This is a genomic window from Pectobacterium carotovorum, assembly GCF_900129615.1.
In the GTDB taxonomy this organism is placed as follows: domain Bacteria; phylum Pseudomonadota; class Gammaproteobacteria; order Enterobacterales; family Enterobacteriaceae; genus Pectobacterium; species Pectobacterium carotovorum.
Window position 1 is genome coordinate 1 of record NZ_FQWI01000008.1, and the last position, 115,343, is coordinate 115,343.

The 115,343-nt window shown below is 52.5% G+C and carries 102 protein-coding genes (1 of these 102 running past the window's edge); 35 read left to right on the forward strand and 67 right to left on the reverse strand.

What is annotated here, in order from left to right:
• The 8 genes from BUB06_RS15695 to BUB06_RS15730 form a co-directional block, all read right to left on the reverse strand.
• A partial coding sequence (locus tag BUB06_RS15695) for a GTP-binding protein (protein ID WP_236737958.1) occupies positions 1-227 on the reverse strand: 227 nt, incomplete at its 3' end.
• 69 nt (positions 228-296) lie between these two features.
• Positions 297-2,411, reverse strand: a complete 2,115-nt coding sequence (gene fusA, locus BUB06_RS15700; RefSeq protein ID WP_010296974.1) for an elongation factor G — start codon at positions 2,409-2,411, stop codon at positions 297-299.
• A 96-nt stretch (positions 2,412-2,507) separates the two neighbouring features.
• Positions 2,508-2,978: a 30S ribosomal protein S7 gene (rpsG, locus tag BUB06_RS15705; RefSeq protein ID WP_009111198.1), complete on the reverse strand. Its 471-nt coding sequence runs from the start codon at positions 2,976-2,978 to the stop codon at positions 2,508-2,510.
• Between the two features lie 96 nt (positions 2,979-3,074).
• On the reverse strand, positions 3,075-3,449 hold the full coding sequence (gene rpsL / locus BUB06_RS15710) for a 30S ribosomal protein S12 (protein ID WP_005969567.1): 375 nt from the start codon (positions 3,447-3,449) through the stop codon (positions 3,075-3,077).
• Positions 3,450-3,580: 131 nt separating this feature from the next.
• Positions 3,581-3,868, reverse strand: a complete 288-nt coding sequence (tusB, locus tag BUB06_RS15715; RefSeq protein WP_039473940.1) for a sulfurtransferase complex subunit TusB — start codon at positions 3,866-3,868, stop codon at positions 3,581-3,583.
• 17 nt (positions 3,869-3,885) lie between these two features.
• Positions 3,886-4,245 carry a sulfurtransferase complex subunit TusC gene (tusC, locus tag BUB06_RS15720; protein ID WP_039473943.1) on the reverse strand — a complete coding sequence of 120 codons (360 nt, stop codon included), beginning with the start codon at positions 4,243-4,245 and terminating at the stop codon, positions 3,886-3,888.
• A gap of 9 nt (positions 4,246-4,254) precedes the next feature.
• Positions 4,255-4,644, reverse strand: coding sequence for a sulfurtransferase complex subunit TusD (gene tusD / locus BUB06_RS15725; protein WP_039473946.1), 390 nt, complete (start codon positions 4,642-4,644; stop codon positions 4,255-4,257).
• Positions 4,644-5,366, reverse strand: coding sequence for a helix-turn-helix transcriptional regulator (locus BUB06_RS15730; RefSeq protein WP_010296984.1), 723 nt, complete (start codon positions 5,364-5,366; stop codon positions 4,644-4,646). The genes tusD and BUB06_RS15730 overlap by 1 nt, the downstream gene beginning before the upstream one ends.
• A gap of 178 nt (positions 5,367-5,544) precedes the next feature.
• Between BUB06_RS15730 and eptA the strand changes: the two genes are divergently transcribed.
• Genes eptA through pmrB form a run of 3 tightly spaced genes read left to right on the forward strand, consistent with a single transcriptional unit; the run spans position 5,545 to position 8,947 of the window.
• Positions 5,545-7,191 carry a phosphoethanolamine transferase EptA gene (gene eptA / locus BUB06_RS15735; RefSeq protein WP_039473948.1) on the forward strand — a complete coding sequence of 549 codons (1,647 nt, stop codon included), beginning with the start codon at positions 5,545-5,547 and terminating at the stop codon, positions 7,189-7,191.
• The gene (gene pmrA, locus BUB06_RS15740) at positions 7,188-7,856 is read left to right on the forward strand and encodes a two-component system response regulator PmrA (RefSeq protein ID WP_010296993.1); all 669 of its coding nucleotides are present in this window, start codon (positions 7,188-7,190) and stop codon (positions 7,854-7,856) included. Before eptA ends, pmrA begins: the two co-directional genes overlap by 4 nt.
• Positions 7,853-8,947 carry a two-component system sensor histidine kinase PmrB gene (pmrB, locus tag BUB06_RS15745; RefSeq protein WP_039473953.1) on the forward strand — a complete coding sequence of 365 codons (1,095 nt, stop codon included), beginning with the start codon at positions 7,853-7,855 and terminating at the stop codon, positions 8,945-8,947. The genes pmrA and pmrB overlap by 4 nt, the downstream gene beginning before the upstream one ends.
• 88 nt (positions 8,948-9,035) lie before the next feature.
• Here pmrB and glyA read toward each other — a convergent pair whose 3' ends face one another.
• Positions 9,036-10,307, reverse strand: coding sequence for a serine hydroxymethyltransferase (gene glyA, locus BUB06_RS15750; protein WP_039473955.1), 1,272 nt, complete (start codon positions 10,305-10,307; stop codon positions 9,036-9,038).
• A 35-nt stretch (positions 10,308-10,342) separates the two neighbouring features.
• Positions 10,343-11,155 (reverse strand): YggS family pyridoxal phosphate-dependent enzyme, encoded by an 813-nt coding sequence (locus tag BUB06_RS15755; RefSeq protein ID WP_039473958.1) that lies wholly within the window; start codon positions 11,153-11,155, stop codon positions 10,343-10,345.
• 103 nt (positions 11,156-11,258) lie between these two features.
• Here BUB06_RS15755 and pdxR point away from each other — a divergent pair, with 103 nt between their 5' ends.
• A complete protein-coding gene (pdxR, locus tag BUB06_RS15760; RefSeq protein ID WP_039473960.1) occupies positions 11,259-12,752 on the forward strand; it encodes a MocR-like pyridoxine biosynthesis transcription factor PdxR in 1,494 nt (497 codons plus the stop codon).
• A 136-nt stretch (positions 12,753-12,888) separates the two neighbouring features.
• On the opposite strand, the gene fkpA is transcribed toward pdxR, so the two are convergent.
• On the reverse strand, positions 12,889-13,707 hold the full coding sequence (fkpA, locus tag BUB06_RS15765; RefSeq protein WP_039474310.1) for an FKBP-type peptidyl-prolyl cis-trans isomerase: 819 nt from the start codon (positions 13,705-13,707) through the stop codon (positions 12,889-12,891).
• Between the two features lie 282 nt (positions 13,708-13,989).
• Here fkpA and BUB06_RS15770 point away from each other — a divergent pair, with 282 nt between their 5' ends.
• A complete protein-coding gene (locus BUB06_RS15770; RefSeq protein WP_010277499.1) occupies positions 13,990-14,208 on the forward strand; it encodes a protein SlyX in 219 nt (72 codons plus the stop codon).
• A 99-nt stretch (positions 14,209-14,307) separates the two neighbouring features.
• Here the strand turns inward: BUB06_RS15770 and slyD are convergent, their stop codons facing one another.
• The 4 genes from slyD to kefG form a co-directional block, all read right to left on the reverse strand.
• Positions 14,308-14,904, reverse strand: a complete 597-nt coding sequence (gene slyD / locus BUB06_RS15775) for a peptidylprolyl isomerase (protein ID WP_039473963.1) — start codon at positions 14,902-14,904, stop codon at positions 14,308-14,310.
• A 120-nt stretch (positions 14,905-15,024) separates the two neighbouring features.
• A complete protein-coding gene (locus BUB06_RS15780; RefSeq protein ID WP_039473966.1) occupies positions 15,025-15,219 on the reverse strand; it encodes a YheV family putative zinc ribbon protein in 195 nt (64 codons plus the stop codon).
• A 62-nt stretch (positions 15,220-15,281) separates the two neighbouring features.
• A complete protein-coding gene (gene kefB, locus BUB06_RS15785) occupies positions 15,282-17,093 on the reverse strand; it encodes a glutathione-regulated potassium-efflux system protein KefB (RefSeq protein ID WP_010297021.1) in 1,812 nt (603 codons plus the stop codon).
• Position 17,094: 1 nt separating this feature from the next.
• On the reverse strand, positions 17,095-17,646 hold the full coding sequence (kefG, locus tag BUB06_RS15790; RefSeq protein ID WP_039473970.1) for a glutathione-regulated potassium-efflux system ancillary protein KefG: 552 nt from the start codon (positions 17,644-17,646) through the stop codon (positions 17,095-17,097).
• Positions 17,647-17,771: 125 nt separating this feature from the next.
• Between kefG and BUB06_RS15795 the strand changes: the two genes are divergently transcribed.
• The gene (locus BUB06_RS15795; protein WP_039473982.1) at positions 17,772-19,685 is read left to right on the forward strand and encodes an ABC transporter ATP-binding protein; all 1,914 of its coding nucleotides are present in this window, start codon (positions 17,772-17,774) and stop codon (positions 19,683-19,685) included.
• Positions 19,686-19,746: 61 nt separating this feature from the next.
• Here the strand turns inward: BUB06_RS15795 and BUB06_RS15800 are convergent, their stop codons facing one another.
• Complete coding sequence (locus BUB06_RS15800; protein ID WP_039473985.1) at positions 19,747-20,349, reverse strand: LysE family translocator; 603 nt, start codon at positions 20,347-20,349, stop codon at positions 19,747-19,749.
• Positions 20,350-20,455: 106 nt separating this feature from the next.
• On the opposite strand from BUB06_RS15800, the gene BUB06_RS15805 reads away from it, so the two are divergent.
• From BUB06_RS15805 to BUB06_RS15815, 3 genes are all read left to right on the forward strand, one after another.
• Positions 20,456-21,496 carry a hydrolase gene (locus BUB06_RS15805; RefSeq protein ID WP_039473988.1) on the forward strand — a complete coding sequence of 347 codons (1,041 nt, stop codon included), beginning with the start codon at positions 20,456-20,458 and terminating at the stop codon, positions 21,494-21,496.
• A complete protein-coding gene (locus tag BUB06_RS15810) occupies positions 21,493-21,729 on the forward strand; it encodes a YheU family protein (protein WP_039473991.1) in 237 nt (78 codons plus the stop codon). The genes BUB06_RS15805 and BUB06_RS15810 overlap by 4 nt, the downstream gene beginning before the upstream one ends.
• A gap of 125 nt (positions 21,730-21,854) precedes the next feature.
• Positions 21,855-22,724, forward strand: coding sequence for a phosphoribulokinase (locus BUB06_RS15815; protein WP_010297039.1), 870 nt, complete (start codon positions 21,855-21,857; stop codon positions 22,722-22,724).
• A gap of 112 nt (positions 22,725-22,836) precedes the next feature.
• On the opposite strand, the gene BUB06_RS15820 is transcribed toward BUB06_RS15815, so the two are convergent.
• Complete coding sequence (locus BUB06_RS15820; protein WP_039473993.1) at positions 22,837-23,244, reverse strand: OsmC family protein; 408 nt, start codon at positions 23,242-23,244, stop codon at positions 22,837-22,839.
• Positions 23,245-23,617: 373 nt separating this feature from the next.
• Between BUB06_RS15820 and crp the strand changes: the two genes are divergently transcribed.
• On the forward strand, positions 23,618-24,250 hold the full coding sequence (crp, locus tag BUB06_RS15825) for a cAMP-activated global transcriptional regulator CRP (RefSeq protein WP_004090925.1): 633 nt from the start codon (positions 23,618-23,620) through the stop codon (positions 24,248-24,250).
• A gap of 158 nt (positions 24,251-24,408) precedes the next feature.
• Here the strand turns inward: crp and argD are convergent, their stop codons facing one another.
• Both argD and BUB06_RS15835 read right to left on the reverse strand, forming a co-directional pair.
• Positions 24,409-25,635 carry a bifunctional acetylornithine/succinyldiaminopimelate transaminase gene (argD, locus tag BUB06_RS15830; RefSeq protein WP_039473995.1) on the reverse strand — a complete coding sequence of 409 codons (1,227 nt, stop codon included), beginning with the start codon at positions 25,633-25,635 and terminating at the stop codon, positions 24,409-24,411.
• Positions 25,636-25,754: 119 nt separating this feature from the next.
• On the reverse strand, positions 25,755-26,330 hold the full coding sequence (locus BUB06_RS15835) for an aminodeoxychorismate synthase component II (protein ID WP_039473997.1): 576 nt from the start codon (positions 26,328-26,330) through the stop codon (positions 25,755-25,757).
• A 680-nt stretch (positions 26,331-27,010) separates the two neighbouring features.
• Between BUB06_RS15835 and pelA the strand changes: the two genes are divergently transcribed.
• The 4 genes from pelA (at position 27,011) to pelZ (ending at position 33,210) form a co-directional block, all read left to right on the forward strand.
• Positions 27,011-28,135 (forward strand): pectate lyase PelA, encoded by a 1,125-nt coding sequence (pelA, locus tag BUB06_RS15840; protein ID WP_010297052.1) that lies wholly within the window; start codon positions 27,011-27,013, stop codon positions 28,133-28,135.
• Between the two features lie 668 nt (positions 28,136-28,803).
• On the forward strand, positions 28,804-29,928 hold the full coding sequence (pelB, locus tag BUB06_RS15845; protein ID WP_010297054.1) for a pectate lyase PelB: 1,125 nt from the start codon (positions 28,804-28,806) through the stop codon (positions 29,926-29,928).
• Between the two features lie 710 nt (positions 29,929-30,638).
• The gene (gene pelC / locus BUB06_RS15850) at positions 30,639-31,763 is read left to right on the forward strand and encodes a pectate lyase PelC (RefSeq protein ID WP_010297068.1); all 1,125 of its coding nucleotides are present in this window, start codon (positions 30,639-30,641) and stop codon (positions 31,761-31,763) included.
• Between the two features lie 169 nt (positions 31,764-31,932).
• Entirely contained in the window at positions 31,933-33,210 is a 1,278-nt protein-coding gene (gene pelZ / locus BUB06_RS15855) for a pectate lyase PelZ (RefSeq protein ID WP_010297071.1), read from the forward strand.
• 80 nt (positions 33,211-33,290) lie between these two features.
• On the opposite strand, the gene ppiA is transcribed toward pelZ, so the two are convergent.
• The 7 genes from ppiA to BUB06_RS15890 form a co-directional block, all read right to left on the reverse strand.
• Positions 33,291-33,875, reverse strand: a complete 585-nt coding sequence (gene ppiA, locus BUB06_RS15860) for a peptidylprolyl isomerase A (protein WP_010297073.1) — start codon at positions 33,873-33,875, stop codon at positions 33,291-33,293.
• A gap of 206 nt (positions 33,876-34,081) precedes the next feature.
• Positions 34,082-34,858: an ABC transporter ATP-binding protein gene (locus BUB06_RS15865; protein WP_175552173.1), complete on the reverse strand. Its 777-nt coding sequence runs from the start codon at positions 34,856-34,858 to the stop codon at positions 34,082-34,084.
• 44 nt (positions 34,859-34,902) lie between these two features.
• On the reverse strand, positions 34,903-35,790 hold the full coding sequence (locus tag BUB06_RS15870; RefSeq protein WP_080726795.1) for an ABC transporter ATP-binding protein: 888 nt from the start codon (positions 35,788-35,790) through the stop codon (positions 34,903-34,905).
• Positions 35,762-36,643 (reverse strand): ABC transporter permease, encoded by an 882-nt coding sequence (locus tag BUB06_RS15875; protein ID WP_117590536.1) that lies wholly within the window; start codon positions 36,641-36,643, stop codon positions 35,762-35,764. Before BUB06_RS15875 ends, BUB06_RS15870 begins: the two co-directional genes overlap by 29 nt.
• A 38-nt stretch (positions 36,644-36,681) precedes the next feature.
• On the reverse strand, positions 36,682-37,722 hold the full coding sequence (locus tag BUB06_RS15880) for an ABC transporter permease (RefSeq protein ID WP_010297086.1): 1,041 nt from the start codon (positions 37,720-37,722) through the stop codon (positions 36,682-36,684).
• 132 nt (positions 37,723-37,854) lie between these two features.
• Positions 37,855-39,465: an ABC transporter substrate-binding protein gene (locus BUB06_RS15885; RefSeq protein WP_039474002.1), complete on the reverse strand. Its 1,611-nt coding sequence runs from the start codon at positions 39,463-39,465 to the stop codon at positions 37,855-37,857.
• A gap of 99 nt (positions 39,466-39,564) precedes the next feature.
• Positions 39,565-40,719: a mandelate racemase family protein gene (locus BUB06_RS15890; RefSeq protein WP_039474313.1), complete on the reverse strand. Its 1,155-nt coding sequence runs from the start codon at positions 40,717-40,719 to the stop codon at positions 39,565-39,567.
• Positions 40,720-41,355: 636 nt separating this feature from the next.
• On the opposite strand from BUB06_RS15890, the gene nirB reads away from it, so the two are divergent.
• The 8 genes from nirB to BUB06_RS15930 all read left to right on the forward strand — a co-directional run bounded on the left by nirB (position 41,356) and on the right by BUB06_RS15930 (position 51,030).
• Positions 41,356-43,908, forward strand: a complete 2,553-nt coding sequence (nirB, locus tag BUB06_RS15895) for a nitrite reductase large subunit NirB (protein ID WP_039474004.1) — start codon at positions 41,356-41,358, stop codon at positions 43,906-43,908.
• Positions 43,905-44,273 (forward strand): nitrite reductase small subunit NirD, encoded by a 369-nt coding sequence (nirD, locus tag BUB06_RS15900; protein ID WP_010277621.1) that lies wholly within the window; start codon positions 43,905-43,907, stop codon positions 44,271-44,273. Before nirB ends, nirD begins: the two co-directional genes overlap by 4 nt.
• Before the next feature lie 26 nt (positions 44,274-44,299).
• Positions 44,300-45,679, forward strand: a complete 1,380-nt coding sequence (gene cysG / locus BUB06_RS15905; protein WP_039474006.1) for a siroheme synthase CysG — start codon at positions 44,300-44,302, stop codon at positions 45,677-45,679.
• Between the two features lie 488 nt (positions 45,680-46,167).
• Entirely contained in the window at positions 46,168-46,884 is a 717-nt protein-coding gene (locus BUB06_RS15910; protein ID WP_039474008.1) for an ABC transporter permease, read from the forward strand.
• A complete protein-coding gene (locus BUB06_RS15915; RefSeq protein ID WP_039474011.1) occupies positions 46,884-47,618 on the forward strand; it encodes an ABC transporter permease in 735 nt (244 codons plus the stop codon). The genes BUB06_RS15910 and BUB06_RS15915 overlap by 1 nt, the downstream gene beginning before the upstream one ends.
• The gene (locus BUB06_RS15920; protein ID WP_010277637.1) at positions 47,615-48,379 is read left to right on the forward strand and encodes an ABC transporter ATP-binding protein; all 765 of its coding nucleotides are present in this window, start codon (positions 47,615-47,617) and stop codon (positions 48,377-48,379) included. Before BUB06_RS15915 ends, BUB06_RS15920 begins: the two co-directional genes overlap by 4 nt.
• Positions 48,380-48,608: 229 nt before the next feature.
• Positions 48,609-49,478: a transporter substrate-binding domain-containing protein gene (locus tag BUB06_RS15925; protein ID WP_010297102.1), complete on the forward strand. Its 870-nt coding sequence runs from the start codon at positions 48,609-48,611 to the stop codon at positions 49,476-49,478.
• A gap of 94 nt (positions 49,479-49,572) precedes the next feature.
• Entirely contained in the window at positions 49,573-51,030 is a 1,458-nt protein-coding gene (locus BUB06_RS15930) for a M20 family metallopeptidase (protein ID WP_039474014.1), read from the forward strand.
• Between the two features lie 75 nt (positions 51,031-51,105).
• On the opposite strand, the gene trpS is transcribed toward BUB06_RS15930, so the two are convergent.
• The 12 genes from trpS to pilM all read right to left on the reverse strand — a co-directional run bounded on the left by trpS (position 51,106) and on the right by pilM (position 61,448).
• On the reverse strand, positions 51,106-52,110 hold the full coding sequence (gene trpS, locus BUB06_RS15935) for a tryptophan--tRNA ligase (RefSeq protein ID WP_039474016.1): 1,005 nt from the start codon (positions 52,108-52,110) through the stop codon (positions 51,106-51,108).
• Positions 52,107-52,811: a phosphoglycolate phosphatase gene (locus tag BUB06_RS15940; protein ID WP_039474019.1), complete on the reverse strand. Its 705-nt coding sequence runs from the start codon at positions 52,809-52,811 to the stop codon at positions 52,107-52,109. Before BUB06_RS15940 ends, trpS begins: the two co-directional genes overlap by 4 nt.
• Entirely contained in the window at positions 52,804-53,481 is a 678-nt protein-coding gene (gene rpe / locus BUB06_RS15945) for a ribulose-phosphate 3-epimerase (protein WP_010297113.1), read from the reverse strand. The genes BUB06_RS15940 and rpe overlap by 8 nt, the downstream gene beginning before the upstream one ends.
• Positions 53,482-53,593: 112 nt before the next feature.
• A complete protein-coding gene (gene dam / locus BUB06_RS15950; RefSeq protein ID WP_010297115.1) occupies positions 53,594-54,406 on the reverse strand; it encodes an adenine-specific DNA-methyltransferase in 813 nt (270 codons plus the stop codon).
• Positions 54,407-54,485: 79 nt separating this feature from the next.
• The gene (locus BUB06_RS15955; RefSeq protein WP_039474022.1) at positions 54,486-55,502 is read right to left on the reverse strand and encodes an SPOR domain-containing protein; all 1,017 of its coding nucleotides are present in this window, start codon (positions 55,500-55,502) and stop codon (positions 54,486-54,488) included.
• Positions 55,503-55,685: 183 nt separating this feature from the next.
• Positions 55,686-56,771, reverse strand: coding sequence for a 3-dehydroquinate synthase (aroB, locus tag BUB06_RS15960; RefSeq protein WP_010277670.1), 1,086 nt, complete (start codon positions 56,769-56,771; stop codon positions 55,686-55,688).
• Between the two features lie 51 nt (positions 56,772-56,822).
• A complete protein-coding gene (aroK, locus tag BUB06_RS15965) occupies positions 56,823-57,344 on the reverse strand; it encodes a shikimate kinase AroK (protein WP_005969451.1) in 522 nt (173 codons plus the stop codon).
• Between the two features lie 351 nt (positions 57,345-57,695).
• Positions 57,696-58,970, reverse strand: a complete 1,275-nt coding sequence (gene hofQ, locus BUB06_RS15970) for a DNA uptake porin HofQ (RefSeq protein ID WP_072013027.1) — start codon at positions 58,968-58,970, stop codon at positions 57,696-57,698.
• A 100-nt stretch (positions 58,971-59,070) separates the two neighbouring features.
• On the reverse strand, positions 59,071-59,448 hold the full coding sequence (locus BUB06_RS15975; protein ID WP_039474027.1) for a DNA utilization family protein: 378 nt from the start codon (positions 59,446-59,448) through the stop codon (positions 59,071-59,073).
• Positions 59,445-60,032, reverse strand: a complete 588-nt coding sequence (locus tag BUB06_RS15980) for a hypothetical protein (protein WP_039474030.1) — start codon at positions 60,030-60,032, stop codon at positions 59,445-59,447. Before BUB06_RS15980 ends, BUB06_RS15975 begins: the two co-directional genes overlap by 4 nt.
• Positions 60,025-60,594, reverse strand: coding sequence for a PilN domain-containing protein (locus BUB06_RS15985; protein ID WP_039474031.1), 570 nt, complete (start codon positions 60,592-60,594; stop codon positions 60,025-60,027). Before BUB06_RS15985 ends, BUB06_RS15980 begins: the two co-directional genes overlap by 8 nt.
• Before the next feature lie 2 nt (positions 60,595-60,596).
• The gene (gene pilM / locus BUB06_RS15990; protein WP_039474034.1) at positions 60,597-61,448 is read right to left on the reverse strand and encodes a type IV pilus biogenesis protein PilM; all 852 of its coding nucleotides are present in this window, start codon (positions 61,446-61,448) and stop codon (positions 60,597-60,599) included.
• Between the two features lie 111 nt (positions 61,449-61,559).
• Between pilM and mrcA the strand changes: the two genes are divergently transcribed.
• Positions 61,560-64,115 (forward strand): peptidoglycan glycosyltransferase/peptidoglycan DD-transpeptidase MrcA, encoded by a 2,556-nt coding sequence (gene mrcA, locus BUB06_RS15995; RefSeq protein ID WP_039474037.1) that lies wholly within the window; start codon positions 61,560-61,562, stop codon positions 64,113-64,115.
• A gap of 120 nt (positions 64,116-64,235) precedes the next feature.
• Here mrcA and BUB06_RS16000 read toward each other — a convergent pair whose 3' ends face one another.
• Both BUB06_RS16000 and nudE read right to left on the reverse strand, forming a co-directional pair.
• Positions 64,236-65,660, reverse strand: a complete 1,425-nt coding sequence (locus tag BUB06_RS16000; RefSeq protein ID WP_029368806.1) for a DUF1593 domain-containing protein — start codon at positions 65,658-65,660, stop codon at positions 64,236-64,238.
• A 231-nt stretch (positions 65,661-65,891) separates the two neighbouring features.
• Positions 65,892-66,449, reverse strand: a complete 558-nt coding sequence (gene nudE, locus BUB06_RS16005; RefSeq protein WP_039474040.1) for an ADP compounds hydrolase NudE — start codon at positions 66,447-66,449, stop codon at positions 65,892-65,894.
• A gap of 437 nt (positions 66,450-66,886) precedes the next feature.
• Between nudE and BUB06_RS16015 the strand changes: the two genes are divergently transcribed.
• The 5 genes from BUB06_RS16015 to pckA all read left to right on the forward strand — a co-directional run bounded on the left by BUB06_RS16015 (position 66,887) and on the right by pckA (position 73,025).
• A complete protein-coding gene (locus tag BUB06_RS16015; RefSeq protein ID WP_039474043.1) occupies positions 66,887-69,034 on the forward strand; it encodes an intracellular growth attenuator family protein in 2,148 nt (715 codons plus the stop codon).
• Positions 69,035-69,151: 117 nt separating this feature from the next.
• On the forward strand, positions 69,152-69,838 hold the full coding sequence (gene yrfG / locus BUB06_RS16020; protein WP_010305981.1) for a GMP/IMP nucleotidase: 687 nt from the start codon (positions 69,152-69,154) through the stop codon (positions 69,836-69,838).
• Between the two features lie 12 nt (positions 69,839-69,850).
• A complete protein-coding gene (hslR, locus tag BUB06_RS16025) occupies positions 69,851-70,261 on the forward strand; it encodes a ribosome-associated heat shock protein Hsp15 (RefSeq protein WP_039474047.1) in 411 nt (136 codons plus the stop codon).
• Between the two features lie 76 nt (positions 70,262-70,337).
• Positions 70,338-71,207 (forward strand): Hsp33 family molecular chaperone HslO, encoded by an 870-nt coding sequence (gene hslO, locus BUB06_RS16030; protein ID WP_039474050.1) that lies wholly within the window; start codon positions 70,338-70,340, stop codon positions 71,205-71,207.
• Positions 71,208-71,405: 198 nt separating this feature from the next.
• A complete protein-coding gene (pckA, locus tag BUB06_RS16035; RefSeq protein WP_039474053.1) occupies positions 71,406-73,025 on the forward strand; it encodes a phosphoenolpyruvate carboxykinase (ATP) in 1,620 nt (539 codons plus the stop codon).
• A 95-nt stretch (positions 73,026-73,120) separates the two neighbouring features.
• Here pckA and envZ read toward each other — a convergent pair whose 3' ends face one another.
• The 10 genes from envZ to BUB06_RS16085 all read right to left on the reverse strand — a co-directional run bounded on the left by envZ (position 73,121) and on the right by BUB06_RS16085 (position 86,302).
• Positions 73,121-74,482 carry a two-component system sensor histidine kinase EnvZ gene (gene envZ, locus BUB06_RS16040; RefSeq protein WP_029368754.1) on the reverse strand — a complete coding sequence of 454 codons (1,362 nt, stop codon included), beginning with the start codon at positions 74,480-74,482 and terminating at the stop codon, positions 73,121-73,123.
• The gene (gene ompR / locus BUB06_RS16045; protein ID WP_005969424.1) at positions 74,479-75,198 is read right to left on the reverse strand and encodes an osmolarity response regulator transcription factor OmpR; all 720 of its coding nucleotides are present in this window, start codon (positions 75,196-75,198) and stop codon (positions 74,479-74,481) included. The genes envZ and ompR overlap by 4 nt, the downstream gene beginning before the upstream one ends.
• A gap of 332 nt (positions 75,199-75,530) precedes the next feature.
• On the reverse strand, positions 75,531-75,941 hold the full coding sequence (locus tag BUB06_RS16050; RefSeq protein ID WP_010305423.1) for a ParB N-terminal domain-containing protein: 411 nt from the start codon (positions 75,939-75,941) through the stop codon (positions 75,531-75,533).
• Positions 75,942-76,009: 68 nt separating this feature from the next.
• The gene (locus BUB06_RS16055) at positions 76,010-77,170 is read right to left on the reverse strand and encodes an ABC transporter substrate-binding protein (protein ID WP_039474057.1); all 1,161 of its coding nucleotides are present in this window, start codon (positions 77,168-77,170) and stop codon (positions 76,010-76,012) included.
• Positions 77,163-78,413: an MFS transporter gene (locus BUB06_RS16060; RefSeq protein ID WP_039474061.1), complete on the reverse strand. Its 1,251-nt coding sequence runs from the start codon at positions 78,411-78,413 to the stop codon at positions 77,163-77,165. Before BUB06_RS16060 ends, BUB06_RS16055 begins: the two co-directional genes overlap by 8 nt.
• A gap of 60 nt (positions 78,414-78,473) precedes the next feature.
• Entirely contained in the window at positions 78,474-79,643 is a 1,170-nt protein-coding gene (locus BUB06_RS16065; protein WP_039474064.1) for an NAD/NADP octopine/nopaline dehydrogenase family protein, read from the reverse strand.
• A gap of 10 nt (positions 79,644-79,653) precedes the next feature.
• Positions 79,654-80,670, reverse strand: coding sequence for a PLP-dependent cysteine synthase family protein (locus BUB06_RS16070; RefSeq protein ID WP_010305440.1), 1,017 nt, complete (start codon positions 80,668-80,670; stop codon positions 79,654-79,656).
• 13 nt (positions 80,671-80,683) lie between these two features.
• Positions 80,684-82,087, reverse strand: a complete 1,404-nt coding sequence (locus BUB06_RS16075; protein WP_039474069.1) for a Y4yA family PLP-dependent enzyme — start codon at positions 82,085-82,087, stop codon at positions 80,684-80,686.
• A 41-nt stretch (positions 82,088-82,128) separates the two neighbouring features.
• On the reverse strand, positions 82,129-84,318 hold the full coding sequence (locus tag BUB06_RS16080) for a TonB-dependent receptor (protein WP_039474071.1): 2,190 nt from the start codon (positions 84,316-84,318) through the stop codon (positions 82,129-82,131).
• 82 nt (positions 84,319-84,400) lie between these two features.
• Positions 84,401-86,302 carry an IucA/IucC family protein gene (locus tag BUB06_RS16085; protein WP_048329412.1) on the reverse strand — a complete coding sequence of 634 codons (1,902 nt, stop codon included), beginning with the start codon at positions 86,300-86,302 and terminating at the stop codon, positions 84,401-84,403.
• A gap of 250 nt (positions 86,303-86,552) precedes the next feature.
• On the opposite strand from BUB06_RS16085, the gene BUB06_RS16090 reads away from it, so the two are divergent.
• Positions 86,553-87,434, forward strand: a complete 882-nt coding sequence (locus tag BUB06_RS16090) for an HpcH/HpaI aldolase/citrate lyase family protein (protein ID WP_039474074.1) — start codon at positions 86,553-86,555, stop codon at positions 87,432-87,434.
• 69 nt (positions 87,435-87,503) lie between these two features.
• Here the strand turns inward: BUB06_RS16090 and greB are convergent, their stop codons facing one another.
• Positions 87,504-87,980, reverse strand: coding sequence for a transcription elongation factor GreB (gene greB / locus BUB06_RS16095; protein ID WP_039474076.1), 477 nt, complete (start codon positions 87,978-87,980; stop codon positions 87,504-87,506).
• A gap of 174 nt (positions 87,981-88,154) precedes the next feature.
• On the opposite strand from greB, the gene olsF reads away from it, so the two are divergent.
• Positions 88,155-89,870 (forward strand): bifunctional ornithine lipid synthase OlsF, encoded by a 1,716-nt coding sequence (gene olsF, locus BUB06_RS16100; RefSeq protein ID WP_039474078.1) that lies wholly within the window; start codon positions 88,155-88,157, stop codon positions 89,868-89,870.
• 335 nt (positions 89,871-90,205) lie between these two features.
• A complete protein-coding gene (locus BUB06_RS16105; RefSeq protein ID WP_039474081.1) occupies positions 90,206-91,873 on the forward strand; it encodes a methyl-accepting chemotaxis protein in 1,668 nt (555 codons plus the stop codon).
• A gap of 188 nt (positions 91,874-92,061) precedes the next feature.
• Here the strand turns inward: BUB06_RS16105 and BUB06_RS16110 are convergent, their stop codons facing one another.
• Positions 92,062-93,348, reverse strand: a complete 1,287-nt coding sequence (locus tag BUB06_RS16110; protein ID WP_039474084.1) for a citrate synthase — start codon at positions 93,346-93,348, stop codon at positions 92,062-92,064.
• A 314-nt stretch (positions 93,349-93,662) separates the two neighbouring features.
• Here BUB06_RS16110 and BUB06_RS16115 point away from each other — a divergent pair, with 314 nt between their 5' ends.
• From BUB06_RS16115 to kduI, 4 genes are all read left to right on the forward strand, one after another.
• Entirely contained in the window at positions 93,663-95,996 is a 2,334-nt protein-coding gene (locus BUB06_RS16115) for a Tex family protein (protein ID WP_010308971.1), read from the forward strand.
• A 227-nt stretch (positions 95,997-96,223) separates the two neighbouring features.
• Entirely contained in the window at positions 96,224-97,012 is a 789-nt protein-coding gene (locus BUB06_RS16120; protein ID WP_010308986.1) for an IclR family transcriptional regulator, read from the forward strand.
• A gap of 341 nt (positions 97,013-97,353) precedes the next feature.
• Positions 97,354-98,310 carry a 2-keto-3-deoxygluconate transporter gene (gene kdgT / locus BUB06_RS16125; RefSeq protein WP_010299376.1) on the forward strand — a complete coding sequence of 319 codons (957 nt, stop codon included), beginning with the start codon at positions 97,354-97,356 and terminating at the stop codon, positions 98,308-98,310.
• Between the two features lie 12 nt (positions 98,311-98,322).
• Positions 98,323-99,159: a 5-dehydro-4-deoxy-D-glucuronate isomerase gene (kduI, locus tag BUB06_RS16130; RefSeq protein ID WP_010299379.1), complete on the forward strand. Its 837-nt coding sequence runs from the start codon at positions 98,323-98,325 to the stop codon at positions 99,157-99,159.
• A gap of 74 nt (positions 99,160-99,233) precedes the next feature.
• On the opposite strand, the gene BUB06_RS16135 is transcribed toward kduI, so the two are convergent.
• The 15 genes from BUB06_RS16135 to acrD form a co-directional block, all read right to left on the reverse strand.
• On the reverse strand, positions 99,234-99,788 hold the full coding sequence (locus BUB06_RS16135; protein ID WP_039474087.1) for a hypothetical protein: 555 nt from the start codon (positions 99,786-99,788) through the stop codon (positions 99,234-99,236).
• Positions 99,785-100,318, reverse strand: coding sequence for a carbapenem self-resistance protein CarG family protein (locus BUB06_RS16140; protein WP_039474089.1), 534 nt, complete (start codon positions 100,316-100,318; stop codon positions 99,785-99,787). Before BUB06_RS16140 ends, BUB06_RS16135 begins: the two co-directional genes overlap by 4 nt.
• Positions 100,308-101,174 (reverse strand): SUMF1/EgtB/PvdO family nonheme iron enzyme, encoded by an 867-nt coding sequence (locus tag BUB06_RS16145; RefSeq protein WP_039474091.1) that lies wholly within the window; start codon positions 101,172-101,174, stop codon positions 100,308-100,310. The genes BUB06_RS16140 and BUB06_RS16145 overlap by 11 nt, the downstream gene beginning before the upstream one ends.
• A complete protein-coding gene (locus tag BUB06_RS16150; RefSeq protein ID WP_039474093.1) occupies positions 101,168-101,446 on the reverse strand; it encodes a 2Fe-2S iron-sulfur cluster-binding protein in 279 nt (92 codons plus the stop codon). The genes BUB06_RS16145 and BUB06_RS16150 overlap by 7 nt, the downstream gene beginning before the upstream one ends.
• On the reverse strand, positions 101,446-102,576 hold the full coding sequence (gene carD / locus BUB06_RS16155; protein WP_039474095.1) for a carbapenem biosynthesis protein CarD: 1,131 nt from the start codon (positions 102,574-102,576) through the stop codon (positions 101,446-101,448). The genes BUB06_RS16150 and carD overlap by 1 nt, the downstream gene beginning before the upstream one ends.
• Before the next feature lie 54 nt (positions 102,577-102,630).
• Positions 102,631-103,452: a TauD/TfdA dioxygenase family protein gene (locus BUB06_RS16160; protein WP_039474098.1), complete on the reverse strand. Its 822-nt coding sequence runs from the start codon at positions 103,450-103,452 to the stop codon at positions 102,631-102,633.
• A gap of 14 nt (positions 103,453-103,466) precedes the next feature.
• Positions 103,467-104,219, reverse strand: coding sequence for a carboxymethylproline synthase (carB, locus tag BUB06_RS16165; protein ID WP_039474103.1), 753 nt, complete (start codon positions 104,217-104,219; stop codon positions 103,467-103,469).
• Between the two features lie 2 nt (positions 104,220-104,221).
• Positions 104,222-105,733 (reverse strand): carbapenam-3-carboxylate synthase, encoded by a 1,512-nt coding sequence (gene carA / locus BUB06_RS16170; protein ID WP_039474105.1) that lies wholly within the window; start codon positions 105,731-105,733, stop codon positions 104,222-104,224.
• A gap of 187 nt (positions 105,734-105,920) precedes the next feature.
• On the reverse strand, positions 105,921-106,655 hold the full coding sequence (carR, locus tag BUB06_RS16175) for a carbapenem biosynthesis transcriptional regulator CarR (protein WP_039474109.1): 735 nt from the start codon (positions 106,653-106,655) through the stop codon (positions 105,921-105,923).
• A 442-nt stretch (positions 106,656-107,097) separates the two neighbouring features.
• Positions 107,098-108,519 (reverse strand): FtsX-like permease family protein, encoded by a 1,422-nt coding sequence (locus BUB06_RS16180; RefSeq protein ID WP_039474111.1) that lies wholly within the window; start codon positions 108,517-108,519, stop codon positions 107,098-107,100.
• Positions 108,516-109,208, reverse strand: a complete 693-nt coding sequence (locus BUB06_RS16185) for an ABC transporter ATP-binding protein (RefSeq protein ID WP_039474114.1) — start codon at positions 109,206-109,208, stop codon at positions 108,516-108,518. Before BUB06_RS16185 ends, BUB06_RS16180 begins: the two co-directional genes overlap by 4 nt.
• A gap of 8 nt (positions 109,209-109,216) precedes the next feature.
• A complete protein-coding gene (locus tag BUB06_RS16190) occupies positions 109,217-109,696 on the reverse strand; it encodes a hypothetical protein (protein ID WP_039474117.1) in 480 nt (159 codons plus the stop codon).
• 12 nt (positions 109,697-109,708) lie between these two features.
• Positions 109,709-111,454: an alkaline phosphatase gene (locus BUB06_RS16195; RefSeq protein ID WP_039474119.1), complete on the reverse strand. Its 1,746-nt coding sequence runs from the start codon at positions 111,452-111,454 to the stop codon at positions 109,709-109,711.
• 362 nt (positions 111,455-111,816) lie between these two features.
• Entirely contained in the window at positions 111,817-112,473 is a 657-nt protein-coding gene (locus BUB06_RS16200; RefSeq protein WP_039474122.1) for a glycosyltransferase family 25 protein, read from the reverse strand.
• Between the two features lie 443 nt (positions 112,474-112,916).
• Positions 112,917-115,343: the 3' portion of a multidrug efflux RND transporter permease AcrD gene (gene acrD / locus BUB06_RS16205; protein ID WP_039474125.1), read on the reverse strand. It continues 687 nt past the right edge of the window; the window shows 2,427 of its 3,114 coding nt (coding positions 688-3,114); its start codon lies beyond the right edge, outside the window — the gene reads right to left on this strand; it ends in the stop codon at positions 112,917-112,919.

Genomic DNA, 115,343 nt, shown 5'->3' on the forward strand with positions numbered 1-115,343 from the left:
TGGCGAGACGGGGTATCGTATTCAACGTGAGACGTGTTGATGGTGATACCACGTGCTTTTTCTTCTGGTGCGTTATCGATCTGGTCGAATGCACGTGCGTTACCACCGTAGGTTTTAGCCAGAACGGTAGTGATTGCAGCAGTCAGAGTAGTTTTACCATGGTCAACGTGGCCGATAGTACCGACGTTAACGTGGGGTTTTGTACGTTCAAATTTTTCTTTAGACACGGCGATATTCCTTACTCAAATGCTCTCCCCCTATGGAGAGAGCACGGGATTTTGTTTTAACCCTGAGGCTTATTTACCACGGGCTTCAATTACGGCCTGAGCAACGTTGTTAGGCGCATCATCGTACTTCAGGAACTCCATGGAGTAAGAAGCACGGCCTTTGGTCAGAGAACGCAGTTGAGTTGCGTATCCGAACATTTCAGACAACGGAACTTCAGCGTGAATCACAACGCCAGTAACGTTAGATTCCTGACCACGCAGCATACCACGACGACGGCTAAGGTCACCGATGACGTCACCAGTGTTCTCTTCCGGCGTTTCAACTTCAACCTTCATGATAGGCTCAAGCAGAACAGGTTTTGCTTTCTTAAAGCCGTCTTTGAAGGCGATAGAAGCAGCCAGTTTAAACGCCAATTCAGAGGAGTCAACGTCATGGAAAGAACCGAAGTGCAGACGCACACCGAGATCAACCACTGGGTAACCAGCCAGCGGACCCGCTTTCAGCTGTTCCTGAATACCTTTATCAACGGCAGGGATGTATTCGCCAGGAATTACACCACCTTTGATGTCGTTGATGAACTCGTAACCTTTCGGATTTGAGCCCGGCTCCAGCGGATACATGTCGATAACAACATGACCATACTGACCACGACCACCAGACTGCTTGGCGTGTTTACCTTCGATATCGGTAACTTTCGCACGAATCGCTTCACGATAAGCAACCTGTGGTTTACCCACGTTCGCTTCAACGTTGAATTCACGCTTCATACGGTCAACGATGATATCGAGGTGCAATTCACCCATACCAGCGATGATAGTCTGGTTAGATTCTTCGTCAGTCCATACGCGGAAAGACGGGTCTTCTTTAGCCAGACGGCCCAATGCCAGACCCATTTTTTCTTGGTCAGCTTTGGTTTTCGGTTCTACCGCGATGGAGATTACCGGCTCAGGGAATTCCATACGTTCCAAAATGATGACGTTATCTGGATCACACAGAGTGTCCCCCGTCGTTACATCTTTCAGACCGATAGCAGCAGCGATATCGCCCGCACGAACTTCTTTGATCTCTTCACGCTTGTTAGCGTGCATCTGAACGATACGACCAAAACGCTCACGTGCTGATTTAACTGGGTTCAGTACGGTGTCGCCGGAGTTAACTACACCAGAGTACACGCGGAAGAACGTCAGGTTACCAACAAACGGGTCGGTAGCAATTTTGAACGCCAGTGCAGCAAACGGCTCTTCATCACTTGCGTGACGCTCAGCCGGCGTGTCTTTACCGTCATCCAAAAGACCATTGATCGCAGGTACGTCAACTGGGGATGGCAGGTAGTCAACTACCGCATCCAGCATCGCCTGAACACCTTTGTTCTTAAATGCAGAACCACAGGTTACCAGGATGATTTCGTTGTTCAGAACGCGCTGACGCAGAGCTTTTTTGATCTCTTCTTCAGTCAGTTCTTCACCACCCAGGTATTTCTCCATCAGCTCTTCAGAAGCTTCTGCTGCGGATTCGATCAGGTTTTGGTGCCATTCTTCAGCCAGATCCTGCATATCAGCTGGGATCTCTTCGTATTCGAAGGTCACGCCCTGATCGGCATCGTTCCAGTTGATGGCTTTCATTTTCACCAGGTCAACAACACCGGTGAAACCTTCTTCAGCACCAATTGCCAGCTGCAGCGGAACAGGGTTCGCGCCCAGACGGGATTTGATCTGACCAACAACTTTCAGGAAATTCGCACCCATGCGGTCCATTTTGTTAACGAACGCAATGCGTGGAACTTTATATTTGTTTGCCTGACGCCATACGGTTTCAGACTGCGGCTGAACACCACCAACTGCGCAGTAAACCATTACCGCACCATCCAGTACACGCATGGAACGTTCTACTTCGATAGTGAAGTCAACGTGTCCCGGGGTGTCGATGATGTTTACGCGATGCGGTTCATACTGCTTAGCCATACCAGACCAGAATGCAGTAGTCGCTGCGGAGGTGATAGTAATACCACGCTCCTGCTCCTGCTCCATCCAGTCCATGGTAGCTGCGCCGTCATGAACTTCACCGATTTTATGGTTTACACCAGTGTAGAACAGAATACGTTCGGTAGTAGTGGTTTTACCGGCGTCGATGTGCGCACTGATACCGATGTTACGGTAGCGTGCGATGGGTGTTGTACGAGCCATTTGTATCCTCTATTTACTAGGGCGTTCAATTTAGTTAACCCAAGCGGGTTGGCTATTTTTAGCGCCCGCTTGGTTAGCATGACTACAGCGAAGGGATTACCAACGGTAGTGAGCGAACGCCTTGTTAGCTTCGGCCATACGGTGAACGTCTTCACGTTTCTTAACAGCAGTACCTTTGTTTTCTGCTGCATCAGAAAGTTCGTTCGCCAGGCGCAGAGCCATAGATTTATCACCGCGTTTACGAGCAGCTTCTACGATCCAACGCATTGCCAACGCATTACGACGAACCGGACGGACTTCTACTGGTACCTGATAAGTAGAACCACCAACGCGGCGCGACTTAACTTCGACAGTCGGGCGAACGTTGTCCAGAGCTACTTCAAAAGCTTCCAGATGATCTTTACCAGAACGCTGAGCCAGGGTCTCCAGCGCGGTATAGACGATTGCTTCAGCAGTAGATTTTTTACCATCTACCATCAGGATGTTTACAAATTTGGCCAGCAGTTCTGATCCGAACTTAGGATCCGGCAGAATTTTACGTTGACCAATGACGCGACGACGTGGCATGGAAATACTCCGTTGTTAATTCAGGATTGTCCAAAACTCTACGAGTTTAGTTTGACATTTAAGTTAAAACGTTTGGCCTTACTTAACGGAGAACCATTAAGCCTTTGGCTTCTTCACGCCGTATTTGGAACGGGATTGCTTACGGTCTTTAACACCTGAGCAGTCCAGCGCGCCACGAACGGTGTGGTAACGCACACCTGGCAGGTCTTTAACACGACCGCCACGGATCAGGATCACGGAGTGCTCCTGCAGGTTATGACCTTCACCACCGATATAGGAGGTAACTTCAAAACCGTTGGTTAAACGAACACGACATACTTTACGCAGTGCGGAGTTCGGTTTTTTAGGGGTGGTAGTATATACACGGGTACATACGCCACGTTTCTGCGGGCATGCTTCCAGCGCCGGAACGTTGCTTTTAGCAGCCTTCAGGGAGCGTGGTTTGCGTACCAGCTGGTTAATCGTTGCCATTCAAAAAGCTCCTGGGTTTTGCTTCGTAAACACGTAATAAATCGCCTCATGTTTGCGCAAGGCAAAGTATGAGGACGCAGAATTTTAGGGCTGGCAGTGGAAGGAGTCAAGAAATATACAAAAATTCGGCGTTACCACGCGAGTTGCTGCGGGTGCTCCACTGTCAGTTGAACAAACTGATTATAGTCAATGAGTGTCACATTGTTTGAAATTTGTTCAGTCATTCCTCTTGCCGCCGTATCAGGCTGGAGCGCATAGAGAAGAACCGCTGAATCAAGAAGACGCTGAATAATATCTCCACCAGCCAGCGCAGCGATAACACCGTCTTGCAATAAGACCAACGCATCACCCTGCCCCACACTGCGCAAAAGTGCATCCAGGTCAACGTGATAAGGAGAACGTGAGAGCGTATGCAGCATAAAGGGGAAATCCGTCGCTAGAATGAAAGGATGGAATGATAATCGGCCAGCTTACTGCGCCATGCTTGCGGCGCTAATAGTTCGACATCCAAAACCCAGTCTGTCTCTATACTCAGCCCACGCTGACGCACAGATGTCTCGCACAGATAGCAACATTCAATATCGTACAATGGCAGCACACCAAACGTTGCGATGTAATTACGCATCAAAATCTTTTCCGGCTGTTGATGCGGCAGCAGTTGCAGTACGCCATCACCAATAAAAAATACGCCAATCTCTTCCGTCAGTGCTGACATCGCCAATAGCGCATCCAGCCCTTCCCGCCCGGAAGCACTCCCATGTGGAGCATGCGTAAAAACAAATGCGACTCGCTTCATAACGCTACCTTAAAACTGAATGACCCGATCGCAGGTCAGCACCGATTGCGCCAGTTCACCTAACCCGCTCAGAACAAAGCCGGGTTGCAGATTCGCTCCCGCAAGATTGAGCTGAGCGGCTTGCTGCGCGTCGGTCACGCCCCGCCGCAGCGCCGCGGCAACGCAGACATTCAGCGCTACCTGATGCGTTTCACCCAACTGCTGCCAGGCGCGTACAAGATCAAACTCATCATTAGCGGGGGACGTTAGCTGGTTGGCATTTAGCACGCCTTCCCGATAGAAGAACACACTTTTCAGCCTGTGCCCTTCAGCCAACAGCGCCTGTGCAAACTGCAACGCACTGCTCGCTTGCTGTGTGCCATAAGCCGGGCCTGTCACCAGCAAACAGTAATTCAGCATTAACGTTCGTGCCCGCTGAAGTCGCCGCTTTTGAATTGACGAATATAAAGATAGACCGTGTGTTTGGAGATATTGAGGCGTTCGGCGACCTGGTTGATGGCGTCTTTAATATCGAAGATGCCTTTCTCATACAGGCTCAGTACGATTTGGCGATTTTTCGCATTATTGGAGACGTTGCGATCCGCATTGACTTCCTCAATAGAGAATTCCAGCGTTTGTGCCACGAGATCATCAACGGATGACGCAAAGTTAACGGAAGAGGCGGCATCATGCGTTTCAGGTGGAATAAAGGTCTGCACGATTTGGGAAAAAGGTACATCCAGATTCATGTTGATACACAGCAGCCCAATCACGCGCTGATCGCGATTACGGATCGCAATCGTCACTGACTTCATCAACACGCCGCTTTTTGCCCGGGTAAAATAGGCTTTCGACACGCTGCTATCTTCACCTGCCATGTCATGCAGCATGCGCAATGCAAGATCCGTAATCGGCGAGCCAATCTTCCTACCAGTATGTTCCCCATTCGCAATACGCACAGCGGAACATTTAAGATCCTCAAGCGAGTGCAACACAATCTCACAATGCTCGCCAATCAACATGGCCAAGCCATCAACCACCGCTTCATACGATTTCAGGATCTCATAGTCCGTTTGACTGAAAGGACGTTCATCCAGCAAATCAAGCTCATAAGATTCGCCAGATACAAGCGAATTAGACATGGCAGACACCACCCTCAACGTCATCTATTTATTTTGTATTGACAGGGGACACAGTCTAGCAAATGTCCACACTCGCGTCCCTGAATTTAACGGGCTACCTCTTAAGGTTGTATTAATTTAACCCCGCTAGAGTCAGCGTCTTCTTTCCTCTCCATCATGGAAATAACGAGAGACGTGTATGAAAAAACTAATACCGATGGGTAGACCACACGTGAGCAGCATCACGTTCGTGCTGATATTTTCTGCCTTTATTACTCTGGTTCAGAACATCGCCTACTACCGCCAGACGCTGCAACTGCTGGACACGACAAACTGGATCAATATTCCTTTCTTTCTCAGCATGCCCGTTGTGATTTTCGCGGTGCTGAATATTATTTTCACACTGCTGGCAGTACCTTATCTGCGTAAGGCCGTCATTGTTTTCTTCCTGCTGTCCGGTGCCGCCGTGCAATACTTTATGCTGAACTACGGCATCATCATTGACCGGACCATGATCCAAAATATTGTGGAGACGACGGCCAGCGAGTCCTTTTCACTGCTTACGCCGCAGCTTGTCGCCTGGGTATTCTTTATTGGCGTCATTCCTGCTGCACTCGCCATGTGGATAAAAATAAAGCCCGCCAAGCCGACAACGCTCTATATTGGCATGCGCTTTCTCAGCGTCATTATTTCGTTATTCGCCATTTTATCTGTCGCGGCATTCTTTTATAAAGATTACGCATCGTTCATGCGTAATAACAAAGAGTTGGTCAAAGCGATTACGCCCAGCAATATTGTGGCGGCCAGCTTGTCCTACCATAAACATAGTGTGCTGGCTAATTTGCCTCTGGAACAAATTGGTCTGGATGCCCATAAAGTGCCGTCACCGTCCCCAACGGCAAAAAAGAACCTGGTTATTCTGGTCGTAGGTGAAACCTCGCGAGCGCAAAACTTTTCGCTGGGAGGCTACGGGAAAGAGACCAATCCGCTGCTGGCGAAAGACAACGTTATCTATTTTGAAAACACGTCATCGTGTGGCACCTCAACGGGCGTTTCCGTTCCCTGCATGTTTTCCAACATGCCGCGCCAAAGTTTTAACGGCGATTTAGCCAGCCATCAGGAAGGGCTGCTGGATATATTACAACGGGCAAAAGTTAACGTGCTCTGGCAGGAAAATGATGGCGGCTGCAAAGATGCCTGTACACATGTGCCAACGGTTGATGTGACATCGCTGAAACTGCCGGGACTATGCACCAACGGCGAATGCCACGATGAAGCGTTATTCCACGGCGTCGAAGACTATATTAATAAGCTCGATAACGACGGAATTATCGTATTACATACGATAGGCAGCCACGGCCCGAGTTATTACCAGCGCTATCCTGACGCCTTTAAGAAATTTACCCCAACGTGTGATACCAATCAGATTCAAACCTGTACGCAGGAAGCGCTGACCAACACATATGACAATACGATCCTGTATGTCGATTTTGTTCTGGATAAAGCGATCAATTTATTGAAACAGCATCAGGATAAATTTAATACGTCGCTGGTTTACCTGTCTGACCACGGCGAATCGTTAGGGGAAAACGGCATCTACCTGCATAGCATGCCCTACTCTATTGCGCCGAAGCAGCAAACGCATGTGCCGATGTTGATGTGGTTATCAACGGGTTATCAGCAACAGCAAGCCATTCAGGACACCTGCCTGCACCAGAACGCGAAACAGCTGGATTACTCGCAAGATAATCTTTTCCATACCATACTGGGGATGTTTACTATCGCCACGAAAGAATATCAGCCTCAGCTCGATATCCTTCAGCCGTGCAGGGATAAGGCAACATGAAATTATTGATTGTTGAAGACGATAAGCTGTTGCAGGAAGGATTATTATTGGCGTTGAGTCACGAAGGTTATGCCTGCGATTGTGCAGGCACGGCCAAAGAAGCGGACGCGCTCATCAGCAGCGCGCATTACAGTCTGGTTATTCTCGATCTTGGCCTACCAGATGAAGATGGGCTCACCTTGCTGTCACGCTGGCGTAAGAATCATTACCAGCATCCCGTACTCATCTTAACCGCACGGGATAAGGTAAACGACCGCGTCAGCGGGCTGGATGTCGGCGCAGACGATTACCTTGCCAAGCCTTTCGCTCTGACGGAATTACAGGCGCGCGTACGCGCGCTGATTCGCCGCAATCAGGGTTCAAGCAACAGCAAAATACAGGTCGACAACATTACGCTGGATTTAAACAATCAACAGGTGTTGCTGGATGACAAGCCAGTGGTGCTGACGCCGAAAGAGTTTGCGATACTGTCCCGCCTGGTGCTGAAAGCCGGCTCTCAGGTACATCGTGAGGTTCTGCATCAGGATATTTATGCCTGGAACGATGACCCGTCTTCCAACTCACTGGAAGTGCATATCCACAATCTGCGTCACAAGATAGGGAAAGACCGCATCCGAACCCTGCGAGGTTTTGGCTATCTGCTGACTAAAGGCGAACAACCATGAAGAGCGATGCCGACACCGTCACCAGCATGCGCCGTCGTTTGGTGCTGGCACTGGGCGGCATCCTGCTCGTCTGTCAGATGATTAGCGTATTCTGGCTTTGGCACGAAAGCGAAGAGCAGATCAGCCTACTGGTTGATAAATCCCTAAGCGCCAGCGCCCAGAACATGCAGATCGACCAAGAGATTAATGAGGCGATCGCCTCGCTCAGTATCCCAAGTCTGGTAATGGTCATTCTGACATTGCTCATGTGCTTTCAGGCGGTCAGTTGGATCACGCGTCCGCTTTCCCGCCTACAGGAAGAATTGCAGGATCGGACGGCGGAAAACCTGGAGCCGCTGCCACAGCAGAGTGACATTAAAGAAATCGCTGCTGTCACCCATACTATCAACCAGCTTTTTCAACGTCTGGACGAAACGTTGAAACGCGACAGGCAGTTTACTGCGGATGTCGCACATGAATTACGGACTCCACTATCCGGTATTCGACTACACCTCGAACTGCACCAGCAACAACATCAGATTGACTGTAGTTCGCTCATCAAACGCATTGATAAGATGGTGAAAACAGTGGAACAACTTTTGCTGCTTGCACGTGTCGGGCAAGAGTTTTCAGCGGGCCATCAGCAAAATGTCGCACTCCTGAAAGACGTCATTTTTCCTATGCAGGATGAACTGGCCGAGATGCTGCAAAAGCGTGAGCAGACGCTGAAATGGGTATTACCGCCAGAAGATATCACTCTGCGTGGTGATGCCACGCTGCTCCAGTTACTGCTACGCAACCTGGTAGAAAACGCCTATCGCTATAGCCCGGAAGCCAGCCAGATCACCGTAAGCCTGAGCACACTGCAACATATTGAACTACAGGTTGAGGATGAAGGGCCGGGGATCGACGAAAGCAAGGTCGGTGAATTGAGTAAGGCGTTCGTTCGCATGGACAGTCGCTATGGCGGTATCGGTCTCGGGCTAAGTATCGTGACGCGCATTGCTCAGTTGCACGATGGAAAATTTTTCCTCTGCAACCGACCGCAACGCTCCGGTGCACTCGCTCGCGTGGTGCTCACCGCCCCTGACGAATCCCCTTATGAGGCCTGAAGAACAAACCTAGCGAGTCTACGCCGAATAACACAGATATACGGCACATCCATGTGCACGAAACGCCTATGTCTTAAAACCCTATGCCCTATCGATACACAGGATAACGATGGCACAGCGCGACCACCAGCTTGCGAACCCGATCGCGCATCGCCGTTAATTCCTCATTCCCAATACTCAGTGCATCCAGCACGTCACATAGCCACCCCGCCAGTTGCTCACACTCCGCGACACCGAAACCGCGCGTCGTCACAGCTGGCGTACCAATACGCAGGCCCGAGGTAACAAAAGGCGAACGTGGGTCGTTAGGCACCGAATTCTTATTTGCCGTGATATAAGCCTCGCTCAGCGCAGCATCGGCATCCTTACCGGTATACGGCTTGTCGGACAGGTCGATCAGCAGCAAGTGGTTGTCGGTGCCACCAGAGACGATCTTGTAACCACGCTGCTGGAGGATACGCGCCATTGCCCGGGCATTGGCCACCACTTGACGTTGATAAACCGTGAACTCAGGGCGTAACGCTTCCTTGAAGGCTACCGCTTTAGCCGCAATGATATGCATCAACGGGCCACCTTGAATGCCGGGGAACACGGCGGAATTCAGCTTTTTGTAAAAATCCTCGCTCTGCCCCTTGGCCAAAATAATCCCACCGCGCGGGCCGCGCAGGGTCTTATGGGTGGTACTGGTCACGACATGTGCGTGAGGGAGCGGGTTCGGGTATTCACCTGCGGCCACCAAACCTGCAACATGCGCCATATCCACCCAAAAGATCGCGCCCACCTTGTCAGCAATCGCGCGCATCCGCGCCCAGTCCTTGTGACGTGAATAGGCGGAGAACCCGCCTATCAGCATTTTTGGCCGGGTTTCCAAGGCAATACGTTCCATTTCGTCGTAGTCGATAAGCCCTGTTTCAGGATCAAGCCCATAAGGTACGATCTGGTAGTGACGGCCGGAGAAGTTGGATGGGTTACCGTGGGTCAGATGTCCGCCCTGAGCCAGATTCATCCCCATCACGGTGTCACCCGGGTTAGTCAATGCCAGAAACACGGCAGCATTAGCCTGAGCACCGGCATGGGGCTGGACGTTGGCATAATCACAGTCAAACAGCACTTTAGCTCGCTCGATAGCCAGACGTTCGGCTACGTCTACATACTCGCAGCCGCTGTAGTAGCGCTTGCCGGGGTAACCTTCTGCATATTTGTTGGTGAACACGGAATTCTGAATCGCCATCACCAGCGGACTGGCATAGTTCTCTGAAGCGATAAGTTCAATATGGGTTTCCTGACGGTGTTCTTCATGCAGAATGGCATCGGCCAACTCGGGGTCAAAATCCGTGAGAGTCAAAGAGGTGTCATACATGGGGCATCATCCTAATACGTTAATCATGGTTTTTTTTAAAGACTTGCTTCTGTGCTGGTTTCATCAGGCCAGTAGTAGCTATCCGGTAGCGGACGGGCGCCAAAGATAGCCTGACCGACGCGTACGACGGTGGCGCCTTCCTCAATGGCTATTTCAAAATCGCCGGACATTCCCATGGATAATTCATCCAGCTCGATGCCGACAGGGGCGTTTTGCTGCAATTTATCGCGTAGGTTACGCAGTCGGATGAAACACTGGCGCACGCGTTCAGCCTCGCTGGAGAACAACGCCAGCGTCATGAGCCCGCGCACACGTAGCATAGGGAATGCAGGAAGAGCCTGAATAAAAGTGGGTACGTCTTCAGGAGACAGGCCGTACTTACTGGCCTCACCGGAGGTATTAACCTGCACGAATACATCCAGAGAACGTCCTTCAACGTGTAAGCGGCGATCCAACGCTTCAGCCAGCCGCAGGCTGTCCAACGCTTGAAATTCGGTAGCAAAGCGTGCCACCAGCTTAGCCTTGTTGGTTTGCAGATGACCAATGACCGACCACTGTAAGTCGGCTAAGTCCTGCATAGCTTCCCATTTGCGGTACGCCTCCTGCACCTTGTTCTCGCCCAATATCCGGCAACCTGCCGTATGGGCCATACGCAGGCGACTTTCCGGTTTAGTTTTGCTGACTGGCAGCAGTCGCACTGTTGCAGGATCGCGGCCGACGCGGTGACAGGCCGCCGCGATGCGCATCTGTACCGCCGCCAGATTAAGTTGGAAATCCTCAACTGTGGCAGCTTCGGGATAACGACCGTGGCTGTCGTGGCAGGTAGGTGTATCGGAAGGTATCGGCATCAGCTTAACTCCTGATGAAGAGGATGAATGGATTGTGAAACGTATTTATAGATTTAAAATAGCCGGATGTTCCCCACCATTTTTTTGATAATAGGCAGACCAATTGTTCAAACATGCCCAGCTTGAATCTGTCAAAGCCTGGATTGGCGATCCCGCACACGGTGCTTTACCCCTGCACGCCCGTATCCAGCGAGCTATTCGTCAGTTAATCCTCGATGGCATTCTCGACGTGGGAAAATCCTTACCCGCCTCACGCACGCTGGCGACATCACTCGGGGTTTCACGTGATACGGTCGAATCGGCTTACAGTCAGCTTCATGCAGAAGGGTTCATTGAGCGTCGTGTTGGCAGCGGCAGTTTCGTGTCGGAACGGGCAAAGCGTCGGTCAGGACGTGGCAAAGCCCGGAAAGCAGGAGATAGCAAAGCAGAACTGCGCCTCAGCCAACGTGGCAGCGCCATGTTCCAGAATGGCGGTGTACGTGATTTCATCGTACCGCGAGCGTTCGCGCCCGGCGTGCCGGAAACACGTAATTTTCCTCTCCAAACATGGGAACGATTGGAACGGCAGGTGCTAAAAGAATATGGCACTCAGGCACTGCTGCACAGCCCACCGCAGGGTATGGAAGCGCTGAGACACGCCATCGCAGACTATGTCAATCTTGAACGAGGAGCCCGTGCCACACCCGATCGTGTGTTGGTGTTGACCAGCTCCCAGCAAGCATTAACTCTCTGCGCGAATGTGCTGATGGATGCTGGCGATCGGATCTTCCTTGAAGATCCCGTGTACCACGGCGCACGCAAGGCTTTCGAGGCTGCCGGGCTCGCGTGCGTACCGATACCGTTAGATACCGATGGCTTGCAGGTCGAACGCCTGCTTGAAGCAAGCAGCGACCATCACACGCCCGCCAAAGCCGTATTCCTGACGCCATCACACCAGTTTCCAACCGGTGCGACGCTGGCGCTAGATCGAAGGCTAGCCGTTATCGAATGGGCGCGGCAGCACCAAAGCTGGATTATTGAAGACGACTACGACAGCGAGTTTCACTACGCGGGCAAACCCACTGCCTGCGTGCAGGGGCTCGACCCCCACGATCGTACGATCTACATCGGCACCTTCACCAAATCACTGTTTCCTGGCCTGCGCATCGGCTACATGATACTCCCGCAGCCACTGGTTGCTCCGATGACCGTGGGCCGCACGCTGATGGATGGGCACAGTGCGCCCATTCCACAACTCACGCTGGCTCGTTTTATCGAAGGTGGACACTTCGGTGCCCATGTCCGCACGATGCGCACCATTTACGCGGAACGGCGCGATGTGCTGGCACGGCTGGTACGCCAGCATCTTACTGACTTCGTAGAGCCACGTGTGCCAACCGGAGGCATGCAGATGCCCTGTGTCTTTATCCGTGACATCCCTGAGCACGACGCGGTGGAATCTGCACGCCGAGCCGGGATCGATCTGCTGGGGCTGACAGCGCTGTATGCGTCGGGCCACCATAAAGCAGGCTTCCTCATGGGGTTTGCTGCACACGCCCCGCATGAACTGGAAGCGGCGGTCAAGACGTTGGCGAAGGTACTACGCGCGCTGTGCTGATGATGGGTCGCGGTGGTGGATAACAGATAGGTGCCGTCACGGTTAACAGGAAAGGGATTCAATCGCAGGGAAGTGATGGTGAAACAAAAAAAACCGCAGGCCAGTGCCTGCGGTCATATTACTACTATCGAGATGCTTACTTAGCGGCTTTCTCTTCGGCTGCTGGTTTTTCAGCTTTCGCATCATCCGCTGCTTTCAGGTCAGCTTCAGATTTAATGTCCAACAGTTCAACGTCAAACACCAGCGTGGAGTTAGCTGGAATGCCAGGCACGCCATTTTCGCCATAGGCCAGTGCTGGTGGGATAGCCAGCTTGATTTTACCGCCTTTCTTAACGTGCTTCAGACCTTCAGTCCAGCCTGGGATCACGCCGTCCAGACGGAAAGAAAGTGGCTCACCGCGTTTGTAGGAGTTGTCGAACTCGCTACCGTCAACCAGCGTACCTTTGTAGTTAACGACTACGGTATCGCTGTCTTTCGGCGCTTTGCCGCTACCCTCTTTCTCAACCTGATACAGAAGGCCAGATTCAGTTTTCTTCACGCCTTTTTCTTTGGCGAAGGACTCAAGATACTTGGCGCCTTTATCCGCGTTATCTTTCGCATCTTGCTTCATCTTGGCTTCAGCTGCGGCTTTCACTTTACCTTCAAAGCCTTGCAGCGTTTTCTCGATTTCTTCGTCAGTCAGCTTACTCTTATCAGCAAAGGCATCCTGAACACCAGCAATCAGCTGATCCTTATCCAGTTTGATACCTAATTTTTCTTGCTCTTTCAGAGAGTTATCCATGTAACGCCCTAAAGATGCACCTAACGCATAAGCCGCTGCCTGCTCATCGTTCTTGAATTTGGCTGCCGCAGTGGTGTCAGATGCCTGCGCTTTATCTGCCGCCAGAGCCTGGCCTGCGTTCAGAGCCAGAGCCATCGTTGTTGCTAACAGCGTTACTTTAAACAGTGATTTCATCCATTTCTCCAGCATCTGGAGCGACGCGCTCCAGCCATCATTAAAATAAATTCGCGCCTACTATAACTGTGCGGACGAAGACAACACAACGACGCACGCGACAATCCTTTGATAAAAAACGTCAGGAAGCTTTTCCGACATCATTTGTATCGTCCTAAAGCCTTCTGGCAACGATTTGCCCCAATCCGGATAGTGCATTGCGCCCTACTGCGACCGTTTTTACTACCAGAAGTTTCCGCTTTCTGACAAACTCGCGGGTAACAAGAAGTAAGGGGAACACCGATGTCACCATCAGCACTTGAAGAACGGCTTGAACAGTTGGAAAGCCGACAGGCCTTTCAGGAATTAACCATAGAAGAGCTTAACCAAACGGTTATTCAACACGAGCGGGAAATTAGCCGCCTGCGTGAACATGTCCGTCTACTCACCGATCGGCTGCGCAGCCAGCAAACCTCGCTTGTCGCCCCCCAGTCGGAAGAAACGCCGCCGCCGCATTACTGAGAGCGGCTCCGCTATACTGGCGCTCACCAAAGCCCAGATATAAAAAAACCTCAGGTGATCTTCATCAACCTGAGGTTTTTTTTATGCGCTACGACTAAATTAGTGGCAGCCGCATCCACCGTTGCCGCCGCAGCCGCCTTTACCGTGCTGGTGACCGTGACCGTGACCGTGATCGTGGTCGTGATCATGGCCATGACCGCCACAGCAGCCGTCGCCGTGTTCATGATCGTGTTCGCCGTGAACGTGACCGTGCGCCAGCTCTTCTTCCGTCGCTTCGCGGATAGCAACAACTTCAACGTTGAAGCTCAGGTTTTGACCTGCCAGCATGTGGTTGCCGTCGACAACAACGTGGTCGTCTTCAACTTCGGTGATTTCAACTGGTACTGGACCCTGATCGGTCTCAGCCAGGAAACGCATGCCAACCTGCAGCTCGTCAACGCCCATAAAGACATCTTTCGGTACGCGCTGAACCAGATTTTCATCATAGTTGCCGTAAGCGTCGCTGGAACCAATGTTCACATCAAACTTCGCGCCAGCTTCACGGCCTTCCAAGGCTTTTTCCAAACCAGAAATCAGGGAACCGTGACCATGCAGATAGTCCAACGGCGCGCTCACCGGAGACTCATCAACCAACACACCGTCTTCTGTACGTACCTGATAGGCCAGGCTGACCACCAGATCTTTTGCTACTTTCATGATATCTCCTACCGTTGGAAATCAAACTGGCGCAAATTGTAGCTGAAAAATATCCCTATGTACCGTCTGGAATCAAAAAACGTCAACGGTTGGCGACAATGCCACCACGATACTCATCCCTCATTCTGGCCGGAAGATCCCGATAATCTCGTTAGCCTGTGGGATGGGTGCCGTCGTGGGCTCATCTGCCTGACTCTGGCGATATCCGCACTTCACACACACCACCACCTCGACATCATCCTCTCGTCCAACCGCCAGCGTATCCTGAGCCTGACACGTCGGGCACACGGCCCCTGCAATAAAGCGTTTACGCATGATAACTCCAATTCATCGCCGTTCTAAAACCTAGAACCTATTTCAATAGGCATTATTGGCTCTTACTCGTCGTCTTCATCCCACACACTCGGCCGACGGCGCTCGCGCAGCATTTCCCGCTGGAAAATATCCTCCAGCTCACGGCGAGCCTCTTTCACACGGGAGATTTGTGCGACATCCCCCGTCAACTGCGGCATCAACTCACGCAGCATGCGCATATCCAGACGGCGGAAATGCTGTTGTGCACGCATCGCCTGATGGGGGTGCATGCCCACCGTCACCAGCGTTTTCCGCCCTAGTTCCAGCGCGCTGGAAAAAGTTTCGCGCGAGAAATGTTTTACGCCTGTCTGTAACAGCTCATGAGCTTCAACACGCCCGCGTGCCCGCGCCAGAATCTCCAGGTTTGGAAAGTGTTGCTGGCAGAGATGCACAATCTCCATCGTATCTTCCGGCGCATTACAGGTGATCACAATGGAGCGCGCTTTATCCGCCCCCGCCGAGCGCAGCAGTTCCAGCTCCGTGGCATCACCATAATAAACCTTATAACCATAGCTGCGCATCAGGCTCACGGCGCTGATGTCACGCTCCAGAACGGTAATCCGCATTTTGTTCGCCATTAATAAGCGGCCAATCACCTGCCCGAAACGCCCGAAGCCCACCACGATCACCTGCGGCTCATCATCCTCGACATACGGTTTCTCATCCGGCACATCCTGCACGTTGTAACGGCGTACCAGAATGCGGTCGATTAACTGCATCAGCAGCGGCGTCGTCATCATTGATAGCGTCACCGTCACCAGCAACAGCGGCAGTTGCTCACCCTTCAATACGTTGAATGAAGCCGCAGCGGAAAACAGGACGAAAGCGAACTCGCCGCCCTGACTCAGCACCCCGGCAAACTGCAAGCGCTCGGAGCGGCGCATACGATTAATCCGCGCAAGGAAATACAGTACAGCCGCTTTCACCGCCACCAGCACCAATACCGCAACCATAATCTTCACGATGTGGGTGTAGAGGATCCCGAGATTCAGCGCCATTCCTACAGAGATAAAGAACAGGCCAAGCAGCAAACCTTTGAACGGCTCAATAGCGATTTCCAGTTCATGCCGATATTCGCTTTCCGCCAGCAGAATACCGGCGATAAAGGTGCCTAACGCCATGGAAAGCCCTAATGCTTCCATAAACAGCGCAGAGCCGAGCACCAGCAACAGCGCGGCGGCGGTGAACACCTCGCGCACGCCGGATGCCGCAATAAAACGGAACAGCGGACGCACCAGATAGCGGCCGCCGATTAACATGCCGAGAAACGCAGCGACCTTAAGGCCAATCCGTTCCCAATCGCCGAAATCACCCTGCACACCAGCCAGAATCGGAATCAGCGCCAGCGCAGGGATAACGGCCAAATCCTGAAACAGCAGAACGGAGAAACCTAATTGCCCCGATTCATTGCGGTTCATGCCCTTTTCGCGCATCAGTTGCAGCGCCATAGCCGTTGACGACATCGCCAGCCCCACGCCACCAATCAGCGCGGACTGCCACGAGAAGTCCGTCAGATACAAGGCTCCGCCTAAAATCAGCGCACTCAGGCCGACCTGCGCGGCCCCCACGCCAAAGATCGAGCGGCGCAGCGTCCAGAGCTTGGAGGGATTCAACTCCAGACCGATGATGAACATCAGGAAAACGACACCCAGCTCCGAGAAATGCAGGATGGCTTCCACATCACGGATAAAGCCAAGCCCCCACGGGCCAATAGCGATCCCGGCGATCAAATAGCCCAGTACGGCACCAATTCCTAATCGGGCAGCAATCGGTACGGCTACGACCGCCACAAATAAAAACAAGACTCCGGCGGTCAGTAGCGCGGAACTCTCCATATTAGCGTTCCTCTTCAGGTAAAGGGGAGGATAGCCATTCACCGTAAGCTTTGGCTTGACTCGACAACACATCGGGCTGTAACCGACGCGCCCAGTAAACAATCATGGGATGCATCCAATGCATACGGCACATTGCTGCCGTTAGCTCAAACGGGCGTAGCAAATCTTCCATCGGGTAGCGATTGCTCCCGTCGGGATGGTACGCATCTTCCGGCTCACCGGTCGTAATCACCGAGCGCCAGTATTTACCCGCCAGCGCATTACCGCCGATCCCATTGGCAAAACCACGGGATAACACCCTATCGAGCCACTCTTTCAGTAAAGCCGGACAGCTGTAGGTATAAAACGGATGTTGGAAAACAATGACCTGATGCTCACGCAGCAGTTGTTGTTCGTGATGAATATCGATAAAAAAATCAGGATAGTGTGCGTAAAGATCGTGCACGGTTACATTCGCCAACTGCTGAGCCGGTTGCAATAAGATCCGGTTTGCTACCGAGTCCTGTGGTTCCGGATGGGCATACAGCAGCAAAATCTTCGGTGGCTGCGACATCATTCCCCTCCAAAGCGTCGTCATAATAATCGTTTTCCGTTACCATGCAGCGCAACGACTAAAAACAGGACACCGCGTGTCCTGAGATGTCCATAATTTAACATACTCTGAACATACGGCGCTTTATGATTGTTTTCTCTTCGCTGCAAATTCGACGTGGTGTACGCGTTCTGATCGACAACGCGACAGCAACGGTTAATCCCGGCCAGAAAGTCGGCCTGGTTGGCAAGAACGGCTGTGGTAAATCTACGCTGCTGTCATTACTAAAAGGTGAAATCAGCGCCGACGGTGGCAGCGCAACATTCCCGCAAAACTGGTCACTGGCGTGGGTTAATCAGGAAACCCCCGCGTTGGATAAACCCGCGCTGGACTACGTGATTGACGGCGACCGCGAATTTCGCCAACTGGAAGCCGCGTTGCAGACCGCCAACGAAGAGAACGACGGTAACGCGATTGCCACGCTGCACGGCAAGCTGGATGCCATCCAAGCCTGGACGATTCAGGCCAGAGCATCAAGCCTGCTCAATGGGCTAGGATTTTCTCAGTCACAGTTACAACAGCCCGTCAGCGCCTTTTCCGGCGGCTGGCGGATGCGTCTGAATCTGGCACAGGCGCTGATCTGTCGTTCAGATCTGCTGTTGCTGGATGAACCGACCAACCACCTCGATCTGGATGCGGTTATCTGGCTGGAAAAGTGGCTGAAAAACTACGCTGGCACGCTGGTACTGATCTCGCACGACCGCGATTTCCTCGATCCGGTCGTGACCAAGATTCTGCACATCGAACAGCAGTCGCTCAACGAGTACACCGGTAACTATTCTTCGTTTGAACGCCAGCGCGCTACTCGCCTCGCACAGCAGCAATCGCTCTATGAACACCAGCAGGAGCGTGTCGCGCACCTGCAACACTACATTGACCGCTTCCGCGCGCAGGCGACCAAAGCCAAGCAGGCGCAAAGCCGGATAAAAATGCTGGAACGCATGGAGATGATTGCGCCAGCGCATGTCGATAACCCTTTCCGTTTCAGCTTTCGCGCCCCGGAGTCGCTGCCAAATCCACTCATGAAGATGGAAAAGGTCAGCGCAGGCTATAACGACAAGCTAATTCTGGAATCGATCAAACTTAATTTAGTGCCGGGTTCCCGCATTGGGCTGCTCGGCCATAACGGCGCGGGTAAATCCACGCTGATCAAGCTGCTTGCTGGCACGCTCGCCCCACTGAAAGGGGAAATTGGGCTGGCGAAAGGCGTGAAGCTCGGTTACTTCGCTCAGCACCAGTTAGAGTTTCTACGTGCGGACGAATCACCCTTGCAGCATCTGGTACGTCTGGCAGAGCGGGAAACAGAACAGCAGCTACGCGACTACCTTGGAGGCTTCGGTTTTCAGGGCGACAAAGTCACGGAGATCACCGAGCGCTTCTCCGGTGGCGAAAAAGCCCGTCTGGTACTGGCACTGATCGTCTGGCAGCGCCCGAACCTCCTACTGCTCGACGAACCAACCAACCACCTCGATCTGGATATGCGTCAGGCACTGACCGAAGCGTTAATCGATTTTGAAGGCGCGCTGGTTGTCGTCTCGCACGATCGACACCTGATCCGTTCTACTACGGACGATCTCTATCTGGTACACGACCAGAAAGTAGAACCGTTCGATGGCGATTTAGAAGACTACCAGCAGTGGCTGGTCGGCCTGCAACGTCAGGAAAACGCGGCCGATGAAACGCCAAAAGAAAACACCGCCAACAGTGCGCAGGGCAGAAAAGATCAGAAACGCCGCGAAGCCGAGTTGAGAACGCAAACGCAGCCGCTGCGCAAACAGATAACCAAGCTTGAACAGCAGATGGAAAAGCTGGGGGAAACGCTGGCGGCGCTTGAAGCTCGGCTGGCGGACAGCGCCATCTATGACATCAGCCGCAAGGCCGAGCTCACCGACTGCCTGCAACAACAAACCAAAGTCAAAATCGCGCTGGAAGAAACGGAAATGTCTTGGCTGGACGCTCAGGAACAGCTAGAGCAGATGATACAGAGCGATTCGCTTTAAGATTTGTGTCCTGAAAGGCATAGCGAGCGGAAAGCCGCTCGCTATGCTCGTGAACGAAGCCTTAATGCCAAATCAACAGCACGCAGGCGGCGGTCAGCAATCCCATTGACACATTGAAGATAATCCACGCTTTCTTACTGCGCAGCAGTCGCCCAATCATCGTACCAAACCCGAGCCAGATGACACCGGACACCAGATTGACCAACACAATCCCGATGCTTATCGCGATCACGGACTGGTTATAGCCTTCCCCCGCCAGACTAAAGCTGGCAACCGCCCCCAGCGCCATGAGCCACGCTTTCGGATTCAGGAATTGCAGCAACCACCCTTGATAAAACCGGATCGGCTGGGGCGGCGCAGCGGACGTTTCCAGCCGTTCATAAGCCGCCGTGGCGATTTTCCACGCCAGCCAGAGCAGATAGGCACTGCCGAGGACTTTCAGGATAAAATGCAGCGAAGGGTAAATCAGAATCAAACCACCAACACCGAATGCCACCAGCAGCAAAATACTCTGCATGCCCAGCATGATGCCAACCATTAGCCACAGTGAACGCATAAAGCCAAAATTCGCGCCCGAGGTAGTCAACAGCATATTGTTCGGCCCCGGTGTGATGGCCGCTACCCACAAAAATCCCAACATCGAAAGAAATAAACTCAGTTCCATGATTTGTGGGCGCTCCTGACCCAAATGTCGTACCAACTGGCAGCATTGAAGCTAACAGTGTGATATTGATCGTACAAGAGTCGACAACAAGATTTCCATATCCTTTATGCATAATCACTTTCGTCCGCTGAGCGGCGCCCATAACCCACATCTGCAAACGCTATTGCCGCGTCTGATTCGCCGTCACGCGCAGTTCTCGCCAGTCTGGCAGCCACTTGAATTACCGGACGGCGATTTCGTCGATCTAGCGTGGAGCGAAGCTCCTGAACAGGCTCGGCACAAACCGCGCGTGGTGCTGTTCCACGGGCTGGAAGGCAGCTTTCATAGCCCGTACGCCCACGGCCTTCTACATGCCTGTAAACAGCGCGGCTGGCTGGCCGTCATCATGCATTTCCGCGGGTGCAGCGGAAAACCCAATCGGATGAAGCGTATTTATCATTCCGGCGAAACCAGCGATGCCAGCTATTTTCTGCACTGGATGCAAGAGACGCTGGGCAATGCGCCTACCGCCGCCATCGGCGTGTCTCTCGGCGGCAACATGCTGGCCTACCTGCTCGCTCAGCAAGGCGAAACCTGTTCCCTGTCCGCGGCCGTTATTGTTTCCGCACCACTGATGCTCGAACCCTGTAGCCGTCGGATGGAACAAGGTTTCTCCCGCGTCTACCAGCACTACCTGCTGCGTCTGTTGAAGCAAAACGCCGGCCGCAAGCTGGCGGCTTACCCAGACACGCTGCCGATTCAGTTGCCGCAGTTGAAACGAATCCGCCAGCTACGAGAGTTTGATGACGTCATTACTTCGCGTATCCACGGCTTTCGCGATGCAGCCGACTACTATCGACGCTGTAGCGCTCTGCCACTATTACCTCAGATACGTAAACCGCTGCTCATCATCCATGCGAAGGACGATCCTTTCATGACATCAGAGGTGATTCCCGATCTGTCGCAGTTACCGTCTAATATTGAGTATCAGCTGACGGAACATGGCGGGCATGTCGGCTTCGTCGGGGGAACGTTGCTGAAACCGGAAATGTGGCTGGAACAGCGCATTCCCAACTGGCTTAGCCCATTTTTGGATCAGGCCAGCGACTCTTTTTCTTCAGGAACCGTTTTTACTCAGGAACCCTTTGAATCAGGAAACATAGCGTGATTATTCCCTGGCAACAGCTCGATCCAGAAACGCTGGATAACATCATTGAATCTTTCGTCCTGCGGGAAGGCACCGATTACGGCGAACAGGAGCGATCGCTGGCGCAGAAAGTGGAAGATATCCGTAGCCAGCTCCAGTCTGGCGAGGTGGTATTGGTGTGGTCTGAGTTACATGAAACGCTCAATATCATGCCCCGCAACCAGCTCAATGCCAGAGGACATGCCCCTTATTGAGCATGGCGAAAGTCGTGAAAGAACGCGCCAAACATGCTAACAATGATAACTAATTACGTCTTTTTTGAGGATGCGCGCAGGCCTTCGGTCTATGCGAACCTCGCGATCACGGAGTCACGCGCCTTATGTCACATCAGCATCCGATTATTGCGGTTACCGGCTCCAGCGGAGCGGGAACCACAACAACCAGTCTGGCCTTCCGTAAGATTTTCCAGCAGTTTGATCTGCGTGCAGCCCAGTTGGAAGGTGATAGCTTTCACCGCTATACCCGCCCGGAAATGGATATGGCGATTCGTAAAGCACGTGATTCAGGACGCCACATCAGCTATTTCGGCCCGGAAGCGAATGATTTCAGCCTGCTGGAACAGTCGTTTATCGAATATGGCCTGCACGGGCGCGGCCAAACGCGCAAATATCTGCATACCTACGATGAAGCGATTCCCTATAATCAGGTTCCCGGGACGTTCACACCGTGGGAGCCGATGCCGGAACCCACCGACATCCTGTTCTATGAAGGGCTGCACGGCGGCGTGGTCACTGAGCAAAACGACGTGGCACAGCATGTCGATTTGCTCGTCGGCGTGGTGCCAATCGTCAACCTGGAATGGATTCAAAAGCTGATTCGTGACGTCAATGAGCGCGGCCACTCGCGTGAAGCGGTGATGGATTCCGTCGTCCGTTCGATGGAAGACTACATCACCTATATCACGCCACAGTTCTCTCGCACACACATCAACTTCCAGCGCGTGCCTACCGTGGACACCTCCAACCCGTTCGCCGCCAAGTCGATTCCCTCACTGGACGAAAGCTTCGTCGTGATTCACTTTCAGGGATTGGATAATATTGATTATCCCTATCTGCTCGCCATGTTGCAGGGTTCATTTATCTCCCATATCAACACGCTGGTCGTTCCCGGCGGGAAGATGGGGTTGGCGATGGAATTAATCATGGCCCCGCTGGTGCAGCGGTTAATTGAAGGGAAAACCATCGAATGAGCATCGAGATACACGGGCGACCACAGGGGTGAGGCCTCCCTACGGGAACCTCCCCCTGTGTTTCCCCTAATAACGGGCTTAAGTGACCAGAATTAGTGCCCAGAGACAGGGGTTATGCCAGCACTCTAATTTCGTGGCTGTGCGTCACCTCAACGGCTTTGCCCAGCATCAGTGCCACAGAACAGTACTTTTCCGCCGACAGGGCGACAGCTCGCTCGACAGCTTTGTCAGTCAGTCCTTTTCCCGTCACGATAAAATGCAGATTGATGTGGGTAAATAAACGTGGCGCGTCAGACCGACGCTCTGACGTTAATTTCACCTCACAATCCGCCACATCGTTGCGACCTTTTTGCAGAATCGACACCACGTCAATCGCGCTGCATCCTCCTACGGACATCAATACCATTTCCATCGGACTGGGCGCTTTATCGCCAGAATTGCCGTCCATCAATATCTGATGCCCTGATGCGGATTCGCCCAAAAACGTTAAGCCTTCAACCCATTTTACCCGAGCCTGCATGATGCCTCTCCACTAAAAATTTTTTGAAAATTTATATCGTTACTGTACAAAAACCAGCGTTAATCAGAGCTTTGTCATGCTGAAGCGAGACAACACAAGACACATCCTTAAAGCTGTGTTAAAACGAAAATAGAATAGACCTTTTCTGGACAAACCCAGAAACGAAGAAGATGATTACGTGGCCAGATATACCCAGCCACGTTTACGATGCGGCAAGGCAGCAACCGGAAAATCAAGGGTACAGTGGTTCCAGTATATTCCCTGACGTCATTCTGCCTAGAATGAATTTTATTTTTTAGCAGTTAAACACGCCGTACAGGGAACTCTGACCCCTGTAATTTGCGCAGTGAATTACAACAGAGGATGATAGCGAATGGTTCTCGGCAAACCGCAAACAGACCCAACTCTCGAATGGTTCCTTTCCCATTGTCATATTCACAAGTATCCATCGAAGAGCACGCTGATTCACCAAGGTGAAAAAGCAGAAACGCTTTACTACATCGTGAAAGGCTCTGTCGCAGTGCTAATCAAAGATGAAGAAGGCAAGGAAATGATCCTCTCCTACCTCAATCAGGGCGATTTTATCGGCGAGCTCGGCCTGTTTGAAGAAGGTCAGGAACGCAGTGCCTGGGTTCGGGCAAAAACCGCCTGTGAAGTGGCTGAAATTTCTTATAAAAAATTCCGCCAGCTCATCCAGGTTAACCCAGATATTCTCATGCGTCTGTCTGCGCAAATGGCAAGCAGACTTCAGGTTACCTCTGAGAAAGTCGGCAACCTCGCCTTCCTTGATGTGACCGGCCGTATTGCCCAAACCCTACTCAACCTGGCCAAACAACCTGATGCCATGACGCATCCAGATGGCATGCAAATTAAAATTACCCGTCAGGAAATTGGGCAAATCGTTGGCTGCTCGCGTGAAACCGTGGGTCGCATTCTGAAAATGTTAGAAGACCAGAACCTGATCTCTGCACACGGTAAAACGATTGTCGTTTACGGCACTCGCTAAACCCCTGTCGCTGTACCCTACCAATAAAAAAGCGTGAAGCCTCGGCCTCACGCTTTTTTTATGGCGAGCTTCCTGCTCGCCACCCTTCGGGCCGTTGCTAACGCAACGTTGAAAAACGTTCCCTACGTTTTTTTATGGCTGATCTTTTGAGAGCATAATCAGTTTGCTGTGTTAACGACCTGCGCGACAGCTTTGGCGAACTTCGCCATCCCCTGCGCAATATCGTCTTCATCAATGATCAAAGACGGTACAAAGCGGATAACGTTAGGCCCAGCCATCAGCACCATAAGCCCCTGAGCCGTTGCGGCAGCCAGGAACTCGCCCGCGCGACCATGCCATTGCGGTTTCAGTTCTGCGCCCAGCAGCAGCCCCATACCGCGAACCTGTTCGAATACGCCGTACTGCTGATTGATTTTCTCAAGCTCACTGACAAAGCGATCGTGGCGATCCGCAACGCCTGACAACACGTCCGGCGTGTTAATAATATCCAGCGCGGCTTCCGCCACTGCACAGGCCAACGGGTTGCCGCCATAGGTGGTACCGTGTACGCCAACCGTCATGGCCGATGCGATCTCTTCCGTCGTCAGCATCGCGCTAATCGGGAACCCGCCGCCCAATGCTTTAGCCGTTGTGAGAATATCCGGTGTAATACCGTAGTGCATGTAGCTGAATAATTTACCGGTACGCCCCATCCCGCTCTGCACTTCATCAAATACCAGCAGCGCCTTGTGCTGATCGCACAGATCGCGCACACCTTGTAAAAACTCAGGCGTTGCAGGCGTAATCCCGCCTTCGCCCTGAATCGGCTCCAGCACGACCGCACAGGTATGATCGTCCATCACCGCTTTCACCGCAGCCAGATCGTTGAAGGGAACATGGACAATGTCCGCAGGCTTAGGCCCGAAACCATCAGCATATTTAGGCTGTCCACCAACTGAGACGGTGAACAGCGTCCGGCCATGGAACGCATTGTAGAAAGCGATGATCTTGGTTTTATACGGACTGTGGCGTTTAACCGCATAGTGACGCGCCAGCTTAAAGGCGGCTTCGTTAGCCTCAGCGCCGGAGTTAACAAAGAACACGCGATCGGCAAAAGTGGCATCAATCAATTTGCTGGCGAGGCGTAGCGCAGGCTCATTAGTGAAAATATTGCTGGTGTGCCACAGCGTTTCACCCTGCTGCTGCAACGCGCTAACCAGTGCAGGATGGCAGTGGCCCAGCGCCGTGACCGCAATACCGCCGGAGAAATCGATATACTCGCGGCCTTCCTGATCCCAGACGCGGCTCCCTTTACCTTTCACAGGTACAAACTTCGCGGGTGCATAAACCGGCAAAATCACTTTATCGTGAGTATCCCGTGTCACTGCTTTCTGCTCTGCTGCCATTTGCTGCCTCACTCTGCTGTCCATCATGTCGGAATGAAAATATAGTCAATAAATATGCATAAAAAATCAATTTCAGGCAATATTAAATCGGCTACTGAGGAGAATAACTTTTTATATGGCTAAATTTTAAGGAAATTATCCAAAAGCTGATGCCCTTGCTGGCTAAGAATGCTCTCTGGGTGAAACTGCACCCCTTCCAGCGGCAATGTGCGATGGCGGATCCCCATAATCTCATCACGCTTTCCTTCATGTTCGCTCCAGGCCGTGACCTCAAAGCAATCGGGTAGCGAAGCGGAATCAATAATGAGTGAATGATAGCGGGTGACCGTCAAAGGCTGAGCCAGCCCCGTGAAAACCCCCGTATCGCTATGCGCAATCGCAGAGGTTTTCCCATGCATGACCTGCCGTGCTCGCACCACGCGCGCGCCGAACGCCTGCCCCATCGCCTGATGGCCAAGACACACGCCCAGAATAGGCAGTTTATCGGCAAAGTGACGGATAGCAGACAGTGAAATGCCCGCCTCATCCGGCGTACAAGGGCCAGGTGAAATGACCAATCGCTCAGGCGCAAGCCGTTCAATCTCGCGCAGCGTCAGTTCATCATTACGCTTCACCACGACCTGTGCGCCAAGCTCACAAAAGTATTGGTAAAGGTTGTAGGTAAAGGAGTCATAGTTATCGATAATTAGCAGCATAGTCATTGCACTGTGAGTCGGAAAAGCCGTACTAACATACATGAAATCCGGGTCAGGTACCCACCCTCGTCACCATCAAAGACAAAATGGTCGCTCTCGCTGTTTAAGAAATTAGCATGGTAATAATTTTATCGATCACAAATCATTTATTTCATCAGTAAACATCTTTATTAATAGGCCTTATTTATTATCCAAACTCACAGTAAACGATTACCTTGAAATTATTTTTAACAAAAAAAATAATAAACAAAAACCTCCTATGAATTAATTCAGTTTTTTTAAAAGGAAGAAAAGCGAAGGAGGTTATCTCTAAAGTAATATTTTTTGATGACGATCACAATCGCTCAGAAAGCGAATAAACCACGCATATCAAATGGATAAAAAATAAAGAATCCAGATTGAAACAACAAAGATTAAAAAACATAACACCATGAATTTAAATGATTTAAATGGAAATTGGTTTCTATTTAAAAGTAATAAACACAAATCCTCTCAGCTGTCCTCTGTTATTTAATTAATATATTTAACGCCCCATCTTGTATTGTTTATTTTTTCTGTTAACACTTAGCTCGGCTTTATAGACAAACCTTAATTTCATTTTTGTTGAAACAGCCCTTTTAAATTACACAGGGTGTGTAGTGATAAATACCCAAAAAATTCTATGTCAAGGAGAGTACATAATGAAATACCTACTGCCTTCTGCAGCAGCTGGGCTGTTGCTGCTCGCTGCCCAACCGACAATGGCGGCAAATACGGGGGGTTATGCCACCACTGACGGCGGCGACGTTTCTGGTGCTGTGAAAAAAACGGCGCGTTCTCTGCAAGAGATCGTCGATATCATTGAGGCTGCGAAAAAGGACTCAAGCGGTAAAGCGGTCAAAGGCGGAGCCTACCCGCTCGTTATTACCTACAACGGTAATGAAGATGCACTAATCAAAGCCGCCGAAGCTAACATCTGCGGCCAGTGGAGCAAAGATCCGCGCGGTGTAGAAATCAAAGAGTTCACCAAAGGGATCACCATCCTCGGTACCAACGGTTCTTCCGCTAACTTCGGTATCTGGCTGGTAAACTCCTCCAACGTTGTCGTGCGTAACATGCGCTTCGGCTATATGCCGGGCGGAGCAAAAGATGGTGATGCCATCCGTATCGATAACTCACCGAACGTCTGGATCGACCACAACGAGATCTTCGCCAAGAACTTCGAATGTGCCGGTACGCCAGACAACGACACCACCTTTGAATCCGCGGTTGATATCAAGAAAGCCTCAACCAACGTCACCGTGTCGTACAACTATATCCATGGCGTGAAAAAGGTAGGGTTGAGCGGTTCAAGCAACACGGATACCGGTCGTAACCTGACTTACCATCACAATATTTACAGCGATGTTAACTCACGTCTGCCGCTGCAACGTGGTGGTCAAGTGCATGCTTATAACAACCTGTATGACGGCATCAAAAGCTCAGGCTTTAACGTCCGTCAGAAAGGGATCGCGCTGATCGAAAGTAACTGGTTCGAAAATGCGCTCAACCCAGTGACCGCACGTAATGACGATTCCAACTTCGGTACCTGGGAACTCCGTAACAACAACATTACCAGCCCATCTGATTTTGCTAAATACAATATCACTTGGGGTAAACCATCCACCCCGCACATCAATGCGGATGACTGGAAGAGCACCGGTAAATTCCCAGCCGTCCCATATAGCTACTCTCCAGTTTCTGCACAGTGCGTGAAGGATAAACTGGCAAGCTACGCAGGCGTAGGTAAAAACCTGGCAGTACTGACAGCAGCCAACTGTAAATAAACGTGTTAAGCCCGACGCATTCATTCTGCGCCGGGTGCTTCCTGAGCGAGTGCTTCGGCCTCGCTCATTTTTAAGGGACCAGCGCAAGGTTGTCAGCGTGACCTTCATGAAAACAGACGTCATGCTAATGATCATTTAGCCAATAAACCGCGATGAATGATGAAGTCTATTTTCCGCTTATCACATAAAGAAACGCCATATAGCGACTCATAATAATTATTTTTTAACAAACTAAAATTCACTATAAAATTGATTCATCACGTAAACAATATTGAATAGGCCTGTGATAGTATATTTTGACTTAAGATGACTTCCTTACCCTAGCAACAGCGATTGCCACAATAGAAAATAACCATTTAAAACCCAACCAATAAAGAAACCCGAGTGCATTTATTATCCGCTAAAAAACTAACCTTATGATTTAAGGTTACTTTAAAAGAAAACTGTTTCCTATAAAATCATAATTATCCAATCATCAGTATTACAAAATGTTTCAACTGCAATACATTTAACATTTCACCCTTGAACTGATCTTATTTTTTGACCACACTCCCCTTGGTTTTTCACAAAAATTGAAATTCATTTTTGTTGAAAAATTTGTATCTGTTACATCGGGCATAGGGATCGATAAATGCCCATGAAAATTCTATTCCAAGGAGATTGTGATAATGAAATACCTATTGCCTACGGCAGCCGCCGGATTGCTATTACTCGCGGCTCAACCCGCAATGGCCGCCAATACGGGCGGCTATGCCACTACGGATGGCGGTGACGTGTCTGGTGCCGTGAAAAAAACGGCACGTTCTATGAAAGAAATTGTGGATATTATTGAAGCCGCGCAAGTGGATTCAAAAGGCAAGAAAGTCAAAGGCGGTGCTTACCCGCTCATCATCACCTATAGCGGTAACGAAGATTCATTAATCAAAGCGGCTGAAAAGAATATCTGCGGCCAGTGGAGTAAGGACGCACGCGGCGTACAAATCAAAGAGTTCACCAAAGGCATTACTATCCAGGGCACCAATGGCTCATCTGCCAACTTCGGTGTTTGGATCGTGAATTCTTCTAACGTCGTGGTACGTAACATGCGCTTTGGCTATATGCCGGGCGGCGCGCAAGACGGCGATGCCATTCGTATCGATAACTCACCGAACGTCTGGATCGACCACAACGAGATCTTTGCCAAGAACTTTGAGTGTAAAGGTACGCCAGACAATGACACCACCTTTGAATCAGCGATTGATATCAAGAAAGGGTCAACTAACGTCACCGTATCCTACAACTATATTCATGGCATCAAGAAAGTTGGCCTGAGCGGTGCAAGCAATACAGATACGGGTCGTAACCTGACTTACCATCACAATATCTATCGCGATGTTAACTCACGTCTGCCGCTGCAGCGTGGTGGTCTGGTTCACGCGTACAACAACCTGTATGACGGCATCACCGGTTCAGGCTTTAACGTGCGTCAGAAAGGGATCGCGCTGATTGAAAGCAACTGGTTCGAAAATGCGCTCAACCCAGTGACAGCACGTAACGACAGTTCCAACTTCGGTACTTGGGAACTCCGTAACAACAACATTACCAGCCCATCTGATTTTGCTAAATACAAAATCACCTGGGGCAAACCTTCCTCTCCTCACATCAATGCAGATGACTGGAAGAGTACTGGTAAGTTCCCTTCCATCTCCTATAAGTACACCCCAGTTTCTGCGCAGTGCGTGAAGGATAAACTGGCAAACTATGCTGGTGTAGGCAAAAACCTGGCAGTACTGACAGCGGCTAACTGCAAATAAACGTGGTCAGGCTTTCTCTGTCGAATCAAGACAGGAAGCAATAAGCCTGAATGTTCCGCGGCCATGACTCTTCGCGCTAAGACATGGTTCTATCCGAGCGAGCTCTAAGAGCTCGCTCGTTTTTTATGGAATCTACGCATGAGAGTGGATAGGCATTCCTAAAAAGTATGCATACATTAAATACCAAGCTAATTATTTTGATGGTAAATTAATGGCTTGATTTATTAATGAAGAAACCATCCTTTAATTAAGGATTAATCGATAAAAATAACGGCATTCAATCAACACATGATTAATTAATAATTTGATCGGCATCAAATATCTCTTACGCCATCCTCTCAATGAGGAATTTTTACTTATTTATTGATGTCGCTCACAGTTATCGCCTCTATCAAATCGCATTCAACAGTGAGTAATAAAACGAAATATAATTTTATTTTTCATAAAAATTCAAAGCGGCTTAATTTTAGAAAAAATGAAAAAAATATTATCTTTTAAAATAGTTACTTATTATCCATGCGTATTTCCATCGTTATTCATCCTATATATTTAATATCGAAATATTGAATTCTTTTATTTTTATGGTAAGACTTAATTGGGATTTCAATAAACCCTGATTTCATTTTTATTGAAACACCGAAATAATATAATCTGGGTTATGTGGATCATAAATGCCCAAACAAAAATTCAATTCCAAGGAGAGTACCTTAATGAAATACCTACTACCTTCTGCAGCCGCTGGGCTGTTATTGCTTGCGGCCCAACCAACGATGGCGGCAAATACGGGGGGTTATGCTACCACTGACGGTGGTGACGTTGCCGGTGCCGTGAAAAAAACGGCGCGCTCCATGCAAGACATCATTGATATCATCGAAGCCGCGAAGCTGGATTCCAATGGTAAGAAAGTCAAAGGTGGTGCTTATCCGCTCGTCATCACCTATAACGGTAATGAAGACGCGCTGATCAAAGCCGCAGAGAACGATATCTGCGGTCAGTGGAAGAAAGACGCTCGCGGTGTAGAAATCAAAGAATTCACCAAAGGGATTACCATCATCGGAACCAATGGATCGTCCGCCAACTTCGGGATCTGGCTGACAAAATCATCCGATATCGTCATACGTAACATGCGCTTTGGTTACATGCCGGGCGGCGCGCAGGATGGTGATGCCATTCGTATCGATAACACGCCGAACGTCTGGATCGACCACAACGAAATCTTCGCCAAAAACTTTGAATGCGCAGGTACAAAAGACGGTGACACGACATTCGAATCCGCGATTGATATCAAGAAAGCGTCAACCAACGTGACCGTGTCGTACAACTACATTCATGGCATCAAAAAAGTGGGGCTGAGCGGCTTCAGCAGCAGCGATACGGGCCGTGACCTGACTTATCATCACAATATTTACGACGACGTTAACGCTCGCCTCCCACTGCAACGTGGTGGTCAGGTTCACGCTTACAACAACTTGTATACTGGCATCACCAGCTCTGGCCTGAACGTGCGTCAGAAAGGGATTGCGCTGATCGAACGTAACTGGTTCGAGAATGCGAAAAACCCAGTGACCTCACGTTATGACGGTTCCAACTTCGGTACGTGGGAACTGCGTAATAACAACGTCATGAGCCCAGCCGACTTCGCTAAATACAACATCACTTGGGATAAAGATACCAAACCCTACGTGAATGCCGAAGACTGGAAAAGCACTGGTACGTTCGCTTCTGTTCCTTACAGCTACTCTCCAGTTTCTGCACAGTGCGTGAAGGACAAACTGGCGAACTATGCTGGCGTGAACAAAAACCTTGCCGTGCTAACAGCAGCAAATTGCAACTAGTTGCAAAGCGTGAAAGGTAAATAAGCGAATTGCAGGCTCCGTCCCTCATTGTCCTGTGCTAACCGGAGCCTGCAAACAAGCTTAACGCCCGTCGGTTTATCGTTCGGGCCGCACTTGAGCGAACCCTAAGGGCTCGCTCATTTTTATCGTTAATATTCAAGGAAATGAAATGAAACGTTCTCTTCTGTTCGCCGCACTGTTCAGCACCGGCTTAGTGTTTAGTGTTGGCATACCGATGGCAAGCGCCGCCACACCGGCTGCACCAGAGTTGAAAGGATTCGGAACGGATACCGTAGCAGGCAGCGGTGGACGCATTATTCGCGTCACCACGCTAGCCTCTTCCGGGGCAGGTTCACTCAGGGAAGCGCTGGCTGCCAAAGGTCCGCGCATTATCGTTTTTGAGGTTGGCGGCATTATCGACCTGAATAAAAGTGACCTTAGATTAAGCGAGCCATTTGTCACCATCGCTGGCCAGACCGCTCCCTCTCCCGGTATCACCATCATTCGCGGCGGAATGGGGATCAGCACACATGATGTGCTGATGCAGCATATTCGTTTTCGCATCGGCGATGCCGGGACGGGTAAAAAAAGCGGCTTTGAACGCGATGTTTCCATCAACGGCAAAGATGCCTACAACGTCGTGATCGACCACTCTAGTTTCGCCTGGGGTACGGACGAAAACCTGTCTATTTCCGGCCCACGTTATGACGGGCCGCAGGGCACCGCACACCGCATCACGCTTTCGAATAATATCGTTGCTGAAGGCCTATACGATTCGGCTCACACCAAAGGTATTCACTCGATGGGGACGCTGGTTCACGATAACGTGACCGACGTATCGATCGTGGGCAGCCTGTATGCGCACAACAACGAGCGTAACGCCTGGTTCAAAGCAGGTTCTACGGGTGTCATGGTCAATAACCTGATCTACAACCCCGGCATTTGGGGCGTTCGCGTCGGTGGAGTAAAAGGAGAGTGGGAAGGGAAAACCATGCCCGCCAGCCCACGCGTCTCCGTTGCGGGTAACGTGATGCACTACGGCGCAAATACCAAAGCAGGTTTAGGACTGGTAGGAAGCAACAGCTCCGGCGATGTCTGGATGTCAGATAACCTCGCGTACGATGCTCAGGGAAAAACGGCGCCGCAAACATCAGGCAGCGGGATTAATTTACTCAAAGTGTCCCCTATTTGGCCTGCGGGCTTAACGGCATCACCGGCCAGCGCCGTAACCAATCAGGTACTGCAAAGTGCAGGCGCACGCCCTAAAGATCGTGATGCCGTTGATAAACGTATCGTGGAGAATTTCAAACAGCGGAAAGGTGGCTTCGTGAATAGTCAGGAAGACGTCGGCGGCTATCCCGTTGCAACCGCGACCTACCGTCAGTTGAACGTACCGAGCACCGGCGTGGACGCGTGGCTACAGCAAATGGCTAAAGCGTTGGAATAATGCAGTCGTTGATACGTTAACGTTAAGATCGACAAAGGCCACATCAGTGGCCTTTGTCGTATTCTCGGTTCTTTGCTTATCTATTTTGCCAATCCGGGCAGCACTTTCGCAGACTGAATCACGACTGGCGTGGTCGGCACATTCTGGTAAGGCCCGACATTCTTCGTTGGCACCTGAGAGATCTTATCTACAACTTCCATGCCCTTCACCACTTTACCGAACACTGCGTAACCAAAATCACGCTGGCCGTGATCGAGGAACGCGTTGTCCGCGACGTTGATAAAGAACTGGCTGGTCGCACTGTCTTTATCAGACGTGCGCGCCATGGCGATCGTGCCGCGCTGGTTACGTAAACCGTTATCGGCTTCATTCTTGATCGGTGCATTGGTCGCTTTTTGGCTCATTTCGCCAGAAAAGCCGCCGCCCTGCACCATAAAACCAGGGATCACACGGTGAAATGTCGTCCCATTATAAAAACCGTTGTTAACGTACTCGACGAAATTTTTTACCGAAACCGGTGCCTTTTGATTATCTAAAGACAGTTCGATATTGCCCGCAGACGTCGTTAACAGCACACGCGTGGTGGTGTCGGAAGCCGCAAAGGCGGGAGAAAATGCCGTCAGTGAAATAAGGGCTGCCGCAGCAACCAGAGTACGTTTGAACATGAGAATTCCTTTTTGAAGAGGCCGACTACAGAAAGCGTAATGATTGTAAGTATCCGCACTCTTCAACGCTACCCATTTACCTTTTTTTACGTATAAAAGTCTGTTCGTAACCAACTGTGAGCGAAAACCTGTGCGCAAGATAAAAAAAGGGCCGATTGCTCGGCCCTCATGATGATTATCGCGTAGCGCGACGAGTCCATACTTACCTAGCCCATACGCTCCGAACGCACTGCCAGATCGCGGCTGTACTGACGGCTGGCGTCCACCAGCATGGAGGTGTACGCGTCCTTCGGTACATCGCTGGTCAGGTCGTCGGTTTCCAGCGTTTCCAGTATCTTACCGTATTGCATCACCGCCACTTTATGACACAGGTGGGAAATCACGCCCAAGTCATGCGTCACCATCAGGTAGGTCAGCTTTTCCTGCTGCTGCAACTCCGTTAGTAGATTGAGAATTTCCGCCTGCACCGACACATCCAGCGCCGACGTCGGCTCATCCAGCAGCAGAACTCTAGGCTCCAGAATCAGCGCTCGGGCAATCGCTACACGCTGACGCTGCCCGCCCGAAAGCTGGTGCGGATAACGGCGGCGGAATTGCGTTCCCAGCCCTACCTTCTTCAGCAAGGTATCGATACGATCGTCACGATCGTCAAAACGGTGGATCGACAGCGGCTCTTCCAGAATCGACTCTACCGTATGACGGGGATGCAGCGATCCATACGGATCCTGAAACACCATCTGCACCCGGCGGCAGCGCGCCTGATCGATTCGGTGTGCCAGTTTCTTCCCATCAATATGCAGCGTGCCTTCCCAGTGATTAAATAGCCCAGCCAGACACTTCAGCACCGTGGTTTTGCCGGAACCCGATTCCCCTACCAGACCAAAGATATCGCCGTCGTTGACGGTAAGGTTCACATCGTACAATACCTGATTCGCCGTGCTGCCCTGCCCAAAAGAGAGATTCAGGTTATTCACTTCGATCATCGGCTTGCGCTGACTCATTGCTTCAGTTGCCATGATTATCCCCTTTATCCATTGATCCAGGCTGGATCGCGATTCATCACCGGCAAACGCGGGCGTCGATGGTCAATATCCGGCAGTGAATTCAGCAGCCCACGCGTGTACGGATGCTGCGCGTTGTCCAGATCGGCGGCAGCAATGGATTCCACGACGCGCCCGGCATACATCACCAACACCCGATCGCAGAAGCTACGTACCAGATTGATATCGTGGCTGATGAAAATCAGCCCCAGACCGCGCTCGCTGACCAGATCGTCCAGCATCGCTAGCACTTGCAGTCGCACGGACACATCCAGTGCGGAGGTCGGTTCATCGGCAATCACGATTTCGGGTTCAGTAATCAGCATCATCGCAATCATGATGCGCTGCCCCTGTCCGCCCGAGATCTCATGAGGGTACAGATTGTATACGCGCTCTGGCTGACGAATACGTACCACGTCTAGCATCGCCATGACCTTTTCCTTCGCATCGCGGTGCGACACCCTATGGTGCGCCAGATAGGCTTCGGCAATCTGATCGCCAACGCACACCACCGGATTCAGCGAATATTTTGGGTCCTGCATAATCATGGAGATGCGCTTGCCGCGGATCTGACGCATCCGCGCCTCATCCGCTTTCAGCAGGTCGGTATCGCCGAAGCGCAGTTTATCCGCCGTAATCCGCGCGCTGTGCGGATGCAGTTGCAGCAATGCACGGCCGACCGTCGATTTACCGGAGCCGGATTCGCCGACAATCGCCAGCTTTTCACAGCCAAGCGTGAAGGAGACGCCGCGCACGGCATCCGTCACAGCACCACGGTTCACGAAGCTTACCCGCAAATTTTCCACTTCCATCAAGGGCGAGCTTCCCGGCGCACGTTGAGAAGACTTATTCAGTTCTGGGATCGAGGATGTCACGTAGGCCGTCTCCAAGGAAGTTGAACGCCAGGCTGTTAATCAAAATCGCCAGCCCCGGAATAGTTACTAACCACCAGCACTCCATCATGTAACGACGACCCGCAGAGATCATCGCGCCCCATTCAGGATCGGGCGGCTGTGCCCCCAACCCCAGAAAGCCAAGACCCGCCGCTGTCAGAATGATGCCCGCCATATTCATGGTGATACGAATAATCACCGACGGCAGACACAGCGGCACAATGTGGTGCAGCAGGATGCGGATAGAGGATGCGCCTTGCAGCTTCACGGCAGAAACAAAGTCCGCGTGACGCAGCGACAGCGTCTCCGCCCTTGCCAGACGGGCAATCGGCGGCCAGGCCGTCAGCGTAATCGCGATCACCACATGTTCCAGACCCGGGCCAAGCGCCGCAACGAACGCCAGCGCCAACACCAGACTAGGGAACGAAATGAAGATATCGGTGATACGCATCAAGATGGTATCGACGATACCGCCGTAATACCCTGCCACCACGCCCAGCGCCAGCCCGATAGGCCCAACGGTGACCGACACCAGCGCAACGATATACAGCGTGATGCGTGAACCATAGACCAGACGACTAAACACATCGCGCCCAAACTCATCGGTGCCAAAGTAATGCGCCGCACTTGGAGCCTGTAACGCGTTAGCCAAATCCTGTGCCAGCGGATCGTGCGTGGCGATCCACGGCGCGAAGATGGCGACCAAAATCAACATCAGCACAATCGCAGAACCAATTGCGGTCAGCGGATTGCGCATCATCGTCAAGAGAAACCCGCCGATTCGCGCACCGCGTAGCCGCAGGCGGCTCACACGTTTTTCCGGCGGCGTCCGCATTACCGATTCACGGCTGACTGGCGGCTCAGAGGAAATATTCATGCGTTCGTCCTCGGATCAAAGATTTGATACAACATGTCCGACAGCAGGTTAAGCGTCACGAAGATCAACCCGACTAGCAGCACACATCCCATAACCGCGTTCATATCCCCCAGCAGCAGGCTACCTGTCAGATAGGAGCCAAAGCCCGGCCATGAGAAGACCGTTTCGATCAGTACCGCCCCTTCCAGCAGCGAGCCATACGCCAGCGCCACCACCGTCAGAAGCTGAACCAGAATATTGCGAAACGCGTGCGCCCAGACGACACGGAACTCGGACAGCCCTTTCACTCGCGCGGTAATGATGTATTCCTGCGAAAGCTGCGCCAGCATGAAGCTGCGCGTCATACGGCTGATATAGGCCAGCGAGTGGAAACCAAGAATCGTGGCTGGCAACACCAGATGGTTCAGCGCGCTACGGAACACATCCCACTCGCCTGCCAGCAGTGAATCCACCAGCAGCAGGCCGGTACGGTTCTCCACCAGACCGTCGTAGGCCATATCAACCCGTCCGGCACCGCCCACCCAATTCAGCCAGGCATAAAACACCAGCAGACCCATCATCCCGACCCAGAATATCGGCGTGGAATAACCGGCCAGACTGATAAAGCGCACCACATAGTCCGCCCACTTGCCGCGTCGTGCCGCAGCCAACACGCCTAGCGGTATGCCCAGACCAGCACCGACGATAATCGCCATCGTTGCCAGCTCAACGGTTGCCGGGAAAACGCGGATAATATCATCCATAACCGGCCGGCCGGTCAGGAGCGCATTGCCCAGATCTCCATGCATCAGTGAATTGAAGTAAATAAAGAACTGCACATACAGCGGCTTATCCAACCCCAGCTGTTGGTAAACCTGTTGATAGGTACTTTGGTCGGCATCCTGTCCGACAATAGCCAGGACTGGATCGATTGGCATCACGCGGCCGATCACGAAGGTCAGGATTAATAATCCGAACAGCGTGACGACGACCTGAAACAGACGTTTTGCCAAACGACGCAGTACTCCACCCGGCTTGATCCAATCAGAGAAAACCATGTTCTTTCTCCTGATATCCCGGTGAGCGGCGACAGCAAATCACCACTCACGCGGTTATCTCTTTTTAACGTATCTGATCGGGATGATTAGCCGGGAACGTATCGGCTAATCATCCGGTTTAACGTGTGGACACTAGCGCTGCTTATACACCTCACGCAGATGCGTCGTAGAAGACGGATGCGGCACATAGCCTTTCACGTCCTTACGCAACACCACAGAATCGATCATCTGCGACACCGGAATGATGGCCGGGAACAGTTCTTCATAGCGATTCTGCACGTTGATATACATCTGCTTCTGTTTCTGAGGATCTTTCTCCAACAGCGCCTGATCGATCATGTCGTTCAGAGGCTTGTCGTAGAAAGAGGTGCGCCAGCCTTGGAAGTTGGTCAGTTTGGCTTCGTCGCTGTTATCCGGGTTATAGACAACAGAACGCAGGCTGGAGTGAGGATGCGGATCGACGCCACCGCCGCCGCGGCCGACCAGCATATCGAAGTTACGATCGCGCATCGCGCCGTAAACCTGATTACCGGTGCCGGAGATGATTTTGGCTTTGATGCCCGCCTGTGCCAGCGTGGACTGTACCGACGTCGCCAAATTCAGGAACGGCTGATCGGACAGGACACGCAGCGTGGTTTCAAATCCATTCGGGTAGCCCGCTTCGGCCAGCAGCGCCTTGGCGCGTGGCACATCCAGCTTGTAGCCAGGATCCGGCAACGTCGCATCCATCCCTTTCTGGATAGGGCGCTGATGATAGAAACCATAGCCAGGCATTACCGTCTTATTGACGCCATCGTAATCAATCAGGTAACGAACCGCTTCGCGCACTTTCGGTTTAGCGAAGTATTCGTTTTTCAGGCTCATTGCAACGTAGTACAGCGTGCCTTTTTTCACTTCATCAACCACAACGTCTTTATCTTGTTTCAATGCATTGATATCCGGCACCGACATCCCAGAGGCAACATCAATATCGCCTTTTTCAATCATCAGGCGCAGCGCCTGTGACTCGGTCATGTGACGGAAAATCACGCGGCGCATTTTCGCGTCGCCCTGCCAGTTGTTCTCAACCTTGCTGATGCGCAGCACGTCTTTCGCCTGCCACACGTCCAGCTTGAACGGGCCAGATCCGGCTTCGTTCGTGGTCAGCCAGCCATTACCCCAGTCACCGTTTTTCTCATGCTGCAGAACCGTTTTGCTGTCCAGCACGGAACCGCTACCCAGCGTCGCCAACGAGTAAAGCACCAGTTTTGGATCGTTCGGTTTTGGCAGTTCGATTTCAACGGTGTGTGCGTCTTTGGCGCGGATCATTTTCTCCACGTTTTCCGCAGTGAAGCCGTAGGATTTCCACGTCGTGGCCTGTGCCATGTTGAGGTTAAGCAGACGCTTCATCGACCAGGCGAAGTCTTGCGCCGTCACGGGGTTACCGGAATGGAACTTGGCGTTATCCACCAGATTGAAGGTAATGACGTTGCCCGCATCATTGACGCTCCAGCTTTTCGCCAGAGAAGGCTGGATGTTACTCAGATTGGCGGGATCCAGCACCACCAGCGAGTCATAGAGGTTGACGATAATGCCCACCACTTCGTTACCGGTCATGGCGGCCGGATCGAGTGAGAGCATGTTGTTCATGTTCATCCCCACGATCAGCTGATCGTCAGGGGTTTTTGCCGATAGAATGGCCGGCGTGGCGGCCATGCAGAGTGAACCTAACAGCAGGGTACGGAGTATTGCTCGTGCTTTCATCATTATTCTCCAAGGTGTGGGAGCATGGAAGACGACAACTTTTTATTTTTTAGGTAAGGCTATCTTTCAGATCGAACAAAAAACCATTAGAACAAAACGTTATTCTTTACTTAGGGTATGCTCCTCAATCCAGTCAAAATTAATATCTTCTCCCAGCCCCGGACGTTGCGGCAGATGCGCAAAGCCCTCGTTGTCCATCGGATCGACAATCGAATTCAGATACGCAGCAGGTTCGTCATAATCGAGGAAAGGATGCAGCAGCCCGCGCTCATACCAGCGGCAGTTTTTGATCGCCCCAACGACGTTGAGGTTTGGCGCACCGTTACCGTGAACTTCGCAGTCCATACCGAAGGATTCTGCCAGGCTCGCGACCTTCATACACGGCCAGAGACCGCCCACGCCTTGCACGCCCGCACGTAAAATGTCGCATGCGCCTTCTTTAACCCAGTCAGCACGGCTGAAGTATTTGCCTGACAGACTTTCCGGCCCGATAACATCGATATCCAGGCTCTTGGTCAGCCAGCTGTAAGACGCCATGCTCTGTTCTTCCATCGGCTCTTCAAACCAGGTGAAATCGAGCTTTTGCAGTTCACGGCCGATGTACAGCGCATCGCTACGGCTGTACCAGTGGTAACCATCCAGCATCAGACAGATATCCGGGCCAACCGCTTCACGTACTGCCGCACAGGCTTGTACGTCAATCTTCGGGCTAGGCGCGAATGACACCGGCGGCATCCAGGTATGCAACTTGATGGCTTTATAGCCGCGCTGCACCAGCTTTTCTGCGAACTGACCGTATTCCTCTGGCGTAGATAAGCCACCTTCCAGCTCATCACCACACATGGTGCTGCCGTAAGCAGGGACTTTTTCACGATAGCCGCCGAGCAGTTTATGCACTGGCATGTTCAGCACACGGCCTTGCAGATCCCACAGTGCGGATTCCACAATCGACAGCGCACGGTCGGTCAGTTGGTTGGCGCTACCGCGTTGCCAGTGCACCAGATCCTGCCACAGGCGCTCACGATCGAACGGGTTCTGCCCGATCAGCACTTTGCGGAAGAAAGCATTAACGATATGAGGGCGAATCACTTCCGGCGGAGCGAAAGCGTAACCTTTTTGCCCATCATCTGCCGTGATGGTTAACAGCGCCATCTTGGCCTGATTTTCAGGTCCCGGGTGTGAATGACCCGCACTGTCGGAAACCCGGCGTGTGGGATAAGTGAAGACGGTGACATCAATTGATTCTATTTTCACGTTGTTACCTGCCTTGATGTTTAACACAACTCATGTACAAGATTTGCGAATGTAAGCTGTATAAATAATTAAAGAATAACTTCACTGACTGTGTTGGCCCTGTCGATAAAAAACACCGCTATTCTTCTGGTACGGCCTCATAAGTCGATCGACGTCACATAAAAGAAATAGCGTGCTAATTAAAAAAAAATGCTGTTTTATTTTCAATTATTAAGGTTGTAACGCCGTTAGTCATTAGGCAATTTCTTCCATATGACGAAATTATGTCGCCGATAACTGTGCAATTGCACACAACCTTGTGAGCATTATCACCAGAAAATTTCATATCCTTATTAAACAAATGGATAATCCCTTAGTTTTATTTTTAAGCATTCAGGAACGTGAATGATTGACGAGGGGGACGATTACTCTGATAGCAGATTGCCCGCTAACCAGTCGGCTTCTGACCAAAAGCGTGCTATAGGTCTCATTTTTGTCAGTCGCTAAAACCCCAACAAAAACCAAGGCTTAAGAAAAAATAAGCAAAATCAGAAAGATACTCATAAAGTAGTATATAAAAGACAATTTGATGTACATCAATAAGCGCCCAGTGTGGAGCGATAAGGTAACCTCAGAAGAAGCAATTTTGAGGCAAAAATGAACAAAGTCAGACTCGCTGTTATCGGTAACGGGATGGTTGGCCACCGTTTTATCGAAGAGTTGCTGGATAAGGCCCCAACGTCCACCTACGATATTACCGTTTTTTGTGAAGAACCCCGCGTCGCCTACGATCGTGTCCACCTCTCTTCTTACTTCGCTCACCACACGGTAGAAGAGCTCTCTTTAGTACGCGAAGGCTACTACGAAAAGAATGGCGTTAAAGTCCTGCTCGGTGAACGCGCCATCACCATCAACCGCAGTGAAAAAGCCATTCACTCCAATTCCGGCCGTACCGTGTATTACGACAAGTTAATCATGGCCACCGGCTCCTATCCGTGGATCCCGTCAATTAAAGGATCAAACGGGCAGGACTGTTTCGTCTACCGCACCATTGAAGATCTGAACGCCATCGAAAACTGCGCACGCCGTAGCAAACGCGGCGCGGTGATCGGCGGGGGTCTATTAGGTCTGGAAGCCGCTGGCGCGCTGAAACACCTTGGCGTGGAAACGCACGTCATTGAGTTCGCCCCGGTGCTCATGGCTGAACAGCTGGATGCACAGGGCGGCGCCCTGCTGCAACGCAAGATTGAAAACATGGGTGTGCGTGTGCACACCAGTAAGAATACGCAGGCCATTCAGCATTCCGGTCTGGAAAACCGCAAAACGATGGTGTTTGCCGACGGCAGCACGCTGGAAGTCGACTTCATCGTGTTCTCGACCGGTATCCGCGCACAGGACAAACTGGCGCGCCAGTGTGCGCTGGAAATCGGCCCACGCGGCGGTATCGCGATTAACGACTGGTGCCAAACCTCCGATCCAGACGTCTACGCTATCGGCGAATGTGCCGCCTGGCAGGGCAGGCCATTTGGGTTGGTCGCCCCCGGCTACAAGATGGCGCAGGTTGCCGTCGACCACCTGTTAGGGCATGAAAACCGATTCCAGGGTGCCGACATGAGCGCCAAGCTCAAGCTGATGGGCGTGGATGTTGGCGGGATTGGTGATGCACACGGCCATACGCCGGGCTCTCGCAGCTACATGTGGCTAGATGAAAATAAAGAAACCTACAAACGTCTGATCGTCAGCGCCGACAATAAAACGCTGCTCGGTGCGGTACTGGTCGGCGACACACGGGATTACGGCAACCTGCTGCAATTCATGCTGAACAAAATCCCGCTGCCGGATTCTCCTGAAGCGCTGATTCTTCCTGCATCCGCTGGCAGTGCGAAACCGACGCTGGGTGTCGATGCGCTGCCAGAAAGTGCGCAAATCTGCTCCTGCTTCGACGTGTCTAAAGGCGACATCATCAAAGCGATTAACGGCGGCTGTCATACTGTCGCGGCGCTTAAGGAAACCACCAAGGCCGGTACAGGCTGCGGCGGCTGTATCCCGCTGCTTACGCAGGTGTTAAACGCGGAACTCAGCAAACAGGGGATCGAAGTCAATAATCACCTGTGTGAACACTTCGCCTATTCGCGTCAGGAGCTGTACCACCTGATCCAAATCGAAAAAATCAAAACGTTCGATCAACTGCTGGAGAAACACGGTTCAGGCTACGGCTGTGAAGTCTGTAAACCAACCGCCGCGTCTCTGTTGGCTTCCTGCTGGAACGAGTACGTGCTCAAACCGCAGCACACGCCGTTGCAGGATTCTAACGATAACTTCCTCGGCAATATCCAGAAAGACGGCACCTACTCCGTGATCCCACGCTCCGCAGGCGGGGAAATCACACCGGATGGCCTGATCGCCATTGGTCGCATCGCGAAGCAATACAACCTGTACACCAAAATGACCGGCTCTCAGCGCATGGCGCTATTCGGCGTACAGAAAGACGATCTACCTGACGTGTGGGCTCAGCTCATCGAAGCCGGGTTTGAAACCGGCCACGCTTACGCCAAGGCGTTACGTATGGCAAAAACCTGCGTCGGCAGCACCTGGTGCCGCTTTGGCGTCGGCGACAGCGTGGGCTTTGGCGTAGAACTGGAAAACCGCTACAAAGGTATCCGCACCCCACACAAAATGAAATTTGGCGTCTCCGGCTGTACGCGGGAATGTGCAGAAGCACAGGGTAAAGACGTGGGGATTATCGCCACCGAAAAAGGCTGGAACCTCTATGTATGCGGCAACGGCGGGATGAAACCGCGCCACGCCGACCTGCTGGCAGCCGACTTAGATCGCGAAACGGTAGTCCGCTATCTGGACCGCTTCATGATGTTCTACATCCGTACAGCCGATAAGCTCCAGCGTACGTCCGTCTGGCTGGATAACCTCGAAGGCGGTATCGACTATCTGCGCAATGTGATTGTGAAAGACAAGCTGGGCATTAACGATCAGCTTGAAGCCGATATCGCACGGCTGCGAGAAGGTTACCTCTGTGAATGGCAGGCAACGCTGGAAGATCCAGAAGCACAGAAACGCTTTGCCCACTTCATTAACAGCCCAGTACGTGACCCGAACGTGCAAATGGTGAGTGAACGTCAACAACACCGTCCGGCGCGCCCTGCCGAGCGCATTCCGGTAAAACAGATTGAACTAGAGGAGGAAAACGCATGAGCCAGTGGACTACGGTATGTAAGTTAGACGACATCCTGCCCGGCACTGGCGTTTGCGCCCTCGTCGAGCAGCAACAGATTGCTGTGTTCCGCCCACGTAACGATGAGCAGGTTTACGCCATCAGCAATATCGATCCGTTCGCGCAGGCGAGCGTATTAAGTCGCGGGATAGTGGGCGAGCATCAGGACGATCTTTGGGTCGCAAGCCCATTGAAAAAACAGCATTTCCGCCTTTATGATGGCTTCTGTCTGGAGGATGGAGCCTATTCTGTTGCAGCTTATGATACTCAGGTAACAAACGGTAATGTGCAAATATCTATCGCAGACCGTGACATCGCGGTTGATAATAGCCAACCATTACCCTAATAACCTGAGCTTTCAAGAGGCGTTACATGGATTACCTGCCAATATTCTGTCAGTTGCACGATAAACCTTGTCTATTGGTAGGAGGGGGTGAAATAGCCGAGCGTAAAGCCCGGCTATTGCTGGATGCTGGCGCAGTGATTACCGTCAATGCGCTCGATTTTAACGATCAATTTCGAGCGTGGGAGCAGGATGCTCAATTAACGCTGGTACACGGCACCTTCGATCCCACGTTACTGGACGCGGTGTGGCTGGTGATTGCCGCCACCGACGATCAGGACGTCAATAACCATGTCTATGCCAGCGCCAGCGAGCGCCGGATTTTCTGCAACGTGGTTGATTCACCAGAACGCGCCAGCTTCATTATGCCGTCGATCATTGATCGTTCACCGCTGATGGTCGCGGTGTCTTCTGGCGGTGCCGCACCGGTATTGGCTCGGCTACTGCGGGAAAAACTGGAAAGTATTCTGCCGCAAAATCTCGGTAAGCTGGCGACATACGCAGGCGAATTGCGCAGTCGGGTCAAAAGCCGGTTCCGCAATATGAGCGCGCGCCGTCGCTTCTGGGAAAAGCTCTTCGTACACGATCGTCTGGCGCAGGCGCTGGCAAACGACAATAGCCAAAGCGTTAACCAACTGACAGAACTCCTTTTCTCCGCGCCGCTCGATGACCGGGGTGAAGTCACGCTGGTCGGCGCCGGGCCGGGCGATGCGGGATTACTGACGTTGAAAGGCCTACAGCATCTCCAGCAGGCCGACATCGTCGTTTACGATCGACTGGTATCGAAAGAGATTCTCAACCTGTCACGCCGCGACGCCGAGCGAATCTTCGTCGGCAAAGCCTCTGGCTATCACAGCGTTCCTCAGGATCAAATCAATCAGTTGCTGGAAGAAAAGGCACGCGCCGGTCATCGGGTCGTCAGGCTGAAAGGCGGCGACCCCTTTATCTTTGGCCGTGGTGCCGAAGAGCTGGAATACCTGCAACAGGCGGGCGTACCATTCTCCGTCGTCCCCGGTATTACTGCCGCGTCGGGCTGTTCAGCCTACAGCGGTATCCCGCTCACCCATCGCGATCACTCGCAGGGCGTCAGGCTGATCACTGGACACGTCAAGCACGACACCGATCTGGACTGGTCCAGCCTCGCCGCAGAAAAACAGACGCTAGTGTTTTACATGGGCCTTCAGCAGGCTGAGCACATTCAAAGTAAGCTCATCGAACAGCAGTTACCGGAAACCGTGCCTGTCGCGATTATCGAAAACGGCACCTCAACCAAACAGCGCGTTCTGAGTGGACAGCTCTCCCAACTGAGCGAATTAGCGCAGCAGGCCAGCAGCCCGAGTTTGATCATCATCGGCAACGTTGTCGGGCTGCGGGAAAAATTGAGCTGGTTCTCTGACCAGACAGCATAATCCTCTCCCTATCGCCCTACTCACCCGCTATCCGCTCTGCCGGATAGCGGTTATTGCACCATCATAATGCAATGCCCCGCCAGATAGCATAACAATGCACTATTTTGAACATACTCCCTTACAAAATGTCACTTTAATGCTTTACCGCAGGCCACATCTGCCTTATTTTGACTAAAACAAAACCCATTAATAAGCAGACTATATGAATAAATAATCAATAATCGTTTACATAAAACGTGGCCCGACTATTGCTTAGCTTTTTAATAGATTCGCGGCACGACCTCTGAATCGTTCCTATCGAACCGATTTCATCGTCAAGCCATCGTGGTTTATCGAAATTAGTGCCTCATCGAATGAGTACATATCGAAGGGTGATACATCGCGTCATTACGTATTTCTACTTTCGTTCCTGAACGGAGTATGTAGTTCTCTCATCACAAAAACAGTTCTGTTCAGCAGAACAATAAGCAAGCAGTTTGGAGTCACTTGTGGAAGACGTTACTTTCTGGCAGCTCATCAGTTTTGGTGAACATGGCTGGGGGAAATTATTACTAATCGGGGCAGGAATGACGCTCGCACTGGCGATCGGCGGCTTCCTGCTGGGGGCGGTGATCGGCACGATCGGTGCCTGGTCCAAAATTTGCGGCAATCGCCCCGTGCGCTATCTGGCCGATGGCTATACGACTCTTATCCGTGGAGTCCCCGATCTACTCATCATCTACCTGCTATATTTCGGCGGCAGCTCTGCGTTAACCCTGTTCGCCAAACTGTTTGGCAGCAATGAGTTCTTTGGCTTTCCTGGCTTCCTCGCTGGGGTAATCGCCGTCGGCATTTCCTCCGGCGCGCAGCAGACGGAAGTCTATCGCGGAGCCTTCTACGCCGTCTCCAAAGGGGAAATTGAGGCCGCCAAAGCCTGCGGTATGCCAACGCTACTGCGCCTGCGCCGCATCATCGTACCGCTCCTGCTGCGCCACGCGATCCCCCCACTCGGCAACGTGTGGCAGCTGGTATTGAAAACCTCCGCGCTGGTTTCCGTTACTGGCGTCGCTGAACTATTGACGCAGGCGCAAACTGGCGCAGGCTCTACCGGCAAACCGTTTGATTTCTTCATGGCGGCCGCGCTGCTGTATCTGGCTATCTCAATCTGTTCCGGCTGGATTATGCGCCGTGCTGAGTCTCATTATTCCCGGGGTGTGAAACGCTGATGGATTTTCCTTTTCTGTACGAAACGTTTCTGGAGATTATTCCCGGTATCCCGTTAACCCTGCAACTGGCGGTCAGCTCGGTCTTTCTAGGCTTCTTTCTGGCGCTAGGCTTGGCGTTGATGCAGCTGTCATCCTTTGCCGTCCTGCGCTCCATTGCCCGAACCTACGTGCTGTTTTTCCGCGGTACGCCGCTGCTGGTTCAGCTGTTCCTGATTTACTACGGGCTGGGGCAATTCCCCTGGGTTCGGGAAAGCATACTGTGGCCATTCCTGCGGGAGCCACACTGGTGCGCCCTGCTGTCGCTCAGCCTGTGTACCGGTGCCTATGCCAGTGAAATTATCCGTGGCGGATTGCAGTCCGTTCCGGTGGGCCAAATCGAATCTGCACGCGCCTGCGGCATGCCGTCGTTCATGATTTTCAAGCGTATCGTTTTTCCGCTGGCAATCCGTCAGGCGCTTCCCGCTTACGGTAATGAGCTGATCTCGATGGTCAAGTCGACCTCGCTGGCTTCCATCATCACGCTGATGGAAATCACTGGGATCGCTGCACGCCTCATCGCGGAAACTTACCGAGCGCTTGAAGTGTTCCTGGTCGCCGGTGCTATTTATCTGTTTATTAACCTTATTCTGACACGTTTACTGATGTGGACAGAATTTACGCTTACCCCTCATCTCCGTGCGCCGGGTGCGCAACCGGCAGCGAAAAAAATTAAGAAATTGGGAGATCTGCAATGACGACACCCGCCATTAGCCTGCGCAACATTCATAAAAGCTTCGGTTCTCTGGACGTCCTGAAAGGGATTTCGATTGAGGCCAATCAGGGGGAAGTCATCTCAATTCTGGGATCGTCCGGTTCAGGTAAATCGACGCTGCTGCGCTGTAGCAACCTGCTTGAGCTTCCCGATCAGGGCGAGATTATCGTCGGCGGAGAAGCGATTGAAATGAAGCCGAACCGCAAAGGACAGAACCGTCCGTCGAACCTCAAACAGATCGACAGAATTCGTACCCAGTTGGGCATGGTGTTCCAGAATTTTAACCTCTGGTCACACAAGACCGTGCTGGAAAACATCATCGAAGCGCCCGTGCACGTCTTAAAGCGTCCACAGGCGGAATGCGTGGAACACGCCGAACAGCTGTTAGAGAAAGTCGGCCTGGCGGATAAGCGTCACTACTATCCCGCACATTTGTCCGGTGGACAGCAGCAGCGCGCCGCAATTGCCCGTGCGCTCGCGATGGAACCGAAAGTGATGCTGTTTGATGAGCCGACCTCCGCGCTCGACCCAGAGCTGGTCGGCGAAGTGCTGCGCGTCATGCGCACGCTGGCGGACGAAGGGATGACCATGCTGGTCGTGACCCACGAAATGGATTTTGCCCGCGAAGTCTCCAACCGCATCGTCTTCCTCCATCAGGGGGAAATTGAAGAACAGGGAACGCCGGAGCATGTCTTCACTGCCAGCCAGTCGGCTCGCTTCCGGCAATTTATTGCCAGTTGGTAAACACAACCCCACAGATTTCGTACACAGGTATAAACATCCACCTGAGGTAAGAAAACAATGGGAATCATAATTTTATAATAGACATACCCTAAATAATTCGAGTTGCGTGAAGGCGGCAACCGCGCGAATCCCCAGGAGCTTACAAAAGTAAGTGACTGGGGTGAGTAAGGACAGCCAACGCACAAGCAGCTTGAAGTATGACGGGTATGAAATGCCGGGAGAAACCATCATGATCAAATCAAAACTCACACTGCTCGCCTGCTCGCTGTGTATGGCAGGAACGCTGGCTGCCTCATTCACTGCCTCAGCAGAAGAGAAAAAATGGACGACCGTCCGCATCGCGACCGAAGGCGCTTACCACCCGTATAACTTCACCAAACCAGACGGTACGCTGGATGGCATGGAGATCGAGCTGTACAAAGTGCTGTGTAACAACATGCAGGTGAAATGCGAGATCATGGTTCAACCCTTCGCCAGCGCTATTCCTGCGCTGAACGCGGGTAAATATGATGCGATCATCGCAGGTATGTCCGCCACGGCAAAACGCCGTGAGGTGATTGATTTCAGCCAGCCGTACACGCAGGCAGGGCAGACTTTCGCCGTGCTGAAATCCAGCTCACTCGCCAAAGATTTCCCAGACGCGGGCGTGCGTTTCTCCATTGAGCCCGCCGATGAAGCAAAAGCACTGGCAGAGGTTGAGAAACTGAAACCGCTGCTGGAAGGCAAAACTATTGGCGTACAATCCGCCTCTATCGCCAGCGCCTTTTTGGATAAATATCTGAAAGGCGTGATGAAAGTACGCGAATATAAAACTACACAGGAACACGATCTGGATCTGAAAGCAGGCCGTGTGGATCTGGTCATCGCTTCCGCGCCTTACCTGAAAAGCACAACGGACAAGCCTGGCAATGAGAACATCGTGATGCCAGGGCCACAGTTCATCGGTGGTATTCTGGGCAGCGGTTCTTCCGTTGGCCTGCGTAAAAGCGATCCTGAGCTGAAAGCTATGTTCGACAAGGCAATCGATCAGGCTAAACAAGACGGTACCATCAGAAAGCTGAGCGAAAAATGGTTCGGCATGGACACCACGCCGCTCTAAGCGTTACCCAATCGCTAAATCGCGTGTCATGGCTGACTGGCTGTGACACGCCCCTCGCCAATGCCATCAAAGAAATCAAACGAGCACACCACGCATGAATGCAATACACACTGAAGGAACGCTGCCGGCCGTTAATCGCCAGAACGTGGAAGAGATCTGCGGTCTGATTGCCACCAAGCGACAGCAGTTCTGTACGCTGAGCGACGGCATCTGGGACACGCCGGAACTGAACTATGAAGAGCATCGTTCGGCGGCACAGCACGAAGCCATCCTGAAAGCAGAAGGCTTCCGCCTGACGAAAGGCATCGCCGACATGCCGACCGCACTGCTGGGTGAATTCGGCGAAGGTTTGCCGATTATCGCCATTCTGGGTGAATACGATGCGCTGCCGGGCCTGAGCCAACAGGCGAATGTCGCTGAGCCAAAGCCGCTGGAAAACGGTGGCAACGGCCACGGCTGCGGACATAACCTGCTCGGTACCGCAGCGCTACAGGCGGCGACGGCAGTGAAAGATTATCTGCAAAAGCATGCACTGGCTGGAACCGTGCGCTTTTACGGCTGCCCTGCGGAAGAAGGCGGATCGTCCAAAGGCTTTATGGTCAAGGAAGGCGTTTTTAATGACGTCGATATCGCCCTCTGCTGGCACCCGGCGACCTTCACCGGCGTCAACAGCCCGGTATCGCTGGCCTGTAACGAACTGAATTTTTACTTCAAAGGTCGTGCAGCTCATGCCGCCAGCAGCCCACATCTGGGACGCAGCGCGCTGGATGCCGTGGAACTCATGAACGTTGGCGTGAATTACATGCGCGAACACATGCCGTCCTCTGCCCGCATCCACTATGCGATTACCGACAGCGGCGGCCACGCCCCGAACGTCGTTCAGGCCAACGCCACCGTGCGTTACCTCGTACGGGCACGTCAGTTGCCAGAACTGCACCAGTTGGTCAAACGCGTGAAGAAAATTGCCGAAGGCGCGGCGCTGATGACGGAAACCGAAGTCAGCAGCGAAGTGATTAGCGGTGATGCCAATCTGCTGGCGAACCCGCCGCTGGAAGCGCGTATGCACGAACATCTGCTGGCGCTCGGCCCGATACCGTTCGATGACGAAGACCGCAAAATGGCAGCGATGTTCCAGACCGCGCTGAGCGCCGAAGACATTGCCGAATCCTACGCGCGTTTCGGCGTTAAACCGCAGCCGGGTTTAACGCTGCACGACGGAATTTATCCGCTGTATAGTCCGAATGACGCCTTCATCGGCTCTACCGACGTGGGGACGGTCAGTTGGGTTGTGCCGACCGTGCAGATTCGCAGCGCCACTTACGCCATCGGCACACCGGCGCATTCGTGGCAGCTGGTCGCACAGGGAAAAACCGGTGCCGCACACAAGGGCACGGAATACGCGGCGAAAGCGATGGCATCATTGGCTATCGACCTGCTGGTCACGCCCGAACTGATTGCACAGGCAAAAGCCGACCATCAGGAAAGATTGCAGCAGACACCGTTTGAGAACCCGATTCCAGACGACGTATTTCCGCCTATCCCACGGGGATAAAGTAGCGGATTCGAAGGGATAGATAAGCAGTAGCAGGAAACCGTCAGGAGAGATCCTCCTGACGGTAATTAAGAGTTACGGGCGGCCAACAAAACCGATAGCGTCGTAGACTTTTTTCAGCGTTTCCTGTGCGCGAGCGCTTGCCTTGTCAGCCCCTTCACGCATGATCTGTTGCAGGAACGCCTCATCGTTACGGTAGCGGTGATAACGCTCTTGCAGCTCAGACAGCATACCGGATACGGCATCCGCCACCGCGCCTTTCAGGTGACCATACATCTGGCCGTTAAATTCCTGCTCCAGCTCAGGGATGGGTTTTCCCGTGACGCCAGACAGAATATCCAACAGGTTGGATACCCCAGCTTTATTCGCCACGTCATAACGCACGACAGGTGGCTCGTCGGAATCCGTCATCGCGCGTTTGATCTTCTTCACCACCGCTTTCGGATCTTCCAGCAGCCCGATAACGTTATTGCGGTTATCGTCAGACTTGGACATCTTCTTGGTCGGTTCCAGCAGTGACATCACGCGGGCACCCGATTTCGGAATGAACGGCTCTGGTACTTTGAAAATATCGCCATACAGGCTGTTGAAGCGCTGACCAACGTCACGGCTCAGCTCCAGGTGCTGTTTTTGATCTTCACCCACTGGCACCTGATTCGTTTGGTACAGCAGGATATCCGCCGCCATCAGCACGGGATAACTAAACAGACCGGCGTTGATGTTCTCTTCGTAACGCGCGGATTTATCCTTGAACTGCGTCATGCGGCTCAGTTCTCCGAAATACGCGTAGCAGTTCAGTATCCAGCTCAGTTGGCTGTGCTCAGGCACGTGCGACTGAACAAAAATGGTGCTCTTTTTCGGATCGATACCACAGGCCAGATACAGCGCCAGCGTATCCAGCGTCGCTTTTCTCAGCGCCTGCGGATCCTGACGTACCGTGATGGCATGCAAATCCACAATGCAATAGATGCAGTCATAATCGTCCTGCATGTTGACCCACTGACGTAACGCCCCCATGTAGTTACCAATGGTCAATTCACCAGACGGCTGCGCACCGCTAAATACAATGGGCTTGCTCATACTAAGGGTTCCTGATTGTGTGAAGAAGAATGCCCGATCAGGGGCAAAATATCGGCAAAACGATCCAGAACGACATCCGGCTGACTCAGCTCGATCGCTTCACCATAGTTATAACCATACGTCATGCCGACACTGCGGCAGCTCGCCGCCTGTGCCGCCTGAATATCATTGCGGGAATCACCGACGAACAGGAGTTCGCTGGCACGCAGCCCCAGCTTACCGAGCACCAAATAGAGCGGCGCAGGATGCGGCTTTTTCACAATGACGTCATCGCCACCGATGATCAGCGAAAAATAGTCGCCAATCCCTAATCCAGCCAGCAGCGGTGCAACGAACGGCGTGGGTTTATTGGTCACCACCGCCATCGGAACGCCCTGCTGCGCCAACTGCGCCAGCGTCTCTTTTACCTGTGGAAACAGCGTGCTGCCGCTATCCACCGTTTGCGCATAATAGCTATCGAACCGCTCACGGGTTTCTTGCAAGCGTTCACCTGTTGGTTCAACGCCAGCCCAGCGCAGCGCCCGTTCCACCATCACGTCCGCACCGTTACCAATCCAGGTTGCGACACGCGCTTCGCCCGCAGCAGGCAACGACTGCGCCACTAAGGCCTGATCGATAGCCGCCGCCAGACCCGGTGCGCTGTGAATCAGCGTCCCGTCCAAATCAAAAGCCAATCCGCGAACTGCGGTTAATTCAGTCATGTGTCGTCCTTGAAATTTCACTACGCATTTGATCAATGACAGCGCGGTAATCTGGATGACCAAAAATAGCCGAGCCCGCCACAAACATATCCGCGCCCGCTTCAGCAATCGCGCCGATATTTTCTACTTTTACGCCGCCATCAACTTCCAGTCGAATGTCGTAACCGCTGTCGTCGATCAAGCGACGAACCTGACGCAGTTTATCCAGCGTGCTGGGAATAAAGGACTGGCCGCCAAATCCAGGGTTAACCGACATCAGCAGAATGATATCCAGCTTATCCATGACGTAATCGAGATAACTCAGCGGCGTCGCCGGGTTAAACACCAAGCCGGCTTTGCAGCCGTGATCTTTGATCAGCTGCAATGAGCGATCGAGATGATCCGTGGCTTCGGGATGAAAGGTAATGAAACTGGCACCCGCGTTGGCGAAATCAGGGATGATACGATCAACCGGTTTCACCATCAGGTGAACGTCAATCGGCGCGGTAATGCCGTAATCGCGCAGGGATTTCAGGACCAGTGGGCCAATCGTCAAATTTGGCACATAGTGGTTATCCATGACATCAAAATGGACCACATCAGCCCCGGCAGCCAATACGTTAGCGGTATCTTCACCAAGACGGGCAAAATCAGCCGACAAAATGGACGGCGCGATTAAAAACGGTTTCATTCATTTCTCCAAACGGTAAAGTCTGAATGCCTGCGGGTAACCTCTTCCCGGCTAATGACGCCTCTCAGACGGCATTAACCGATTCACCGCGCTCTGTTTACCCCAAACGGTATTACCGATATAGGGCTAATAACTCGTTTACTTTACTACGCCCTAAAATATTACGGCTAATCGTTCTGCGCGCTTTAACAACATAGAGCACAGCTTCCTGATACCACTCACGGGTCAGCACCGTGTCATGATTGGAAATCAGCACCGGTATCTTGCTTTCTACTGACAAACGACGTGCCAATTGCGCCAAACTCTGCTGGTCGGCACGGCTGAAATTATTGGTGTGGTAGGCCGTAAAATTCGCGGTCGCAGACAGCGGCGCATAAGGCGGATCGCAATAAATGACCGATCCCTTCTCTGCTTTTTCCAGCGTGTCCTGATAGTGCTCACAGACGAAGGTGGCATTTTGCGCTTTGAAGGCGAACCAGCGAATTTCTTCTTCAGGAAAATAAGGCTTCTTGTAGCGCCCGAAAGGAACATTGAATTCACCGCGCATGTTGTAACGGCACAAGCCGTTATAGCAGTGACGATTCAAATAGAGGAACAGCAGCGCGCGCCGATAGGCATCGCTGCAAAGGTTAAATTCGTCACGCAGCAGATAAAATGTCTCTGACGTGTTGACCTCATCCGTAAAAAGTTTACGGGCGTCGGTAACAAACTCATCTGCATTCGATTTAACGATATTGTAGAGATTAATCAGGTCGCTATTAATATCAGCCAGTATGTAGCGATCGTATTCCGTATTCAGAAACACGGAACCCGCGCCAACAAAGGGCTCAATGAGACAGTCTCCTGCGGGTAAATAGCGACGAATTTCTTCTACCAGCGGATATTTACCACCAGCCCATTTTAAAAAAGCGCGGTTCTTCTTCATGCCGTCGTTAGTTACTCATACGTTTCAGAGCCGCGGATTGTACTCTGTGTCAGACAGCACATCAGGGCTAAAATTGGTGTTACTTATTCAAGTCCTGCTTCACCTGACGGATCGGCTTAACCCATGGTTTTTTCGCTTGTACCTCTGCGGGCAACGCGGCAATTGCCTGTTTCGCTTCCGCAGAAGAAGCATAGACTCCGGTCACTAACACATACCAGGATTTTCCGTCTCGTTTCGTTTCATACACCCACGAATGGGCGAGATTATGTTGTTTTGCGTAGGCTTTCAGCGTATCCGAGCGTGACGCGCTGCTCAGTTGCAGCGTAAAACTGCTCGCAGGCGCATTCTGTACGGAGACGTTCTGCCCGGCCGCTGCAGGAGCCGCTTTTGCGTTAGCGGCGGGTTTGCTTGCTACTGGCGCTTTTGGCGCGCTGTTCGCAGCAGGCTTCGCGTTGCTAGCGTGTGCAGGCGTCGCGTTGTGCGTATTTTTAGCAGATGAGGTCGCAGGCGTTTTCCCCGCCGGAGCAACCGTCGCAGGTGCCGTTGGCAGCGTCGAGTTTCCTGCCGCACCCTGAGAGAATTCGCTCACGCGCCCTTGCTGTTGCGACAGCGCATCGGTGATATTGCCCGGTAGCTCAATACGCTGCTGGCCTGCCACCGGCGGTTGAATCTGTGCATCCGTCGGCGTACCGGAAATCGGTGGAGCACTCAATGTCTGAGGCGACGTCGGCGTTTGAGAAGGCGTCTGCCCTGGCATTTGACCATGACTGGCCTCGCCAGAAACGGCCGCAGGGCTTTCACTCGAAGAGGAAGGCTGCGTGCTCTGGGTCATGGAGGACGAGGAAGAGAGATCGATATTTCGCTCGCCACTCGCTTGATTCTGCGTCTGCGGCGTTTGTGGCTGAGAAGGTGCCTGCAAGGCCGATCCAATACCCACGATCAGCAACACCAGCACCACAATCCCGATGCCAATCATCAGGTGCTGTCTGGAAAGCGCGATCTTAGGTACCGCGAAGTTGCTGCTTTTCTGCTGACGAGTAGGTCGACGGTCACTGGTATCAGGCTTCAGCTCATCTTCCGGCTTGAACTCATCCATTTAACATCTCCCCACTAAAAAGCTCGAATTCGCCACGCGGTCGCCAAGGCGAATCATTGAATCGTAACGCATTGTATTTTATTAACCATAACCCATCAGGGCGTGTCTGTCGTTAATACTTATCTTTCATAACGGATTGTCTTTCATAACGGATTGTCTCTCATAACCCGATAGCATTACGCATCAGGCAAGACAATCAGCTATCGAAGCCAACACCATGTCATGCGCGACGCCGCCACGAACTTCTGATTGACCAATTGCCGTTGGCAGCACCAGACGTAACTCACCCGCCAGCACTTTCTTGTCGCGCATCATATGAGGAAGATAGGATTCAGGTGTCATTTGCGTTGGGCCGTTTACTGGTAAGCCAGCGCGAATCAGCAGAGACTTGACTCGCTCGACATCCTCAACGGAGAACTGCCCAAGGCGACGTGCCGTATGCGCAGCCATCACCATGCCTGCCGCAACCGCTTCGCCGTGAAGCCAGTTACCGTAGCCCATTTCAGCTTCAATGGCATGCCCGTAAGTATGGCCCAAGTTGAGCAACGCACGCATGCCACTTTCACGTTCATCTGCTGCAACCACCGCTGCTTTGATTTCACAGCAGCGACGAATGCAGTAAGCCAGCGCGTCATGCTGTAGCGCACGCACGGCTTCAATGTTTTCTTCGAGCCAAAGAAAGAAATCGCGATCCAGAATAATGCCGTACTTGATGACTTCCGCCAGCCCGGATGACAACTCCCGTGCCGGTAAAGATTTCAGGCAGTCCAGATCGATCACAACCGATACGGGCTGGTAGAACGCCCCGATCATGTTTTTACCCAACGGGTGATTGACGGCGGTTTTACCACCGACGGAGGAATCTACCTGCGATAACAGCGTTGTGGGCACCTGAATAAACCGGACGCCACGCTGATAACTGGCCGCGGCAAAACCGGCTAAATCGCCGATGACACCGCCACCCAAGGCAACAATCGTCGTATCACGACCATGCGGTTTCGCCAACAGCGCGGTAAAAACCTGATCCAATACGGTCAGCGATTTGTGCTGCTCGCCGTCAGGTAAGATAACCTGATCGACATGCACGCCACTGTTTTCCAACACACCACGAACGCGGTCAAGGTACAGAGGAGCCAACGTCTGGTTCGTCACCAGCATGGCCTGCTCCCCCGCTTTCAACGGCATAAAAGAAGCCGAATCATCAAATAATCCAGCGGCTATCGTAATGGGATAACTACGTTCCCCTAGTGTTACGGTAATTCTTTCCATGCGCGTTAAACAACCCGTTCAGGATCCGCTCAATGCGGATAAGGTATGCTCTTAGTTACTTTCCAGCATATTGATAATCTGGTTAGCAACGACCTTGGCACTTTGCTCGTCAGTCCGAATAGTCACGTCAGCGATTTCTTCATAAAGCGGGTTCCGCTCTTTCGCCAACGCTTCCAATACTTCACGTGGAGGGGTTTCAACCTGAAGTAACGGACGCTTCTTGTCACGCTGCGTGCGGGCAAGCTGTTTCTCGATTGTCGTTTCCAAATAAACGACAACGCCGCGCGCGGAAAGACGATTGCGCGTCTCACGTGATTTGACTGAGCCACCGCCTGTCGCCAGTACAATGCCTTGCTTTTCCGTCAATTCATTAATGACTTTCTCTTCACGATCGCGGAAGCCTTCTTCGCCTTCCACATCGAATACCCAGCCCACATCAGCCCCAGTGCGTCGCTCAATTTCTTGATCGGAGTCGAAAAACTCCATATTGAGTTGTTGAGCTAACTGACGGCCAATAGTGCTTTTGCCGGCACCCATAGGCCCAACCAGAAAGATATTGCGTTTCTCTGCCATGTTTTTTGGTATTACTAAGACAATTCGTTAATGATAACCCGCCCCGCCAATCAACCCAGCGGCGGGACCTAAACTGAAACCTCATGAGCGATAGTGCGAGAATCAGACAAAAAATTATCTCAAGACTCAGGGTAGTTTGGCAACCGAATAAAATGTCACACCGACCACAGGTGGTCAATGTAGTATGTTTTATCGACATTTTCGGTGGAACAACACTTCAGTGCTCAATTCGCTAACCCTTGTAAGCTAAATCCGCCGCAGCGTCAAACTCATAAGCGACGAACGTGACAAAATATTGCGCCCAATCCGAAAAAAAAACACCGTATGACATCAGAGCCCGCCTGGGTTTACTCATGATGACGCGGGTATCAGCGTCGGCGTAATGAAAATGACCAATTCTCGTCGCGTATGCTGCTGAGTATGGTTTCTGAACAGATGACCAAATACGGGAACCTCGCCCAATAATGGTACCTGTCTGTCGCTGTTCTTTTTTTGCTGCTGGAAAATGCCGCCTAAAACGATAGTTTCTCCATCAGCAACCGTCACCTGGGTTTGGATTTCCTGTTTGTCGATCGCTAACGCTTCACCATTATCACCCTGCTTGATCGTCTGCCCCGGCATGTTTTGGCTAATTTTCAGGTTCAGCGTAATCCGCCCGGCACGCAGAATGTCCGGCGTAACCTCCATCCCTAATACCGCTTCTTTGAACTCGATAGACGTCGATCCGCTGGCACCGCTGGAAACCTGATACGGAATTTCCGTGCCTTGTTTAATACTGGCGGTCTGCTGGTGCGCAGTAAACAAGCGAGGGCTGGCGATAATCTCGACCTGACTTTCCTGTTCCAGCGCCATTAACTCCAGATCCAGCAAGCGGCCATTCAGCCGCGCCAAATGGAACCCGGCATTGATCGCTGGCGTATCCACTGGCAGGCCAACGTTAAAATTATTCAGCCTGAGCGCCTTGTTCGCCGCGTCCCCTTCTCCCAGCCCCCAGTTTACGCCCAGCGCCTGCAGGTGCTCGCTGCTGATAGTGACGATATGCGCCGCCAGCTGTACCTGCGCCAAGGGCAGATCAAGCTCCTTCACCCACGGTTCGAGCTGTGTCAGAGCCTCTTCCGTATCGCGAATCAATAAAGTATTCGTCCGTTTATCCACGGTTACGCTGCCACGCGTAGACAGCAGCGTTCCACGCTGAGCCTGAACACTGGCCGCCACTTCCGTCGCGTCAGCATATTGCAATGCAACAGAGATATTATGCAGCGGTAATTTCTGCGCCTGCTCCGCTACACGCTCGTCCCGTTCTTTCTGCAAGGACTCAAGGTGATCGACAGGGAAAACCATCAGCACGTTGCCGTTCCGCTCGACGCTAAGCTTCCCCATGCGTAAAACAATATCCAGTGCCTGCTGCCAGGGAATATCTGCCAGCCTCAGGCTAAGATTCCCCGTCACGCCCGGAGCGATCACCACATTGAGCTGCTGGTGATCGGCTAACGCCTGTAGCACCCGAGGTATCGGTGAATCTTCAAACGCCATCGATACCGAGCTTTCCGCACTAGCCTGAAACGGCGCGGTGAGAAGAAGTAGCCAGCTCCACGCCGCCACTCGACATAACATCTTCATATTCATAACCTTCCTTGTTATCGAAATACGCTGTTATCAGCGTTGTTTTCAACGAACGGTTGTCCAAAAATTACGTTCAAAATACGTGTCGCCAGACAAATCTCACCTATTCCGTGGGCTTAGTGATAAACGGAGAAAACAGCAGCAGGCTATCTGGCAGGCCATCACAGACAGCCTCATGCGCTGTCGGGACAAGTTTGGCCCCTGATTGATCCAATTGGCTGACTAGCCAGTACCCTGGGGGAACCGTTTCGCCACTTGTCAGCTTGATCCAACCGACCTCCGGCTGTGCTAGCCAACCAATCCAGCGATCGCCAGAGCCAATCACGCCTTTTAGCTGCCACGGTGGCAATGTCGCTGAGGGCAGACAAGGCGTAGTAGCCAGAGGCTGAAAAGGGTCGATGCGTTCTGCGAGCTTTTCTGCCTGCACGCTATGGGACACGAAGAGCAACATCAAGGCGATACGGATCGAGATATGACTCATGGCATTCCCTCCGGCCTGATTAGCGACAGCTCAACCTGTAACCGTGGTATTTCTGACGACGACTCCGTTGGAACGGCATCAGGCTTTACGGTCAGTTGCGTTATTCGCAGCACATAAGGTAACCCCGCCAGCGCACGAAGCACCTGCAACACGCCCGTGTAATTCGCGCTAAATGCCAATTGCCAACGTTCCTGATGAGATGCCCCCGCGTGAGGCGGAGTGGGCTGCCAGGATAGAAGCGAAGCCCCTGCCTGCGACAGAGGCTCGACGATAAGCTGTGCCAGCCTGTCAGGCTGAAAGGGATCGTTTTGCGCGGTTTTCTCCGCTAATTGCTCGCGTAGCACCGACAGTAACGGCATCGCATCGAGCTTTTGCTGAACGTCCTGTACATCCAGACGCGCCTGAACGGTTTGCTTTTCTATGCCAATCACGACCCTACGAACGTCACCGATGAGGAGCCAACCAGATAGCAGCCCGGCAGCGGCGACAAACGCCAATTGAAGCGCCAACTGCTGCCAGAGCGGTTTATTCACTAGCTCAGGCCGATTCAGCACGACAGCAGTCAAAACCGATGGATTAATCATGGCCTTCCTCCCGCAGGGAAGCGCCTGTATCGCGCCAGTTGGCCTGAAAGGAAAAGCGCAGCCCGGTATTCACACCGCGCTCTCGGGACGTCTGCAGCAGCTGTACGCGTTCGACGGAAGCATGGCGTAATAACGCGTGCTGTAGCGTAATGATGTCGTGAGAGTTTTCACTCACGCCGGAAAGCAGCAGATGCGAGCCGTGGTCGGCGATTTCCGTCAGCCACAGACGCACAGGCATCATGCCAGCAAGCTGCTCGAGCAAGTGGAGGTTACGACGATTGTCATGCCGGACCATCACCTCGGCGCGTTCTTGTGCCTGATAGCGACGCAGCGCTTCCCGCGCCTGATGCGTTTGCTGATACAACGCCGTCAGTTGCTGTTGCTGGGTCAGCGCTACATTGAGTTCATCCTGCGCACGTTGCTGTCTGTGCTGCCAAAACAGATAGCTCGCGGCGATAAGGCATAGCATCAACCCCGTCTGTAGCCACAGCAGCCCTAACCAACGACGTGCCCGTTGGCGCATCTGGGTTTTGCGCCAGGGTAAAAGATTAATCAGCAACATAGTCAGGCATCCTCAGGACGCAATGCCAACCCACCCGCGATCGCAAAAGCCGAAGGGAAACTCGGCAGAGGCGGCTGCATGTGATTAAACACCGTTAACGGCGACCACGTCTGTAATACATCGAGCTGCTGGCTGGGTAAATCAGGCGAGACGCTAGAGTAATAGGCTATGCCATCGACATCATGCTGATAGCGAGTACTTACAACCGATAAGATATCCGTTTCGTCATTCAGCTCATCAAGGTGTATCACGCCTGAGTGAAAGGCGTGGTTCAACGGAGAGACCCACAGCCAGCCATCCAACAGGCGATGCAGCAGCAGACGGTTAGCGTCAAGCCCAGCTCGCTGCGCCATCACTCGAAGCGCACAGGTTGAGATCTCAAGCACATCAGGGCGCAGCCCTGCGTTATTCAGGCATACCAGCCATTTATCGATCTCCTGTCGGCGTGCGGCGGTCACCAGCAGCGAACCCTGCCTCTGCGGGTCTTCCCGATAGTCTATCGCCAGCGATTCGCTGCTGATCGGTAGCTTACGCGCCGCCATAGTTTCGATGTAGAGGCTACGTTCCGGCTCCTGTAGACGCCGATCAGGCAGCGGTAAATGCTGCTGTAAAATCAACTGAGCAGGGAACCCCACCCGTAGCGAAATGTGTCCGGGCAGTAAACGACGCCATGTTCGCAAGGCCTCACAAAGCGCCTCAGTATGGTGTAGACTACCCGAGCGCAACGTATCGTCTGGTAGTGGATATTGCCACCAATGACGAAGCTGCCAGCCATCGCGGCGGCGTTGAACCGCCAGCGCGCGCATGAAGCCGTTTTGTATATCTACTCCAACCTGCCAGATGTGATAAGCCATGTTCAACCCGATTTCCTTATCCAATAAACATATCCACAGTGCTGGCTTACCTTTATACTAGCGCCCGATTGTTTATAAACTGTCCAAACGCTACTGAATGGAAAATCCCAGGTGAAGTTCGTAAAGTATCTATTCATCCTTGCAGTCTCTTGCATTCTGCTGGGAGCTGCCTCGATATATGGTTTGTACCGTTATATCGAACCCCAACTGCCCGATGTCGCCACGCTGAAAGACGTTCGGCTGCAAACGCCTATGCAGGTCTACAGTGCCGATGGCGAACTGATCGCTCAGTTTGGTGAAAAGCGCCGTATCCCGCTCAAGCTGGACCAGATTCCCCCTGAATTGGTACACGCTTTTATCGCGACCGAAGATAGCCGCTTCTATGATCACCACGGTGTCGATCCCGTCGGGATCATCCGTGCCGCATCCATCGCGCTCACATCAGGTCATGCCTCTCAAGGGGCGAGTACCATTACGCAACAGCTCGCCAGGAACTTCTTCCTGAGCCCAGAGCGCACCCTGATTCGTAAGATCAAGGAAGTGTTTCTGGCTATCCGTATTGAGCAGTTGCTGACCAAGGATGAAATCCTTGAGCTCTATCTGAACAAGATTTACCTCGGCTATCGCGCCTATGGCGTTGGCGCGTCGGCACAGGTTTACTTTGGCCGCCCAGTTGACCAGTTGACGCTAAGCGAAATGGCGATGATCGCCGGTCTGCCGAAGGCGCCATCGACGTTCAACCCGCTCTATTCCTACGACCGTGCCGTTGCCCGTCGCAACGTCGTCCTTGCGCGTATGAAGGATGAAAACTACATCACGCAGTCGCAATACGATGCAGCACGTAACGAAAAACTGGTCGCGAATTACCACGCGCCGGATATTTCGTTCTCCGCACCGTATGTCGCAGAAATGGCACGACAGGAGATGGTCAAACGCTACGGCGAAGATGCTTATAACGACGGTTATAAGGTCTACACGACGGTCACCAAAAAATTGCAAACCGCCGCACAGGATGCGCTGCGTAATAACATCCTCGCCTATGACATGCGCCACGGTTACCGCGGCCCGAGCAAAGTGCTATGGAAAGTAGGCGAAGGCGTCTGGGATCAGGCGAAGATGATTGCCGCCCTGAAAGCGTTGCCGGTCTACGGCCCGCTATCTCCGGCCATCGTCACCAGCACCACGGCGGACAACGCGATTGCGATCCTGTCTGACGGCAGCAATATTGCCTTGCCGATGGCGGGCATGCGCTGGGCACGTGCATACCGTTCCGATACGCAGCAAGGGCCAACGCCGAAGCGCGTCACGGACGTAGTACAGGCAGGCCAGCAGGTCTGGGTACGTAAAGTGAACGATGATTGGTGGCTGGCACAGGTGCCGGACGTCAACTCTGCGATTGTCTCGCTTAACCCGAAAAACGGTGCGATAGAAGCACTGGTTGGCGGTTTTGACTTTAACCAAAGCAAATTCAACCGTGCGACGCAGGCACTTCGCCAGATTGGCTCCAACATCAAACCGTTCCTGTACACCGCGGCGATGGACAAAGGTTTAACGCTGGCAACGATTCTGAACGACGTCCCAATCACCCGTTGGGATGCTGGTGCAGGATCTGACTGGCGGCCGAAAAACTCACCGGCAACCTACGATGGTCCGATCCGTTTGCGTCAGGGACTGGGTCAATCCAAAAACGTAGTGATGGTACGTGCCATGCGTGCGATGGGCGTGGACTATGCGGCGGATTACCTGCAACGCTTCGGTTTCCCGGCGCAGAATATCGTCCATACCGAATCGCTGGCGCTGGGTGCGGCCTCATTTACGCCGCTACAGGTTGTACGTGGTTATGCCGTCATGGCAAACGGCGGCTATCTGGTCGACCCTTATCTGATCAGTAAGATAGAGAGCGAGGCAGGCGGCACGGTATTTACCGCGACGCCGAAAGTGGTCTGCGATACCTGTAATCTACCGCTGGTCTACGGTGACACGCCACGTTCTCCGGTGTTAGCGACCACTAACGTTGAAGATGTTGCCACGTCAAACGAAGCACCGCCGGTAGGCTTGCCACAACCCGAGCTGGAGCCTGTCACACCAGAAGCCGCACAGCAAAACGCCGCACAACCTTATGCACCGCACGTGATCAGCACGCCGTTGGCGTTCCTGATTAAAGACGCGCTGAACAGCAACGTCTTTGGCGAACCGGGCTGGATGGGGACGGGCTGGCGTGCGGGCCGTGAGTTGAAACGTCGTGATATCGGCGGTAAAACCGGTACAACGAACAGTTCCAAAGACGCCTGGTTCTCCGGCTATGGCCCGAATCTGGTGACGTCGGTCTGGATTGGCTTCGACGATCACCGTCGCGATCTGGGTGCCAGCAGCGCATCTGGCGTCATCAAAGATCAAATCTCCGGCTATGAAGGCGGTGCGAAATCAGCGCAGCCTGCGTGGGATGATTTCATGAAAGCCGCGCTGGATGGCGTACCGGAACAACCGTTGACGCCGCCGCCAGGCATCGTCAGTGTGGTCATTGACCGCAGCAGCGGCAAGCTGTCTAACGGTGGCGGGAACAGCCGTTCCGAATACTTCATTGATGGGACGCAGCCGAAAGAATACGAAGTGCATGAAGTCGGCACCACGCTGATGGATAACGGACAAAGCGAAGAGCTATTCTGATATCCGGCACCACGTTCATTAATGGCCTTCCTGACGGAAGGCCATTTTTTATTGAAAACTCAACACAATTCCCTGTTGGCAGGGCTGTCGGCAATCAATCCCCAATCCTTTCACACCACATCACTTCGGCATCACGGTGACAATCGCCCGGCGATAGGAAAACAGGTTCGGCGTTCCCTCATCTTTCGCCTGCAAAATGATATGGAAAGGCGTCGGTGCTTTAACGTCCGGTGCGACAAACTGTGTTTGCATGCCTGATGCGTTAGCCAACTTCACCTCTGGCGCAAAATGCAGGCCTATCGCGGTAGCCGTCGGTTCCTTATATTGCCACCAGGAATAGTTCACCTTATCACCATCGCGATCGTGGGAACCGTCGGCAGACAGCGTCACGGTTTCTCCAGACTTCACGCTGATCGCCACAATGGAACGCCCGGCCTGACCATTCAGCACGAGGTCAGGATTATGATTGGCCTTTTTACTATCTTTCGTCAGCGTCCAGTCCATGCGGGCAGCAAAATCATTCTGGAATGCTTCGCGCCAGCGCCAGATAGTGGCTGATGCAGTACGGTACATTTTGCCATTATTGCTCATGACCTGATCGGACGTGCTGACGCGAAGCCCGCTGGTATCACCCGGCACAATGCTCGCATAGCGTCCTCCCCAACTGCCGTATTCCGCGTGTTCTGGATCGCCAAGCCCGTTTTGAATCAGGTAGAGGAACGAGGGCGTATCCCCTTCCATCGTATATTCAATCGCAGGGTAGGCTGCGCCAAGCGGACCTTTGCTACGGATATGCTTGCTTAACCAGTCGTTATTCACCTGGCTCATGTCGCTGCCTTCGGCAAACGACGAGGACATGCCAATCCAGGTGGAGATAAAGTAATCATTCCAGGCGTGGATACTGGTGATGTAACGCAACGTCGGGAAGTTTGCCCGAATCCAGGCACCAGTATTATCCTGATCGGAGATCGCATAGACGCGAATCTTGCTGACAAACACCGCTACCTGCTCCGGCGTGCGAGTCGCGCGTACGTCATGGAGAGCCTGCGCTAAATCTACCGCCCCGCCCCATACCGTAATCCACAGCGGGCGGGCGTCCTGTTTGTCCACCGCCTGAATAATCAAATCAGACGCCTCTGTCGCTTTATTGTCACCAACAAAGTCCATACCAAATCCGGCACGACCAGACCTGACAACCTGACGTAGCGCCTCTGCTGAAGGGTAGCCAGACGCATGCTGATGCAGGTTAGGAAGCACCTTTTCGTAGGCATCAAGGCGCTGCATAATCATCCCTGGATTGACCTTATCCCTCAGCCAGGTTGACGTCGTCGCCACAATCCCTTCAACATCGAATTCATTACTGTATAGCAGGAAACGAACCAAAGACTGCGAATCATCCGGCTCATTGCCAATATCCGTCAGGATAAGTATTCGGGTTTTCTCCGGCACAGCGTCAGCGGCCTGACCCAGCGCAGGAAATAGCAGCGCGCTCATCAGCGCCAGCAACATCAACGGTGTACGTATAATCCCCTTCGGTATATTCATCTTTTGCCCCTCTTTAGTCGGTGTCTTTTGACAGATTTATCAGGGCTGAAAAACAAAAAAACCCGCCGTGAATAGCAGGTTTTGCTATCCACGGCAGGTTCGCCTTAATTTATCAGTCACGCCCTGTGCAAATGTTATAGACGCCTGTACTTATCACGACAACGAGCTAAAAAAGGATGTGTGACCAACATCACCGGAAAAGATGTACGCTTTCCGTGATGTCACAGAAAATTAGCGGGGTGTACGACGCAGCCAGTCGTGGGCCAGAAACAGCGCACTGACGTTACGAGCTTCACGGAAGTCAGGTTCTTGCAGCAGCGACATCATGTTATCTACCGGCCAGCGGACTTGTGGCATCGGCTCCGGCTCATCGCCTTCCAGACTCTGCGGATACAATCCGCGTGCCACCACGATATTCATCGTGCTGGAAAAATAGGACGGCGCCATCGTTAACGTTGCCAGCAATTCCAGCTTTTCCGCGCCAAAGCCGACTTCTTCCATCAGTTCGCGGTTAGCGGCTTCAAAGACCGTTTCGCCGGGATCGATCAGCCCTTTGGGAAAACCCAGTTCGTATTCCTCAATGCCGACGGCGTATTCACGGATCAGCAGCAGTTCGTCATCAATGATCGGGACAACCATCACCGCCTGTCGGCCGCTTGAACGCATCCGTTCATAAACCCGACGTACCCCGTTGCTAAATTCAAGATCGACGGATTCCACATTGAACAAGCGCGAACGCGCTATCGTTTCCACCTTGAGGATTTTAGGTTTTTTCAGGTTATGACTCATTGATGCCCCCCAGAGAGTTACGACCAGAACGGCACCTTAGCCCAACGTGCATGAGAGACCGCGTTTATCGCAACCTGAACATGGCATGCTGTTGAATAAGAAGAGATCGTAAATATTCTTTTTTGATTCTGTTCACATTGTGCGTTAACAGTCACCTTCGCTGCAACTATCGTGACGATGAATTTACGTGTGGGCAACATGAAGAATACATCCTGTATGAGAAACCACCAGAAAAAGTCAATAACTTAAAAAAAATAGGAATATCCTCATTTAAGAGGCATTTTTTGCTTGTTACTATCGTCGCCTTATGCGATTAATTCTGCTCACAATTACGTTATTAATCTAAGAAAACAATGCCATACGGGTTATCATCGATTGTATAATTTTGTTAAACTCAGACGAGAACAAGGAGCATCGCGTTTTGGAATGGAGATGACATGAGCACAATATTTACCCTATTGGCGATATTGCTTGCCTGTCTGATCGTTGTCGGAGGTCTTGTGGCCTACCGTATGCGACACCGTTTCTTCTCCGCTCCGCCGTTACCCGTTTCGCAATCGCTTCCCCGACGGTTAACTGAAGATGAACGGATCGCCATTGAGCGTTATCTGGCTCAGGAAAACAGTCAGCAAACCACGCCGCTTGATACGCCCAATGCACAGCCTAAACTGCCGCGTTCGCTGCAAAGTAATCGGGTTTACCCCATCACCCATACGATTACGCGCTACGGCCTGAGCACTGATTCTCAGAATAAGTGGCGCTACTATATTGATACACAAGAAATCCATCTGCCGCCCAGTTGGGAACCGTTCATTACCGAAAATAACACCGTCGAACTAATTAAGACGCGCTCGATCCCGCTGGTCATTTCCTTGAATGGACACTCGCTAACCGAGTGTCTCGACGATCGTCCACTCTCCCCACTGCCGAGCGAAATCCCGGTTCCGAATGCCTCCATCCGACAGGAAGGCAGTGAGCATGCCGAACTGGTCACCATCCGTAAGGAAACGCGTGAAGAACACGCCATGCACCACTCTGGAGGCTTGAAGGAAACGGCCGTGCTTTGCGTGTCTTTTCTACTGTTGTTCATTAGCCTGAATAGCCCTATCGCCCTGCTCCCCTGGCTGATCGGTACCGCAGCATTATTAGCAGGCTGGAGCCTGTGGCAGCTTTTCCGATCGCCGTCCGCTCAGGAACTGCGCGATGTGCACTGCCTTCACGGCACGCCGCAAGGCTTGGGTCTGTTTGGCGAATCCAATCAGGGGCCGCTCGGCAACATCTCTCTCGGTAATATCGATCTGATTTACCCACCGCACTGGCAGCCCTATATCACGCAGGATCTCGGGCGAAAAACAGATGTCGATATCTATCTCAACCGACAGGTGATTCGTCAGGGAGAGCACCTGTCGCTGCATGATGAAGTGAAACATTTCCCGCTACAGCGCTGGAGCAGGAATCTGCTGCTGGCCGTGGGTTCACTGCTCAGCCTGATTTTGCTCGTCACTAACGTGCCGCTTGAACTGCCGCTCAAGCTCAGCTTGGCCTGGCTTCAGGGCGCACAGCGTATCCAGGTCACGCAGGTCAGCGATCTGGAAACTGCTCAGCTGCGCATTGGCGACACGCTGGCTGTCCGTGGCAACGGCATGTGCTATGTGCCCGCAGGCATTCATCCCGTCTCCGCACCGTCGCCCTATGCGTTCAGCCCTTTCGACTGTTCCGCTATTTACTGGAATAAAGCCGCGCCGCTGCCATTACCAGAATCTGAGACGATTGAGAAAGCGTCTGCCTTGCTGAAATCCGTCAACAGCCAGCTCCACCCGCAAGCGGACAAAGAAGGTCAGGTTAACTCTCAATTAGCGTCTACGATTCAGAAATCAGGATTGATTTTGATGAAAAACTTCGCTGAAGTTGTCCTGAGAACACAAGATTTGTGCAGGCAGGAAAACGATTGCTCCCGCCTGAAAAATGCGCTGGTGAACCTGAGCGACGTCAAGAACTGGAATACGCTGGTAAAAGACGCCAATTCCGGCACGCTGAAAGGCATGAATGTGGTGCTGCCCGCCGTCAGCGCAGAAACGCTGGAGTCATTGGTCAACAGTTCTACCGACCAATTCTTCTATCAGGAAATCAATAACGCGGCAGATTCACTGAACAGCCCGCCGCCGGGTGGGTTCCTGATTCGCAGCGACGAAGGCCGACAATTCGTTAGCCACCCGCTCCCGCCGATGCCGCTGAATGAATATCGTCCTTCGGATCAGTGGCAGGAGCTCCAGCGGCTTTCCGCGATGCTATTGCATACGCCGTTTAATGCCACGGGCGTTATCACACAGCTTAATACCGATGCCAACGGGACCCAGCACATCAGCTTGCACAGTGAACCCGACGTCATTACCGTCTGGCGCTATCTCGGCACGTGTCTGCTGCTACTGCTCTTTTCCGCGACGTTTATCGTTAATGCGGTTCTGACCGGCATTAAGATGCGTAAAAGCCAGAAGCGAGTGACCGATATTCAGCGCTATTACGCTTCACGGTTCAATATGATGACGAATTCGTTCCCGGACAGTCGTCCCCAGCTCCCCCGCTAACGGCATCGTGCCCGCTCTGCGGTTATGCTAACCTAGCGGCCGTCACTCTTGTCACAATTGCATTGCGCGTCTTCTGCTGCATCACCCCTATAGCACGGCGCGACATCTGGAGTCGTTATGAATCCCCACGTGAACTGGCACGACATCGACACCGTGATACTGGATATGGATGGCACGCTGCTCGATCTGGCGTTTGACAGCTATTTCTGGCTTCAGCTGGTGCCGCAGTCGCTCAGTGAAAAACGTCGCATTAGCCTTGAACAGGCGCACCAGCTTATCGAACAGGAGTACCGAGCCGTTCAGCACACGCTAAACTGGTACTGTTTCGATTACTGGTCAGAACGTCTCGATCTGGATATCTATCAAATGACGACGGATATCGGCACGCAAGCCCGATTGCGCGATGACACTACGCCGTTTTTAGCGGCACTGCGCGAATGCGGTAAAGAGACAATTCTGCTGACCAACGCCCACCCACACAGTCTGGCGGTAAAAATCGAACACACGGGGCTGGATCAGCACCTTGATTTATTACTTTCCACCCATACTTATGGGTATCCGAAAGAGAATCAGCGCTTGTGGCAGGCCGTACAGCAGCAGACTGGCTTCGACCCCGCCAGAACGTTATTCGTGGATGACAGCGAACCGATTCTGGATGCCGCGAAAACATTCGGCATTCATTACTGTCTGGGTGTGCGTAATCCCGATTCCGGCCAGCAGGAAAAGGCATTCCTGCAACATCCGTCAATGAATGACTACCTTGCGTTGCTACCAGCCCTGCGTCACTCCGTTAATGCAGGGTAATCAGGGGGATTTATGGTGAAAGCTACCGAGCAAGCCGACGACGCCGTTCGTCTGGACAAATGGCTTTGGGCTGCCCGTTTCTATAAAACCCGGGCGATGGCTCGCGAGATGATCGACGGCGGCAAAGTCCACTATAACGGGCAACGCGGTAAGCCGAGCAAACAGGTCGAACTGAATGCCGAGATAAAACTGCGTCAGGGTAATGAGGAACGCACCGTGGTCATTTTAGCCGTCAGCGGCCAGCGCAGAAGCGCGACAGAGGCACAGGCGCTGTATCAGGAAACGGCCACAAGCATTGAGAAACGAGAAAAGCTGGCGCAGGCGCGGAAAATGAATGCGCTGACGATGCCACACCCCGATCGCCGCCCTGATAAAAAAGAGCGACGCGATCTGATTAAATTTAAATACAGCGATCAGGAATAGCACTCCGCCCTTCAGAGAAAACCCAGCGATCGCCATTCGCTGTACCACTCATCGCGCACTACAACGAGAAAACATTATGGCTCACGACCAACTACATCGTTATCTGTTTGAAAATTATGCCGTTCGTGGCGAATTGGTGACAGTTAACGAAACGTATCAACGTATTTTGACCAACCACGACTACCCAGCGGCGGTACAAACGCTGCTAGGCGAAATGCTGGTTGCCACCAGCCTGTTGACGGCCACGCTGAAATTCAGCGGCGATATTACCGTTCAGCTTCAGGGCGATGGCCCACTGAAACTGGCGGTGATTAACGGTAATCACCAGCAGCAGATGCGCGGCGTTGCCCGTCTGCAAGGGGATATCGCACCGGGGAGTTTGCTGAAAGAGATGGTGGGCAATGGCTATCTGGTCATTACCATTACACCGACTGACGGCGAGCGTTATCAGGGCGTCGTCGGTTTAGAAGGTGAAACCGTGGCCGAATGTCTGGAGAGCTATTTCCAGCAGTCCGAGCAGTTGCCAACACGGTTGTTTATCCGTACCGGACAGCACGAGGGCAAGCAGGCCGCCGCTGGCATGCTGCTACAGGTGCTGCCCGCACAGGACGCCGATCGTAATGATTTTGATCATCTGGCTCAGCTCACCACGACGGTCAAAGCCGACGAGCTGTTTACCCTGCCTGCCACCGAGGTGCTGTACCGCCTGTACCATCAGGAAGAGGTAACCGTGTATGAGCCGCAGGATGTCGAGTTCCGCTGTCACTGTTCGCGCGATCGTTGCGCAGATGCATTAATGACGCTGTCCGATCAGGACGTGAATGAAATGATCGAGCAGGACGGTGAAATCGATATGCACTGTGATTATTGCGGTACGCACTACCTGTTTAATTCGCTGGACATTCGCGCCATACGGCACGATTCATCAGGGAATCTGTTGCATTAATTTTTCTAACGGGTACGAAAGTACCCGTTTTATTTTGCTTATTTTCTCCACCAGTAAACCACCGTGATTATTTTTCAAACACCCTAAATAAGCAAAGTTATTAATGAATTTATTTAATTTTATGATTGTTATCGCGGTTAAAATAAGCTCACTCCCTACAATGTTTAGTAGTACGACTATAACTTGAGGAGTAGCAACATGCAGATCAACGGTATTACCCCGCAAGCCCTGGCTGCTTATGGAATCCATGATGTCCGCGATATTGTCTACAATCCCAGCTATGAACTGCTTTTTAAAGAAGAACTCTCCCCTACCCTACAAGGCTATGAACGCGGCATCGAAACCCAGCTGGGTGCGGTAGCCGTCGATACTGGCATCTTTACCGGCCGTTCCCCGAAAGACAAATACATCGTGCGCGATGACGTGACCCGCGACACCGTGTGGTGGTCCGATCAAGGCAAAGGTAAGAACGATAACCACCCGTTGAGCCAGGAAACCTGGACGCACCTGAAACAACTCGTCACCACGCAGTTGTCCGGCAAGCGGTTGTTCATCATCGATGCTTTCTGCGGTGCCAACCCAGATAGCCGCCTCAGCGTACGTTTTGTGACTGAAGTGGCCTGGCAGGCGCATTTCGTCAAAAACATGTTTATCCGCCCGAGCGATGAAGAACTGGAAGGCTTTGAGCCGGATTTCATCGTGATGAACGGCGCAAAATGCACCAACCCGAACTGGCAGGAACAGGGGCTGAACTCTGAGAACTTTGTTGCGTTTAACCTGACAGAGCGCATTCAGCTGATTGGCGGCACCTGGTACGGCGGCGAAATGAAGAAAGGGATGTTCTCCATCATGAACTACCTGCTGCCGCTGAAAGGCATCGCCTCCATGCACTGTTCGGCAAACGTCGGTGAAAAAGGCGATGTGGCGGTCTTCTTCGGCCTGTCCGGTACGGGTAAAACCACGCTGTCCACCGATCCGAAACGCCAGTTGATTGGCGATGACGAGCACGGCTGGGACGACGACGGCGTCTTCAACTTTGAAGGCGGCTGCTATGCCAAAACCATCAAGCTGTCTAAGGAAGCAGAACCGGATATCTTTGGTGCCATCAAACGCGATGCGCTGCTGGAGAACGTCACCGTGCTGGCAGACGGCAACGTGGACTTCAACGACGGTTCCAAAACCGAGAACACCCGCGTCTCTTATCCGATCTACCACATTCACAACATCGTTAAACCGGTATCCAAAGCGGGCCATGCCACGAAAGTGATCTTCCTGACGGCGGACGCGTTCGGTGTATTGCCACCGGTTTCCCGCCTGACGTCCGATCAGACGCAGTATCACTTCCTGTCCGGCTTTACCGCCAAGCTAGCGGGAACCGAGCGCGGCGTGACGGAACCCACACCGACGTTCTCAGCCTGCTTTGGCGCGGCATTCCTGATGCTGCACCCGACGCAGTACGCTGAAGTGCTGGTGAAACGCATGAAGGCGGCTGGCGCACAGGCCTATCTGGTGAACACTGGCTGGAACGGCAGCGGCAAACGTATCTCGATTAAGGATACGCGCGGGATTATTGACGCCATTCTGAACGGCAGTATTGATGATGCAGAAATGCAGACGCTGCCTGTCTTCGACTTGGCAATCCCAACCTCGCTGCCCGGCGTCAATCCTGACATTCTCGACCCACGTGATACCTACGCGAGCGTCAAACAGTGGCAGGAAAAAGCGGACGATCTGGCACAGCGCTTTATCACCAACTTCGATAAATACACCGATGCTCCGGCAGGCGCAGCGCTGGTGAAAGCAGGGCCGAAGCGGTAAACGCGGAAGAGTATCAATCACGAAAAAGGCGCGGATTCCGCGCCTTTCTTTTATTCATACCTGAACAGCTTTAATGCCAGTGCTGCCCAACATGCTTATGACTCTTTCGCGGCTCCCGTATCCGCTACTGCGACGTCCGAGAGCAGCGGCAGATATGCGCGGACGCAGAGCCCACCGCGTTCGCTGCTGCCGACATCCAGCACACCATTGTGCGCATCGATAATACGCTGCACAATCGCCAGCCCCAGCCCTGTACCGCTGGTGGTTCGCGCGCTGTCGCCGCGAACAAAAGGTTGGAACAGGTGCTTCAACTGATCGGGCGCGATGCCTTCTCCGTCATCTTCTACCTGAAACCAGACGCGCTGTAGCTCACGTCCGGTACTGACTTTTATCCAGCCGTTCCCGTAACGCGCCGCATTCACGACCAGATTCAACGCCGCACGTTTGATCGAAAGCGAACTGATACGCACCAGCAGCTCTCCGGTAGCAAACTCGCTGTCGATCTGGCGTTCATAACCGCTTTCCGATGCCACCACTTCGCCCATAATGGCGTTCAGGTCGGCCACTTCCGTCTGCATCTCCTGACCAGTGCGCAGGTAGTCGAGGAACTGCTCAATAATCGCATTACACTCCTCAATGTCCTTATTGATCGACTCCGCCAGATAGTCATCTTCCTTGCCCATCATTTCGGTCGCCAGACGAATTCGCGTCAGCGGCGTACGCAGGTCGTGGCTGACGCCCGCCATTAACAGCGTACGGTCATCGGCCAGCAGCTTCACGCCGGAGGCCATCTGGTTAAAGGCGCGCGTCACGGAACGCACTTCGGAGGCACCATATTCACGCAGCGGCGGCGGAATAATCCCCTTCCCGACCTGCAAAGCCGCATGCTCCAGCTCAACCAAGGGTCGGTTCTGCACCCGAATAAATAGCCACGCGCCGCCAATCACCAGCAGCATAATCGCCAGCGTATAGCGGAAGAGCGGCGAGAAATCGCCCTGATGAATTTCAGTGAGGGGAACGCGCACCCAGATATCCGGTGACAGCCAGGTTTTCAGCCACACCACCGGCGTATTCTTGCTGACCTCAACCCGCACATCCGTCGGGCCGCCCAGCTGTTGCGCCATCTGGTCACTCAAAAACTTGTAGTGCTGGGCCCAACGCAGGCCGCTTTCTTCCGCCGCTGCATTGGTGTACAGCGATATACCCAATTCGCGGTAAATCTCACGCCGGAACGCTGGCGGCACCTCAAGCGTGGTGCCATCTTCCAGTTGCAGACTGTCCGTCATCAGCATTCTTACTTCGTATGCCAGCACCTTATTAAACTGCTGCAAACTCGGCAGAATAGCGAAGTTGAGCACCACTAGATAGGTGGTGACCAAACTGACAAACAATAACGTGACAATCAGTAGCAACGTCCGTGCAAATGAGCTGCGCGGAGAAAAGCGCCATTGCATCATGCCTTACTGCCGTCCGGGACAAACACGTAGCCAAGACCCCACACGGTCTGGATATAGCGCGGGTGCGCCGGATCCTCTTCCACCATGCGGCGCAGACGAGAAATTTGTACGTCGATGGAACGCTCCATCGCGCTGTATTCACGACCACGGGCCAGATTCATCAGCTTATCGCGAGACAGCGGTTCACGCGGATGGCTCACCAGCGCCTTAAGCACGGCAAACTCGCCGCTGGTTAACGGCATCGGTTCATCATCGCGGAACATTTCGCGCGTGCCCAGGTTCAGCTTGAATTTGCCAAACGCAATAATGGCTTCTTCCTGCGACGGCGCACCTGGCAGTTCATTCGCCTGACGACGCAGCACCGCACGGATGCGAGCCAGCAGTTCACGCGGGTTGAAAGGTTTAGGAATATAGTCGTCCGCGCCGATTTCCAGTCCGACGATACGATCCACTTCTTCCCCTTTCGCCGTCACCATAATGATCGGCATTGGGTTGCTCTGGCTACGCAAGCGACGGCAGATGGACAGCCCATCTTCGCCCGGCAGCATCAAATCCAGCACCATGAGGTGAAAGGATTCACGGGTCAGTAAACGGTCCATCTGTTCAGCATTGGCTACGCTACGTACCTGAAAACCCTGCTCAGTCAGATAACGCTCTAACAACGCCCGCAAACGCATGTCGTCATCTACAACCAGAATTTTATAGTTCTCTTGCATTCTCTTTCTCCAAAGGCGTAATAGCGCCGACGCTGCTATTGTTCAGAAACATACGAATTACTGACAGTCGTTTCTGGTATACATTCTAGGCAAAATTGTTACAAAGCATATTAAAATTCGTGTAATCAATCATTTCCTGTGCAGTCAGGCATAAAATAATCAGCGATTAATGGCGATTGCGGTTAGCGAAGATTGTCGTTTACGAAGATTATAGTAACGCAGTCGCCAATAAAAAGACGCGGTAGCAGCAAAAGCAGGAGAAAAGCGAAGAGAGAGAACGTTGCCGCCTGAATTCAGGGCGACAACGTGAAGTGGTTAACGCATCGCAGTGATTAGCGCATAAGCTCATCCAGCACAACACGTACCGACGGCAGCGCGGGCTGGAAAAAATGGCGCGTGGTCTTGTAGGGAAACAGGCTCTTTTCCGCCACAATCGTCTTCATAATTAGACTCTTGCAAAAAGGCTGCCCGGTCTTCCAATGGTAAACGGATACGCGGGGGTCGTCATAGTCGAGCAGCGCACAAGGGATATGCTTTAACCCCAGCTCGGTGGCCGCGCGTAACCGGTGATTGCCGTCCATAATAATCCCCGTCTCTTTTTCTATCGGTATTGGTGTCGTCCAGCAGCCACAGCGACAAATATCCTCCATCAAACATTCCACGTTCGACATATCGACATTTTCAGAGGGAAGCAGGAACTGCACGGGCGTAAGAGCAATCTGGTAAGTCATACTTTCAAACACGCTCTACCTCCTGACGTAAACAATCTCGTATCGCTCCGGCCAGTGCACCGGAGCCGACTGTGAGTGACTTACTGCGCAAGACTGACGAAATAGCCCGGTTGATAGTCAACCGGTAGAAACTGCTGATGAAGCTGGCGGAAGGTGTCATCCGCGTTGAGATCGCGGAATAAGTCTGGGTGGAACCACTCGGCCAGTTGTTGAATGGCGATAAAATCATACGGGCCGTTGTAAAACTGATGCCAGATGGCATGAAATGCGCGCTTCTGCTTGGCGATGCTGTTGGTGTAGGCGGGACGCCCCAGAAACCATTCGAGACGCTTGCGCCCTTCCGTCATATCCTGCCCCGGCCCCAAACCAATCCAGCGTCCGCCGGGCACGAAGGCCTCAAAGTTGCCGCTGGTGATCACCACAATTTCCGGGTTTTCCACAATCACCTGTTCAGGATGCATCTGCATAAAGGTGCTCGGCGCATTCTTCGCCGCGACGTTATCGCCACCGGCCAGTTGCACGAATTTCCCGAAGTTATCCGGGCCGAACGTCAAGCAGCATTCATCGGTATAGCCCCCCAGCCGTTCAATGAACACGCGCGGTGAGCGCGGCTTTTTCGCCGCCAGCACGTCGGAAACGCGTTTTAGCTGCGCCTCGCGGAATGCGAGAAACGCTTCGGCACGCGCTTCCTGATTAAACAGCTTGCCGAACAGGCGCATGGTCGGCGCGGTGTTTTCCAACGGGTGATAACGAAAATCGACATACACAATCGGAATGCCGACGCTGTCCAATATCCGATCGTAGCCCGCATCGACAATCGCCCGCTGCGCCTCAATGTTCATAATGATGACGTCCGGCTTCAGCGACACCGCCTGCTCTACGTCAAACGTGCCCTTTTCCGTGCCGTCAAACGTCGGGATTTTCGTCAGCTGAGGAAAACGATCGCGATACTGGTGCCACGTTGCCGGATCGGACTGAATCAGATCGCGCCGCCAGGCGACAATCCTTTTCGCCGGATCTTCGCGATCGAGCATCGCGACCAGATAAAGCTGACGCCCTTCTCCCAGCATGACGCGCTGCACCGGCGTGTTGACTCTCACTTCACGCCCCAACACATCCTTGATGACGGTTGAGGTTTGCGCGGTTTGTTCGGCCTGCCCTGCCAGCGGCGACAGGCCTACCATCAACAGCGCACTCAGCAATAACCGACGGCAATATTGCCGCGTCCAACGATTACACATTTTCGATATTTCCCTTCGTCGAGAGAGAGTCATGTTTTTCCGCCTGTATCCGCAGGCGTCGTAGCAGCATCAACGAGACCAGGAAGGTCACCAGATAAGCGGCACCAACGCAGAAGAACAGCGAACGTAGTCCGGGGGAGTAGAGCACCACTCCGCCCAAAGAAATGCCCAGAATTGAGGCAAACTGGCTGACGCTTTGCGCCACACCGAGTATGTAACCCTGCTGCCCGGCTCCAGCCGCACGGGAAATCAGCGCCATCAGAACCGGCGTCGTCGCCCCCAGCAGCACGCCCCACAGGAAGTACAGCGGGATGAAAATCGCAATATTCAAGATCGTGGCAGCCGTCAATGTCACGATGGCGCAGGCCAGCATCACCACACACAGACGGCTCAGCGTCTGCGACAGCGAAAGGTTTTCAAAATAGCGCGCCCACAGCGACGCAGAGACAATCACGCCCGTCGCCTGCAAGCCATAACACAGCCCGATAATCCACTTATCCACCTGAAAGAAGCCGTCCATATAGAGGGAAAACGGCGTTTGCGGGATCATTCGGCTGGTCAGCAACAGGCCGGAAATCAGCAGCAAACCGGGAATCGGCGACAGCGCCCAAAGCCGTCTGCGGGGAATGTCTTTCGCCTGCGCGTCCGCAGGCGGAGCAGCAGAAGCCTCAGGGGCAACATGCGGCAAAAATAGCGCTACGGTGATGCCACACAGCGCGCACAGGATCGCCGCACTCAGGTTGATCCAGAAGAAGTTCAGGTAATCGAGGATCAGCCCGCCGACAATCGCCCCCAGCAGCGATCCCACGTTGGTGGAGACCTGAAGCCAGGCGAACAGCCGCGTGCGCTGTAACGGGCTGACCACCGCGACGCCATAGGCCTGCGCGGGTGCGATATAGCCCGCACAGGCACCCTGAATAAAACGCAGCGCGACTATCGTCCAGATATCATTTGCCCATGCCAGCCCGAGCTGGGTTAACGCCAGCCCAAACAGCGCGCGGATCATCATGGCTTTGTTGCCCAGCCGATCGCCCATCCGTCCCCAGAAGGCGCTGGTCAGCATAATGCCCAGCATCGGCCCGACATACACGGCAATCCCCGCGATGCTCAGTTCCGCACCAGACGACATACTTTCCAGATGCAGCGGCCAAAACGGCCCGCTCATCTCCATCGCCCCCATCGCGACCAGCTGTACGACAAACATAAAGTGGATGATGAACGCCACCTGCCCGCTCAAGCGCATGCGTCAGCTCCTTCTGATTCCACGGCGTCACCCGCCCTCATTCCCGCTACGGTCATCACGTCAACCCATCCCATCCGTCAGCCAGTGCGGCGGGAAATAGCCGGGGCGATCCTGCGTAGACACGCCCATGTAATCGCTGCACCATCGGTAAACTTCCTCAATGTATGGCACGCTAACGGCCAGATTCTCCGCAATCGTCACCAGCAGGCTCAGGCCGTAGGCAATATCCTCCTGAAACACCCGATGCTGCGTATCAAACACGTATCCGCCAGCATCATACTTTCGCAGCGGCAGGCCGATGCCGTGGTAAGCCTGATTGGTTCGCAGTACGGAGAGCATCGTGTGCGCATCGGCAATCTGATCGCCATAGGCATCGATAATCTCCTGTTTGAGCGGCAGCACGGAATCCAGCCGCACGCCAAGCCGCGTCTCCAGCGCCGCACACAGTTGCTGGTTCTCTTCGTCCATGCGCTCCAGATAATAGGCGCCGAGTTCCGGGCAATCATTCCACCAGCATAGCGGCTGCGAGAACGGCCTGGCATGCCATTGTCCGTAGGGACCAATCAGGCCATAAATCACCGCACTGTGCATAATCGGGTTACCCGGCGTCAGCGTGATCTCCAGATAATCCGGCAATAACACCACGGGCGCGGAATAGAGCCGTTGCAGCAGCACCATTAGTGCCTGCTGGCTCGCAGCCGTTTCGCGCCGATGCGTAGCGACATACAGCGTGGCCTTTTCGCCGCCCATTTTGATCGACTGGCCTGGCAGTAAATCAAACGCAATATGCGCGACGTCCTTCATTCCCCAAATCACCGCGTTTGGACGAGCGGCCAGCTCACGTTCGGCCAGCCAGTCAAAGCCGCAAAAACCGGGGATCGCGCCAACGTAAACCGGCTTGCCGACGGGCAAATGGGGAACGATCCGCGCCAGAAGATCGGCGCGGAAGTTGGCGGGAACGGTGATGATAACCACATCGGCATCGCGGCAGGCTTCCGCCGGGTCGCAGGTCACACAGTCCGGCGTGGCCGTCAGCGTCTCGCCATCTGGCAGCAGCGCGTGTAGCCGTTTACCGTGCTGCTGATAGGCTTCCGGCAGACGAGGATGACTACCCAGTAACGTCACCTTGACGTCTGGCCGTTGTTTAAACAGCACCGTGGTGAGATGGCCGGTCTTGCCGGCCCCGCAAATCACCACGTTAAGCGGCTGCCCGCTTAGCGTTTCAGCCATCCTTAACTCCTTAGCTTGCCTGCTCCAGAGAAATCGCGTTGCCCAGCCAGCGATCCAGATCGTGCCACACGCCGCTATCTATCAGGTTACGCGCCGCCAGCCACTCTTCGTTAAACACCGTGTGCAGGTACTTTTCACCGCCGTCGGCAATCGCCAGCACCACGTTGCCGCCGATGCGATCCTGATAGATCAGCTCCAGCGCTTTATAGATCACCCCGCCCGTCGAACCGCCGACCAGCAGACCGTAGTGCCGTGCGATATAGCGTGCCGTTTCAAACGCCTGCGTATCCGACACCTGCTCACCACAGTCGATGCAGCTGTAATCCAGCACTAGCCCCACGGTATCTCCCGCAGGCGTACCGGTGCCGGACTGATAATAAGGTTTGCCGGGGTGACCGAAGACAATAGAGCCAACCGGTTCAACCGCAATGGTCGTGATATCCGGGTTATGGACTTTGAGGCCGTGTGAAATGCCAGTCATCGATCCGCCAGTGCCCACGCAGCCGACAAACGCATCGATCTTGCCAATCTGGCTAAACAGCTCGCGGACAAAATCGGCATAGCCGCCCGCATTCGCCGCGTTATCCGACTGGTTCATAAACACCGCGCCGGGTATTTCCTGCGCCAGCTGTGCCGCCATGCGCTGGCGTTCCACCACCGCAACCTCATCTTCGCCGTAGTCGCCGGAGACGTAGCGAATTTCCGCGCCGAGCGCGCGCATGATGGCAATTTTGTCCTGCGCCGCGTGATGATCGACCACGGCGATAAAGCGCAGGCCGTATTCAATCGACGCCAGCGCCAGCCCGATACCGGTATTCCCCGAGGACGATTCGACAATGGTGCCGCCGGGACGGATTTTGCCTGACTTCAGTCCAGCGACAATCATGTTTCGCGCCATGCGATCCTTCATGCTGCCGCCGGGATTGTTCTTCTCCACTTTTAAAAACAAACGCGTATCCCTATAAGGGACAGGAATTTGTATAACGGGTGTATTACCAATCAAATCAGTTACTTTATTCAGGATCATGGTTCTGCTCCATTCAGTTATCACTGGAAAAAATCAGCTCACCTTTCTTACCTTTGAACGCACACAGGCGCGCAGGCAGCGGATGCCGATGAAACGCGTTTTCCAGCAGGTCCATCTGGTATCCCGCCGTATTCGCGTAAATCAGTAAATCGCCAGGCTGCGGCACGGTTCGAAAATGAATCAATCGGTTCGTAATGACATCGTCGTCCAGACAGCTGTGTCCGGCGATCCAGGCTTTACCCGGCGTCGGACGTGTGTCTTTTTTGACGGAAAAAACATGCAGAGGATCAATCAAAAACTCAGAGTTAAACCAGGTTTCACACGCGCTGAAGCTGCTGCCTTCGACAAACACGACGTGGTTGCCATCCGGCTGGCGGCGCGTGCGCGTGACGCGAAACACGGTAATCGCACTTTGGTCGGCTAGACTGCGTCCCGGCTCAATCGCCAGAATCAGGCCGTACTGTTTTAGTACGTCCGCTACATGGTTCTGCCCAATTGAAGCTGACAGGAAGGCGTCAAGATAGTCGGCAGCCGAACGCTCACCGCCGTACGGATAAAACGAGGTCGGCACCTGACCGTGGCGATAATCCGCCCCATTCTGCTTCGCTAAATACTCCTGATAGTGTGAAGCCGGAAGATATTGAATCGGCAATCCCCCGCCGATATCAATAATGGCGGGCTGCAATCCCTTTGACCGCGCCCGCTCCAGTAATGGCAACACCTCAGCCAATGCGGCTACGCGAGTATCAGGCTCATAACCGCCTAGATGAAAATGGAAGCCTTCCAGATGAAGTGCATCCAGTCTGGTACTCAACGTTTCCAGGCAGATAGCAATCTCATCGGCCAGCATGCCAAACCGGCTGTTTTGTGCGAACGACGGGCGATAGCGCAGCAGAACTCGCACCGGCTCCGTCACACGTAACAACTCAGCCAGCGCGAGCACCTCATCGAACTCTTCCGGCGAATCCAGCACGATAAGCGCGCGGTGATGAACCAGTTCCGTCAGGAACTCGCGCGTTTTGGCTGGGCCGGTGGCGCACAGCCGCGCGCCGTCGCAGCCTGCCCGCAGCGCATCTTTCAGCTCCTGTAAACTGGAAACATCCACACCAACGCCAGCGTTAACCGCCGCCTGTACCAGCCCCGGTGATTTATTCACCTTCGCGCCGTAGTACAGGCGACAGTCCACATCGTGACGCTGCAACACCGTTCGCAATGCCGCGATATTGTTGGCCACGGTGTGCGGCCAGACAATATTCAGCGGCGACCCATACTGCTCAACCAGCCATGACAGCCTTTGCGGCGAGTTGAAAAGAAACTGCTCAATCTCACTATCCAGATAAGGTGTCAGTCTCTCAGGCCAGTGGGCCTGCGCGACAGGGAGGGAAGACACTGCGGCAAAGCTAAACAGGTTGCTCATCGCTATCTCCTTAACGTTCGGTTCCTGAAAAATGCCTATCCTTAGAAATCAACCGCGACGGACAGCATCAGCGTCCGCGGCGTTCCTTGCGATACCGTGCTGAACGACGTCACGCCAGACCAGTAGTTGCGGTCAAAGGCGTTAAGCACATCGGCACGGAACGTGGTGGGTGCGTTAGAGATTCGTGTCTTGTAACGCGCGCCGAAATCAACGGTGGTCCAGGAAGGAATAGACTGAGTATTGATGGTGTTGACGTTCTGCTTCCCGTTATGAGTGACGTTGGCATTGAGCGTCAGATCGCGCAGAAACGGCAGGTCATATTCCACGCCAGCGTTAGCCTGAAAACGCGACGTACCCGGTGCGCGCTTGCCCTGTGCCCCCGGCGTCACGCTTTTGGTCAGCTCGGCATCCAACAGCATCACGCCACCGGTCAGACGCAGATCTTCCAGCGGTGAACCGACGACATCCAGCTCGATACCCCGATTGCGCTGCTCGTTGGCATCAACAAACGCGCCGTTAACCAGCGCGCCACTCGGCTTGGTGATCTGGAAAACGCTCAGCGTGGAGATCGTCCCCAGTGCATCCACTTTCACGCCGGCCTCGTACTGTTTGCTCTTATACGGCGACAATACCTGCCCCGCATTGCTCGCATTCGCAGGCGCAATATCCCCTTTGCTCAGCCCCTCAATGTAGTTGGCATAGAGTGAGACGTGCTGCCAGGGCTTAACCACGACGCCCGCCATCGGCGTTATCGCATTTTTGTCGTAGGACGATGATGGCGCACTATTGCCGGGAACAAAGTTATCCGACTTGATCTGCTGATAACGCAGACCGCCCGTCACTTGCAGCGCGTCGTTCCAGAAGCCAAGCGTATCCGCTAATGCGATACCCGATAGCGCAGTGGAAGAACGTTTGCTAATCGTTGCAGGTGCGGCGACATTCTGTGCAGGTGAAGAAACTGGATTGTAAATATTCGAGTTAATCGTTGTTCCGCTGCCGATACCGGTCGCCTGACGATCGCGGTAGTAGCTGGTCTGTGCCGACAGCTTGTGCGTCACCGAGCCGGTTTCCACATCCGCGCGAACACCGGTCGCCAGCGTGTAGCGACTGGTAGTAAAGCGATAATTGCCCACAGCGGAACTCACATCGCCATTGTTATTCGTGACCTGCGGCACCTGCTCTGACAACCGGCTCACGTGTGCGCTGGAACCACCCAGATCGGTAAACCAGGTGACGTTATCCGCCAAATCGTATTCGGTATGCAGCAGCACCGACTGATCTTTGGAGTGCCAGAATCCCCACGGCTGGGAAATGTTGGTGTTGCCGTCCGGTGCATCGGGCACGGTCACACCAGCGGCAAACGAATAAGGGCGCGACGGCGCACGCGTTTTCAGGTGCTGGGTAATGAGATCCAGCGTGGCGCGGAAACGCTCTGAGGAGAAATCCAGCCCGAGCGAGCCGACCTGTGTACGTTTATCGCTGCCATCCCACACCGTGTCGCCGTAGCCGTAATTGCCGTTAAAACGCACGCCGAGCAGATTATTATTGTCCAGCGCATAGACGCGGGAGATATCCGCATGCTGTGTGAGTTGGGAATCAGACTGCCAGCTGGTGGTGAGACGGGTCAGATTGCCTACGGTGGTCGGACGTTTGGTGACGGCATTAATCACGCCACCCACGCTGCTGTTAGGCGACAGCCCATACAACAGCGCCGATGGTCCTTTCAGCACTTCTACTCGTTCGATGTAGTCGGTCATCAGCTGATAGTTGGGCGCAACACCATAGACGCCGTTCATGGCGATATCGCTAAGGTTGCCCTCATTAAGTGGAAAACCTCGGATGTAGTAAGAATCCAGCAGACCGCCCTGAGAACTGCTCACCCGCACCGAGGCGTCATGCGCGACCACCTGCCCCAGCGTCTGGGCCTGTTTATTTTCAATAAACGATGAGGTCATGTTGCTGACGTTAAACGGCGTATCCATAACGTCCTTTTTACCCAGCAGCCCGGTACTGGACGACCGCGCCGACATGCCGCCCGCGACCAGTCCCTGCACGGCTTCCGCGTCTTTGGCTTCCACCACGATCGTGGAATCATCACGCTCGCCCGTAGCAGCCTGCGCGGGTATCGCGATGCCGCCTAGCACAGCCGTTACGGCGATGGCTAACGCAGAGGGAATAGGAAAACGAGTCTTCCCAGTAGTAGGTGGAGTGAAGTTCTTCCTGGCGTTCATCAACAAAGTTATCCATCTCAAAATGAGGAGTGAAAAAGATGCTCCCGTTTTTCAGCCGGTAAGGCAGGAGCATCGCCATACATCACGGCTCGACGCGAGTTTTCTCCCCTTCCGTGAGGAAAGGATTGCTCAGGCCGTGCTGAATTCGGTAGTCGCGATATTCCTGGATGTGCATTCGCAGCAGCGAACGCGTATACCAGGGCTGGGTCAGAAACATGTCGCGTTCGGTCTGCCATAGCTCGCCATCAACGCGCGACTTCACCGCATCAAACGCTGCGGCCGTTTCTTCTTTCATCACCCGCCACAACCGCGCATCGGCAAAGCCGTATTCCGCACTCAGCGCCAGCGCCAATTCGTGCAGATGGCTTACAAAACAGGCATCGACGACAAACATCCGCACGGGTTCGATGTCGTCTTCAAAGACCGTAGGCAGAATGCCGGGCCAGACGTAGGGTTGCAGATGATGGCCACGCTGACGCAGCAGGGGCGCGTAGGTGCGCCCATCACCGAAATCGCGGATTAATAGCCCCTGCGCGACGCCTTCGGGCGAAAAGAGGATCTGGCTGTTCTGCTGATGCGCTTCCAGCCCGATGCCGTACAGCAGATAGATAGCGATGACAGGGCGGGTAACCGCACGAACGTATTGACGGAACCACGCCTCTGCGCCAAGCCCGGACAGCGTTACCAGCTCGGTGAACAGCGGCTGGTCGCGGTGCGGCAGCGCCGTAAACAGCGTCGCGACGGTCACAGGCAGCGCGCCGTCGGTACGTTCATAAACGCGGGCATCGCGGAAGACGACAGAAAGATGCTTACCCGGCGCATCATCCTGATGAACCGCGTGCTTGTAGTGGAACGCGGTCTCTTCGCGGAAAAACGCCAGCCGCTGTTCGAACCCGCCTTCCTGCGCCAGAATCGCTTCGATAATGGTGCTGATACGTGGCCCCATCTGGATGGATTTCGCCTGTAGGCTGCGCATTTCGCTGGTCATCCAGATGGCGACGGGCAATTTGATGAAGGGAGAAGAAGATGGCTCAACGGGCAATACGGTACGGAACGACATCCCCGGCAGCGTGATGAGATCCGGGCCGTCGGTGAGCAGAATCCCTTCGGCGATCTCATCCGCGTAGTGGGATTTCACCCAGTTTTCCAGATGCCAGCTATGGATGGGCAGCGGGAGCCACTGTGTCTCATCCAGCCCTTGCTGATTCAGGCGCTGCTTCCAGTCCAGCCAGAGCGCAGGAAATGCCTGAGCAAACCACGGGTGAAAATCATCAACGTGCGGCATGCATTCCACATACGCCATATCACGGCGCAGCGCGGTAATACGCAACGGCACGCGGGCGTTGAATTCGGGTGACAGTTGCTGGACGTCTTCATCGCTCAGGCCGGGGCGGGATTTCCAGGTCGGGTAGTAAGGGTGGCCTTCCAGCGATCCCCACTGATCGAGAAACATGGCGGCATCGCGAATGCTTAGCTGCCGACGCAGCCACGGCGTGAAAGCGTTCTGCCCATCCTGCTGCATGGCATCAGCCACCTCAGCACGCCACTGGCACCGATAGCGCCGGGCGTTGGTATCATTACGGATGCTGTTACCGACATCTTTTTTCAGGCCATTAATGCCGCTGTCTTCAGGATGGAAATCAAAACTATCGCGAAGTAAATCAATCAATCGCTCGTGGCTGGTAACGGGAAAAGACGCGCCATCTGAATTAATATGATAAATATTTCCATTATTAATATAAGTGTTTGCCGGTGATGGGGAAATATCGTCGAATTTCAATATACCTTTGCCACCCTGCAACGTCAGCGTTGCTTTCCGGGAATTATCCTTAATAAATATCAGGTCATTTTTATTCAAAATCCCTTCTGCAAAAAAACAGCGAATCAATCGCCTTAGCGCATTTTTATTTGAATAATCAGAAAGAAAATCATCTACATCCTGATGTATATCCCTGTGTTTAACATCGTCAGCCTTGATATTCATAACCACTCCTCATACCGATAAAACAAGTAAAAACCGATTGCAGTAACGTATAAAAGGGTGTCATTAAGTCTCGGGTTAACACGTCCCGAAAATTAATAAAAATGTCGTAATGGATAGATTGAAAAATAATGAACGGAAAGCTAGCATATTAACCACGACAATGTAAATAGGTATCATTCTTATTCGCAATTAATTAGTTACATTTTAATAAAATATCTTTTAATCAATGAATTAACAGAAGGAGAGCAGCATGGAACACGCTAAAACCTATCTCTTTGTGCCTGGTAATGCGCCCCACCGCTTTCAACAAGCCGTCTGCTGCGGTGCCGATGCCGTGATATTTTATTTAGAAGATGCTGTTCATCCTGATGAAAAAAACCAGGCTAGAGAAAATATTATCCAGTGGGATAAAAACGATACGGCCGTCTCTGAAATAAATTGCAAAAGATATATACGTTTAAACAAATTTGGTTCAATGGAATTCAGTGAGGATATTGAGTTTCTGAATAAACTTAATAATAAAGAAAAATTAAGAAATAACGTCCCATCCAAACATAAAACAGCCAAATGGGAAATTGTTTTACCTAAAATAGAATCCGCAGAAATGCTGCATGACGCGCGGAAAATGATAAATCGTAATAGCTCGGAAGCGGTTAATATTATAGCGATAATTGAAACCGCGCAGGGGTTGCATCATGCGGAAGAGATTTGTGCCGCAGGGGTAGAAAGAGTGGCATTTGGCTCATTAGATTTCTCGCTCGATATGCATTGCGATCAATCCCTGTACGCCTTGCTGTATGCCAGAAGCCGCATTGTATTAGCGTCCAGACTGGCCGACTTGCCGCCGCCAATAGATTGCGTCAATCCTGACTTCACGCATCACGATCGGGTGTTAGCTGACGCACTACATGCACGCTCGCTCGGTTTCTCAGCCAAGCTCTGTATCCATCCTTCGCAGATCGATGCCGTTCAGCAGGCATTCGCGACGGATCGCAGCAAAATAGACTGGGCAAAGCAGGTTCTAAAAGCGGCCGAACACAGCTACGCTTTCCAGATAAACGGCGAGATGGTGGATTTACCCGTGATTGAGCAGGCCAGGCAGCTGTTGCGGGCACAAAATGTAGATGACTAAACCTGTTTTCAGGAGAAGTCGCGCTTTTTACGTCAGCGATGAATCCGCCCGGCATAAGCCGGGCGACGTTCATTTAACGTACTCAATCGAGTTGACGAACCACTCACGCGGGCCGTCTGGTGTGTTCACGGTGAATTCCTCATCAACCGCTTTTTTCAGCATGGCGCGCGCCATCGGGGAATCGATCGAAATATAGTCTTTATTGTCACCGTAGATCTCGTCCGGACCGACAATCCGCAAGCGCTTCACATCACCTTGTTCATTCTCGATCTCGACCCAGGCGCCAAAGAATACGCTGCCATCCTGCTGCGGCGAGTAATCAACGATTTTCAACTCCGTCAGGCATTTTCTCAGGTAGCGCACACGCCTGTCGATCTGGCGCAATAAACGCTTGTTATAGGTGTAGTCCGCATTTTCTGAGCGATCCCCCAGGCTGGCCGCCCAGGAGACAATTTTGGTAATTTCCGGGCGCTTTACATTCCAGAGATGATCATGCTCTGCCCGCAGTTTGTCATACCCTTCGCGGGTAATCAGATTGGTTTTCAAGTCGTTAACCCCGTTAGGCGCTTAGCGCGTACCACGTTCTTCACTATCCCTACACGCAAAAAATCGCGCGTTCATTACACAGATTTACAGTTTTGGCTAATAATCTATCGACAGACATAAATATGTCATTTCTATCCCGTACTTTTAGCCACGGAGAGCTACGGAGAACGATTTATGTTTAGCTTAGACGCCATTCTGCAAGATCTTGTCCCGCATCGCCATACGCCACCCTGGCAGAAAACGGTTTTGCGTTCTCTGCTATTTGAAAATGAAATGCAGCAATTTGCGCGGCGTTACCCACATTTGAAAGGATTGGATCTGGTCGAACAGATTCTTGATTACTTCAACTTCAATTGTGAAATGGTCGAAGGGGATTTAGAAAATATCCCCAGTCAGGGGCCGGTGGTGTTGGTTGCCAACCACCCTATTGGCTCACTGGACGGTCTGGCGCTACTGCGTACCGTCGCCAGCGTCAGGCCCGACGTCCGCATCGTCGCCAGCCAGCTACTCTCTTATGTCGCCCCGCTCAAGAATCTGTTTTTTTCCGTCGATAACTTCAATAACCGCACCAAACGCCAGCAAATCAGCGCCATCCAGCAGCATCTGGAAGGCGACGGCGCGATCATTGTCTTCCCTGCGGGCGAGGTTTCACGCGTCAGCCTGCAAGGGATTCGCGACGGTCACTGGCATAATGGTTTTATCCGCATGGCAAGCAAAGCCCGCGCGCCTGTGGTTCCGATTCATATCGGCGGACGCAACAGCGCGCTGTTCTATCTCTCCTCCATGGTTTATCGCCCGCTGTCCACCCTCCTGCTGGTGAGAGAAATGTTCGGCCAACGCGACCAAACCCTCAAGCTACGCATCGGTGCCAGAATTCCCTATACGTCCTGGAGTCAGGGCGAGTGGAACGCCAACGATCTGGCGGCCCGTTTCCGGCGTCACGTTTATCGGTTGGGACAAGGAAAGCCCGGCTGTTTTGCCGGTGAAAAGCCCATTGCGCTGGCCGAAGACCGCGTGCTGCTGAAGCGCGCGCTGTCTGAGTGTGAAACGCTGGGCACCACGCCGGATGGCAAGATTGTATATCTCTATCGTCGCGGCGAAGAAGATTACGTGCCGCTGCTGCGTGAACTCGGGCGCCTGCGCGAAATCGCCTTCCGCGCGGTGGGCGAAGGATCCGGCCAACGCCGCGATCTGGACAGCTATGACGATGACTATCTTCACCTGATCCTGTGGGATGACCGTGAACTGGAGATTGTCGGTGCCTATCGCTTTGTCTCGACGGCCAGTTTGATCACAGAAAAAGGGAAAAGCGGCCTCTACAGCCACAGTCTGTTTCAGTACGGCGACGAAATGGATCCGATACTGGCATCAGGTATTGAGCTGGGACGCAGTTTTATTCAGCCCAAATACTGGGGTAAACGCGGACTGGATTATCTCTGGCTGGGTATCGGTGCCTATCTGGCGCGTTATCCGGAACACCGCTACCTGTTTGGCCCGGTGTCGCTGTCCGGCACCTTGCCGCCGCATGCACGCGACTTGCTGGTTGCATTTTATCGTCTGCATTTCACGCCCGATCAGCCGCTGGCTACGTCGCGTCGCCCTTATCCGGCCTCGCTGCCTGACGTGCTGAAACAGTTTGAGGGAACAGACTACCAGCAGGATCTCACGCGGTTGAAAAGCATGCTCAGCAACATGGGGTGTGCGATCCCCACGCTCTACAAGCAGTATTCAGAGCTGTGTGAGCCGGGAGGTGTGCGGTTTATCGACTTCGGCATCGATCCCGATTTCAATAACTGCATCGACGGCCTGGTGCTCGTCGATCTGAAGCAGTTGAAAGAATCACGCTATCAGCGCTATATCGCCCCTTTTACCAGCGATAGCGCTTCTTGATTGACCAGTGCGTTAGCCTCTAAAGGGGCTAACGCACCACTCTCCCACGTTTTTCTCATTATTCCCATTAGCCAACGCCATAACCGCCCGCATTTTGTCTCTCAGATCACACATTTCATACGAAATCCCATTTGCCGTAATTTACGTGATCAACTGAACGCTTTTCCTGCCGATATTAAAGATATTCTTATCTATATGTTTTTGAGGACGGGAGTTAACGATGTATCCCGAAAATGCGAAACATAGCTATAATTCCTTGTCATTACTTGCATCGATTACGATAGCAAGCCCCCTCCGTTATGCCTTCATAGCATGTCAAAAAATTAAGGATGTTTATGAATATGCTGAACAGAATCAAACTCGGCAAGATGCTGGGTATGGGATTTTCTCTGGTTATCATCATCAGCCTGATGGTGGCATTCTTCGGACGGCTCCAACTGGTTGGGCTGGGTAACGACATCAACCGGCTTTCCGGTACCACGTTAGCGAATATGTTATTGATTCAGGAAGTTAAAGCCGGTTTTGACGCCAATGCCCGTCTGATCCGTAACATGGCACTCAGCACCGATCCTGCGCAAATCAGGCAGGAAAAGCAGTTCGTCGACGAGCAAATCGCCCGCAATACCGCCAATCTGAAAAAGCTGGGGCAACAACTCGATACCGAAGGCACCAGCGCACTGCTGAAACAGTTTCAGGACACCCGTCCGCCGTACCTTGCGGCCTTTTTGAAAGCCATGGAGCTGGTGCAATCCACCGATCCACAGCAGCGCCTACAGGGTAATACCATTATTCTCAATGAGATGCAGACCGCGCAAAACGCGCTGTTCAAAGTGCTGGATGCGATGATGGCCTCGCAGCAGCAGGATACCAACGAGATTGTCAGCCACGCCCAGCAGGGTGCGCAGTCCGGCAGCGTCATCATGCTGATTCTCGCGCTTGCCGCCGCTGCCATGGCTGCGGTCGTGGCCTGGTTGATTACCCGCACGCTGAAAAACCAGCTGGGGGGAGAACCGCTCTACGCCACCCACGTTGCCCGACAGGTGGCCGATGGCGATCTGGCTGTCGATATCAACATCAAGCCGAACGACCATAGCAGCCTGCTAGCGACCATGCGTCACATGAGTAATAACCTGGGCGATATCGTCGAACAGGTGCGGCAAAGCAGCGAAGCTATCGCTTCCGGTTCTAGCCAAATCGCCGCGGGCAGTGAAAACCTGAGCCAGCGTACGGAAGAGCAAGCTGCCAGCCTGCAACAAACGGCCGCCTCAATGGAACAGATGAGTCAGGCAATTCGTCAGAATGCGCATACCGTACGCAGCGTCACTCAACTTGCTAGCCAGGCCAGCGAAACGGCGACCAAGGGCGGTGATGCGATCGGCGATATGGTGATTACCATGAAAGAGATCTCCGACAGCTCACACAAAATCCGCGATATCATCAGCGTGATTGATGGCATCGCCTTCCAGACCAACATTCTGGCGCTGAATGCGGCGGTCGAAGCGGCACGCGCGGGTGAGCAAGGTCGCGGTTTCGCCGTGGTGGCTGGAGAAGTGCGTTCACTGGCGCAGCGTTCCGCCTCCGCAGCGAAAGAGATCGCGGTATTGATCAACACTAGCGTCGAAAAAGTGGAAGCGGGGAATCGTCTGGTTGAAGACACTGGCAGCACCATTGATGAGCTGGTACGTCAGGCGCGCAGCGTGGCAGATTTAATCAGCGAGATCGGGACGACCACGCAGGAGCAGGAGTCCGGTATTTCGCAAATTCATGATGCCGTGAACCAGCTCGATCAGGTCACCCAGCAGAACGCCACGCTGGTAGAAGAGTCCGCGAATGCGGCAACCAGCCTGCGCGAACAGTCATCTCATCTGGTTACGCTCATGAACCATTTCCACCTGCGCGGCACGCCAGCAGCCCGCCCAGCGCCGATGGCGAAAAAATCCCAACCGACTCGTTTAGCGCTCGCGCCGGTCGGCAACGCACAGGACAACTGGGAAAAATTCTAGGCTTATCCTGCCTGCAATACTCTAAATAATTCGAGTTTCAGGAAGGCGGCAAGAGAAGGAATCCCGATGAGCTTACACAGGTAAGTGATTCGGGTGAGTGAACGTAGCCAACGCACATGTAACTTGAAGTATGACGAGATTCACCATGCTGCCTATGCCGCGACATAGGCAGCATGGTGACAATCGCATCAATCTTTCAACGAGGAAACATAGTCACGACGCGGCTGCCCGGTATAAATCTGGCGCGGACGGTAGATGCTGATGTCTTCCTGCTTATGCATCTCATCCCAATGCGCAACCCAGCCGATCGTTCTGCCAACGGTGGAGATAACCGTAAACATCGACGACGGCAGCCCCATCGCTTTGAGAATGACCGAGGTATAGAAATCGACGCTCGGGTAGAGTTTATTCTCCAGAAAATAGGCATCGGTCATGGCGATATGTTCCAGCTCCATCGCCACCTGCAACAGGCTGTCTTCCGTGCCAAGTTCATTGAGCACTTCATAACAGGTTTTACGCAGAATCGCCGCGCGTGGGTCGAAATGCTGGTAGACCGAGTTACCGAATCCCATCAGGCGGAATGAATCACAGCGGTCTTTCGCACGTCGTACGAATTCAGGGACGCGATCGACCGTTTTAATCTCTTCCAGCATGCGCATACAGGCTTCGTTCGCCCCACCGTGTAACGGCCCCCACATCGATGCCAGCCCAGCCGCAATGCAGGCAAACGGGTTCGCACCGGAAGAACCTGACGCTCTGACTGCCATCGTAGACGGACACTGACCATGATCGGCATGCAAAATCAGGATGCGGTTCATCGCCCGTTCCAGCACCGGATTCACTTCATACTTCTCTGCCGGAATTGAAAACAGCATGTGCAGGAAGTTGCCCGTATAGGAAAGCGAATTACGGGGGTACACGGACGGCTGTTCGATGGAATATTTGTAGCACATCGCCGCCAGCGTCGGCATTTTCGACAACAGTCGCACGGCCGCCAGCTCACGGTGTTCCGCATTATGGATATCCAAGACATCGTGATAGAACGCGGCCAGCGCACCCACCACCGCGCACATCAGCGCCATCGGGTGGGAATCGCGACGAAAGCCGCTGAACATCCGGGTAATTTGCTCATGAACCAGCGTGTGGCGAGTGATGTTGTCGGCAAATTTCGCATACGCTTCCGCCGAAGGCGCTTCGCCATGCAGCAGGATGTAACAGACTTCAGTAAAGTCACACTGCTCGGCGAGCTGTTCAACAGGGAAGCCCCGATGCAGCAGCACGCTATTCACCGCATCAATATAGGTAATCGCCGACTCGCACCCTGCCGTATTGGCAAAACCGGGGTCATAACTGCACAGCCCATGTTCACCGAGTGGACGAATATCCACCGCCGTTTTCCCCAGTACGCCGGAGCGCATATCCAGCGTGATATCCACCTGCCCTTCTGCCGTCAACGTGGACGTTCTGACTGTCATGAACCGTTCTCCTGCCCGAATAATGATGTTGTTCCCGTCCGCTCTCACGGGCTTCTGGATAGGTCATCCCGTGCGGCACTCAATGTAAAGTAATACTCGATTTACAACGGCATAAAGCCAACGTATGTCATACGCTAAAATCGTGAGTGGGTTGCAAGAATCTGACGGAAAATTGATGTAGGTAAATTTTGTTGCACTGAACAACGCGAGATCATCCGCGTTTTCCAGACGGCAGCGGCTGGCATTTTGCACGCTCAATCCGTATAACTGTCCCCACTTATTTAATTCACTTGATGACGATTGATATCAGACCCATGAATGATTCATTAAGCCACATTATCGCCAGCGAATTGCAGGCGCGTACGGAGCAGGTAGACGCGGCAGTCCGCCTGCTGGACGAAGGAAACACCGTCCCTTTTATCGCCCGTTACCGTAAAGAAGTGACCGGCGGGCTGGATGACACCCAACTGCGCCAGCTCGAAACGCGCCTCGGTTACCTGCGTGAACTGGAAGACCGACGCCAGACTATTCTGAAATCCATCGACGATCAGGGAAAGTTAACCGCGCAGCTCGCTACCGCCATAAAAGGCACGCTGAGCAAAACCGAGCTGGAAGACCTCTACCTGCCGTACAAACCTAAACGCCGCACGCGTGGACAAATCGCGATTGAAGCCGGTCTGGAACCGCTGGCCGATAGCCTGTGGCAAGACCCGAGCCAGGAGCCGGAGCTGACGGCACAGGCTTATGTCGATGCAGAGAAAGGCGTCGCGGACGTGAAAGCCGCGCTGGACGGCGCACGTTACATCCTGATGGAACGCTTTGCCGAAGACGCCACGCTGCTGGCAAAAGTGCGTAACTATCTGTGGAAAAACGCCCATCTGGTTTCCCGCGTCGTGGAAGGGAAAGAGGAAGAAGGCGCGAAGTTCCGTGACTATTTTGATCACCATGAACCGATTGCTCAGGTGCCTTCACATCGCGCGCTGGCGATGTTCCGTGGCCGTAACGAAGGCGTGCTGCAACTGGCGTTGAACGCCGATCCGCAGCACGAAGAAGCGCCGCGCGAGAGCTACTGCGAACAGATTATTATCGACCACCTGAACCTGCGTTTAGGGAATGCCGCAGCAGACAGCTGGCGACGCGCCGTCATTAGCTGGACGTGGCGCATTAAAGTGCTGCTGCACCTTGAAACCGAGCTGATGGGCAGCGTGCGTGAAAAGGCTGAAGACGAAGCGATCAACGTTTTCGCCCGCAACATGCACGACCTGCTGATGGCCGCTCCGGCGGGCATGCGCGCCACGATGGGTCTCGATCCCGGCCTGCGTACTGGCGTGAAAGTTGCTGTGGTGGACGCTACCGGCAAGCTGGTCGCAACCGACACGATTTATCCGCATACCGGTCAGGCGGCCAAATCAGCACCAATCATCGCCGCACTATGCCTCAAATATCAGGTTGAGCTGGTGGCGATTGGTAACGGAACTGCCTCACGTGAAACCGAGCGTTTCTTCCTCGACACGCAGAAGCAGTTCCCGGATATCAAAGCACAGAAAGTGATCGTCAGCGAAGCAGGCGCATCGGTGTACTCCGCGTCCGAGCTGGCTGCGCTGGAATTCCCCGATCTGGATGTCTCTCTGCGCGGTGCGGTGTCTATCGCCCGTCGTTTGCAGGATCCGCTGGCGGAACTGGTGAAGATCGACCCGAAATCCATCGGCGTGGGTCAGTATCAGCATGACGTAAGCCAAAGCCTGCTGGCGAAGAAGCTGGATGCAGTGGTCGAAGACTGTGTAAACGCCGTGGGTGTTGATCTGAACACCGCGTCCGTGGCGCTGTTAACGCGTGTCGCCGGGCTGACGCGCATGATGGCGCAGAATATTGTGACCTGGCGTGATGAGAATGGCCGCTTCCATAACCGCGAACAGCTGCTGAAAGTCAGCCGTCTGGGGCCAAAAGCCTTTGAACAGTGTGCAGGCTTCCTGCGCATCAACCACGGCAATAACCCACTGGATGCCTCTACCGTTCACCCGGAAGCCTATCCGATTGTGGAGCGTATTCTGGCTGCGACGGAACAGGCGTTGCAGGAGCTAATGGGGAACCCTAACGCGCTGCGTAACCTGAAACCCTCGGATTTCACCGACGAGCGTTTCGGCGTACCAACAGTGACCGACATCATCAAAGAGCTGGAAAAACCGGGTCGCGATCCGCGCCCTGAGTTCAAAACTGCCAGCTTCGCCGACGGCGTGGAAACCTTAAACGATCTGCTGCCGGGCATGATTCTGGAAGGCGCAGTCACCAACGTCACCAACTTTGGCGCGTTTGTGGATATCGGCGTCCATCAGGATGGCTTAGTACATATTTCGTCACTGGCCGACCATTTCGTCGACGATCCGCACAAGGTCGTGAAAGCAGGCGATATCGTCAAAGTGAAAGTGATGGAAGTGGATCTGCAACGTAAGCGTATCGCGTTGACCATGCGCCTTGATGAGCAGCCGGGCGACACCGCATCACGTCGTGGCGGTGGCAGTGCGCGTGGCGATAGCAATACGTCATCACGTCAGCCAGCCGGTAAATCACGTCCTCGTCCCGCTAGCGCCCCTGTCGCAGGCAACAGCGCGATGGGCGACGCTCTGGCCGCCGCCTTTAAAAAGCGTTAACGCAACCCCCACTATTATTTAAAAGATGCCTGACCTCGTTTTCATAAGGTCAGGCATCTTTCCTGCCAAAATATCGCTATTCTGTTTCCCTAATAAAACTACGTTTCATTTATATTGAAATACTCAACCACTTCACGAGTGTTTTGTGATCTGCATCTAGGTAAATAAATTACCGTTGCGTTATTATTGTTCTATATAGGAAACCATAGTTTTATATATAGAACACCATGAATATATTCCAACAGCTCGAACACAGTAAAGCGCCGGCAGCCGTCCGTTTAGTGATGATTATTGACTACATCGCCAAACATGACGAAGCCAGCTTCACTGAGATTTGCACTGATTTGTCTATACCTAAAAGCAGCGTACATCATCTACTGGAAGTGCTGGTGGTGACGCAATTGTTACGTCAGCGCGCTGACGGTCGTTATGTTTTGGGGTTAAGACTGTTTGAGCTTGGCGGTTTGGTAATAAAGAATATTGATCTGCGTAAAGACACGATTAACTTTATGCATGAATTAGTCAAAGAGACGGAGTTGACCTGCCATCTTGGTATTATGGACGGCGATAACGGTTTCTTCCTGAGTAAAGTGGAATCTCCCAAGGCCATTGTAAAAACATCCTGGGAAGGTAAGAAAATTGTATTTAACCGTATGTCTCTGGGGAAAGTGCTCGTCGCCTGGCTGCCACAGGAAAGAATTGAATCATTGATTGCCGATTGCACCTTTGAGTATTTGACGCCCCGGACGATTACCAACAAAGAAGATTTCCTACAACATCTGAAAATCGTCAAGGAACAGGGCTGGGCAATAGACGACGGCGAAGATATAGAAGAGATCTGCTGCATGGCCGCGCCAATCTTTAACCAAAATGGTGAAGTCATCGCCGCTATCGGCGTTAACGGTATGCAGTCGCAATATGCTAATGGAAAAAAAGAAAAGCATCTGGCAAGCCTGATTAAAACCAGCAAAGCGATTACCGCTCATATTAACAGTCGGAATATTGATAGTAGATAATATATTTATCGAAAATAATCAGAGTGAATTTTAACTTGTGAATAAAGTCATGCACAAATCAGCGTGACGAATATTTCACGACATAAATACCTGTAAACGCTAATCAAGTGTTACGGGAAGGCCACCTATAACTAAAAATAGGGGAATGGCCATAAATATCAAAACAACGAAGAATAGTAATTATCAATTTTATAATGGGGACAACCATCTTCACTAGTTAATGAAATCGGGTAATAACCCCTTGGGTTTTATTTCCCCCTATTTATTACTGAATACCAATACTCCATCTGCTTTCACTGAAAGCGGGCTGAACATGCTTTTATCTTTTAATGAGGTCTTTTATGAAAATCAAACAAGCTATTGATAAAATCCCTGGGGGATTAATGCTAGTGCCGCTCTTTTTGGGCGCACTCTGTAATACCTTTACGCCAGGAGCCGGAAAATACTTAGGTTCTTTCAGTAACGGGCTGATTACTGGCACAATCCCGATTCTGGCGGTATGGTTTTTCTGCATGGGTGCATCCATTGAATTTAAAGCAACGGGAACGATGCTGAGAAAATCAGGCGTTCTGGTGGTCACCAAAATCGCTACCGCCTGGATTGTGGCGCTGATCGCTGGCACATTCTTGCCGGGAGACGGCATCCAAAACGGCATGCTGGCTGGGATCTCCGTGCTGGCACTGGTCGCGGCAATGGACATGACTAACGGTGGTTTGTACGCTGCATTGATGAACCAATACGGTTCTAAAGAAGAAGCGGGCGCCTTCGTACTGATGTCTCTGGAATCCGGCCCGTTGATGACCATGGTCATTCTGGGTGCCAGCGGTATCGCGACCTTTGAACCTCAGTTATTTGTCGGTGCCGTACTGCCTTTCCTGATTGGTTTTGCATTGGGCAACCTGGACCCGGACTTGAGAAAGCTGTTCGGTAATTCAGTACAAACGCTGATTCCTTTCTTTGCCTTTGCGTTAGGTAACACCATTAATTTATCAGTGATCCTCCAGACCGGCTTCGCAGGACTCTTCCTCGGCCTGTTGGTGATTGTTGTTACAGGCATCCCGTTAATTCTGGCGGATAAATTTATCGGCGGTGGTAATGGCACCGCAGGCGTGGCCGCATCCAGCAGCGCCGGTGCCGCCGTCGCCACTCCCCTGTTGATCGCGAATATGGCTCCGGAATTCGCTCCGGTCGCTCAACAGGCAACAGCGTTAGTCGCCACCAGTGTGATCGTGACATCAGTACTGGTACCCATCCTTACGGCAGTATGGGCAAAACGCTTTTCACCTAAAACCGCATAAGAAGGTAGCAAAATGGACGTACGACAAAGTGTACACAGTGAACATGCGAAAACGCTTGATACCACTGAGCTGAGAAAGAAATTTCTTATTGAGCAGATATTTACGCCAAACCAATACACCATGACCTACAGCCACATTGACCGTATTGTGGTCGGCGGGATCATGCCGGTGGACGGCGAGATAACGTTTGATGATGGCATCGGCAAACAATTTGGCGTGAACTATTTTCTTGAGCGTCGCGAGCTGGGGCTTATCAATATCGGTGGCCCGGCAAAAATTGTCATCGACGGTACAAGCTACGAGGTTGGCAATGAGGAAGCGCTCTATGTCGGAAAGGGAGCCAAAGCCTTAGCGTTCAGCAGCCTGGACAGCGCCAAGCCAGCGAAACTGTATTATAACAGCGCACCAGCGCATGCCGTTTTCCCGACACGCATCATTACACAGGATGACGCGATAAAAGCACCACTGGGCGATGTCAAAACCTGTAACAAGCGGACGATTTGCAAATATCTGGTGCCGGAAGTGGTGGAAACCTGCCAACTGAGCATGGGATTAACGCGTCTGGCGGAAGGCAGCAACTGGAATTCCATGCCGACGCATACCCATGAACGCAGAATGGAGGTTTACTTCTATTTTGACATGGCGGAAGACACCATTATTTTCCACATGATGGGTGAACCACATGAAACGCGTCATCTGGTGATGCATAACGAACAGGCGGTGATCTCCCCGAGCTGGTCGATTCACACCGGCGTCGGCACCAAAAACTATGCCTTTATCTGGGGTATGATCGGCGAAAACCTGACGTTTGACGATATGGACCATATCGCGATGTTGGATTTACGCTAATCCCCTCTGGCATCACGCCAAGAGAGTAAAATGCAGCAGGGTGAACGATGTTCACCCTGTTTTTTTATGTCACGTCAGTAATCCAGCTCTACCGGCACGGGATAGTCCTGCAATTTGGCGGCTCCGCCCAACGTCTCACGAATCGTAGCCGAATAGCGTGTGGTTTCCATTCCACCGACAAGATTATCCAACTCGCTAAAAGCAAAGCGTAGCGAGCGGTTATACGCCCAACTTTCCAATGGTGACAAACGATACGTGAAGTACACCACCACCAGTTCCTGATTCACACGATCAATTTTCTCGATGCTACTCACCTGCATACGGCCGTAACACAGGTCGCCGTACTGACGCCAATTCTGCTCACCCACTGGCGATAAACGGTACACTTTGCCTGTTCCTTCCGGCGTGGCCTGTGCCAACCCAGCCTCCACTAGCGAGTGCAAACGTCCACGATTCCAAGGGGCGTCACCTTTAGGGCTGTGTATCGGCCACTGCTTCTCACCCAGACACAGCGGCGACTCCGCATCAAAAAAATCTTGCACGCGTTGCTGATAATCCAGTTCGCTAAGTTGTGCCACTGTAGCGAGGGGAAACAGTAGCCCTAATGTGATTAGTGAGGACATTTTCATTTTGCCAACATCACCTCATCCACTTCCTTGTAAGCTTCATCAACCGATTGGTAGGTATCTTGTGTTATCACTCGCTTTCGTTCTGACCATTCATAGAGCGGTACACCCGGATCGTCCCGCGAGGCTTTAAAGTCGTAAATCGTTAAAAGGACTTTCGTGGGATCAAAGACGTTTTCCCCTTGCTTCTTTGCCGTCACCAGAAAGTAATGCTTTCCAGACAGGAACAACCGATTATCCTGCACTAAAAAATCCGCCGCAGCGGATAGCCGATAATCAAACCAGGTAAACGTATTGCTGTTGGCGACTGGCATAATGCTATGTCCGCCGTCCGGGCGTCGTACAAAGAAAGTCATCCCGAGATTGGGGTGTGAGGTATTATTGTCAAACTGTGCGACGATGACATAATCCTTCCCGCCGTCCTGATTGAGATCTACCCGATTGATGCCGTCTTTCAATGCCACTGGAGATAGTGCAGTAGCCGTGCTGCTGATAGCACAGAGCGCCAGCCACCCTACAAATTTATTTACCATCAAGCATCCTTACTAATCGAAAACCAATATCCGGCATGAAGAAACCGGGCGTATGCAAATCGCAGCTTGCCAGACTGTGCGTCCGCTCCAGATAACTTCCACCGCAAAAGTAGTACATGGTTTTGCCCCCCTCCACCGCATAAGACTCATTCAGCCACTCGGATACGTTGCCGCTCATGTCGTAAATCCCCAGTGAATTGGGGCGCTTCGACGCCACAGGCACCGTGCCGAACGACGGTGAATCAGAGGGAAAGTGCGCCACGCGCTCCGGCTGTTCGCTGCCCGCATAGCGCTGGCCGTAGGTGGCTTCCGCCAGCCCCTTATGTCCGCCTCTGGCTGCAACCTGCCATTCAGCCAGCGTTGGCAAGCGGTAACCCAAAGCTTGTGGGTTCTCGCGTATGAGTTTGTCGTTATCGTCCTCTGGCACACGCTTCAACGTCTTACCGTCAATCGTGAGGTAATAGGGTTGCAACTGCTGTCGTTCGCTAAGCGCATTGGCAAAAATCACCGCATCCCACCACGACACATTCGTGACAGGATGAAGGCCGCCATCCTGCTCAGGCGGTAAGCAATCTTCAAAGGTAGCGCCATTGCAACCACCGCTTAACTGATAACCGTGCGCATCCGCCCATTCTTGCAACGCATGGTACTGTCGATAGGTAATTTCCGTTTTCGTCATGGCAAAAGACGCGACAGACGTATTAGCATGGGCGGCATAATCTTCCGCACCAAAGACAGAGCCCACATAGAAATTACCGCCGTTGACGATAACGTCATCAGAGGCAGAGTTCGCCCCCTGAGCGGCTAAAATGGGAAAGAGGCAGCATATTACAGCGATAAAATTCGTCTTCAGCATGGCGATACAGGTTCAATTTCGAGGTTAGAGAGTGGAACTGAGCAGCAAGGCAGAATATAGCCGTCAGCAATATCGCGACGCGAAATTCCACCGGAATGATCCATACTGACGCTGCCGGACGCCAGACGCACTTTGCACACACCGCAGTAACCAGAGGCACAGCGATAAGGCAGCTCGACACCAGCTTCATACGCGGCACTCAGGACGCTTTCATCCTCAGACACCGGAAAACCGATAGTGGTATCACGAATATGGCAGTGAAATTTTGACATTACATCCCTCCCACAAGACGTCGCAGTAACTCCTTCTGCAAGAGTTTATTTTCCTTTTTGAATGTTGCTGAGGCAACCGCGTTCTCTTCGATCCGGCGGAGTAAATAGGGCAACGACTTGTCGAGTGGACCGTAAGGCAGGTATTTGCAGACGCGAAAACCGGTTTTCAGTAGTGAATAAGTGATATGATCGCCTAGTCCATAAAGCTGCCCTACCCAGATATGCTTCGCACGTAACGGCTCGCTCTTCATAATCAATGCGAGGCTTTCCTCATTGTGCGTGGCAAAAAACGGCGCGATTCGATCTAAGCGTTGTGCAATATAGTCCACTGCAGCGTTATAACTACGGTCAGTTTCCTGCTTGGTTGAAAAACAACAAGTCCCGCCGTTCACTCTTTTCTCTTCTTCCAGATAAGCACCACGCACAACTTTCACCCCAAGCAGGAAGCCATCGTTGCATGCACGTTGATAACACTCGTCCAGGAAACGCAGTTGGTCCTTAAGATAAAATTGCAGTGTCAGCGTGATAACCGCACTATCGCGGTTAAACTCGCGCATCATGTCCAGAACCAAGCTGTCTACCGCAGGCTGAATCGCGGTCTGCTCCGCGTCAACCATCACACGCACGCCATGAGAACGGGCATAGTCGAATAGGTGTGAGAAACGCGCAACGATCCGTGACCACGCGCTAGCGGATACTTCATCCAGCGCGAATCCTTCGCTTTGTCGGGCATATACAGCTACGCTGCCTAGGGACGATGGCTTGATTACAACAAAAGGCAAGCTATCCGTTTGTTGCGACATCTCGATAAGGCGTAGCGTGTTCTCCATCGCATTATCGAATTGCACTTCATCATTTTCCCCTTCAACGGCATAATCCAATACGCAGGCAATGCCAGAGCGCGCCAAAAAGGTTGCCGTGCTCTGAACTTCTTCCAAAGTTTCCCCACCAAAGTAAATACTGTTCACTAGCGAAAAAAGGCGTCCTCTAGGCCGCGCGAGGAATTTTTTCAACGTAAAAAGTGACAGTCTGCGTGTCAGCCTGTGCGTCAGCGTTGCTGTCGCACAGTATTTGAAAAACAGTGTCCTTGACGTGTAACGGTTATAGATAGCGTAAAGATCGTTATGCATGATGGTTCCAGATCCATATCAATCCGGCACGTTTTCGCGCCGGAATCATGAGAGTTAGAGATCGGCGGTTTGTCCGCGATACAAACGACGAACGATGGCATCATCGTTAAACTCTTCGCGCTCATGAATGACACGACGGTTGTCCATAATCAGCAGGTCACCATCTTCCCAGAAGTGTTTGTAGTAGTAGCGTGGCTGTTTTAAAAATGCCCCGAGTTCCTGGAAAAACGTGTGGGTTTCATGATCGGTGAAACCGACAATCCGCGGCTCCCAGCTAGCCGGTTGCCCTTCATCAAATGGGAAATAAATCAGCATCTTTCTGACCCACCCCAGATCGGTGAAGACGGGAACCTTGAACCAACCATCTGGAGAAACATCCACGTAATAGCCCCGCTCCAGCACACGAACTTCGAACGTCTCCTCTTCCAATACACGCAACAGGTGAGCAGGCATTTCCTGACAGGCCAGAGCATGGTCGCATACCGTCGTCGCACCACGGAATTTGACGTTTTTAATCTCAGCCGCGTAGAGAAAAACCTGATCCACCTGTGACAGGAGCAGTCCTCCATCAGCATGGAAAGGCAACTGACCACGCCCCGTTACTATTTTTCCTTTCTCACCTTCCAACTTCAACGTATCGCGATAGCCGAAGCCCACGCCGATCTTTTCATCAGCGTACTCAACTATTGTGCCGTACGCTGAATAGATGTCGCGGAACGTGTCAGCATCAATGCCGAGATTTTTAACGACAACAAAGCCCTGACGCATCAGTAAGTTTTTAATCGTTTCTGTCTTGGCTTCCAGAAAGTCTCGATGCTCGATATACGCGCCAAAACCGGACGCCATGATCGGATTAAACTTCACTATTTCGCTCATTTTCTTCCTTATCCTCAGTATTTTTTGCCAAGCACATTTTTGAAATGTCCCTGAGCGTCACGAGCCTGGAACGCAGCCTTATGGACAGCTTTGGAAGCGTCACGGGTTTGTTCCAGTAGATGGATGAACGGCTTGTTGACCGCTCGTTTCGTATTGATGAATGCAGAAGCCGGGTAGCCGGCCATCACGTGCGCCTGTGTGATCGCGGCATCCAGCAGCGCACGGCTCTCCACCACCTGATTAACCAGCCGGTAATCCAGACAGCGCGTAGCATCAAGCGATTGACACTGATAAATAATCTCCTGCATCGCACTGAACCCATGGGTGAATCCCAGGATGGCGGCACCAACCGAGCACCCGATACCATGCTTAAGCTCCGGCATCACAAAATTCGCTGTCGACGCCATCAGTCGCTGGTCAAACATCAGGGCAAACTGGAACCCCATACCAATCGCATAGCCATCGACTGCCGCAATAGTCGGTTTATTCACGTTCAGTACGGACTGATACAAATCAATCACGCGGTCAATCCACTCTTTGATATCCTCACTGCGCGATAGCTGTTTAACTTCGTTGAAATCTCCGCCAGCGGAAAAGGAACGCTCTGCCCCGCCATACACCACGACAGCTCGCACGCTGTCGTCAGCGTTGGCTCGCGCCAGTGCGTCCTTCACGCAGGTTTCCAGTGAACGACTAAAGGGGTTATGCTTGTTCGGATGATTCAACGTGATAACCCGAACCTCATCAGCATTTTCTTCCAAAACCATAGTTAGTCCTTTTTAATCAGTTCTTTAAGCTGAGATGGCGTCACATCTGTAATGGAGAGGTGGCCACGGAGGAAGGCTTGATAAACACGGTAGGTAAAGCGACTTTTGGTCTGGTAGTTATCAACCGTTGACCCGAGAACATTAGCGAATGCCTGATTAACGGAGGAACCTTCGTGAATGCCGATTTTCTTGCGCCAAACAATGTCTTTCGGCAGCAATTGCAGAGAATCGGCGTATTCACGCAGGATGTTTTTGACTTCGTTGTCGTAAATCTTGTAATCAGGATTTAGCGAATGGCATAGCGTGATTAAGGAATGGCTCCAGAAGGGGTGGCGAATATCAATACCGTAATGGGAAGCCCCTTGAGTGGAAAATTCACCTGTCCAACGCGTACGATACACTTGCTCGGCAAGAAGCTGATTCGGGTTTTCATAATGTGTTCCCGGTTTCAGTATGCCGCCAAAGAGCAAGTCGGAACCGTAACCGGTGAGCATACAAGACACCTGTCCCTCAGCCTGACGATACACATTGAACAATCCCGATTGAATTTCAGCAGATAAGCCGTCAAATATTTCGTTGTAATAGATGGATTCAATGATGCCGTTGATCACTTCGGCTTCAGACAGAATTTTCACCTGATGACGTGTACCGAGCGCATCGGCAACCTGCTGAGAAAATTCAAACTCGTTGCTGAGTTCCGTGCCAATCGAATACGTATTTAAGTGCTTGAAATGACGGCTAGCAAGTGCCGTCACCAAACTTGAATCCAGCCCGCCGGATAAGGGAATACCTACGGTATCAAAGCGGGGCGCCAAATCCTCAAGCGGCGCATTAAGGTAGCGCTCAATCAATGCCAGCAGCGGTTCACGCGGAAGCGCTAACAATTGGTTGCTGGCGGGTGTGGTCAGCGTGCGGCTTTCAACGAAAGAATACCCTTCGCTATCGTGCGTAAGGACGTGCACCGCACCCGGTTTAAGACGCTGCGCATTTTTCACCGGCGTATAGGTATCCGCCCGCATCAGCGACTGACACACCAACGCCTCCTCTTCAAACCACAGCGTATTCTCACCTTCTGCCGCAGTCACCAGCTTCAAGCTGTTGGTCACCCAGGTTTTTTTTCCCTGTACAACATGAACCGGCGAGAAACCACGCGACTCGGTGATCACCGTCAATTCGCCGTTTGGTTCATCAATGAAAAAGCAGAAATCACCTTCAGCCAGCGCCAGTGCATTCGCTCCCAGACGCGTGAACAGCAACGCTAACAGCTCGGCATCATTTGCCAGATAAGCCTCGCCTTCCCACACGCCGGCCAATCCGCTCAGAAACGTCCGATTGTACAGCGAGCCTATTAGGTAGGCCGATCCTCTTTCCATCTCACACTTCTGATAATGGCCATTCTGTTCGATAAAAAGATAGCCATTAGATAATGCTTCGCCCTTTCCGTCGAAGTCGCGTTGGATATTATTTATATCGGCATCGGAACCTTTATAAACAACGCAAAAACTATTGCTCACAGTAATAACCCTTACCTTAATAACGACATGAGAGAAAATAATGTTTAAATCCGTCACATATCATAGAAAAGGTAAATACAAATATTAACCGTGTAAAAGTTCAGCTAACGAGTTTCTTTTAGATAGGGAGTTACTATTCTTTTGGATAGGTTCCCATCTCAACAAAGATGAATAGAAATTCATCATCCTAGCGAGATTCCATATGCTTCATCACTACAGGTTCACAAGGGGAATTGAAAAGATTTAACTCAAGTGCTTTAGTTATAGCATGGCGGGAATTGATAACGTCCAACTTTCTGACTGAATTGTTAATGTGGAATTTAACGGTAACCTCACTAATACCTAATATACGGGAAACCTCTTTATAAGTTCGTCCACTACTAACAAGGAAAAGCACTTCGGTTTCACGCGGGGAGAGTAAGGCATTCCTTGAGCTATCGGGGGGCTTGGCTTGATCTTTGATAGCTCGCTGGTAAGCCATTACTTTTTCATGTACATTCACTAGCAGCATCTGCAAATCATTTTCATGGCTCTTCATACACTTTTCAAAATCTGCATCTTCCAAATGGTTAGCTATACTCAGCGTCGCTACATTATTATCATGGTCGTGTAAGACAAAGGTATAACCTGAACTTATATCGTGCTGTACGGAAGAAATAAAAACATCCTGATTCTTAGCTCTTAGCGTAACAAGATCGTTATCATCCCAGGAAAACGGCGTAATACGCGCTAATGAGGCAACGATTATAGGATCACTTAAGAACATCTCTTTTTTTAGATATTCATTCATCCACGCTTCTGGATAGTTAGAAATAATATAGGGATGACTGGTAGAGGTTTTGCTCATCATGAAATAAGAAAACCATACGTCCCCAACTCCTTTCAACTTCCTTTTTATAAACGAATGGATTTCGTGATCCATATTACACCCTCTTACCGACTTTGCTCAATGATAAAAAACTATCTCCCAAAGAGTAAATGTAATTATTTTTAGTTATACAGAATATAATCATTAATATCTAACAGGGACGAAAAATATCAATTAACACACAAATAGTCAACATTTTATACACATATTTTCCGCGATTAATAATTAATATCGTTATTATATATATAATTATTATTTCCCTCAGATGAATAATATTAACACTATTATTGTTCGTTATTTATCCTATGACATACACAGCTTGATATTGTGCAAAATTCAAACACACAGCCTAAGGAAAGGCTACATACCAATAGACACAGGCATTTTTTCGTGAGGGCAGCCAGAGCGTGTTCAGAAACGAACAAGAAAGGAAGTGAAAAAATAGCACCGGGCGCAGAAACCACACGCCCGATGCTAATACGGCTATCGTAGAGACTTACTCACCACGTAGCGCCGTAGCTGGAGATTGACGGTAAGACAGCATCGCGGGGATGGTGAGTACCACGGCGGCGACCAGCAACAGGAGCAGGACGAAGTGGATATCCTCCCATTCCAGCGTCACCGGCAGGACGAAGCCGCTTTTCTCGCTCATCACCACTGCAATTGCACGGGCAGCAAGATAACCCAGACCGACGCCCAGCAGCACGCCGACGCTCACCAGCGACATCAACCCGCTCCAAATCAGCGTGAAAATACCGTAGCGCGGTGCGCCAAAGGCACGGAGTGCGCCAATCTGTTTCTGCCGCTGCCGCAGGTGGATAACCGCCACCATCGCCACCGCGACACCGACTAACCCCTGCGTACCCAGCGAGATATAGGTCAGTAGTTCACGAATATCGCCCAGCATCGAGTAAAGCTTCACCAGCACTTCGCCGGGGAACACCGCCAGCGTCGTGTTGCTGCGGTACAGCGAACGCAGTTGATAAGCGCCAGCGATCGTTTTCGGTTTAACGACAATCGCGGGCAAACCAGCCTGATGCGCGTGCCCGTGAGCTTCTGCTTCGCCGTGCTCGTCATCGTGTGGAGCCGTTACCGGTTGAGCGACAGCAGCATGATGATCATCACTTTCCGCGCCTTCCGCTGGATGCACGTCGTTGTGATGCTCATCGGCATGCGCGGTTTCATCATGCGCATGGTCGCCATGTTCACTTTCATGATCATGTTCTCCCTCATGCTCATGCGCGCCATGATCATGATCGGCATGCTCATTATGGTCGTGATCATCGTCCGCACCATGCGGTGGATGGATACCGTGTACTCGCCACACCGCGTTCACTGGTACCAGAATCGCTTTATCCCACGCGCTGCCGTCAGCAGGCAAAACACCGACTACGGTGTAGGTGACGTCATCGTGCGCGTGCGCCCCTTCCGTCCCCACCTGACCATGAATTGGGCTAAATGTACTCCCAACCGTCAGCCCCGTTTGCGCCCCCACCACGGCTTCAAAGCCGTCGTTGAACACACGTCCGGCGGTGAGTTGTCGCTTACCGTTATCCGTGACCAGTGGCGGCGTGGTGCCGACAATCGGCATCCCCTGATAAAAATCACCAAACGCAACCGGTGCCGCCCAGGCGACCAGCGGGTTCTTCTCCAGATCGGTCAACACCTGCGCGGGAACCAACGTCAGCGCCGACGGTTGCAGAAACACGGACGACAGCACCAACTGGGTTTCACTCCCCGGCGCACCGATCACCAGATCGAAACGGTCAGCTGCTTTGGCGCTGCCCATGCGCAGCGCCCTTTCCTGCAAGCTCACTGAAATACTTAACGCTGTCGCCGTCGCGATCAGCAACACCACGACCAGCACACCCGGCCAGAGCCGACGCCAGTCGACCCAGATAAGACGCCAAGGAATCATGCGCGATCCTCCTGATACTGCGTGTCCGCCATGAGGCGTCCTTTTTCCAGTTGAATACGGCGCGACATCTGCGATGCCAGACGTGCATCGTGCGTAATGGCAATAAGCGTCGCACGGCTATCGCGCGCCAGCGTCACCAGCAGATCGGCAATCTGTTCACCGCTCTGCGCGTCCAGACTGGCCGTCGGCTCATCGGCGACGATGATGTCCGGCTTGCTGAGCAAGGCTCTCGCGACGGCCACCCGCTGCTTCTCGCCGCGTGATAGCACTTCAATCGGACGTTTCGCGGTATCCAGCCCGACCTGCGCCAGCAGATCTGCCGCCCGCTGCCTGAGCGCTGCGGGGATCCGCCAGTGGTGAAACTGCGCGGGCAGTAAGACGTTCTCTATCGCACTCAGGCCGGGGAAAAGATGGAAATCCTGCATCACCAACCCGATGTGTTGTGCCCGCCAGCGGTCACGCTCCGCTTCGTTCATCTGCCAGATATCCTGCTTTTCCCACTGCACACAGCCCGTTCCGCTGTGATCCATCCCGGTGATGGCATTCACCAGCGTGGTCTTACCGGAGCCGGAAGGCCCCATCACCGCGACCCGCTCGCCAGAACGAATAGACAACGCGGGAATATCCAGCACCGCCTCGGACGTATCGGGAAAGGTCACACTCAGGTGTTGAATCAATAACTCAGCCATCGGCGCTCCTAAAGGGTATCGAACGTGGCTTCACGCAGTCGCAGCAGGCTGACAAAACCCGTTTCAGGGTCGGTCCACGATCCGTGCTCCAGCACGCCTTCCACCTCAATCATGGTGTTGTTCTGTACGAAGGTCTGACGTTTGGCGAGGTAAACGACGAGGATATCTTCAGGCCAGTCCGCATCCGACGAACAGAAGGGGCACAGCGCCATCGGCATTTTGGTTAATACAAAGAATTGTGACTCCGCCTTGAGCGGCGGTGCCATAAAGCCGCGCATCTTGACCCGTTTACCGGAGAGCGCTTTGACGTCATTGGAGAATTCCAGACCCAGCACGCCATAAGAGGCGTACAGCTTATCGAAGGAGAGTTCAGACTGCGCGGCGTTTACCGGGGTGATGCCACCAAGGAGGAGGAGCACCAGCACCGCACGCAACCAAGAGAATAAAAGCGGGGTTACCCCCGCTTTGCTGCATTTCGCATTATTCATAGCGTCGTAGGATTACTTTTTGTCCTGCGGTTTCACCGCCAGTGCATCAACAATCACCCGGAACAGATCGGTGTTTTCCATGTAACCACGGATACGCTCTGCGCCTGGGCCGCTTGCCTGGATCACCATATCGTCAACGGCATGAACGCCCGTATCGGAAGAGCGTGGCAGAATCCCTTCGCGGAATACCGCACCCTGCACTTTCTCGTAGGCTTTGTTGGCAACGTATTCATCTTTTTCGTTCTTGATAGCAGGAACGAACTGACCATCCAGTTTCGGACGGAACGTCTCGTAATAGTCAGGGAAGTTGTTGAAGAAAACGGCCAGACGTTTAGAAACGTTCAGGTCATCCGGATAGCCGTCTTTGTTGGCATCCTTATAGTTCGGGTAGCCCGCATCTTCATACACGCCAACCTTCTCACGCATCTCGGTGCCAGGCTTGTTGTCATCTACCGTACCGATGATAGACAGACCGTGCGTATGGTCGCCCGTCACGATAATCATCGTATCCGGATTTTTCTCGGCAAATTTCTTGGCGATAGCGACAGACTGATCCAGCATGATGGTGTTAGTGAAGGCGCGTTCCCAATCAAGCGGGTGAGACGCTTTGTCGATCAGTGCAGATTCCACCATCAGGAAGAAGCCGTCTTGGTTTTTGGACAGCACATCCAGCGCCGCCTGCGTCATGTCCGTCAGGTCAGGCTGGTTCGGGAATTTCTTGGCAACATCGTTTTTCAGGAAACGACGATCTATCACGCCATCCATGTTGCCAGTGTGGAACAGCCCCAGCAGCTTGGTGGCCTGTGCCGCGTTTTTCTTCAGTGAATCAGCATCGGTGACCAGTGAATAACCCGCCTGCTGGAATTTCTCAACGTAGTTGGTTTCGTCTTTACGCTTCGAGCCCGGTGTGCTTTTCGGCAGGAAGTAAGCAGAACCGCCGCCCAGCATGACGGTAGGCTGCACGTTGTAGAACATCTCGACGATTTCAGCTTTATCCGCACGGCGACGCGTGTGAGAGACAACTGCCGCTGGCGTGGCGTCCTGAAGTTCAGCATCGCTGACTACACCGACAGACATCTTGGTAGAACGGGTCAGCAGTTCACCCAGCGTTTCCTGCTTCGGGTGTTCCAGTGAATTTTTGCTACGGCTGACGTACACACCCAGTGCGTTCACACCGGATTTGTGGCCGGTCATGTAGGCGCTCATGGTGTTGGCGCTGTCGGCCGCGATAGAGTCGGTACTGGACGTACCGGCAAACGCCATATATTGCAGGTCATCAATTGCCAGACGACCGTCGGCTTTCCCTTCCGTCACCCCTTTGGACAGGATGCGTGCGCCAGTACGGTGCGCAACGGACAGGCCATCGCCGATAAACAGAATCACGTTTTTGGCTTTACGCGTACCGGACGCCGAATAAACGTCCCAGTTCACCTGCGTCTTTTTGCCTTTGGCTTCCGCCTCTACCACATACTTGCCGGCTTCAGGCAGGCTTACGTCTCGCAGCCAGATCGTGGACGCGTTGCCGCCGTCTTCACGCTCAACAAACGAGGCCGTTTTGCCCAGCACCTGCTGGTAATCTTTGCCGTTGATCAGAATACGGATATCTTCCGGCTTAAGAACTTCATCAAACTCGACTTTAAAATCGAATTTTCCGCCTGCCAGCATGGTGGCGCGGTCAATGGGATAAATAGCCTGAGCCTGCACCATCCCCGGCAAAGCAGCAGAAATCAGTAAAGGCAGTAACCAGCGAGCTTTCATTGTTATGTCCTTGGTTGCGTCATTTAGCAGGACATAACGTAGTTACCTTTTTTTACAGTTTGATGAATTTCACCATAAATTATTTCACTTATAGCTAACCTACTCCGCTCTTTCCTTTAACGAAAAGCGGCGGCTAGCATGCCACCGATCACGCCCGTTCCTACAGCATGCTGGCTGAGCCCGCACCACTGCTGGTCGCCATCTCGCAACTTAAATTATTTAGAATATAGGGTAAGCAGGAAAACCCAGAGAACCTACAACTTCACGTTTGACGGGGTAATGAACATTAATGCTGGCCATAAGTCATCTCAAAAGGTCGTATTGCACACCTATTTCAACTAATGTGGTGCACCACCGTTTTATTAAACACCATAGTCTACATTTATTTTTTCAATATCAGAGTAACTTGAACGTTGTTTTATTAAAGCAGGTATTTTTGCCACAAACCTATTGTCGGTCTGTAATTTTTTCCACAAAATATCCAAACAATAAAAATGAGACAATTGCTTTCTGAGATCAAGCTCATAATTGCTGAATTTATTTAGGTTAACTACAGAATCAAAAAAAACCTTAATTAATTCAGGCGCAAATTCCCTTTTTACTATATACCCTGATGCTGTTTGCGAATTTACCACCCTGTAGCAATCACTTATCGCTGTGGTTTCAATAGCAACAGCTAGATTATGAGATAATAGAAAAACATCCCAACATTGATCTTTCTCCAGGATAGCACCGATTTCTAGTAAGAAATTTTCTTTGTCAGCAATTTCAAAGTCATCTTCTAAAATCATTGCATAAGGTGCTGTCGATGTTGATAAATATTTTGCCAAAACATTAGCATGGCTAATGCTTGCACCTAATGCACCGAAATTTTCAACATATACCGCATCAAAGAAAACATCGTTTCCAACAAGAATAGATGATGAAGATAATTCAGTTAACGATTCATTTCGACGATCTTCTCTATGTTTAAGGTTTATGATACCGACAAAAAGATCTGTAACACCGTTATTTTCCATGATATTAAATATCCTCAAGCATAAAAATTACTTTTTAATGAAATATGGATTCAACTTTCCAGAAATCTTAAAATCAGCGGAAACCTATATGATGACATTGTAACAGTAGTATCGTTCATTGAAAAAGCCATGCTGTATTAAAGATGTCCATCTGAGCAGCAGAGCAGGATTTTACTTTGCTTGTAAATCAACCAAAGATAACCTCACTACGAAAACTTCCTGACCATCTGGAACATTGCTGCTTACTCGCTATGCTATCTTTTTCCTTCATGTTGTTTCAGCACGCTTAGCTCCATCCGATTAGATTACGATGGTCCTTAGGTTAGCCAAAGCGAAATCGCTATATAATACCGCAAAAGACTTTGCCTGAACCGAAGGGCATTGATAGTGTAAAAATATAAAACACTTATTAATCAAACTAATAAATACTCTACTAATTTGAATCACTCCACCCTTTCCTTCAGCGGAAAGCGGCGGCGCACGACGACAAAGAACAGCGGCACGAAGAAGATGGCGAGGAAGGTCGCGGCTAACATGCCACCGATCACGCCCGTTCCCACAGCATGCTGACTGGCTGAGCCAGCACCGCTGCTGGTCGCCATCGGCAGGACGCCGAAGATAAACGCCAGTGACGTCATCAAGATCGGCCGCAGGCGCTGACGGGAGGCTTCCAGCGTGGCTTCAACCAGATCCTTCCCTTTCTGGTTCATCTCGTTGGCGAATTCCACGATCAGGATGGCGTTCTTCGCCGATAGCCCGACGACCGTCAGTAGCCCAACCTGAAAATAGACATCGTTTTCCAGACCGCGCGCCCAGGTCGCTACCAGCGCCCCCAGCACGCCCATCGGCACCACCAGCATGACGGAGAACGGCACCGTCCAGCTTTCATATAGCGCGGCCAGACACAGGAACACCACCAGCAGCGAAATGGCATACAGCGCCGGTGCCTGCGCCCCGCTCAACCGCTCCTGCAACGACATGCCCGTCCATTGCAATCCAAAACCTTCCGGCAGTTGCGCCACCAGCGATTCCATAATATTCATCGCCGTACCGGTACTGACGCCCGGCGTCGCCTCGCCAACAATCTCCAGCGAGGAATAACCGTTGTAACGCTCAAGGCGCGGCGATCCGGTTTCCCAAACGGTTTGCGCAAAAGCGCTGAACGGCACCATGCCGCCGCTGTTGTTACGCACATACCATTTACTGATGTCGTCCGGCAGCATGCGGAACTTCGCCGCCGCCTGAACGTAAACTTTTTTCACACGACCACGGTCAAGGAAATCATTCACATACGTCGATCCCCAGCCCGTTTTCAACGTACTGTTGATATCATCCACCGACACGCCCAGCGCCTGTGCTTTGCGCTGATCGATATGAATCCGCAACTGCGAGCTGTCGTCCAGACCATTGTGACGCACGCGCGTCAGCTCGGGGTTGCTGTCAGCCATGTTCAGCAGTTGATCCCGCGCCGCCATCAGCGCATCGTGCCCCAACCCACCGCGATCCTGTAACCGCATGGCGAAACCTGCGGCACTCCCCAAGCCGTTAATCGACGGCGGGCTGCTGGCGAACACGCGCGCTTCCTGAATATGACGAAAGGCTTTAGTCGCGCGTTCGATCACGGCAAACGAGCTGCTCTCCGGCGTCGTGCGTTCATTCCAGTCTTTAAGGCGCACAAACAGCCGCGCCACGTTTTGCCCGTTTCCACCTGGCCCCGAACCAATGGTGGAAAACACAGACGTCACGGTGTCTTTTTCCTGCGTGAGATAGTACTGCTCGATCTTGTTAACCACCTGTAAGGTCTGCTGCTGCGTCGAGCCCGGTGGGAGCTGTACTTGTGTCGTGAACACGCCCCGATCTTCCTGCGGCAGAAACGAAGTCGGCAGCCGAAAAAACAGGAAGGCCATAATCCCGATGATGCCCATATACAGCAACAGCCAGCGCCCGCTGCTGATCAATATCTTGCCGACACCGCGTTCATACTTCAGCGACGTGCGGGTAAAGCTCCGGTTAAACCAGCCGAAGAACCCTTTGCGGCCGTGGTGTTGACCCTTAGCGAGCGGCTTGAGCAGCGTCGCGCATAGCGCGGGCGTCAAAGTCATCGCCACCAGCACTGACAGGATCATTGAGGTCACAATCGTGATGGAGAACTGGCGGTAGATCGCTCCCGTGGTGCCGCCAAAGAAGGCCATCGGCACAAATACGGCGGACAGCACCAGCGCAATCCCGACCAACGCCCCTTGCACCTGCCCCATCGATTTTCGCGTCGCGTCCCGTGGTGAGAGCCCTTCCTCGCTCATCACTCGCTCTACGTTTTCCACCACCACAATGGCATCGTCAACCAGCAGGCCAATCGCCAGCACCATCGCGAACATCGTCAGGGTGTTCAGGCTAAAGCCGAAGGCATACAGCACGGCAAACGTGCCAAGCAACACCACCGGCACCGCAATCGTGGGAATCAGGGTGGCGCGGAAATTCTGCAAAAACAGGTACATCACCAGAAAGACCAGCAGCACCGCTTCAAACAGGGTTTTCACCACATCGGTAATCGAAGCTTTTACAAAGGGGGAGGTTTCGAAGGCAATTTTGGCTTCTAGCCCGTGCGGGAAGTACTGCGACAGCTCCTCGATACGTTCTCTGACGCGCTTATCCGTTTCCAGCTCATTCGCGCCAGACGCCAGCGTCACCCCCAGACCGGAGGCGGACTGACCGTTGAAACGGCTGAGAAAATCGTAGCGTTCGGCACCAAGCTCGACTTCTGCGACATTGCCGAGCGTCACGGCAGAGCCGTCTTGATTGACGCGCAGCGTGATATCACGAAACTGCTGTGGCGTCTCTAACAGCGATTGTGCGTTGATCGTAGCGTTCAG

What these genes read in the sequence shown, in the direction of transcription:
- pckA (WP_039474053.1), top strand. Translation starts at nt 71,406, where the DNA reads ATGCAGATCAACGGTATTACCCCGCAAGCCCTGGCTGCTTATGGAATC.
- envZ (WP_029368754.1), bottom strand. Translation starts at nt 74,482, where the DNA reads ATGATGCAATGGCGCTTTTCTCCGCGCAGCTCATTTGCACGGACGTTG.
- BUB06_RS15925 (WP_010297102.1), top strand. Translation starts at nt 48,609, where the DNA reads ATGATCAAATCAAAACTCACACTGCTCGCCTGCTCGCTGTGTATGGCA.
- crp (WP_004090925.1), top strand. Translation starts at nt 23,618, where the DNA reads ATGGTTCTCGGCAAACCGCAAACAGACCCAACTCTCGAATGGTTCCTT.
- BUB06_RS16055 (WP_039474057.1), bottom strand. Translation starts at nt 77,170, where the DNA reads ATGTGTAATCGTTGGACGCGGCAATATTGCCGTCGGTTATTGCTGAGT.
- carB (WP_039474103.1), bottom strand. Translation starts at nt 104,219, where the DNA reads ATGGTTTTGGAAGAAAATGCTGATGAGGTTCGGGTTATCACGTTGAAT.
- BUB06_RS15885 (WP_039474002.1), bottom strand. Translation starts at nt 39,465, where the DNA reads ATGAAAGCACGAGCAATACTCCGTACCCTGCTGTTAGGTTCACTCTGC.
- argD (WP_039473995.1), bottom strand. Translation starts at nt 25,635, where the DNA reads ATGGCAGCAGAGCAGAAAGCAGTGACACGGGATACTCACGATAAAGTG.
- BUB06_RS16060 (WP_039474061.1), bottom strand. Translation starts at nt 78,413, where the DNA reads ATGCGCTTGAGCGGGCAGGTGGCGTTCATCATCCACTTTATGTTTGTC.
- fusA (WP_010296974.1), bottom strand. Translation starts at nt 2,411, where the DNA reads ATGGCTCGTACAACACCCATCGCACGCTACCGTAACATCGGTATCAGT.
- BUB06_RS15955 (WP_039474022.1), bottom strand. Translation starts at nt 55,502, where the DNA reads ATGGATGAGTTCAAGCCGGAAGATGAGCTGAAGCCTGATACCAGTGAC.
- BUB06_RS16160 (WP_039474098.1), bottom strand. Translation starts at nt 103,452, where the DNA reads ATGAGCGAAATAGTGAAGTTTAATCCGATCATGGCGTCCGGTTTTGGC.
- BUB06_RS15865 (WP_175552173.1), bottom strand. Translation starts at nt 34,858, where the DNA reads ATGATCGAAGTGAATAACCTGAATCTCTCTTTTGGGCAGGGCAGCACG.
- BUB06_RS16110 (WP_039474084.1), bottom strand. Translation starts at nt 93,348, where the DNA reads ATGACAGTCAGAACGTCCACGTTGACGGCAGAAGGGCAGGTGGATATC.
- BUB06_RS16085 (WP_048329412.1), bottom strand. Translation starts at nt 86,302, where the DNA reads ATGAATATCAAGGCTGACGATGTTAAACACAGGGATATACATCAGGAT.
- trpS (WP_039474016.1), bottom strand. Translation starts at nt 52,110, where the DNA reads ATGAGCAAGCCCATTGTATTTAGCGGTGCGCAGCCGTCTGGTGAATTG.
- BUB06_RS16190 (WP_039474117.1), bottom strand. Translation starts at nt 109,696, where the DNA reads ATGAATAATGCGAAATGCAGCAAAGCGGGGGTAACCCCGCTTTTATTC.
- BUB06_RS16150 (WP_039474093.1), bottom strand. Translation starts at nt 101,446, where the DNA reads ATGTCAAAATTTCACTGCCATATTCGTGATACCACTATCGGTTTTCCG.
- BUB06_RS16105 (WP_039474081.1), top strand. Translation starts at nt 90,206, where the DNA reads ATGAATATGCTGAACAGAATCAAACTCGGCAAGATGCTGGGTATGGGA.
- slyD (WP_039473963.1), bottom strand. Translation starts at nt 14,904, where the DNA reads ATGAAAGTAGCAAAAGATCTGGTGGTCAGCCTGGCCTATCAGGTACGT.
- pelA (WP_010297052.1), top strand. Translation starts at nt 27,011, where the DNA reads ATGAAATACCTACTGCCTTCTGCAGCAGCTGGGCTGTTGCTGCTCGCT.
- pelC (WP_010297068.1), top strand. Translation starts at nt 30,639, where the DNA reads ATGAAATACCTACTACCTTCTGCAGCCGCTGGGCTGTTATTGCTTGCG.
- fkpA (WP_039474310.1), bottom strand. Translation starts at nt 13,707, where the DNA reads ATGAAATCACTGTTTAAAGTAACGCTGTTAGCAACAACGATGGCTCTG.
- rpe (WP_010297113.1), bottom strand. Translation starts at nt 53,481, where the DNA reads ATGAAACCGTTTTTAATCGCGCCGTCCATTTTGTCGGCTGATTTTGCC.
- hofQ (WP_072013027.1), bottom strand. Translation starts at nt 58,970, where the DNA reads ATGAATATGAAGATGTTATGTCGAGTGGCGGCGTGGAGCTGGCTACTT.
- tusB (WP_039473940.1), bottom strand. Translation starts at nt 3,868, where the DNA reads ATGCTGCATACGCTCTCACGTTCTCCTTATCACGTTGACCTGGATGCA.
- BUB06_RS16120 (WP_010308986.1), top strand. Translation starts at nt 96,224, where the DNA reads ATGAATATATTCCAACAGCTCGAACACAGTAAAGCGCCGGCAGCCGTC.
- BUB06_RS16080 (WP_039474071.1), bottom strand. Translation starts at nt 84,318, where the DNA reads ATGAACGCCAGGAAGAACTTCACTCCACCTACTACTGGGAAGACTCGT.
- BUB06_RS15800 (WP_039473985.1), bottom strand. Translation starts at nt 20,349, where the DNA reads ATGGAACTGAGTTTATTTCTTTCGATGTTGGGATTTTTGTGGGTAGCG.
- BUB06_RS15780 (WP_039473966.1), bottom strand. Translation starts at nt 15,219, where the DNA reads ATGCGTAAACGCTTTATTGCAGGGGCCGTGTGCCCGACGTGTCAGGCT.
- eptA (WP_039473948.1), top strand. Translation starts at nt 5,545, where the DNA reads ATGAAAAAACTAATACCGATGGGTAGACCACACGTGAGCAGCATCACG.
- pilM (WP_039474034.1), bottom strand. Translation starts at nt 61,448, where the DNA reads ATGGCTTATCACATCTGGCAGGTTGGAGTAGATATACAAAACGGCTTC.
- pelB (WP_010297054.1), top strand. Translation starts at nt 28,804, where the DNA reads ATGAAATACCTATTGCCTACGGCAGCCGCCGGATTGCTATTACTCGCG.
- BUB06_RS16135 (WP_039474087.1), bottom strand. Translation starts at nt 99,788, where the DNA reads ATGAAAATGTCCTCACTAATCACATTAGGGCTACTGTTTCCCCTCGCT.
- hslR (WP_039474047.1), top strand. Translation starts at nt 69,851, where the DNA reads ATGGTGAAAGCTACCGAGCAAGCCGACGACGCCGTTCGTCTGGACAAA.
- tusD (WP_039473946.1), bottom strand. Translation starts at nt 4,644, where the DNA reads ATGCTGAATTACTGTTTGCTGGTGACAGGCCCGGCTTATGGCACACAG.
- BUB06_RS16140 (WP_039474089.1), bottom strand. Translation starts at nt 100,318, where the DNA reads ATGGTAAATAAATTTGTAGGGTGGCTGGCGCTCTGTGCTATCAGCAGC.
- BUB06_RS15770 (WP_010277499.1), top strand. Translation starts at nt 13,990, where the DNA reads ATGTCACCATCAGCACTTGAAGAACGGCTTGAACAGTTGGAAAGCCGA.
- nirB (WP_039474004.1), top strand. Translation starts at nt 41,356, where the DNA reads ATGAACAAAGTCAGACTCGCTGTTATCGGTAACGGGATGGTTGGCCAC.
- BUB06_RS15820 (WP_039473993.1), bottom strand. Translation starts at nt 23,244, where the DNA reads ATGCAGGCTCGGGTAAAATGGGTTGAAGGCTTAACGTTTTTGGGCGAA.
- kefG (WP_039473970.1), bottom strand. Translation starts at nt 17,646, where the DNA reads ATGTCGCAGCCACCGAAGATTTTGCTGCTGTATGCCCATCCGGAACCA.
- dam (WP_010297115.1), bottom strand. Translation starts at nt 54,406, where the DNA reads ATGAAGAAGAACCGCGCTTTTTTAAAATGGGCTGGTGGTAAATATCCG.
- BUB06_RS16075 (WP_039474069.1), bottom strand. Translation starts at nt 82,087, where the DNA reads ATGAGCAACCTGTTTAGCTTTGCCGCAGTGTCTTCCCTCCCTGTCGCG.
- BUB06_RS15980 (WP_039474030.1), bottom strand. Translation starts at nt 60,032, where the DNA reads ATGATTAATCCATCGGTTTTGACTGCTGTCGTGCTGAATCGGCCTGAG.
- BUB06_RS16145 (WP_039474091.1), bottom strand. Translation starts at nt 101,174, where the DNA reads ATGCTGAAGACGAATTTTATCGCTGTAATATGCTGCCTCTTTCCCATT.
- BUB06_RS16015 (WP_039474043.1), top strand. Translation starts at nt 66,887, where the DNA reads ATGAGCACAATATTTACCCTATTGGCGATATTGCTTGCCTGTCTGATC.
- BUB06_RS15975 (WP_039474027.1), bottom strand. Translation starts at nt 59,448, where the DNA reads ATGAGTCATATCTCGATCCGTATCGCCTTGATGTTGCTCTTCGTGTCC.
- BUB06_RS16070 (WP_010305440.1), bottom strand. Translation starts at nt 80,670, where the DNA reads ATGATCCTGAATAAAGTAACTGATTTGATTGGTAATACACCCGTTATA.
- BUB06_RS16195 (WP_039474119.1), bottom strand. Translation starts at nt 111,454, where the DNA reads ATGAAAGCTCGCTGGTTACTGCCTTTACTGATTTCTGCTGCTTTGCCG.
- kduI (WP_010299379.1), top strand. Translation starts at nt 98,323, where the DNA reads ATGGACGTACGACAAAGTGTACACAGTGAACATGCGAAAACGCTTGAT.
- ompR (WP_005969424.1), bottom strand. Translation starts at nt 75,198, where the DNA reads ATGCAAGAGAACTATAAAATTCTGGTTGTAGATGACGACATGCGTTTG.
- tusC (WP_039473943.1), bottom strand. Translation starts at nt 4,245, where the DNA reads ATGAAGCGAGTCGCATTTGTTTTTACGCATGCTCCACATGGGAGTGCT.
- carD (WP_039474095.1), bottom strand. Translation starts at nt 102,576, where the DNA reads ATGCATAACGATCTTTACGCTATCTATAACCGTTACACGTCAAGGACA.
- olsF (WP_039474078.1), top strand. Translation starts at nt 88,155, where the DNA reads ATGTTTAGCTTAGACGCCATTCTGCAAGATCTTGTCCCGCATCGCCAT.
- aroB (WP_010277670.1), bottom strand. Translation starts at nt 56,771, where the DNA reads ATGGAAAGAATTACCGTAACACTAGGGGAACGTAGTTATCCCATTACG.
- BUB06_RS16185 (WP_039474114.1), bottom strand. Translation starts at nt 109,208, where the DNA reads ATGGCTGAGTTATTGATTCAACACCTGAGTGTGACCTTTCCCGATACG.
- BUB06_RS15755 (WP_039473958.1), bottom strand. Translation starts at nt 11,155, where the DNA reads ATGCCGATACCTTCCGATACACCTACCTGCCACGACAGCCACGGTCGT.
- BUB06_RS15880 (WP_010297086.1), bottom strand. Translation starts at nt 37,722, where the DNA reads ATGGTTTTCTCTGATTGGATCAAGCCGGGTGGAGTACTGCGTCGTTTG.
- ppiA (WP_010297073.1), bottom strand. Translation starts at nt 33,875, where the DNA reads ATGTTCAAACGTACTCTGGTTGCTGCGGCAGCCCTTATTTCACTGACG.
- pmrA (WP_010296993.1), top strand. Translation starts at nt 7,188, where the DNA reads ATGAAATTATTGATTGTTGAAGACGATAAGCTGTTGCAGGAAGGATTA.
- carR (WP_039474109.1), bottom strand. Translation starts at nt 106,655, where the DNA reads ATGGATCACGAAATCCATTCGTTTATAAAAAGGAAGTTGAAAGGAGTT.
- rpsG (WP_009111198.1), bottom strand. Translation starts at nt 2,978, where the DNA reads ATGCCACGTCGTCGCGTCATTGGTCAACGTAAAATTCTGCCGGATCCT.
- BUB06_RS16115 (WP_010308971.1), top strand. Translation starts at nt 93,663, where the DNA reads ATGAATGATTCATTAAGCCACATTATCGCCAGCGAATTGCAGGCGCGT.
- nudE (WP_039474040.1), bottom strand. Translation starts at nt 66,449, where the DNA reads ATGAGTCATAACCTGAAAAAACCTAAAATCCTCAAGGTGGAAACGATA.
- BUB06_RS15730 (WP_010296984.1), bottom strand. Translation starts at nt 5,366, where the DNA reads ATGTCTAATTCGCTTGTATCTGGCGAATCTTATGAGCTTGATTTGCTG.
- BUB06_RS15920 (WP_010277637.1), top strand. Translation starts at nt 47,615, where the DNA reads ATGACGACACCCGCCATTAGCCTGCGCAACATTCATAAAAGCTTCGGT.
- rpsL (WP_005969567.1), bottom strand. Translation starts at nt 3,449, where the DNA reads ATGGCAACGATTAACCAGCTGGTACGCAAACCACGCTCCCTGAAGGCT.
- aroK (WP_005969451.1), bottom strand. Translation starts at nt 57,344, where the DNA reads ATGGCAGAGAAACGCAATATCTTTCTGGTTGGGCCTATGGGTGCCGGC.
- yrfG (WP_010305981.1), top strand. Translation starts at nt 69,152, where the DNA reads ATGAATCCCCACGTGAACTGGCACGACATCGACACCGTGATACTGGAT.
- BUB06_RS15940 (WP_039474019.1), bottom strand. Translation starts at nt 52,811, where the DNA reads ATGACTGAATTAACCGCAGTTCGCGGATTGGCTTTTGATTTGGACGGG.
- BUB06_RS16065 (WP_039474064.1), bottom strand. Translation starts at nt 79,643, where the DNA reads ATGGCTGAAACGCTAAGCGGGCAGCCGCTTAACGTGGTGATTTGCGGG.
- cysG (WP_039474006.1), top strand. Translation starts at nt 44,300, where the DNA reads ATGGATTACCTGCCAATATTCTGTCAGTTGCACGATAAACCTTGTCTA.
- BUB06_RS15805 (WP_039473988.1), top strand. Translation starts at nt 20,456, where the DNA reads ATGCATAATCACTTTCGTCCGCTGAGCGGCGCCCATAACCCACATCTG.
- glyA (WP_039473955.1), bottom strand. Translation starts at nt 10,307, where the DNA reads ATGTATGACACCTCTTTGACTCTCACGGATTTTGACCCCGAGTTGGCC.
- BUB06_RS16180 (WP_039474111.1), bottom strand. Translation starts at nt 108,519, where the DNA reads ATGATTCCTTGGCGTCTTATCTGGGTCGACTGGCGTCGGCTCTGGCCG.
- BUB06_RS15875 (WP_117590536.1), bottom strand. Translation starts at nt 36,643, where the DNA reads ATGCGGACGCCGCCGGAAAAACGTGTGAGCCGCCTGCGGCTACGCGGT.
- BUB06_RS15795 (WP_039473982.1), top strand. Translation starts at nt 17,772, where the DNA reads ATGATTGTTTTCTCTTCGCTGCAAATTCGACGTGGTGTACGCGTTCTG.
- BUB06_RS16200 (WP_039474122.1), bottom strand. Translation starts at nt 112,473, where the DNA reads ATGGAAAATAACGGTGTTACAGATCTTTTTGTCGGTATCATAAACCTT.
- BUB06_RS15915 (WP_039474011.1), top strand. Translation starts at nt 46,884, where the DNA reads ATGGATTTTCCTTTTCTGTACGAAACGTTTCTGGAGATTATTCCCGGT.
- hslO (WP_039474050.1), top strand. Translation starts at nt 70,338, where the DNA reads ATGGCTCACGACCAACTACATCGTTATCTGTTTGAAAATTATGCCGTT.
- pelZ (WP_010297071.1), top strand. Translation starts at nt 31,933, where the DNA reads ATGAAACGTTCTCTTCTGTTCGCCGCACTGTTCAGCACCGGCTTAGTG.
- BUB06_RS15835 (WP_039473997.1), bottom strand. Translation starts at nt 26,330, where the DNA reads ATGCTGCTAATTATCGATAACTATGACTCCTTTACCTACAACCTTTAC.
- BUB06_RS15815 (WP_010297039.1), top strand. Translation starts at nt 21,855, where the DNA reads ATGTCACATCAGCATCCGATTATTGCGGTTACCGGCTCCAGCGGAGCG.
- nirD (WP_010277621.1), top strand. Translation starts at nt 43,905, where the DNA reads ATGAGCCAGTGGACTACGGTATGTAAGTTAGACGACATCCTGCCCGGC.
- BUB06_RS16090 (WP_039474074.1), top strand. Translation starts at nt 86,553, where the DNA reads ATGGAACACGCTAAAACCTATCTCTTTGTGCCTGGTAATGCGCCCCAC.
- pmrB (WP_039473953.1), top strand. Translation starts at nt 7,853, where the DNA reads ATGAAGAGCGATGCCGACACCGTCACCAGCATGCGCCGTCGTTTGGTG.
- BUB06_RS15985 (WP_039474031.1), bottom strand. Translation starts at nt 60,594, where the DNA reads ATGTTGCTGATTAATCTTTTACCCTGGCGCAAAACCCAGATGCGCCAA.
- BUB06_RS15930 (WP_039474014.1), top strand. Translation starts at nt 49,573, where the DNA reads ATGAATGCAATACACACTGAAGGAACGCTGCCGGCCGTTAATCGCCAG.
- kdgT (WP_010299376.1), top strand. Translation starts at nt 97,354, where the DNA reads ATGAAAATCAAACAAGCTATTGATAAAATCCCTGGGGGATTAATGCTA.
- kefB (WP_010297021.1), bottom strand. Translation starts at nt 17,093, where the DNA reads ATGGAGAGTTCCGCGCTACTGACCGCCGGAGTCTTGTTTTTATTTGTG.
- BUB06_RS16000 (WP_029368806.1), bottom strand. Translation starts at nt 65,660, where the DNA reads ATGAATATACCGAAGGGGATTATACGTACACCGTTGATGTTGCTGGCG.